The 113,809-nt window shown below is 62.7% G+C and carries 108 protein-coding genes and 5 pseudogenes (2 of these 113 running past the window's edge); 45 read left to right on the forward strand and 68 right to left on the reverse strand.

Features of this window, described 5'->3' with window-relative positions:
* On the forward strand, positions 1-56 hold the 3' end of the coding sequence (locus tag AAC691_RS08015; protein ID WP_342629637.1) for an efflux transporter outer membrane subunit. Its footprint begins 1,351 nt before the window's first position; only the last 56 of its 1,407 coding nucleotides appear in the window; its start codon lies off the left edge, out of view; it ends in the stop codon at positions 54-56.
* Positions 57-75: 19 nt separating this feature from the next.
* Positions 76-357 carry a LysR family transcriptional regulator gene (locus tag AAC691_RS08020; RefSeq protein ID WP_342629638.1) on the forward strand — a complete coding sequence of 94 codons (282 nt, stop codon included), beginning with the start codon at positions 76-78 and terminating at the stop codon, positions 355-357.
* 98 nt (positions 358-455) lie between these two features.
* Here the strand turns inward: AAC691_RS08020 and AAC691_RS08025 are convergent, their stop codons facing one another.
* A complete protein-coding gene (locus AAC691_RS08025) occupies positions 456-686 on the reverse strand; it encodes a hypothetical protein (protein WP_342629639.1) in 231 nt (76 codons plus the stop codon).
* A gap of 496 nt (positions 687-1,182) precedes the next feature.
* Between AAC691_RS08025 and AAC691_RS08035 the strand changes: the two genes are divergently transcribed.
* The 5 genes from AAC691_RS08035 to AAC691_RS08055 all read left to right on the forward strand — a co-directional run bounded on the left by AAC691_RS08035 (position 1,183) and on the right by AAC691_RS08055 (position 6,170).
* A protein-coding gene (locus tag AAC691_RS08035; RefSeq protein WP_342629640.1) for an IS5 family transposase occupies positions 1,183-2,020 on the forward strand; the annotation gives its coding sequence in 2 pieces (ribosomal slippage) (positions 1,183-1,571 and positions 1,570-2,020; 840 coding nt in all).
* 101 nt (positions 2,021-2,121) lie between these two features.
* Complete coding sequence (locus AAC691_RS08040) at positions 2,122-3,069, forward strand: IS1595 family transposase (RefSeq protein ID WP_342627419.1); 948 nt, start codon at positions 2,122-2,124, stop codon at positions 3,067-3,069.
* Between the two features lie 354 nt (positions 3,070-3,423).
* Entirely contained in the window at positions 3,424-4,083 is a 660-nt protein-coding gene (locus tag AAC691_RS08045; protein WP_176638390.1) for a hydrolase, read from the forward strand.
* Positions 4,084-4,218: 135 nt separating this feature from the next.
* Positions 4,219-5,742, forward strand: a complete 1,524-nt coding sequence (locus tag AAC691_RS08050) for an MFS transporter (protein ID WP_342629641.1) — start codon at positions 4,219-4,221, stop codon at positions 5,740-5,742.
* Positions 5,739-6,170 (forward strand): hypothetical protein, encoded by a 432-nt coding sequence (locus tag AAC691_RS08055; RefSeq protein WP_342629642.1) that lies wholly within the window; start codon positions 5,739-5,741, stop codon positions 6,168-6,170. The genes AAC691_RS08050 and AAC691_RS08055 overlap by 4 nt, the downstream gene beginning before the upstream one ends.
* Positions 6,171-6,241: 71 nt before the next feature.
* Here the strand turns inward: AAC691_RS08055 and AAC691_RS08060 are convergent, their stop codons facing one another.
* From AAC691_RS08060 to AAC691_RS08115, 12 genes are all read right to left on the reverse strand, one after another.
* Positions 6,242-8,503, reverse strand: coding sequence for a molybdopterin cofactor-binding domain-containing protein (locus AAC691_RS08060; protein ID WP_342629643.1), 2,262 nt, complete (start codon positions 8,501-8,503; stop codon positions 6,242-6,244).
* Positions 8,500-8,994 (reverse strand): (2Fe-2S)-binding protein, encoded by a 495-nt coding sequence (locus AAC691_RS08065; RefSeq protein ID WP_323992112.1) that lies wholly within the window; start codon positions 8,992-8,994, stop codon positions 8,500-8,502. Before AAC691_RS08065 ends, AAC691_RS08060 begins: the two co-directional genes overlap by 4 nt.
* Positions 8,991-10,280 carry a c-type cytochrome gene (locus AAC691_RS08070; RefSeq protein WP_342629644.1) on the reverse strand — a complete coding sequence of 430 codons (1,290 nt, stop codon included), beginning with the start codon at positions 10,278-10,280 and terminating at the stop codon, positions 8,991-8,993. Before AAC691_RS08070 ends, AAC691_RS08065 begins: the two co-directional genes overlap by 4 nt.
* A gap of 73 nt (positions 10,281-10,353) precedes the next feature.
* Positions 10,354-11,475 (reverse strand): alkene reductase, encoded by a 1,122-nt coding sequence (locus AAC691_RS08075; protein WP_323992116.1) that lies wholly within the window; start codon positions 11,473-11,475, stop codon positions 10,354-10,356.
* 148 nt (positions 11,476-11,623) lie between these two features.
* Positions 11,624-11,830, reverse strand: a complete 207-nt coding sequence (locus AAC691_RS08080; RefSeq protein ID WP_342629645.1) for an alpha/beta hydrolase — start codon at positions 11,828-11,830, stop codon at positions 11,624-11,626.
* Between the two features lie 48 nt (positions 11,831-11,878).
* Positions 11,879-12,310: a DoxX family protein gene (locus AAC691_RS08085; RefSeq protein ID WP_342629646.1), complete on the reverse strand. Its 432-nt coding sequence runs from the start codon at positions 12,308-12,310 to the stop codon at positions 11,879-11,881.
* A 419-nt stretch (positions 12,311-12,729) separates the two neighbouring features.
* Entirely contained in the window at positions 12,730-14,235 is a 1,506-nt protein-coding gene (locus AAC691_RS08090; protein WP_342629647.1) for an alginate export family protein, read from the reverse strand.
* A gap of 1 nt (position 14,236) precedes the next feature.
* Positions 14,237-15,127, reverse strand: coding sequence for a glyoxalase (locus tag AAC691_RS08095; RefSeq protein ID WP_176638398.1), 891 nt, complete (start codon positions 15,125-15,127; stop codon positions 14,237-14,239).
* Entirely contained in the window at positions 15,124-15,567 is a 444-nt protein-coding gene (locus AAC691_RS08100; RefSeq protein ID WP_342629648.1) for a DoxX family protein, read from the reverse strand. Before AAC691_RS08100 ends, AAC691_RS08095 begins: the two co-directional genes overlap by 4 nt.
* Before the next feature lie 2 nt (positions 15,568-15,569).
* On the reverse strand, positions 15,570-17,438 hold the full coding sequence (locus tag AAC691_RS08105; RefSeq protein ID WP_342629649.1) for an amidohydrolase: 1,869 nt from the start codon (positions 17,436-17,438) through the stop codon (positions 15,570-15,572).
* Positions 17,439-17,469: 31 nt separating this feature from the next.
* Complete coding sequence (locus AAC691_RS08110) at positions 17,470-17,754, reverse strand: DUF1427 family protein (RefSeq protein WP_342629650.1); 285 nt, start codon at positions 17,752-17,754, stop codon at positions 17,470-17,472.
* Positions 17,755-17,792: 38 nt separating this feature from the next.
* Positions 17,793-18,446 (reverse strand): hydrolase, encoded by a 654-nt coding sequence (locus AAC691_RS08115; protein WP_342629651.1) that lies wholly within the window; start codon positions 18,444-18,446, stop codon positions 17,793-17,795.
* A 454-nt stretch (positions 18,447-18,900) separates the two neighbouring features.
* Between AAC691_RS08115 and AAC691_RS08120 the strand changes: the two genes are divergently transcribed.
* Positions 18,901-20,586 (forward strand): ATP-binding protein, encoded by a 1,686-nt coding sequence (locus tag AAC691_RS08120; protein WP_342629652.1) that lies wholly within the window; start codon positions 18,901-18,903, stop codon positions 20,584-20,586.
* Between the two features lie 92 nt (positions 20,587-20,678).
* Here AAC691_RS08120 and AAC691_RS08125 read toward each other — a convergent pair whose 3' ends face one another.
* The 3 genes from AAC691_RS08125 to AAC691_RS08135 form a co-directional block, all read right to left on the reverse strand.
* Entirely contained in the window at positions 20,679-21,026 is a 348-nt protein-coding gene (locus AAC691_RS08125) for a response regulator (protein ID WP_342629653.1), read from the reverse strand.
* A 113-nt stretch (positions 21,027-21,139) separates the two neighbouring features.
* On the reverse strand, positions 21,140-21,799 hold the full coding sequence (locus tag AAC691_RS08130) for a response regulator (RefSeq protein WP_342629654.1): 660 nt from the start codon (positions 21,797-21,799) through the stop codon (positions 21,140-21,142).
* A gap of 120 nt (positions 21,800-21,919) precedes the next feature.
* Positions 21,920-22,858 (reverse strand): AraC family transcriptional regulator, encoded by a 939-nt coding sequence (locus AAC691_RS08135; protein ID WP_323992135.1) that lies wholly within the window; start codon positions 22,856-22,858, stop codon positions 21,920-21,922.
* 287 nt (positions 22,859-23,145) lie between these two features.
* Between AAC691_RS08135 and AAC691_RS08140 the strand changes: the two genes are divergently transcribed.
* The 3 genes from AAC691_RS08140 (at position 23,146) to AAC691_RS08150 (ending at position 26,833) form a co-directional block, all read left to right on the forward strand.
* Positions 23,146-24,741: a Na+/H+ antiporter gene (locus tag AAC691_RS08140; protein ID WP_342629655.1), complete on the forward strand. Its 1,596-nt coding sequence runs from the start codon at positions 23,146-23,148 to the stop codon at positions 24,739-24,741.
* Positions 24,742-25,090: 349 nt separating this feature from the next.
* Complete coding sequence (locus AAC691_RS08145) at positions 25,091-25,921, forward strand: MBL fold metallo-hydrolase (RefSeq protein WP_342629656.1); 831 nt, start codon at positions 25,091-25,093, stop codon at positions 25,919-25,921.
* Between the two features lie 249 nt (positions 25,922-26,170).
* Positions 26,171-26,833 (forward strand): flavin reductase family protein, encoded by a 663-nt coding sequence (locus AAC691_RS08150; protein WP_176638407.1) that lies wholly within the window; start codon positions 26,171-26,173, stop codon positions 26,831-26,833.
* A gap of 47 nt (positions 26,834-26,880) precedes the next feature.
* On the opposite strand, the gene AAC691_RS08155 is transcribed toward AAC691_RS08150, so the two are convergent.
* Positions 26,881-27,768 carry a LysR family transcriptional regulator gene (locus AAC691_RS08155; protein WP_323992140.1) on the reverse strand — a complete coding sequence of 296 codons (888 nt, stop codon included), beginning with the start codon at positions 27,766-27,768 and terminating at the stop codon, positions 26,881-26,883.
* Positions 27,769-28,002: 234 nt separating this feature from the next.
* On the opposite strand from AAC691_RS08155, the gene AAC691_RS08160 reads away from it, so the two are divergent.
* Entirely contained in the window at positions 28,003-29,127 is a 1,125-nt protein-coding gene (locus tag AAC691_RS08160; protein WP_342629657.1) for an MFS transporter, read from the forward strand.
* 2 nt (positions 29,128-29,129) lie between these two features.
* Positions 29,130-30,227, forward strand: coding sequence for an FAD-dependent monooxygenase (locus AAC691_RS08165; protein ID WP_342629658.1), 1,098 nt, complete (start codon positions 29,130-29,132; stop codon positions 30,225-30,227).
* Positions 30,228-30,307: 80 nt separating this feature from the next.
* On the opposite strand, the gene AAC691_RS08170 is transcribed toward AAC691_RS08165, so the two are convergent.
* Complete coding sequence (locus AAC691_RS08170; protein ID WP_342629659.1) at positions 30,308-31,006, reverse strand: pirin family protein; 699 nt, start codon at positions 31,004-31,006, stop codon at positions 30,308-30,310.
* Positions 31,007-31,684: 678 nt separating this feature from the next.
* On the opposite strand from AAC691_RS08170, the gene AAC691_RS08175 reads away from it, so the two are divergent.
* From AAC691_RS08175 to AAC691_RS08185, 3 genes are read left to right on the forward strand one after another with little or no spacing between them, the layout of a single operon-like run.
* Positions 31,685-33,259, forward strand: coding sequence for a DHA2 family efflux MFS transporter permease subunit (locus AAC691_RS08175; protein ID WP_342629660.1), 1,575 nt, complete (start codon positions 31,685-31,687; stop codon positions 33,257-33,259).
* A 42-nt stretch (positions 33,260-33,301) separates the two neighbouring features.
* Positions 33,302-34,399: an HlyD family secretion protein gene (locus tag AAC691_RS08180; protein WP_176638411.1), complete on the forward strand. Its 1,098-nt coding sequence runs from the start codon at positions 33,302-33,304 to the stop codon at positions 34,397-34,399.
* Between the two features lie 9 nt (positions 34,400-34,408).
* A complete protein-coding gene (locus tag AAC691_RS08185) occupies positions 34,409-35,860 on the forward strand; it encodes an efflux transporter outer membrane subunit (RefSeq protein WP_342629661.1) in 1,452 nt (483 codons plus the stop codon).
* A gap of 37 nt (positions 35,861-35,897) precedes the next feature.
* Here AAC691_RS08185 and AAC691_RS08190 read toward each other — a convergent pair whose 3' ends face one another.
* Entirely contained in the window at positions 35,898-36,836 is a 939-nt protein-coding gene (locus AAC691_RS08190; RefSeq protein ID WP_176638413.1) for an AraC family transcriptional regulator, read from the reverse strand.
* Between the two features lie 905 nt (positions 36,837-37,741).
* Here AAC691_RS08190 and AAC691_RS08195 point away from each other — a divergent pair.
* A complete protein-coding gene (locus AAC691_RS08195; RefSeq protein ID WP_342629662.1) occupies positions 37,742-38,038 on the forward strand; it encodes a hypothetical protein in 297 nt (98 codons plus the stop codon).
* 157 nt (positions 38,039-38,195) lie between these two features.
* Positions 38,196-39,381, forward strand: a protein-coding gene (locus AAC691_RS08200; protein ID WP_342629177.1) for an IS3 family transposase whose coding sequence is annotated in 2 segments (ribosomal slippage) — positions 38,196-38,458 and positions 38,457-39,381 — 1,188 coding nt in all. Because the reading frame shifts where the segments join, the coding sequence is not laid out codon by codon here.
* A 261-nt stretch (positions 39,382-39,642) separates the two neighbouring features.
* Here AAC691_RS08200 and AAC691_RS08205 read toward each other — a convergent pair.
* Together AAC691_RS08205 and AAC691_RS08210 are read right to left on the reverse strand one after the other, a co-directional pair.
* A protein-coding gene (locus AAC691_RS08205; RefSeq protein ID WP_342629663.1) for an IS3 family transposase occupies positions 39,643-40,748 on the reverse strand; the annotation gives its coding sequence in 2 pieces (ribosomal slippage) (positions 39,643-40,496 and positions 40,496-40,748; 1,107 coding nt in all).
* 347 nt (positions 40,749-41,095) lie between these two features.
* Complete coding sequence (locus AAC691_RS08210) at positions 41,096-41,908, reverse strand: class I SAM-dependent methyltransferase (RefSeq protein ID WP_342629664.1); 813 nt, start codon at positions 41,906-41,908, stop codon at positions 41,096-41,098.
* 34 nt (positions 41,909-41,942) lie between these two features.
* Between AAC691_RS08210 and AAC691_RS08215 the strand changes: the two genes are divergently transcribed.
* The gene (locus AAC691_RS08215) at positions 41,943-42,923 is read left to right on the forward strand and encodes a LysR substrate-binding domain-containing protein (RefSeq protein ID WP_342629665.1); all 981 of its coding nucleotides are present in this window, start codon (positions 41,943-41,945) and stop codon (positions 42,921-42,923) included.
* Positions 42,924-42,925: 2 nt separating this feature from the next.
* On the opposite strand, the gene AAC691_RS08220 is transcribed toward AAC691_RS08215, so the two are convergent.
* The 4 genes from AAC691_RS08220 to AAC691_RS08235 form a co-directional block, all read right to left on the reverse strand.
* On the reverse strand, positions 42,926-43,762 hold the full coding sequence (locus tag AAC691_RS08220) for an SMR family transporter (RefSeq protein WP_342629666.1): 837 nt from the start codon (positions 43,760-43,762) through the stop codon (positions 42,926-42,928).
* Positions 43,763-43,984: 222 nt separating this feature from the next.
* Positions 43,985-44,419 (reverse strand): CopG family transcriptional regulator, encoded by a 435-nt coding sequence (locus tag AAC691_RS08225; RefSeq protein WP_342629667.1) that lies wholly within the window; start codon positions 44,417-44,419, stop codon positions 43,985-43,987.
* Between the two features lie 164 nt (positions 44,420-44,583).
* Positions 44,584-46,695 carry a relaxase/mobilization nuclease domain-containing protein gene (locus AAC691_RS08230; protein ID WP_408906070.1) on the reverse strand — a complete coding sequence of 704 codons (2,112 nt, stop codon included), beginning with the start codon at positions 46,693-46,695 and terminating at the stop codon, positions 44,584-44,586.
* Positions 46,696-47,423: 728 nt separating this feature from the next.
* Entirely contained in the window at positions 47,424-47,900 is a 477-nt protein-coding gene (locus AAC691_RS08235; RefSeq protein WP_342629669.1) for a DUF2840 domain-containing protein, read from the reverse strand.
* 278 nt (positions 47,901-48,178) lie between these two features.
* On the opposite strand from AAC691_RS08235, the gene AAC691_RS08240 reads away from it, so the two are divergent.
* Complete coding sequence (locus AAC691_RS08240; protein WP_342629670.1) at positions 48,179-49,930, forward strand: DUF2786 domain-containing protein; 1,752 nt, start codon at positions 48,179-48,181, stop codon at positions 49,928-49,930.
* Between the two features lie 59 nt (positions 49,931-49,989).
* Here AAC691_RS08240 and AAC691_RS08245 read toward each other — a convergent pair whose 3' ends face one another.
* The 3 genes from AAC691_RS08245 to AAC691_RS08255 form a co-directional block, all read right to left on the reverse strand.
* Positions 49,990-50,277, reverse strand: a complete 288-nt coding sequence (locus AAC691_RS08245; protein WP_342629671.1) for an ATP-binding protein — start codon at positions 50,275-50,277, stop codon at positions 49,990-49,992.
* A 165-nt stretch (positions 50,278-50,442) separates the two neighbouring features.
* Positions 50,443-52,791 (reverse strand): TonB-dependent receptor domain-containing protein, encoded by a 2,349-nt coding sequence (locus AAC691_RS08250; RefSeq protein ID WP_342629672.1) that lies wholly within the window; start codon positions 52,789-52,791, stop codon positions 50,443-50,445.
* Between the two features lie 210 nt (positions 52,792-53,001).
* Complete coding sequence (locus AAC691_RS08255) at positions 53,002-53,949, reverse strand: oxaloacetate decarboxylase (protein ID WP_408906071.1); 948 nt, start codon at positions 53,947-53,949, stop codon at positions 53,002-53,004.
* Positions 53,950-54,066: 117 nt separating this feature from the next.
* On the opposite strand from AAC691_RS08255, the gene AAC691_RS08260 reads away from it, so the two are divergent.
* From AAC691_RS08260 to AAC691_RS08270, 3 genes are read left to right on the forward strand one after another with little or no spacing between them, the layout of a single operon-like run.
* On the forward strand, positions 54,067-56,724 hold the full coding sequence (locus tag AAC691_RS08260) for an aconitate hydratase AcnA (RefSeq protein ID WP_342629673.1): 2,658 nt from the start codon (positions 54,067-54,069) through the stop codon (positions 56,722-56,724).
* On the forward strand, positions 56,714-58,087 hold the full coding sequence (locus AAC691_RS08265) for an amidohydrolase family protein (RefSeq protein WP_342629674.1): 1,374 nt from the start codon (positions 56,714-56,716) through the stop codon (positions 58,085-58,087). The genes AAC691_RS08260 and AAC691_RS08265 overlap by 11 nt, the downstream gene beginning before the upstream one ends.
* 22 nt (positions 58,088-58,109) lie before the next feature.
* Positions 58,110-58,847: a GntR family transcriptional regulator gene (locus AAC691_RS08270; RefSeq protein ID WP_342629675.1), complete on the forward strand. Its 738-nt coding sequence runs from the start codon at positions 58,110-58,112 to the stop codon at positions 58,845-58,847.
* Here the strand turns inward: AAC691_RS08270 and AAC691_RS08275 are convergent.
* The 4 genes from AAC691_RS08275 to AAC691_RS08290 all read right to left on the reverse strand — a co-directional run bounded on the left by AAC691_RS08275 (position 58,747) and on the right by AAC691_RS08290 (position 62,999).
* A complete protein-coding gene (locus AAC691_RS08275) occupies positions 58,747-60,132 on the reverse strand; it encodes an APC family permease (protein WP_342629676.1) in 1,386 nt (461 codons plus the stop codon). The genes AAC691_RS08270 and AAC691_RS08275 overlap by 101 nt on opposite strands.
* Positions 60,129-60,971, reverse strand: coding sequence for a GntR family transcriptional regulator (locus AAC691_RS08280; RefSeq protein WP_342629677.1), 843 nt, complete (start codon positions 60,969-60,971; stop codon positions 60,129-60,131). Before AAC691_RS08280 ends, AAC691_RS08275 begins: the two co-directional genes overlap by 4 nt.
* Positions 60,972-61,084: 113 nt before the next feature.
* A complete protein-coding gene (locus AAC691_RS08285) occupies positions 61,085-61,840 on the reverse strand; it encodes a hypothetical protein (protein WP_342629678.1) in 756 nt (251 codons plus the stop codon).
* Positions 61,830-62,999 carry an NAD(P)/FAD-dependent oxidoreductase gene (locus AAC691_RS08290; protein ID WP_342629679.1) on the reverse strand — a complete coding sequence of 390 codons (1,170 nt, stop codon included), beginning with the start codon at positions 62,997-62,999 and terminating at the stop codon, positions 61,830-61,832. The genes AAC691_RS08285 and AAC691_RS08290 overlap by 11 nt, the downstream gene beginning before the upstream one ends.
* Positions 63,000-63,143: 144 nt before the next feature.
* On the opposite strand from AAC691_RS08290, the gene AAC691_RS08295 reads away from it, so the two are divergent.
* The 4 genes and pseudogenes from AAC691_RS08295 to AAC691_RS08310 all read left to right on the forward strand — a co-directional run.
* Positions 63,144-64,694: an aldehyde dehydrogenase gene (locus AAC691_RS08295; RefSeq protein ID WP_342629680.1), complete on the forward strand. Its 1,551-nt coding sequence runs from the start codon at positions 63,144-63,146 to the stop codon at positions 64,692-64,694.
* A 36-nt stretch (positions 64,695-64,730) separates the two neighbouring features.
* The gene (locus AAC691_RS08300; RefSeq protein ID WP_114728086.1) at positions 64,731-65,453 is read left to right on the forward strand and encodes an isochorismatase family protein; all 723 of its coding nucleotides are present in this window, start codon (positions 64,731-64,733) and stop codon (positions 65,451-65,453) included.
* Positions 65,453-66,742: an aminotransferase class III-fold pyridoxal phosphate-dependent enzyme gene (locus tag AAC691_RS08305; protein WP_342629681.1), complete on the forward strand. Its 1,290-nt coding sequence runs from the start codon at positions 65,453-65,455 to the stop codon at positions 66,740-66,742. Before AAC691_RS08300 ends, AAC691_RS08305 begins: the two co-directional genes overlap by 1 nt.
* 38 nt (positions 66,743-66,780) lie before the next feature.
* Positions 66,781-67,237: pseudogene (locus AAC691_RS08310) on the forward strand (IS5 family transposase); the annotation flags it as partial.
* On the opposite strand, the gene AAC691_RS08315 reads toward AAC691_RS08310, so the two are convergent.
* The 4 genes from AAC691_RS08315 to AAC691_RS08330 all read right to left on the reverse strand — a co-directional run bounded on the left by AAC691_RS08315 (position 67,168) and on the right by AAC691_RS08330 (position 69,331).
* Positions 67,168-67,548 (reverse strand): DUF3363 domain-containing protein, encoded by a 381-nt coding sequence (locus AAC691_RS08315; protein ID WP_342629682.1) that lies wholly within the window; start codon positions 67,546-67,548, stop codon positions 67,168-67,170. The pseudogene AAC691_RS08310 and the gene AAC691_RS08315 sit on opposite strands and share 70 nt — an antisense overlap.
* Positions 67,521-67,892, reverse strand: coding sequence for a DUF2840 domain-containing protein (locus AAC691_RS22290; RefSeq protein WP_408906072.1), 372 nt, complete (start codon positions 67,890-67,892; stop codon positions 67,521-67,523). Before AAC691_RS22290 ends, AAC691_RS08315 begins: the two co-directional genes overlap by 28 nt.
* A gap of 297 nt (positions 67,893-68,189) precedes the next feature.
* On the reverse strand, positions 68,190-68,522 hold the full coding sequence (locus AAC691_RS08325; protein WP_342629683.1) for a helix-turn-helix domain-containing protein: 333 nt from the start codon (positions 68,520-68,522) through the stop codon (positions 68,190-68,192).
* 57 nt (positions 68,523-68,579) lie between these two features.
* A protein-coding gene (locus AAC691_RS08330) for an IS5 family transposase (protein ID WP_176641871.1) occupies positions 68,580-69,331 on the reverse strand; the annotation gives its coding sequence in 2 pieces (ribosomal slippage) (positions 68,580-69,001 and positions 69,001-69,331; 753 coding nt in all).
* A 192-nt stretch (positions 69,332-69,523) separates the two neighbouring features.
* Between AAC691_RS08330 and AAC691_RS08335 the strand changes: the two genes are divergently transcribed.
* The 6 genes and pseudogenes from AAC691_RS08335 to AAC691_RS08360 form a co-directional block, all read left to right on the forward strand.
* Entirely contained in the window at positions 69,524-69,970 is a 447-nt protein-coding gene (locus AAC691_RS08335; RefSeq protein ID WP_342629684.1) for a nuclear transport factor 2 family protein, read from the forward strand.
* A complete protein-coding gene (locus AAC691_RS08340) occupies positions 69,967-70,575 on the forward strand; it encodes an NAD(P)H-dependent oxidoreductase (protein WP_342629685.1) in 609 nt (202 codons plus the stop codon). Before AAC691_RS08335 ends, AAC691_RS08340 begins: the two co-directional genes overlap by 4 nt.
* Positions 70,576-70,776: 201 nt before the next feature.
* The gene (locus AAC691_RS08345) at positions 70,777-71,022 is read left to right on the forward strand and encodes a hypothetical protein (protein WP_342629686.1); all 246 of its coding nucleotides are present in this window, start codon (positions 70,777-70,779) and stop codon (positions 71,020-71,022) included.
* 72 nt (positions 71,023-71,094) lie between these two features.
* On the forward strand, positions 71,095-71,349 hold the full coding sequence (locus tag AAC691_RS08350; RefSeq protein WP_342629687.1) for a type II toxin-antitoxin system prevent-host-death family antitoxin: 255 nt from the start codon (positions 71,095-71,097) through the stop codon (positions 71,347-71,349).
* A gap of 9 nt (positions 71,350-71,358) precedes the next feature.
* A complete protein-coding gene (locus tag AAC691_RS08355; RefSeq protein ID WP_342629688.1) occupies positions 71,359-71,784 on the forward strand; it encodes a hypothetical protein in 426 nt (141 codons plus the stop codon).
* A gap of 35 nt (positions 71,785-71,819) precedes the next feature.
* A pseudogene (locus AAC691_RS08360) lies at positions 71,820-72,377 on the forward strand (recombinase family protein); the annotation flags it as partial.
* A gap of 21 nt (positions 72,378-72,398) precedes the next feature.
* On the opposite strand, the gene AAC691_RS08365 reads toward AAC691_RS08360, so the two are convergent.
* From AAC691_RS08365 to tnpA, 4 genes are read right to left on the reverse strand one after another with little or no spacing between them, the layout of a single operon-like run.
* A complete protein-coding gene (locus tag AAC691_RS08365; RefSeq protein WP_342627626.1) occupies positions 72,399-73,097 on the reverse strand; it encodes a UPF0149 family protein in 699 nt (232 codons plus the stop codon).
* A gap of 6 nt (positions 73,098-73,103) precedes the next feature.
* Entirely contained in the window at positions 73,104-74,699 is a 1,596-nt protein-coding gene (gene tnpC, locus AAC691_RS08370; protein WP_342627163.1) for an IS66 family transposase, read from the reverse strand.
* Positions 74,700-74,748: 49 nt separating this feature from the next.
* Positions 74,749-75,096 carry an IS66 family insertion sequence element accessory protein TnpB gene (tnpB, locus tag AAC691_RS08375; RefSeq protein WP_070402454.1) on the reverse strand — a complete coding sequence of 116 codons (348 nt, stop codon included), beginning with the start codon at positions 75,094-75,096 and terminating at the stop codon, positions 74,749-74,751.
* Entirely contained in the window at positions 75,093-75,581 is a 489-nt protein-coding gene (gene tnpA, locus AAC691_RS08380) for an IS66-like element accessory protein TnpA (protein WP_342629523.1), read from the reverse strand. Before tnpA ends, tnpB begins: the two co-directional genes overlap by 4 nt.
* 85 nt (positions 75,582-75,666) lie before the next feature.
* Here tnpA and AAC691_RS08385 point away from each other — a divergent pair.
* Positions 75,667-76,851, forward strand: a pseudogene (locus tag AAC691_RS08385) (recombinase family protein); the annotation flags it as partial.
* Positions 76,852-77,666: 815 nt separating this feature from the next.
* Positions 77,667-78,740 (forward strand): nucleoside hydrolase, encoded by a 1,074-nt coding sequence (locus AAC691_RS08390; RefSeq protein WP_342629689.1) that lies wholly within the window; start codon positions 77,667-77,669, stop codon positions 78,738-78,740.
* 84 nt (positions 78,741-78,824) lie between these two features.
* Here the strand turns inward: AAC691_RS08390 and AAC691_RS08395 are convergent, their stop codons facing one another.
* The 3 genes and pseudogenes from AAC691_RS08395 to AAC691_RS08405 all read right to left on the reverse strand — a co-directional run bounded on the left by AAC691_RS08395 (position 78,825) and on the right by AAC691_RS08405 (position 80,718).
* Positions 78,825-79,001: a hypothetical protein gene (locus AAC691_RS08395; RefSeq protein WP_408906073.1), complete on the reverse strand. Its 177-nt coding sequence runs from the start codon at positions 78,999-79,001 to the stop codon at positions 78,825-78,827.
* Positions 78,998-79,548: pseudogene (locus tag AAC691_RS08400) on the reverse strand (transposase); the annotation flags it as partial. The gene AAC691_RS08395 and the pseudogene AAC691_RS08400, both read right to left, overlap by 4 nt.
* 231 nt (positions 79,549-79,779) lie before the next feature.
* Positions 79,780-80,718 (reverse strand): AraC family transcriptional regulator, encoded by a 939-nt coding sequence (locus tag AAC691_RS08405; RefSeq protein WP_342629690.1) that lies wholly within the window; start codon positions 80,716-80,718, stop codon positions 79,780-79,782.
* 85 nt (positions 80,719-80,803) lie between these two features.
* Between AAC691_RS08405 and AAC691_RS08410 the strand changes: the two genes are divergently transcribed.
* The 5 genes and pseudogenes from AAC691_RS08410 (at position 80,804) to AAC691_RS08430 (ending at position 85,160) form a co-directional block, all read left to right on the forward strand.
* Positions 80,804-81,889 carry a Gfo/Idh/MocA family oxidoreductase gene (locus tag AAC691_RS08410; protein WP_342629691.1) on the forward strand — a complete coding sequence of 362 codons (1,086 nt, stop codon included), beginning with the start codon at positions 80,804-80,806 and terminating at the stop codon, positions 81,887-81,889.
* Positions 81,890-82,062: 173 nt separating this feature from the next.
* On the forward strand, positions 82,063-83,007 hold the full coding sequence (locus AAC691_RS08415) for a zinc-dependent alcohol dehydrogenase family protein (protein ID WP_342629692.1): 945 nt from the start codon (positions 82,063-82,065) through the stop codon (positions 83,005-83,007).
* Positions 83,008-83,086: 79 nt separating this feature from the next.
* Positions 83,087-83,837, forward strand: a pseudogene (locus tag AAC691_RS08420) (IS5 family transposase).
* A 64-nt stretch (positions 83,838-83,901) separates the two neighbouring features.
* Positions 83,902-84,192, forward strand: coding sequence for a LysR family transcriptional regulator (locus tag AAC691_RS08425; protein ID WP_342629693.1), 291 nt, complete (start codon positions 83,902-83,904; stop codon positions 84,190-84,192).
* Positions 84,189-85,160: a LysR family transcriptional regulator gene (locus AAC691_RS08430; RefSeq protein ID WP_342629694.1), complete on the forward strand. Its 972-nt coding sequence runs from the start codon at positions 84,189-84,191 to the stop codon at positions 85,158-85,160. The genes AAC691_RS08425 and AAC691_RS08430 overlap by 4 nt, the downstream gene beginning before the upstream one ends.
* Positions 85,161-85,176: 16 nt before the next feature.
* Here AAC691_RS08430 and AAC691_RS08435 read toward each other — a convergent pair whose 3' ends face one another.
* The 13 genes from AAC691_RS08435 to AAC691_RS08495 all read right to left on the reverse strand — a co-directional run bounded on the left by AAC691_RS08435 (position 85,177) and on the right by AAC691_RS08495 (position 97,513).
* The gene (locus AAC691_RS08435) at positions 85,177-85,407 is read right to left on the reverse strand and encodes a DUF2274 domain-containing protein (RefSeq protein ID WP_342629695.1); all 231 of its coding nucleotides are present in this window, start codon (positions 85,405-85,407) and stop codon (positions 85,177-85,179) included.
* 2 nt (positions 85,408-85,409) lie between these two features.
* Positions 85,410-86,609, reverse strand: coding sequence for a TrbI/VirB10 family protein (locus tag AAC691_RS08440; RefSeq protein WP_342629696.1), 1,200 nt, complete (start codon positions 86,607-86,609; stop codon positions 85,410-85,412).
* Positions 86,606-87,613, reverse strand: coding sequence for a P-type conjugative transfer protein TrbG (trbG, locus tag AAC691_RS08445; RefSeq protein ID WP_342629697.1), 1,008 nt, complete (start codon positions 87,611-87,613; stop codon positions 86,606-86,608). Before trbG ends, AAC691_RS08440 begins: the two co-directional genes overlap by 4 nt.
* Positions 87,610-88,293 (reverse strand): conjugal transfer protein TrbF, encoded by a 684-nt coding sequence (gene trbF / locus AAC691_RS08450; protein WP_342629698.1) that lies wholly within the window; start codon positions 88,291-88,293, stop codon positions 87,610-87,612. Before trbF ends, trbG begins: the two co-directional genes overlap by 4 nt.
* A 5-nt stretch (positions 88,294-88,298) precedes the next feature.
* Positions 88,299-89,729 carry a P-type conjugative transfer protein TrbL gene (trbL, locus tag AAC691_RS08455; RefSeq protein WP_342629699.1) on the reverse strand — a complete coding sequence of 477 codons (1,431 nt, stop codon included), beginning with the start codon at positions 89,727-89,729 and terminating at the stop codon, positions 88,299-88,301.
* Between the two features lie 20 nt (positions 89,730-89,749).
* A complete protein-coding gene (gene trbJ / locus AAC691_RS08460; RefSeq protein WP_342629700.1) occupies positions 89,750-90,481 on the reverse strand; it encodes a P-type conjugative transfer protein TrbJ in 732 nt (243 codons plus the stop codon).
* The gene (trbE, locus tag AAC691_RS08465) at positions 90,478-92,910 is read right to left on the reverse strand and encodes a conjugal transfer protein TrbE (RefSeq protein ID WP_342629701.1); all 2,433 of its coding nucleotides are present in this window, start codon (positions 92,908-92,910) and stop codon (positions 90,478-90,480) included. The genes trbJ and trbE overlap by 4 nt, the downstream gene beginning before the upstream one ends.
* Positions 92,911-92,923: 13 nt before the next feature.
* Positions 92,924-93,202: a VirB3 family type IV secretion system protein gene (locus AAC691_RS08470; RefSeq protein WP_342629702.1), complete on the reverse strand. Its 279-nt coding sequence runs from the start codon at positions 93,200-93,202 to the stop codon at positions 92,924-92,926.
* Positions 93,202-93,534: a TrbC/VirB2 family protein gene (locus tag AAC691_RS08475; RefSeq protein WP_342629703.1), complete on the reverse strand. Its 333-nt coding sequence runs from the start codon at positions 93,532-93,534 to the stop codon at positions 93,202-93,204. The genes AAC691_RS08470 and AAC691_RS08475 overlap by 1 nt, the downstream gene beginning before the upstream one ends.
* Complete coding sequence (trbB, locus tag AAC691_RS08480; protein WP_342629704.1) at positions 93,531-94,508, reverse strand: P-type conjugative transfer ATPase TrbB; 978 nt, start codon at positions 94,506-94,508, stop codon at positions 93,531-93,533. Before trbB ends, AAC691_RS08475 begins: the two co-directional genes overlap by 4 nt.
* A gap of 127 nt (positions 94,509-94,635) precedes the next feature.
* Positions 94,636-95,082: a CopG family transcriptional regulator gene (locus tag AAC691_RS08485; RefSeq protein ID WP_342629705.1), complete on the reverse strand. Its 447-nt coding sequence runs from the start codon at positions 95,080-95,082 to the stop codon at positions 94,636-94,638.
* A 9-nt stretch (positions 95,083-95,091) separates the two neighbouring features.
* On the reverse strand, positions 95,092-97,101 hold the full coding sequence (locus AAC691_RS08490) for a conjugal transfer protein TraG (protein ID WP_342629706.1): 2,010 nt from the start codon (positions 97,099-97,101) through the stop codon (positions 95,092-95,094).
* Positions 97,102-97,219: 118 nt separating this feature from the next.
* Complete coding sequence (locus tag AAC691_RS08495) at positions 97,220-97,513, reverse strand: DNA -binding domain-containing protein (RefSeq protein ID WP_342630169.1); 294 nt, start codon at positions 97,511-97,513, stop codon at positions 97,220-97,222.
* A 130-nt stretch (positions 97,514-97,643) separates the two neighbouring features.
* On the opposite strand from AAC691_RS08495, the gene AAC691_RS08500 reads away from it, so the two are divergent.
* The 3 genes from AAC691_RS08500 to AAC691_RS08510 all read left to right on the forward strand — a co-directional run bounded on the left by AAC691_RS08500 (position 97,644) and on the right by AAC691_RS08510 (position 99,644).
* A complete protein-coding gene (locus AAC691_RS08500; protein ID WP_204737092.1) occupies positions 97,644-97,862 on the forward strand; it encodes a helix-turn-helix domain-containing protein in 219 nt (72 codons plus the stop codon).
* A gap of 88 nt (positions 97,863-97,950) precedes the next feature.
* A complete protein-coding gene (locus AAC691_RS08505) occupies positions 97,951-99,159 on the forward strand; it encodes an XRE family transcriptional regulator (protein WP_342629707.1) in 1,209 nt (402 codons plus the stop codon).
* Positions 99,156-99,644: a DUF4411 family protein gene (locus tag AAC691_RS08510; RefSeq protein ID WP_323993256.1), complete on the forward strand. Its 489-nt coding sequence runs from the start codon at positions 99,156-99,158 to the stop codon at positions 99,642-99,644. Before AAC691_RS08505 ends, AAC691_RS08510 begins: the two co-directional genes overlap by 4 nt.
* A gap of 37 nt (positions 99,645-99,681) precedes the next feature.
* Here AAC691_RS08510 and AAC691_RS08515 read toward each other — a convergent pair whose 3' ends face one another.
* From AAC691_RS08515 to AAC691_RS08570, 12 genes are all read right to left on the reverse strand, one after another.
* Entirely contained in the window at positions 99,682-101,481 is a 1,800-nt protein-coding gene (locus tag AAC691_RS08515) for a DUF3363 domain-containing protein (RefSeq protein WP_342629708.1), read from the reverse strand.
* A gap of 462 nt (positions 101,482-101,943) precedes the next feature.
* Positions 101,944-102,648 carry a lytic transglycosylase domain-containing protein gene (locus tag AAC691_RS08520; protein WP_342629709.1) on the reverse strand — a complete coding sequence of 235 codons (705 nt, stop codon included), beginning with the start codon at positions 102,646-102,648 and terminating at the stop codon, positions 101,944-101,946.
* The gene (locus AAC691_RS08525) at positions 102,645-103,241 is read right to left on the reverse strand and encodes a hypothetical protein (RefSeq protein WP_342629710.1); all 597 of its coding nucleotides are present in this window, start codon (positions 103,239-103,241) and stop codon (positions 102,645-102,647) included. The genes AAC691_RS08520 and AAC691_RS08525 overlap by 4 nt, the downstream gene beginning before the upstream one ends.
* Positions 103,238-103,579 carry a DUF736 domain-containing protein gene (locus AAC691_RS08530; protein WP_342629711.1) on the reverse strand — a complete coding sequence of 114 codons (342 nt, stop codon included), beginning with the start codon at positions 103,577-103,579 and terminating at the stop codon, positions 103,238-103,240. The genes AAC691_RS08525 and AAC691_RS08530 overlap by 4 nt, the downstream gene beginning before the upstream one ends.
* Position 103,580: 1 nt before the next feature.
* Entirely contained in the window at positions 103,581-104,138 is a 558-nt protein-coding gene (locus AAC691_RS08535; RefSeq protein ID WP_342629712.1) for a S26 family signal peptidase, read from the reverse strand.
* Positions 104,135-104,623: a DUF2840 domain-containing protein gene (locus AAC691_RS08540; protein WP_342629713.1), complete on the reverse strand. Its 489-nt coding sequence runs from the start codon at positions 104,621-104,623 to the stop codon at positions 104,135-104,137. Before AAC691_RS08540 ends, AAC691_RS08535 begins: the two co-directional genes overlap by 4 nt.
* A complete protein-coding gene (locus tag AAC691_RS08545; protein WP_342629714.1) occupies positions 104,620-105,693 on the reverse strand; it encodes a replication initiator protein A in 1,074 nt (357 codons plus the stop codon). The genes AAC691_RS08540 and AAC691_RS08545 overlap by 4 nt, the downstream gene beginning before the upstream one ends.
* Positions 105,693-105,947 (reverse strand): AlpA family transcriptional regulator, encoded by a 255-nt coding sequence (locus AAC691_RS08550; RefSeq protein ID WP_182997995.1) that lies wholly within the window; start codon positions 105,945-105,947, stop codon positions 105,693-105,695. Before AAC691_RS08550 ends, AAC691_RS08545 begins: the two co-directional genes overlap by 1 nt.
* 273 nt (positions 105,948-106,220) lie before the next feature.
* On the reverse strand, positions 106,221-106,727 hold the full coding sequence (locus AAC691_RS08555) for a DUF2285 domain-containing protein (protein ID WP_342629715.1): 507 nt from the start codon (positions 106,725-106,727) through the stop codon (positions 106,221-106,223).
* A 70-nt stretch (positions 106,728-106,797) separates the two neighbouring features.
* Positions 106,798-106,998: a transcriptional regulator domain-containing protein gene (locus AAC691_RS08560; RefSeq protein WP_182997997.1), complete on the reverse strand. Its 201-nt coding sequence runs from the start codon at positions 106,996-106,998 to the stop codon at positions 106,798-106,800.
* 196 nt (positions 106,999-107,194) lie between these two features.
* On the reverse strand, positions 107,195-107,413 hold the full coding sequence (locus tag AAC691_RS08565; protein WP_342629716.1) for a DUF736 family protein: 219 nt from the start codon (positions 107,411-107,413) through the stop codon (positions 107,195-107,197).
* Positions 107,414-108,152: 739 nt separating this feature from the next.
* Positions 108,153-108,833: a DNA methyltransferase gene (locus AAC691_RS08570; protein WP_342629717.1), complete on the reverse strand. Its 681-nt coding sequence runs from the start codon at positions 108,831-108,833 to the stop codon at positions 108,153-108,155.
* Positions 108,834-109,146: 313 nt separating this feature from the next.
* Between AAC691_RS08570 and AAC691_RS08575 the strand changes: the two genes are divergently transcribed.
* A complete protein-coding gene (locus AAC691_RS08575; RefSeq protein ID WP_342629718.1) occupies positions 109,147-112,443 on the forward strand; it encodes an AAA domain-containing protein in 3,297 nt (1,098 codons plus the stop codon).
* A 108-nt stretch (positions 112,444-112,551) separates the two neighbouring features.
* A protein-coding gene (locus AAC691_RS08580; RefSeq protein WP_342629719.1) for a sensor histidine kinase crosses the window boundary here: on the forward strand, positions 112,552-113,809 show its 5' portion. The gene runs 1,103 nt beyond the window's last position; 1,258 of the gene's 2,361 nt are visible here — the first part of the coding sequence; the start codon lies at positions 112,552-112,554; its stop codon lies off the right edge, out of view.

Raw genomic sequence — 113,809 nt, forward strand, 5'->3', positions numbered from 1 at the left:
CGGCACGCGCAGCCGTAAGTTCATTCAGAGCGTTGGGCGGAGGCTGGCCCACCTGACGGAGTTGATCCGGCAGACGTGGCAGAAGATAGACTCTTTGCTCTTTTGCATGATGATCGTCCTGCTTGCACACGCGCTCGCGTCATGCGAAGCGCAGATCTTGAATATTTCAAGCTTGCCGTGGAGGCCGGCAGTCTGGCAAGGGCAGCCATGATTCGTGGCATGAGACTTTCTACCTTCGCCCGTGCCATCGACAGGCTCGAAGATGAGTTGGCGTCACCTCGCGGAGCGAAACCACACCGGCATTCGTTTGACGGCAGCCGGGAACGTGACAATTTAGAGAGTTTCTTTTTTTCTTGATGGTCTCAATGAGGTCAAAACCTTGGGCAGGACACTTGGGGCGGACCGCCGGGGAGTTGTTCGGATCGACAGCCTGCCACCTCCAGCCGACGGGAGGTTCAAGCTTGCATTATCCGTTTAGAAAAGAAAATATTCTCTTCCCAGACATTGTTCGTGTCCGCGATTAAGACGAAGTCCATCAACCCCCGTTCGGCAACCTGCGCGATATGCGTCAGGTTTTCGGTGCTGACGCTGGCCTGGGGATGTGCTTCGCGGGATGGCACCAGGCGCCGATATGGCGCCCCGACGGTTTGAAGAACAACCCCTTCTTCATTTTTTCGTGCATTCATGGACCCGATTCACCCTTCGGAAAACAGGACGATATTTGAAAACGGACAGCAGATAGTGTGATACGCCATGTTTTACACAACCCTGTTTCGCAAAGGCGTCCCGTTTTCCATATGGGTTATATTGTCGAGCAGGATGCTACGACGTTGCGCGCATAGAACTGGCTATCACCCGCATGAAATTCGACCGCCCGTGGTCCTCATGAGGGGACCACTTCAGGGCTATGGAGGCCCGGCCAGCGATCCCGCCAAAGCGCCGGGACGCCGCCGTTTCCTGCCCGCAAATGAGCTTATCGCAACCGCCATCTGGTGGAAAATCTTGGGGTTCGCCTGAAGGAATGGTGTGCCGTCACAACCCGATATGAAAAGACCGCCGCCTCATTTAGCCGCAGATTGGATCAAGGTCTAACGGGCCCTAAGTGTCCGTCCAAGATCATCTTGAATTATTGGAATCATTTGTGATTCCATGTCGGCAGCCCCGATTTGGAGAGGCCGCCCGATGTGGACGATTGAAAATCGCGTCCGGTATGACCGCAGTAAACTCCGCTATCCCAGCGACCTGACTGACGAGGAATGGTCGCTGATCGAGACGATGATCCCCCACGCCAAGCGGGGCGGCAACAAGCGGACCGTGAACGTGCGCGAGGTCATGAACGGTCTGATGTATATTCTGAGCACCGGGTGCCAGTGGCGCGCGATCCCGAAAGATCTGCCGCCACGCAGCACGGTGAACTATTATTTCTGCCGTTGGCAATATGAGGGTACGCTCGAGCGGTTGCACCATGCCCTTTACGTGCTCTGCCGCGAACAGGTGCATCGCGACGCCAGCCCCACAGCAGCCATTATTGACAGCCAGAGCGTCAAAAGTGCCGAAAAAGGGGGGGCGGATCGACCCGTCCGGCTTCGACAGTGGCAAGAAGATCAAGGGCAAGAAGCGGCATATCCTCGTCGATACACAGGGACTTCTGATGGCCGCCATCGTGCATGCGGCTGATATCCAGGACCGCGACGGCGGCGTCATGCTGATGGCAACATTGTTCGGACTGTATCCATTCCTTCTGAAACTCTACGCCGACGCTGGCTATCAGGGGCCGAAGTTCCAGCAAGGACTGGCCCAGGCCTGTCGCACTGTGAACGTCGAGATCGTGCGACGATGCGATGTCCGAAAGTTCGTGGTGCTGCCCAAGCGCTGGATTGTGGAACGCACCATCGCCTGGTTGAACCGCTGCCGACGCCTGAGCAAGGATTGGGAGAGCCTCAACCAGAACACACTCGCTTTCCTTCAATGGGCATCAGTCCGGATGATGCTCAGAAGACTCTGTAATCATAAAGCATGATCTTGGACGGACTCTAAATATTTTCCTGATTACGCACTATTTTCAGCCAGGGATTTATGGTACAAAGCGAGAACATTTGTTGTTTTCGAGAGGCTTGATCGATGGCTCGCAACAAGGTCCAGTTTCAGAAAGGGCTAAGCGAAGCCCAATTTGACGAACTTTACGGAAGCGAAGAGAAGTGCCGAGCGGTGATCTTTGGCTGGCGTTGGCCATCTGGTTTTGAATGCCCGGCCTGCGGCGGGCGTGAGCACAGCGTCATTCAGAGCCGTGGGCAGTATCAATGCAGCGCCTGTCGGAAGCAGACGTCGCTGATCGCCGGAACGATCTTCGCGGCAACCAAGGTGCCGTTACGGACCTGGTTTCGTGCCCTGTACCATCTGACCCAGAGCAAAGGCGGCATCTCCAGCATCGAACTGGGGCGCAGGCTCGGCGTGACGCAGACCACGGCCTGGAAGATCAAGCATAAACTCGCGCAGGTAATGATGGAGCGCGAGGCCGGCAAGCGACTGAAGGGACGGATCGAACTGGACGACGCCTATCTCGGCGGAGAACGCGGCGGCGGCAAGCGCGGGCGAGGATCAGCGGGCAAGACGCCGATCGTGGCCGCTGTTGAAACCACACCGCAAGGCAAGCCAATCCGCCTGAAACTCCGCCGGGTGGCCGGGTTCAGTAGGGCCGAGATCGCAAAGATGGCAAAAAACAGCTTCGACCCCGCCAGCAGCGTGGTCAGTGACGGTCTACGCTGTTTCGCCGCCGTCACCGAAGCAGGGTGCGTCCATCATCCCATCCTGACCGGTTCGGGACCAAAGGCAGGCCGCAACCCTGCTTTCAAATGGGTCAATACCGCTCTCGCCAACATCAAGAATGCCATGACCGGTACTTACCGTGCTATCCGTGACAAGCATGCGCCGCGCTATCTCGCCGAGTTCGTTTATCGCTTCAATCGCCGCTTCGACCTCGCCTCCATGATCCCTCGCCTCGGATACGCCGCCGTCAGAACCCCGCCCATGCCCTATCGCCTGCTCAAATTGGCTGAAATTAGTGCGTAATCAGGAATATTTTTCATCTCATCCATATCGGTGGTTTTGAAAGCATGCTCCACGACCCGAACACCAGCACTCATGTCGCGAGCGTTTCCGGCAGTCATGACGCGTGCCGCCTGGAAAGCCCTTGGCGGTGTAATTCATTTGGCGTGCCCTCAGGGACAGCCTCGTGACGAAGACAGCACAATCGGTCAAAGCACCATCACATTAAACAATCCATGTGGCAGAGACTCTTTTACATTTTTGTTTTTAGAAGCTGTCGCTTCATCAACGGCGCAGTGGCGACGGGTGGGTTTTTCTCTGCTTATGCCATTGCGTATGGCGCTATGTCAGAATGACAATAATTATAGAAGGGACAGCATGAACACCATCGCGACACATGATGGGCCGGCGATTGGCGGCACTCCTCTTCTTGACGCCAGCGATTGCGCGCTGGTTCTGGTCGACGAGCAGGCAGGCCTTGCCTTTGCCACCGGATCGGCCGATCGCCAAGTCCTGCGCAGCAACGCAATCGCGCTTGCCCGTACCGCGACAACCTTCGGTGTGCCGGTGGTCGTCAGCACCTCCGCATCGAAGGTTTATAGCGGCCCGCTGATGCCGCCGCTCCGCGCCGTCCTGCCCGACGTAACACCGATCGAACGACGCAGCATGAATCTGTGGGAGGACGGAGCAGCGAAGGCCGCGGTGATCGCAACAGGTCGCAAGATACTGGTGGTTGCCGGACTATTGACGGAGGCCTGCGTCAGCTTCCCCGTGCTATCAGCCCTTGCCGAAGGCTACAAAGTCCATGTCGTTGCCGATGTCTGCGGTGGCCTCACCGCGGCGAGCCATGACGCTGCCCTTCGGCGAATGGAGCAGGCCGGGGCGGTGATGACGTCTTGGCTTCAACTGCTGCTGGAGTTCCAGCGTGACTGGACACGCCATGAAACCTATGAAGCCGCGCGATCAATCGTTGTCGATCATGGCGGGGGCTATGGCATCGGTCTGGACTATGCCCGTGACATGATCAAGCCCGCATAATTCGATGGTAGGCGATCTCCGCGACATCGAGCACCGTTTTCCTGTCCGTTGGGATCGCGGCAGCCTGTTGCTCGCTTCCCTGCCCTCCACCTGCCATGCCTTTCTTGACGAACTCACCGCCGACGGGTGGAGCGCATGACCTCGCGCGCGCAGTCCGCTGATGCCAGCCCCCTCACGAAAGGTGCGCTTCCTTCCTCGCCCACAGAAAACAAGCGCTTCGTCACGGTCTTCCTGAGCGTGGCACCCGCGATGTTCCTTGGTTCGCTCGACCAGACGATCGTTGCGACTGCATTGCCGGCGATCGCCACATCGCTGCATGGCTTCACGCAGATCGCCTGGATTGTCACCGCCTATCTGCTGGCAGCGACGGTCGCGGCACCGATCTATGGGCGGATCGGCGACGCAGTGGGGCGCAAGCCTGCGCTGCTGGGGGCGTTGGCACTGTTCGTGGCGGGTTCGCTCGGCTGTGGGTTGGCGCCTGACCTCACCACGCTGGAGGTCGCCCGCGCCATACAGGGGCTGGGCGGCGGCGGTCTAATGACCCTGTCGCAGTCGCTGATTGGCGAGGCCGTGAATCCGAAGGATCGCGGCCGCTTTCAGGGCTGGTTCGGCGCGGTATTCGCGCTCGCCAGCACGTTAGGGCCCATCGCTGGAGGCCTCTTGTCCGAACATGTCGGGTGGCGCTGGATTTTCTGGATCAACATACCTCTCGGCCTCGGGGCGGCAGTCGCCGCCTGGCCGTTAGCGGCTGAGAAGGGTCAAGGGCCTTTCACGCTCGACGTGCCCGGTACGTCGGTGTTCGTCGGCGCGACGCTCGCCTTGCTGCTGGTACTGACGCAAGGACCAGGCTGGGGCTGGACTTCGACGACAGTGCTCGCTCTGGGCGGTGCTGGAATCCTCGGCTTCGCTCTGCTGCTACCGATCGAGCGTCGGGTTGCCGCGCCATTGATTTCGCCGGCGCTATTGCAGAACGCGATCGTCTGGCGGGTGACTTTATGCACCACACTGTTTGCCGCGGTGCTCTTCGCGGCGGTGATCCAGGTACCGCTATTGCTGGAACTGGTGCTGGGCCTGAGCCCAAGCATATCCGGTCTCTTGCTGATCCCGCTGACGCTTGCGCAGGTGGTCATCTCGACCTGGACGGGCCTGCGCATCTCGAACACCGGCCTGCCCCGCGGGCCACTGGTCTGCGGGCTGGGACTCGCCGCCGCTGGATTCGCGCTGCTTGCCGCGGCTATCGACGAGGGCGCCTGGATGATCGCCGGTGCCTCGACCCTGTTCGGGCTTGGTCTTGGAACCACGATGCCAGCGGCCCAGACGATGGTGCAATGGGCCGGCGGCAAGGCGCATCTGGGCACCGCGACCGCGACATTGTCCTTCGCGCGTTCGATCGGAGGGGTGATGGGCACGGCGGCGACTTCGGCGATCCTGCTCCTGGCGATGGAGTGGCAGGCACCGGGGGCCGTGGCGCAGGTCCAGGCAGCGCTCGATGTGCCCACCAGCGGCATCGCGGCTGCGGCATTTCCATTAAATGCGATCCGTGAAGCCTTTCGCTGGGTGTTCGGGGCGATGGCGATGATCGCGCTCGCCGCCGCGTTGCTCGCCATCAGCATCCGGGCGATCAACCTCGGCGACCCCGAGCCCGCGGAAGAAGCATGAAGGAAACGGTCATGGCACATCTGCCACCCCCTCCCGTCGTGACACAGGAGGTCCGTATCGTCGATGCGCAAGGGCATACGCGCATCCTGCTGTCGGCCAAGGACGACACACCGACCATCTTACTGATCGGCAGCGATGGTGCGCCACGCGCGATGGTCGCGCTGGATGCAGCCGGCCGACCGGCGGTGACGCTCAGCAACCCTGACCCCACGTGGCCGAGCGCTGCACTGGCAATCGACGACAAAGGCGCGCATGTGAAGTTCGACCGACCGGGCGGCGCGTCGAGTTACCTGTTTCTCAATAATGCCGGCGGGTCGGGCATGGTATTGATCGACGCGGCCGGCAAACGCCGCATCGGCATGACCGTGACGCCGGACGGCAAAACGAAGGTCGAGCGCCTCGGCGACGATGAAAAGCCACTACCCTGAGCGCACGGCCTGCGCTCTCGTTCCAGCCGCCAATCCGCTTCGTCGTCGGGCAAGACGGCTTCAGGCAGCGATCAAATGACTCCGATCGCCGCCTTGACGCGCGCAGGGCTGAGCGGCATCTCGCGCAGGCGAACTCCGACGGCGTCGGCGAGCGCATTTGCCAAAGCGGCCGACGTGGGACCTTGTGCGCATTCCGCGGTCCCGAGAAAGGGCATGCCGACGCTGTCGATCACATGAACCTCGACCGAATGCGGCGCGTCGGCGAAGCGCAGGATGGGGTACATGCTCCAATCAAAGCTCGTCCGCCGGTTGGCATCGAACGTTACGGACTCATGGGTTGTCCAACTCAGTGACTGGATAATGCCGCCTTCGACCTGGTTGCGGATGCCGTCCGTATTGACCGGTTGACCGCTATCCACGGCAGCAACGGCACGCAATACCGCGATGCGGCCAGTCTCGCGCTCGACTTCGATGTCGAGCATGACGGCACAATACGCACCCAGATTCTTGTAGCGGGCAAATCCCATGCCGCGGCCTCGCCGGCCATCGCCCCGGACTCCGTTCACCCAGCCGAACCGCTCGGCCGCCGTCTGCATGACCGCACGCGCGCGCTCGTCCTTCATGTGCGCCAACCGCAGAACCAGGGGATCGACGCCACTGGCTTTCGCCAATTCGTCAAACATGGATTCGATCGAGAAAACATTGAGATGCGCGCCAAGCGAGCGGAGTGCCGAGACGCGGATCGGCATATCCTTCAGGAAATGATAGAGGACATGCATGTTGGGCAGCGTGTAGAGCGGGTTCGCATTGCGATCTCCGTCGCCCTCGGGCATCGGTATAGGTTTGCCCTCCGGCGCGGGGAACGGCGGCACCACCTCGCCGCCGACCAGCACGCCGCCGGCGCCGACCGGCCGGTTGTTATGGGGATTGCTCCAGACATCATAGTTCCAGGCGACAATACGGTTTTGAGCATCGAGCGACGCCTCGACCTCGGTCACCATGGCTGGCCCCAGCGGCTCCCAACCGAACTCCTGCTCGCGCATCCATTGCAACCGAATTGGCCGCCCAGGCACGGCCTTTGCGATCATGGCGGCTTCCGCAGCAACGTCATCGGCGCCATTCTGGCCGTAACACCCGGCCCCTTCGACATGGATCGCATGCACGTTCGCAGGCGGCAGATCAAGAAGCTCGGCCGCGACGCGACGAACGTCGTATGTGCCCTGGCTGTGCGTCCATATGGTCATCCTGCCGTCCCGGAACATCGCGACCGCACAAGACGGACCGATGGATCCGTGGCTAAGCCACGGTCGCGTATAGCGTGCCCTGACGGTGCGAGCGGAAGGCTCGGTCACATCGTGGGTGTCGAGAACGACAATCTCTTCGGGCGGCAAGCTCCTGAGCGTCGTGACGACGTCGCCCTGAGGGATCGGCGGCGCCATCCGGACGAAGCCCGTCTCCTGAAGCCGTCGCAGCGCCGTGATCGCGGTCCATTCGCGGTCGGCGACCACGGCGACGAACGACCCGACCTGCACGATTTTGACCACGCCGGCGAGGCCCTCGACGGCCGCGACATTCAGTGGATCGAGGCGCGTGCCGACACTCGGGCCGCGCACGACACGTGCATGCAACATTCCCGGCACGCGCATATCCTGCACATACGCGGCCCCGCCCGTCAGTTTTGCCGGGATGTCGACACGCGCCAGTGCCGTGCCCATCGTACGAAACAGCTTCGGATCGCGCAGGGGCACATTGGGAAGCGCTTCGACATGCAGCGAGAGCGAGGCTGCAAGCTCGCCATAGCGCGCCGTGCGGCCGGTTGCACTATGCAGTCGACCGTCACCGCTTGTGCCGATGGTGTCCGGCGCCACGTCCCAGGCACGCGCGGCCTCCTGAATCAACAGCATGCGGACATTCGCGGCGGCATTGCGAAGCGCGCTGCCGCTATCCTGCATCGAGTGACTCCCGGCCGTCAGGCCTTCATCGGGCGTTCTCTCCGTGTCGACGGTCACCAGTTCGATCTGCCCAGGCGCCACATCCAGTTCCTCGGCGGCGACCTGCAGCAATGCGGTCCGGATGCCTTGTCCCAGTTCGGCTTTGCCGGTGAAGGCGGTGATATGTCCGTCCGCATCGATGCGGATCCATGCGTCCAGCCATGGCGTGGATTTCAGGCTTCCCGGCAGGTTCGGCGCGACGATGCGGGGGCCGGCACCCCCTTCCCCCCCACCAGCGAGTTGCGCGAACGCACGCGGCGTTATCGCGAAGGAGACGACAAGTGCGCCACCACCGAGGAAAGAGCGGCGCGACAGGGGCGGAGCAGCATTCAAAATGCTCATTCCAATGGCCCCCGACGCGTGGCCGTGGCAGCTTCCGCGCTGTCCGCCGCGCGTCTGACCGCGCGCAGGATGCGCATATGGGTGCCGCAGCGGCATAAATTGGTCTGCATATGCGCGCGGATCTGCGCATCGGTCGGCGAAGGCGTGCGATCGAGCAATGCCTGGGCGCGCATGATCATTCCGGCGATGCAATACCCGCACTGTGCGGCCTGTTCAGCCTCGAAGGCCCGCTGCACTGGACCGGGATTGTCGATCGATCCCAACCCTTCGACCGTCCGGACCCGCCTTCCGTCCAACGCGGCAATGGGCATCAGGCATGAAAATACGGCCCTGCCGTCGACCTGCACAGTGCAGGCGCCGCACTGTCCCAGGCCGCATCCATATTTCGCGCCATTCAGCTGCAGATCGTCGCGAAGCACATACAACAACGGCGTAGATGGATCGACATCGAGAGCGTGGTCGACGCCATTGATATTCACTGTCAGGATCATTGCTCCGCCCCCGCTCCGCGCGCCGCCATGACGGCCGCTTCAAGTTGGGTCCATGGTGTGCGCGTGCTATATCTGGCGCGCAGATAAGCCGCGATTTCCACGATCTGACCGTCGTTCAGATCGCTCGAGAAGGCCGGCATATAGGGGCCGCGCGTGTCCGAGAGAGGGTGTATCCCCTGAAGAATCGCCTGCAGCATATTGCGTGGATCGTCTTCCTGGATTGCGCTGACCAACGACAGGGACGGGCGGCCTTGCGATACCATGGGGGCTCCCTCCCCGTGACAACCGCCGCATGCGCCGGCAAACAACGCGGCGCCGGACGGATGCGCGTCTTCTGCCTTCCTTTTCATATCCACGGGCCCAGCCCCCCCGTCATCGTCGTGGCCATGCCGCATCAATGACGCGACATAGACAGCAATGGCTCTGACATCGGCATCGGGAGCGGAGGAGAGATCGTAACTGACCGGTCCCATCGGACCTGCGGCGGCGCTGTGTCCGGCATCGATGCCAGTACGGAGATATGTGTAGAGGGATTGAACGGTCCAGCGATGCGGAGATCGGTTTGAAGGATCGAGCGCCGGGGCGTTCCACCCTTCCGCGACGCCGCCTGCGAAGGCGCGGTGCCGTTCCTCTCCGCCGGCCAGGTTGCGGGGCGTATGGCATCCCCCGCAATGGCCGAGCCCTTCAACGAGATAGGCGCCTCGATTCCATTCGGCACTTTCGCCCCGTTTGGCGACGAATGGACCCCGATGCAGAAAAAGCAGATTCCATCCCGCAAGAAGCGGACGAAAACCGAGCGGAAAAACCAGCTCGTTGTGAGGAGCCGGTGCCCGTATCGCCCTTCGCGTCATCAGGAATGCATAGAGCGCCATGAGGTCGTCATCAGTCACATGCGTGAAATGTTCATAAGGCAGCGCCGGATAAAGGTGGCTGCCGTCGCGCGATATGCCCTCGCGCATTGCCCGCCGAAACGCCGCGAACGACCATGAGCCGATGCCGGTTGCCTGGTCCGGTGTTATGTTCGTCGCGTAAAGCGTCCCGAACGGCGTGGCCAGCGGTCTGCCGCCCACATAGGGCACACCGCGTTCGGCCGTGTGGCACACGACGCAGTCTCCGATCATCGCGAGCGTGGCGCCGCGCTCTATCAGAGGCACGGGAAAAGCGCGCGGATCGGGTGGGACCGCCGTCGCGATCGGCGGCTTATAGACCAGCCCGATTGCCACGTCCGACATGACCACCCCAATGCCCAACGCCACGATCAAGCCGGCTTTCAAGGTTACGGGCATGCTCTGTTCGCCGCTTTCTTTGCCATGGAGTGCGCCGGTAAGCCGGATTGACCGTCATGGACCATATCGGTGGTCACACTGCCGCCTTGGCGCCGTCGTCATGCGGAAGAAACGGGTAATCGGTATAGCCGACCGCCGAACCGCCGTACAATCCGACATGACGGAGGTCATTATAAGGGCCACCCTGACGCATCCGCTCCGGCAAATCGGGGTTCGCGATGAAAAGACGGCCGAACGCGACGGCATCCGTACTTCCCTCTGCAACCAACGCCGCCGCGTGTTCCGGGGAGAGTCCCGCATTGACGATGAGGGGCCCTGTGTAGCGGGGCTTGAAAAGAGCCAGGAGCCGCGCGAGATCGGGAGCGCCGGTCCATGCATTCGTGTCGGCAAGATGCACATACGCAAGGCCGGCGCCATTCAGCCACGTTGCCAGGGACGCATAGGTCTCGTCGGGGTCCGGGTCGGCGACATTATTGTAATCTGCATAGGGTGACAGCCGAATGCCGACGCGTGTCAGGGGAACGACCTGCCCGACGGCTGCCAGGATTTCACGCAGAAACCTCGCTCGGCCAGTTGCGTCACCACCATATGCGTCGGTTCGCCGATTGGTGCCGGGAGACAGGAACTGATGGGGCAAATACCCATTCCCCGCGTGAATTTCGACACCATCGAAGCCGGCGTCGCGCGCATTCGCCGCAGCGATGCGATACTCGTCGATAGCGTGCGTGATGTCGGCATGCGTCATCGCGCGAGAATGCGTCGCGTTGATCCGAACATACGCACCGTTTTGCAGAAGCCCCCAAACCTGCAACTCGCCGAGATCATGGTTGACCCCCGATGGGGAAAGCGGCTCCCGCCCAGCCAGAATTCCACGAGCCCCCGCCCTGCCGGCATGCCAAAGCTGGGCAACCATGCAGCCGCCCCCGGCTTTGGCGCTCGATACAATCGCCTGCCAGGCGGCACTCTGTTCTGGCGTCCATAATCCCGGCGCGCGCTCGAATGCCGCCGAGAGTGGCCCGACGTTGATGGCCTCGGTAATTATGAGACCCGCTCCCGCACGTTGCCGGTAATATTCGGCGGCGGAAGCGTTCGGAATACCATCGTCCGCCGCCCGGGCTCGGGTCATGGGTGCCATGACAATGCGGTTGCTGAGATGAAGATCCCCAAGGCGAACGGGGGAGAAAAGCTCTGACATGACGGTTCCTTATGCTTGCAAAAAGGTCAGAAGGTCGGCGTTAAGCTGATCCTTGTACGTCAACACGAACACGTGCGGTGCGTCGAATACCCTCGAACACGGCCTTCTCGGGACCGACCGGATGGTCCGACGTCTTCATAAAATGGCGTCACAGCCCCAAGCAGGAGCAGGCTCGATCGATCAAAACCACGCCGGTCGAACGCGATGCCCCAAAGCCCCGTTCGGCCAGGAACAGCATCTGGGCGTCCCACATATCCGCGCTCAGCGGCCACCCGTGGCTGAAGAGGACGGGCTGACCCGTGCCCCAGTTCTTGTAATAAAGCCCGGTCCCGCCGCAGGTCGTGAGGGTCGCCATGATGTCGGTTCCTGTTCTGGATCCGTGTTGTGGTTGCGCGTATCGTGCTCAGGCGATAGCAAGACCCGAGTCACGATGCGGCAGTCGCAGCACAAAGCGGCCGGGTCCAGCGGCGACGAGAGCGAGCAGCCCCCCGGCAATGCTGATATTCTTGTAGAAATGGATCGTCATATCGTAGCGAAGCGCGCCGTCCATGGTCCAGAAATGATGTCCGATAAAGGCCGTCATGACCGCATAGATGGCGAGGATGCCGGCGAGCGGTGTCACCAGAAAGCCGGTGACGAGAGCCGCGCCGATGCCCAGTTCCATCACGATCGCGACAATTGCGGCGACCGCCGGAAGCGGGGCGTGCGTCTGGGCCATGTAGACAACCGTGCCGGAATAATCGACCAGCTTGCCCCAGCCCATGACAAGGAACAGCATGGCCAGCGCAAGGCGGGCGATCAGCAGGAGCGTGTCGCGCGAAAATAGCTTGATCATATTATAGCATCCTTCTGCTTTCATTGTAGCCTTCCGTGCTTCTTCCCGATCTGGCCATCACCTTCGCGAAATGGCCGACCTTCCGGTCCACGATCTCTGGCGGTACGCCCCACATTGCGGCGGCTCCAGCAGTCGGTGGTCCCGCATCGGCAACGGAGCTCGGAGACCGGCGCTTTCGCTGTTCTGGTTGTCCGGCTACGGAGCACCGGCAGTCGTCGTCAATGCGGATAGCGCAGGCTTTGCAGGTATCGATATTCCTCTGGGCTGCGATGAGTGCCCCGTGCTGGCAGGGGTGATTCGGAACATTTCGTATAAGTAAGATGTTTACGCGACCGGCCGCGCGGTTTCTGCCTATACCGTGGTATATGGATGATCCCGTGGCGAAGAATCCGCGCTTCAATCGAGCACGATCGCCGGACCTACCACCCGAAACGCAATTCAGTACCGAGATAGCGGCTGTCATGGCCACCGGCCTGTCGGATCGTATCACCAGCCGCGTAGTCGACGGCCTCGATCGCACCGGCAAGATTGGCTGTAAACGTATAGTCCAACCGAACCTGCCCGTATAAACCACTCCACAGATGCCCTCGCCCACGCGTGTTTGGAACGGGGATATTCGGCACCGTGTAGATCGCATCGGCTGTCGTCATGCGCCATTGCAGGCCGACGGCGGCCATGACCGCCAGCCGTGGTGCTGGACGTACCAACACGATAGGTTTGACGTGGAAAATATTCACATAGGTGTTGTAGCTGCCAAGGTTGAAGTAATATTCATTCGGAAACAGCGGATTGAATGTCCCAACCGTACGGTCCCCGGCCTTCGTATCTCCGGACGCACCATCGATCTGCATGCCGAACCATGGTTTCCAGTGAAGCGTGTCGATCGTATACCCGGTCCGGCTTCCGAAGGCCCATGCACGTACCCTCTTGCCGCCCATCGTTCCAAACTGCCCCATTGCCTCCAGGTCCCAATCGAACGCGTGCCAATGGCCGGCGCTGCGGACATCGAAGACATGCCGGTTTTCGCGTCCCGACGCATCCAGGTCGTGGACGCCATCCTGCTGAAGCAACGCGTAATAGGCAGAAATGGAATTCGTACCGCCCACATGACGTTCGACGCGCAAAGTGCTGAATCGTTGATGCGGGGTGGAATAATCGTCGAAATACCGGACGTCCCTGTATTGCGTGGGTTGGCTGACAAAGCCGAGAATACGCCAGGGCTTTAGCTCCCAGTCAGCCCAGACGGCGTCATAGGCCTGCCGCACGTTCGGTCCATCCCGGACGGAAACGAATCGCTGGAGATCGAACGCGAACTCCTGCCGTCCCACCCGGGCCTTGAAGGTACCGCCTGCAACCTTGCCAGTATATTCGAGAAACAGAAGGCGCAGATCGATCTGGTTCTGATCGACGGGAGTCAGCATTGTCTTGCCGACGGCCCGTGCGTCCTCGAACTGGACAAAGCCGCGCCAGTGCCTGTCCAGGTGCAAGTCGGCGTGAATCTGCACGCGATCCAGTAAATATGTGTCGGACTTCGCGGGCCCCGTGCCGAACGCGGGCGCGTCGTTGGTCTCGAGCCGCTCTCGGACCGTCAGGCCCAGGGACAGATAGGGGAACGGATCGGATCGGGAGAACGGAATGTATTTCAAGCCGTCGAGCGGCGCGGTACGCAATGCGGGATCGGCCAGCGCCGACCAGTCCTCGGTCCATCGTGTCAGGCCGAGGGGGGACGGACGCGTCGGGACGGGCGTGGTGGCCACGGCGGGCGGGGCGGCGTCCGAAGATGCGGCGTCGCGTGTGATAATACCCGTCGTCTGCATTTCCGGATCGTCCGCCCACGCGGCAACGGACCATGGCAACGCCGTCAGTGCCAACACGCAAAGGCGAGGCAAAGCGTGCCTTTGGAAACAGTGAAAATGGATCGTCACGTCAGGGCTGAGTGGCATGAATTTCGGCGATGTAGCCGCCCGGGAACAATACGAGTGCTGAACTGCGATCGGCCGATGTAAAAGGCTGTACGAGGATTTCCGCGCCGTTCGCTCGCGCCTTGTCGAGCGTACCACCAAGGTCGGCGACTTCGTAGCCAGTGGTCTCCCGACCGTAAGGATAGGGCAGATGTCCGTCCGTTACTAGGACGAGGATGCGCCCGAATTTTGACTGCAGGCGAATGCGCCGAAAGGTGCCACCGGGACGTCCGATTTCGACACCGGGCGCCGCGCGATCGTCCGATGTAACGGTCCCGTGGGAGAACCGGGTGAAGCTCCGCACGAAAGCGTCTGCACGATCGGGGGATATATAGACGCGATTTTCGGGAGTCGTCTTCAGTTCCGGATAATGAGGCGCAGCCGTGTGCCAGTAGAGTTGCATGGTGACATCGCCCGGCCAGCGTACGAGCGCGTCCCGACCGATCGGATCGGGGAATGTCTCCACATAGACCTCGGCACCATCCGCACGCGCCGCCTTCACTGCTTCATCGAGGTCCGTGACGAAATAGCCATCCCTCTCGGAGCCGAATGGAAAAGGCACCGGCGTACGGAAGCCGAATACCGAAAGCGTGCCGACCGGCGTCAGCAGCAGCTGCGAACTTGTCGTGCTGGGCGTCGGCGTGACCGTGACCACGACCTGCTTGGTGCTGGACCCGCCGAATGTCCCCAGGAAGCTGCTGACGAACCGATCGACATCCGACGCCGCGACATACACATGGGTGGTGTCGTATTGCGGACCGACGGCCAGGTCGGGCTGGGACACGCGGGCCTGCGCCACGCTGGCCAGGGCGAAACCGGTCGCCAGGGTAACGCCCAGGAAGAGACGACGCATCATTGAATTTTCCATGGCAAGAATGGACGGGAGAAGCCGGAGCTTGATCGGAGCGCAATCAGGAGAAAGCCTCCGATCAAGCCCCAATGTTCGAAGAAGGCATTGGCGGAGAGCGTACGGACTGCCTCGTCCGGCAGACGCCAGAACGCGTTCGCCAGCATATTCGCGACGACGGTGAACCCTGCGAGCAGGAGCGCGCCGCACCATCGCCAACAGCCGGACAGGATCAACGCAGAGCCGAGAAGCTCGACGATGATGGTGGCGATCGTGGCCAGGAGCGGAAAGGGCACACCAAGGTGCCGCGTCTCGACGACGGCACCCGGGAAATCAAGAATCTTGTCGACACCCCCCAGGATATATGCCGAACAGAGCGCTAGGTATCCGAACCATGCCAAGGCGAGGCACAGTTTCCGGTGTTCGTCATGTGATGAAGCTGACATCATCTCTAGAACGCCCAGCAAGAGCAGCCGAGCGCGCCCCAGAAGGACTTATCGTTACCCACCGGACCCTGGCTGTTCCAGGCGCGGGCGTGGTCGTGGGCGTGAATCCCGCAGGCGCTGTCGCAGCACCGCGTCAGACTAGCGACTGACCCGGCATCCGCGTCCGTAGCCTGGAAGCGGGACTGATACCCTCCGAACGTGCGTACGGGCGACCAGTCGGGCATGGCCGGCGGCAGCGGCGGGGCCAGGGACGAAAACACGTCGCTGCCATGAACAACCCTGCCGCCGACCATCGTCATCACCGAGGAAAGATCCTGGATCTCATCGCCCGGCACGTCGAAATAGTCCCGGTCAAGAACGACGAGATCCGCGAGTTGTCCAGGCGCGATCCGGCCTTTCTTGCCCTCCTCGTTGGAGAACCACGTCGTGTTCTCGGTCCACAGGCGCAGGGCGGTCTCGCGATCGAGCGTCTTGTGAGTCGGAGTGAGTTGCAGGCCGCCGAGGGTCTTGCCCGTTACCAGCCAATAGAGTGAGACCCAGGGGTTGTACGACGCTACACGGGTCGCGTCGGTGCCGCCGGAGGTCTTGACGCCCATTTCGAGCATCCTGGCGACCGGGGGCGTCGCTTCCGCTGCCTTGTTTCCGTAGCGTTCGACGAAATACTCGCCCTGAAACGCCATGCGATGCTGAATCGCGACCCCGCCGCCGAGGGCAGCGATTCTCTCCAGCGACCGCTCGCTCACCGTTTCTGCGTGGTCGAAGAACCAATGTAGGCCGGAGAAGGGAATTTCAGCGTTGACCTTTTCGAAAACGTCCAGCGCCCGGACGATCGTCTCATCATATGTCGCATGCATGCGCCAGGGCCAGCGGTTCTGGGCGAGAATGCGGACCACGCCTTCCAGGTCGTCTTCCATCTCCGCCGGCATATCCGGCCTGGCCACGCGGAAATCCTCGAAATCGGCGGCGGAAAAGACGAGCATTTCGCCGGCGCCGTTGAGACGAAAATAATCTGTACCCTGCTGATATGTCGCCGAACTGGTCCAGCGCAGGAAATCCTCCTTTTCCTCTTTCGGCTTCTGGGTAAACAGATTGTAGGCAATACGCACCGTAAGCTGGTCGTCGGCCGCGAGCTTCTCGATGACCTCGTAATCATCCGGGTAATTCTGGAAGCCGCCGCCCGCGTCGATCGCGCCGGTTACGCCAAGCCGGTTGAGGTCCCGCATCAGGTGCCGGGTGGAATTGAGCTGGTAATCGAAGGGAAGCTTCGGCCCCTTGGCCAATGTCGCATACAGGATGCCGGCATTGGGTTTGGCCAGCAGCAGGCCGGTCGGCGTCCCCGACGAGTCACGCTGGATCTCCCCTCCGGGGGGATCTTGGGTATCGCGCGTGTAGCCGACAACCCGCAGGGCGGCCGCGTTCAGCAGGGCACGGTCATAGAGGTGCAGAATGAAGACCGGGGTGTCCGGCGCGACCGCGTTGATCTCATCGAGCGTTGGAAGACGCTTTTCCACGAATTGATGTTCAGTGAAGCCTCCGACGACACGCACCCATTGCGGTGGCGGCGTGATGGCGACCTGGCGCTTAAGCATGCTCATGGCGTCGGCCAGAGATCTTACCCCGTCCCAGCGCAATTCCATATTGAAATTGAGACCGGCCCGGATGATGTGCAGATGATTGTCGATCAAACCGGGGATCAGGCGGCGGCCACCAAGATCGAGCATTCGGGTACTCGGGCCGGCGCTCGGCATGATATCGCGCTCGGCACCGACGGCGCTGAATCGACCCTCGGTAATGGCGATCGCCTCCGGGGCAGGATTGCCCCTGTCGAGGGTGGTAATCTTGCCGTTATACAAGATCAAGTCGGGTGCGGTCATGACGGTCTCTGCCTAATGTAAGCCGCGAGGCTCAGATGGTCGTCCGGTCGCGATCTGCCTCCGGGCGAGGCTTGGCACCGAACTGCAGGGAGCCTGGCTGCATCGATACGGTATCGGGGGCCGATACGCGCGATGCGGCCGCGACGTTCTGGCCCAGCCAGAAATGCTTCGTGACCGGCACGATCTGTTCCCCAATGAGGATGCCCAGAAGCCCGACCAGCGCCACGATCGGTGGCGCTGGCGAGCGGACATTCACGAGGCCGTAGAGAAGCCCCACGATCGTGCCGGCAAGCAAGGATACGAGATAGGGTTTCACGCGGGATCTCCCGACCTGGAACCAATAACGCGACGCGCTCAGCCTTCGTGCGCGCCGAACATCGTCTTGGCGTAAGTCACGCCAAGGCCATAGGCGCCGCCGTACTTCTTGGCCACACCAGTCGTCGCCTCGTATGTGTCCGTCCGGGCCCAGTCGCGTTGCAGTTCGAGCAGATATTGCAGCGAGGTCATGGGACGGCCGCCGGCCTGCACAATGCGTTCGATCGCACGTTCATGCGCCTCTGTCGAAACGTCACCACACGCGTCGGCGATTACATACACCTCGAACCCCTGGTCAATCGCCGAGAGGGCGGGACCGACGATGCACACGGATGTCCAGAGACCGGCCAGGACGATGCGCGTCTTTCCAATGCGGTTGACGTCGGCGATGACTGCGGCGTCCTCCCACGTATTCATCGATGTACGGTCGAACAGCGCCTGGCCGGGAAAGGCCGAAGTAATTTCTTCAAATATCGGTCCCGAAAAGGATTTGGCCGCCACCGTGGTCAGGATGGTCGACACATGGAACTCGGCCGCCGCCGCGGACACCAGCGCGGCATTATTACGCAGCGTGATGGCATCGATCGATTTGGTCGCGAACGACATCTGAGACTGGAAATCGATCATGATCAGGAGATGATCGACGGGGGTTAAAAGCAGTTTTCCGGGGGTAGGCGTCGCCTGGATAGACATGGATTCATCCTTCTGAAGAGATATGAGCGAGAAGCAAGAAGGCTTGGCAACATTGATCCAATCAAAGACGACTTTGCGAACAGCAAGAACTCGCTGCTTCTTCCGTTGTTTTTGATTCAGTGCCTAGCCCTGCTTCATCATTGATATCACACACAGCAATAAAACAACCGAATGGACGACATTCCGAATAATCGTGATTTTCTCGTGTTATTTCGAGAACATGCCCTATTCGTTCGAGGATACTGCATCCCCACCGGATCAATGACAATATTATGCTCTTGGTCTAAAAAACTATACCAAAGGATATATTGCATACGCCGACCTGTGGTACCGGCGTAACGGCGAATGGCCGGATATGGCACTTTTCGACAAAAATCCAGAATATCCGACAAGACGCTGCCTGTAGCGGTGTGGTGTTCAACATAATATGAACAGATCAATTGGGCACTCATGGATGTCCATTCGCGACGCCGTCATTCTGGGAGGATTCAGCCTCTCGATAATCGGAAATGTGTTCGCCGTAACCGTGCGGATCCTGAGGGGGCGACGAAAGCAGCGGGAAGACGCGATACGGCCGACATATGAGACATCGGCATTTGACCACGCGCCAGTCGCATTGGTGGTTCGCGAGCGGCACGGTACGGTCAGAGCCTGGAACCGGGCGGCGGAAAGACTTTACGGATGGCCTCGCGACAAGATCATCGGAATGAATGCCTGTTCCACATTGGAGACGACATTCAGTATGGACCTGGCCGATGTCGTGGCCACGCTCGAGTCGGACGGTCGTTGGGCCGGGCATGTGGAACAAAAGGACATGTCCGGACATAGCATTACGGCGCTGGTGCAATGGGAATCGGTGCGCGGGTCCGGTGGTCGCCCGGATCTGGTCGTCGAAGCCAATATCGATCTGACGGGCGATACGGCGGCCATCTTCGGACGCTTGAGCGAGGAACGCTATCGCACGATCTTCGATACGCTGGCGGTCGGTATCTGGGAACACGATTTCCGGGCGGTGAAGCATGAGCTCAATCGGCTCCATGCCGAAGGCATCGTCGACATTCGGAAATACATTAAAGAAAATAAAGACTTCGTGGCGCGCATGCGCCGGACGGTGACGATATCGAATCCCAACGACGCGGCCCTGAAACTGTTCAATATCGCAAGTCGAACGGATTTCTTCAAAAACCTCAGTGATTTTCTTATAGAAGACGACAGTACATTCGAACATTGCATCTTGGCGATTGATGGAGACGAGACAAAATTCGTCTGTGAATCGGATTTCCGATTAGCCACCGGCGAGAACGTAACGGCAATTGTCGCGTTGAGCTTCCCGTCCGGAGCCGGATACGACCGGGTGACAGGATGTATTCTCGACATCAGGGAACAGCGGAAAATGGAGGCAATGATCGCGGCGACGCGCGCCGAACTGGAACAGGCCCTGCGTGTCGCTAGCCTGGGCGAGCTTTCCGCGACGATCGCCCATGAGGTCAACCAGCCGCTTGCCGCGGTGGTCAATTTCGCGCAGGCAGCTCAATGCTGGATCTGTGCGCCGGTACCGAATCTGTTAGAGGCCGGGGCGGCGCTGACGGACGTCATCGAAGCTGCTCAAAATGCGGCTGCCGTTGTTCGGCGTGTGCATACGTTGTTGGGTAAAGCGAAACCCGAACATGCCCCAATCCCAGTAGATCAAGTGATCAGCACGGCTGTCCTGCTCGCGCAGGGCGATGCCGAAGCACACGGGATTACCATCGTTCAGGAATTGCAGGTGCCGGGAAGCCTCGTTCTGGGGGACCGAATTCTTCTGCAACAGGTCATTGTCAATCTGTTGGGTAACGCAATACAGGCGATCGATGCCTTCGACCCGGCATTCAGGCGGATTACACTTACAATGTCGGCAAATCACGAGCGAGTCGTGCTGACAATGAGCGACACCGGTGGGGGTTTTTCGCCCGACGGTTTCGAAAAAGCATTTCAGACGTTCTATACGACCCGGGCTCAGGGCATGGGATTGGGCCTGTCAATTTGTCGATCAATTATAGAAGCACATAACGGTACAATCGAAATAGCCAACGACGATAAATCCGACGGTGCGGTGATTACAATCGCTCTCCCCAGAGCGTTCGCCACCGGGATCATCTGAAGGAGGAATAGGCGAACGGCGACCTGCATGCTTTCATTGCCATCAACGCGGTGACGCAACCGCGATGCAGGCGCTTTCTTCACGAAAAGCGATCAGGTGCCTTTTTTGATGGATAGCGTCGAAAGAATATCCAGCAAGATGCGGGGACTTAGTGGCTTCTCGACAAAGCATGCCGCACCGGCTGCCGCGGCCTGTTTCATGAGGTTGGGCCGGGGAAACGCGGTAATGAGAATGATCGGAGGGCAGTTCGGCCTGCTTCTTAGCATGCGGACCAGTTGCAGCCCGTTGACGTCGGGCATTTGTACGTCGGAGATGATACAGCTAAGCGACTCGAAGTCAGTGCTGAGACACTCGCGAGCAGACGCGAATGCGCAGGTGGAGAAACCCAGGGACGTGACAAGACTGCCCAGGGCAACGCGGGCGCGCTCGTCGTCGTCCACGATCGCAATCATTGGGGCATGTGCCAATCCACATCCTTACGAGCTGCTATGAGAGCTCGCCGTAACCGGGTTCCGGGTCCTTGAGCATGCGCCCTCTTTCGATTTTCCGATACTCATACGCGCGTATGGTCTGGTCCCGCGCTGGTCTCGATCGTCTGGATGATCCGAATCAGCTCCGCGAAGCTCCTGGCTTTCATCTTACGCATCAGGTTGGCGCGATAGAGTTTCACCGTGATTTCACTCAAACCGAGGTCACTTGCAATCTGCTTGTTCAGACGCCCTGCCCCGACACCTTTGAGTACCTCGCGCTCTCTCGGCGACAGGGCTTCCAGCCGAGCGTGGAGGTCCCTGAGCCGCGTTACGGACTCCCGTCGGCGGCGGTCGGCCGCCAAGGCTTCCGTAACGGCGTCCAACAGCTCCTGATTTCGGAATGGTTTCTCCAGAAAGTCGACCGCACCGCCCTTCATGGCGCGAACGGACATCGGGATATCTCCATGGGCCGTGATGAAGACCACGGGGACACACTCGCCGCGTTGCTCAAGAGCCGCCTTCAGGTCGAAGCCGTTGAGATTCGGAAGTCGGATATCGCATATCAGACAGCGCTCGGCCGCGGGCAGGCTCTGGTCGAGCAGATCGGATGCAGAACCATATTCTATCGACTGAAGACCGGCCGAACGCAGGAGACTCCGGAGCGATTTACGCACCCTGGTATCATCTTCGACAATGATGACAACCGGGGTTTCGGACATTGTGGATGGTGCGGGCACGTGCATCGGAAAGCTCTCCTGGACACAGCCGAGCATTATCGGCATTTGAAACGGATTTATGACTCAGCCGCGGACCATTCAGCAACAACTCCGAGCGGTCGCCTGGGCATCCATGCCCAGGAGGCGTCAGGCCCGATGCCGCCATCGCCAGGCGCCTGGCGAGATACCCTTCTTCCGTGAGAAGACACGTGTCAGATGACTTTGATCGGCAAACCCGGTGGCGACCGCGATGTGGCTGATCGGCTCTTCGCTTGACAATAAAAGGGCTTCGGCACGCGATATTCTTTGATCGAGGAGCCACTGATGCGCGCTAGTACCGGTACTGACCTTGAACGCGCGCGCAAAATGTGCACGCGTGAGCCCACAATGGCTAGCCACCTCGGAAAGGCTGATATTGTCCGCAATATTCTCTGTCATGTAAGCTTCTGCCTTCGCCAGTTGCTGTGTAGAGAGACCTCCTTTGTTCCACCGTAGTGTCGGGGCATGGTCCCCGTAATGCTCCACGAGATGGTTGCAGAGCGCCAGGGTCACATGATCGAGAAACAGGGTATTGACTTCCTGCGGCCGAGCAAGTGCCAGAAGCAGTATGCGTGACAGATGCACGATAGCAGGATCGATGATTCCAGGCGTAAAGGTGATGGTGCTGACCCGCTTCGTGCCGGCTTCATCGGCGATCTCATCGAGGGATTGCCGGGGAATGTAGAATGTCAGGGCCTCATGCGGTGCGGTGACAAGCGCTGAAAACGCATCGATCAAGTTGACGATCCTGATCGAATCCTTCCTGTAGCCCTGTCGATACAGGGGCCGATTCCCGCTCCAGAGTTCATGGTATTCAAGATCCGTCAGGTACATCGCCAGAACGAAGGTATCCTCGACTGGTATTTGCGCGCTCATCCCAAGCTGTTCCACACCAATACTCAGACGGCTGATTGCGATCTGAGTGGTTTTCAGCGACCGCGTGATGAGTTTCTGTTGGGCGGGCAGCCCAAAGGAGCGCGCTATGGCGTCGCCATATTGCCTCTTGTTCCTTTCGACGCCAGCGTACATTTTTTCCTCGATCGTCATTGCAGAGTCCATCCGGACCAGGGAAGTCATGTCATGCTGTCAACGGATGCGATGTGAAGCGACAAGAGCCGAAGAATCTCGTCCAATGGAACGAAATCATGGTTTTTCTGCATAAATCAGGCCACTTACATTCTATACGTTAGTATATATGTTGGCTGATCGGTTTTTGCGATAAAATAAAGTGAAATGCTGGGTTTCCGGCTCGTTGGGCGACGCGCATCCGGCCGGTAGCACTGAAGCCTCTTACTCATTCCAGCACGTGGATTCAGGGAGTCCGACACACTCATATGCCGGCCGTCTTCCAATATGAAAGCCTCCTGGGTCTGGTCGCGGCAGCGGTGCTGCTCGAATTCGTCGCCTGGCGGCTACGATTGCCACCCGCCGCCGCTTTGATCTCGGGCGGGATTGCCCTGGCGCTGATCCCTGGCACGCCGGATCTGAGCATCGATCCCGGTCTTGTGCTGATCGTCTTCTTGCCACCGTTGCTGATGAGCGGCGCCTATTTCACAGTCTGGCGCGAATTCCGCGCCAATCTGTCCAGCATTCTCATGCTGGCGGTTGGTGCCGTGGGTTTTACCACGCTACTGGTCGGTCTGGCCACCAAATGGATGGTGCCCGGACTGCCATGGGCGGTCTGTTTCACGCTGGGGGCGATCGTCTCGCCGCCGGACGCGGTGGCGGCAGATGCCGTGCTGGAACGCGTCAGCCTGCCAAGCCGGATCACAGCCCTGCTGCGCGGAGAGAGCCTCTTGAATGACGCGGCGGGCCTGGTTCTGTTCCGCTTTGCACTTACAGCCGCATTGACCGGAGCATTCAGCCTGGCGGACGCGATCAGCACGTTCTGCGTGCTGTCGATCGGCGGGGTCGTGGTCGGCTACATAATCGGCCAGGGAGGATTGTTCCTGATTCGCCGGTTACGCGACAGCGAACTGGCCATTGTCGCCACGTTCCTCCTGGCCGCGATCGCCTATATCGGCGGCGAGAGCCTGCATGTCTCCGGGGTGATCTCGACAGTCACGGCCGGGCTTCTGGTCGGCTGGCACCAGCACACCGACTTCAGCGCCGCGACCCGAGTGAGGGCCCAAGCCTTCTGGAAAATCACCGTATTCCTGATGGAAGCGGTTCTGTTCATCATGATCGGCCTGTCGCTGAAAGGCGTGCTGGCGCGGATCCACACGGTCGATGACGGGCTTCATACCCTGCTTCTTCCGGCCGCAATCGTCGTCGCAACCGTCATTATAGCGCGCTTTGCTTGGCTGCTGGGCTCTCATGTCCTGCTGCGTACGATACAAATGTTTGGTTTTTTTCGCGCACGCCGCTCCTCGGTCGCTACGGCGGCGCTTATGAGCTGGGCAGGAATGCGTGGGGTCGTAACTTTGGTGGCCGCATTGTCGCTACCGGATTCGCTGCCAGGCCGTGATATGATTCTTGTATCGGCGTTTGCCGTGATTCTTGTCACCGTACTGGTGCAGGGCAGCACTCTCGGACGGGCGATACGCTGCCTGCGACTGAACGGAGCGGAAGACCTGCTGGTCCGGCAGGAGAGCGAGGACATGGCCTGGATACGCATGAGCGACGCGCAGCAGGCCGCGGTCATCGCGATGTCGCAGCAACCTGACGGCACGCAATCACATCCTCGTCTCGTCGAGCAATATACCCATCGGACGCAAATGGCGATCGCGCTCGCCAAGGATCGGAAGCTGCATCGCCACAAGGAAATCGCGCATTTTCAAGTCATCCTGGCCGCGATCGAGGCCGGCCGTATGGCGCTGATCACCTTGCACCGGTCGGGTGACATCCACGACAAGACGCTGAGAAAAATGGAAGAGGAACTCGACATGCAGCAAATCGCCGCCGAGATCCGCATTTCCGAAACCGGATGATTCGCATGGACACGACGATAATGGGAGATATCCTGTCGTCCGTGTATGCGATCGGCCGTGTGGCACGGTGCATGAGACGGGCAGCCGGGGCAGCTTCGCCCAGCGGCTAAGTCTTTCTGGCCATATTATATCTAAAATCGTTATGACGGCATATATGTTAGTATAACTGCATCACGATCCGATATTCGTCTAGATGATGGTCCCGCCAACAGATGCAGGCGCGCCACCGCGCCCTGCTCTCAACTCGATATGCCAGGATCACATGAGTATCGATAACACCACCTCCGATAAGCCTGCTTCCTCCCCCCGCCTGCAGGTTCCTGGGCTATTCAAATGGATGGTGGGAGACATGGAGGTCACAGCCGTCAGCGACGGACATGCGACGTTTCCGTTGTCCATCGTCCCGGATGCCGATCCGCAGGAGGCCGAACGCCTGGCCCAGGCGGCGTTTCTGCCACCCGGCGACCTGCCTATGGCGATCAACACCTATGTGATTCGGCAGGGCACGAGGACGGTGCTCGTCGATACCGGAGCGGGCGGAGGCCTTGGTCCGCAGGCTGGCAAGCAGCGTGATAATCTTCGCGCGGCCGGCATCGATCCGGCGTCCGTCGACGTGCTGTTTCTGACGCATCTGCATCCGGACCATATTCTCGGGATGACGACGCAGGACGGCACGGCGGCCTTCCCGAACGCCGAACTGGTCCTGCATCAGCGGGAACTGGCTTATTGGTCGGACGACGCCAACATGGCGCAGGGGACAGAGTTCGAGCGCTTCCTGTTTCAGTCGGCCCGACAGGCGGTCGCGGCTTATGCGGGGCGCACGACTCTGCTGGAGCGGGACGAACAGGCCGTGAGTCCGGGCGTGATCGCGCAGGAACTCCCCGGCCATACACCCGGTCACACGGGGCTGCTGGTCGCGTCCGGCGATGGCCAGCTTCTGATCTGGGGGGACATCATCCACCTGCCGCATCTCCAGTTCGTGCATCCGGAATGGGGCGTTGGTTTCGATGTGGACCCCGCCCAGACCATGGCGACGCGCAGGCGAATGCTCGACAGGGTCGCGACGGACCGGATGATGGTCGCGGGCATGCATCTGGGCTTCCCCGGATTCGGCTATGTCGGTCGCGCGCGGGATGGCGCCTATGCGTTCGTGCCCTCCCCATGGCGTCATGCCTTCTGACGTATCCCCGTCGACAGGCTGCACTCCGCCGCGTACAAACCGTGTTCGACACCATGCCATGTCCGGCACCGGGGCGGGAGGATGCGCGAAGACGCGTCGTGACGCACCATCCAACCAGCAAGAGATCCCGTCCATGAAGCTCGCCCGCCATGACGTCCCCGGAGCCGAAAGACTGGCCATCGTAGACGATGGCGGTCGGCAGCGCATTCTTGTCTGGGACGAATGACGCAGCAGGAAGGAGACCGTCGCATGGCGGAAGACGCGTTTTATTCCTATGAACCCGCTGCCGGGCATGGCTTGGCGCATGACCCGTTCAACGCCATCGTCGGCCCCCGGCCGATCGGCTGGATTTCATCGGTGGACGGCGGCGGCCGCCTCAACCTGGCGCCCTACAGCTTCTTCAACGCGTTCAATTATCATCCGCCCATCATCGGGTTTTCCAGCATCGGCTGGAAGGACACCGTGGCCAATATCGCCGAGACCCGCGAATTTGTCTGGAACCTGACGACACGCGACCTGGTGCGCCAGATGAACGTCACCTCGGCTGCCGTCGCGAAGGGACAGAGCGAGTTCGACCTGGCGCGGCTCGCGCGGCTACCGGGCCGAACGGTCCGAGTGGACAGGATCGCCCAGAGCCCCGTTCATTTCGAATGCCGGCTGACGCAGATCGTCCAGCTCCAGGGGGCGGACGGGCAGGCGGTGGAAAGCTGGCTTGTCCTGGGGGAAGTCGTCGCGGTGCATATCCGCCGCGACCTGCTGCATGACGGGATATACGATACCGCAGGTGCCGTGCCGGTGCTGCGCGCGGGACGGCAAGGGGATTACCTGGCCGTCGAACGCGACGCCATGTTCGAATTGCTTCGCCCGCGCGCGGACGACGATGTGGAGGCCCTGCTTCGCGAAAGCCGGTGAGGCGCAGGCCGGCGCGGCCTAGCGATCGGTGCGGACTGCAGCGGCCGCTATGCCAGCCTTTGGACCTCCTGCAATCGGGCCGCAAGAGCCCCGACAAAGGCGCGGACCTTGGGCGGGACCAGGCGTCGGGTCGGATAAACCGCCCAGATCGATAATGGCTCGGGCGCCCCATCGGCGAGTTCGATCGGGACCAGAAGACCCTGGCGCATCTCATCCTGCACGTACCATGTCGAAAGATTGGCGATGCCGAGGCCGCCGAGGCACGCCTGCTGCAAGGCCTCCACCGAACTGGCGGTGAAGCGGCCCGCCGCCTTTACCCGCCTGCTCCCCGAACGTGAGAAATCCCAGTGCGATGTGCCTGTAATAAGCAGGCATTGATGGTGCGCGAGGTCGGCGACCGTCCGCGGCATTCCCTGTTCCGCGAGATAGCAGGGGGCGGCAAAGAGGCCGCGCGGGCTCTCGCCGACACGTTGGGCGATCAGGCCGTTCTCCTGGAGCACCGCGATCCGCACCGCGACGTCGATTCCCTGCGCGACGATATCGACGATGCTGTCGCTGAGCAGAAGATCGACCCGCAGATCCGGATGCGCGCGCATCAGGTCCACGATGAGCGGCCCCAGGATCTTGCGCCCGAAGGGAAAAGAGGCGGTGACCCGCAGCACGCCCGAAATACCGTCCCCGACGGGCCTGATGCTCGCGCGGGCGATAGCGGCGTCTTCCAGCAGTATCTGGGCATGGGGCAGGAACGCTTCGCCTTCCGGCGTCAGAGCGATCGAGCGCGTGGTGCGATGCATGAGACGGACGCCAAGGTCGTCCTCCAGCGCGGCAAGCCGGCGCGTGGCAACCATCGGCGAGAGGCCAAGCCGACGGGCAGCGGCGGCGAGGCTGCCCATGCGTACGGCCTCGACGAGCACGGCAAGCCTTTCCAACTCCATTATATCTCCAATCGTTATGCCGATATATATCTTCGTATAACTACATCACACATGGATATTCATCTAGATGTCGGGCTCTGGAACTGATGCCCGTGGCGCTCTCGACCTGTCCCTTGCACCACGGCCTGACTCATCGGGAGATCCGTCATGTCGACATATGCGCCAACCGCCTCGCATCCACCTGCGACCGCGACACCCGGCACCAGAACACTCAGTCTGGGGACGACGCTTGCGATGTCGGTAGCAGCGGGCGTCGCCGTCGCGAACATCTATTACAACCAGCCGATGCTCGGCGTGATCGAACACGCGTTTCCCGGCGACATGGCGGGTCTGATCCCGACGGCCACGCAGTTCGGCTATGCGGTCGGCCTGTTCCTGCTTGTGCCGCTGGGCGACCTGATAGAGCGCAGGCGGTTGATTATCGTCCAGTTCGCCATCGTCGCGATGGCCCTGGCGGTGGCGGGGCTGGCGCCGAGTGCCGGGCTGCTGGTTCTGGCGTCGCTGCTGCTGGGCTTTTCGGCCACCGTCGCCCAGCAGATCGTGCCGTTCGCGGCGCATCTTTCGGCGCCCGAACGGCGCGGGGCCACCGTCGGCACCGTCATGTCGGGGGTGCTGGGCGGAATCCTGCTCAGCCGGACGCTGGCCGGCTTCGTCGCGACCCATTATGGCTGGCGCGCCATGTTCTGGCTGGGCGTGCCAATGGCGCTCGCGGCCGGGGCCCTGATGGCAGCCGGCCTGCCCCGCAGCCATCCTCCGCAGCCGGGCCTCCGCTATGGCGCCCTGATGCGGTCGCTCGTCCATATCTGGCGCGAATTCGGCGCGTTGCGACTGGCGGCCGTCACCCAGGCGCTGCTGTTCGCCGCCTTCACGATCTTCTGGACGATCCTGGCCTACCGGTTGCAGGAACCGCGCTTCGGCCTGGGGGCGGACGTCGCCGGCCTCTTCGGTATTGTGGGCGCGGTCGGCATCTTCGCCGCACCCGTGGCGGGACGTGTGGCGGATCGCTACGGCCCGCACCGGGTCATCGCGCTGGGCGCCGTGCTGACCTTGGCGTCATGGGTGGTGTTCGGGCTATGGACCTCGATCGCCGGCTTGGTAGCGGGCGTCATCCTGCTCGATTTCGCTGTGCAGAGCGCGCTGGTCTCGAACCAGCATGTGATCTACGCCCTGCGGCCGGAGGCCCGCGCGCGGCTCAATACCATCTTCATGGGGGCCATGTTCCTGGGCGGGGCCGCAGGCTCGGCCGTGGCGACCACGGCATGGACCATGGCGGGATGGACCGCGGTCTCCCTGCTGGGCGGCGGGCTGGCGGCGATCGCCGTGATCCTCCAGCTTGCTGGCCTGAGACGCGAGGACTGATCATGCGCGTAGCGATCGTCGGAGGCTCCCTTGGGGGCCTTTTCGCAGCCGTGCTGCTGCGCCAGGCCGGGCACGCGGTGAGGATCTACGAGCGTTCCCACTCTGGGCTGGAAGGGCGCGGCGCCGGTCTCGTGGTCCAGGAGCAGCTTTCCTCCCTCCTGCGCCGCATCGGCCTCTCGCACGCCATGCAGGTCGGCGTCATGGCGAACGAGCGCATCTTTCTCGACCGCGCGGGCATGATCGTCGCGCGCCGGACGATGCCGCAGATGCAGATCTCCTGGGACTATCTTTACCGCGGCGTGCGCGCCCGTCTTGAAGACGGCGACTATGCGGTCGGGCGACCGGTCGTCGCGGTCGGGCAGGCGGCGGATATGGCGTGGCTGGAGTTCAGCGACGGCAGCCGGGTCTCCGCCGATCTGGTGATCGGTGCCGACGGGATCGGGTCAATCGTCCGGCCCGCCGTAATCGAGGCGGATACCCCGCGCTATGCGGGCTATGTCGCCTGGCGCGGATTGATCCCGGAGACCACCCTGCCCCAAGCGGCGGCGGCAACATTGCTCGACCGCTTCGCCTTCTACACCATCCCTCGGTCACAGGCGCTGGGCTATCTCGTGCCCGGCCCCGACGGAGAGACCGATCCTGGTCACCGGCGCTATAACTGGGTCTGGTATCGGCGGGCCGAGGACCTCGCGTCGGTGCTGACCGACAGGGATGGCCGGATCCATCCCTATTCGTTGTCGCGGGGGCGTATCAGCGACGCTGCCCGCGCGGCGCTCGTCGCGGCCGGGCGGCAGCAACTCCCGCCGCAGTTTCTGGGGGCCATGCTGGCGGAACCGGCGCCCTTCATTCAGGCGATCTTCGATTTCGAGACCCCGAGAATGGTGCGAGACCGCCTGCTGCTGCTGGGGGATGCCGCGTTCGTCGTCCGGCCCCATACCGCGATGGGGGTGGCAAAGGCCGCCGGAGACGCCCTTGCGTTGGTCGACGCCCTGGCCGGCGCACCGTTGGATCAGGCCTTGATCAGATATGAACGCGAGCGCCTCGAAGCCGGCCGTGCGATCGCCGCATACGGCCGAAGACTGGGCGCATCGATGGGCTGACGGACAATCGACAGACCACCGCCCAATGCCCCCGTGTTTTTTAGCACGGGGGCTCGCGGGCGATGGTCCAGTCGCACGGATCAGGCGGCATCCACCAGGACGATCTCGGAATCTTCCAGCGCCTTGACCCGCAAGGTTGCCGTTTCCGAAATCGCGGCGCCGTCACGGGTGTTGACCCGCACACCGTCGATCTCCACAGCCCCGGTCGAGGGCACCAGATAGGCCTGGCGTTCGGTGCCGAGCGCATATTCCGCGATCTGCCCGGCCTTCAGCGTCGCGCCCAGGACGCGGGCATCGGCGCGGATCGGCAATGCATCGGCATCGCTCTCATACCCCGACGCCAGGGTGACGAAATGACCGGCCCGGTTCTCCTTGGGGAACGGACGGGCACCCCAGCTTGGCGCCTTGCCTTGTGCGGTGGGGATGATCCAGATCTGGAAGATCTGGGTCTCGCCGGATTCCAGGTTGTATTCGCTGTGTGTGATGCCGGTGCCAGCGGACATCACCTGCACATCGCCGGCCTCGGTGCGGCCCTTGTTGCCCAGATTATCCTGGTGGGTGATCGCCCCCTTGCGGACATAGGTGATGATTTCCATGTCGCGGTGCGGATGGGCGGGGAAGCCCGTGCCCGGCGCGATGGTGTCATCGTTCCACACTCGCAGGTCTCCCCAATGCACGCGCTCCGGATCGTGATATCCCGCGAAAGAGAAATGATGTTTCGCCTTCAGCCAGCCATGATCGGCTCCGCCCAGGCTTGCGAATGATCTGACGTCTATCATCTGATACCTCCCGGCCCGTATTGGCCTGCTACAGGGGAAGAGATACGCCGTCGTCATCCGCATTTAAATGGAAATGAAAGAAATTCATTGGTTCCAATAATTACATTAAGCCAGGCACACGCAGCGATGACCCTTACGCATTAAAATGGCGACCATACTGTCTGCGGATACGGTGTGCGTATGGGCCGCGTCTGCGTCAAACGTTCAAACAACCATCAAAATCGACAAGAATGGGTCCGAAAACGCGTGGTAGAGATGCGCTGCGGCGCCCAACACCCATGACCTTACGGGAAAAGCTCCATCTTCATGTTGCTCGATTGTCGATCTGACTGGCGGCTATGGCCGCGCGGGCCGGTCGTCATGCTTCCATGGCACGCGCGGCTTCCGATTGTATACGAATCCTATGCCGCTCCGACTATCCAGGTGCCGGTTTCGTCAGTCATCTGGGAGAAACAAGTCTCCTGGATGGAGAGGCGAGAACGGAAGGAGTTTCTGGAGATCCTCCGTTGGCGCGCGGGCATCGAGCAGCTGGTCCTCATCCTCGGGTCCCCAAGGTAATGGCGCACGGCAAGGACGGTCGTCCTTTCGTGAATCCATCACGCGCAATCGTCCGGAAGGCTGGGCCGTCGTCGGGCACCTGTCTCTGCCGTTCCAACGCCCTTCCAGGAGCCCGTCGCCATGGTCCAGTCCGCCGCCCCTAGCAGCCCTACATCCCATCAGGAACGCATGCTGCTGCTCGGGCTGGGTCTGGCGACGGGCATGGAGTTCTATGTCGCCGATAGCATGAACCTCGTTCTGGTGGACCTGACGGGAACGCTGGGCGTCTCGCTGGACCAGGCGAGCTGGATCCTGACCACCTACAGTCTGGCGCTGTTCCTGGGCGTGCCAGTATCTGGTTGGATGGCGGGTCATTTCGGCCCCAAGCGCTATCTGATCGGCAGCGTAGCACTCTTCGCCATGGCCTCTGTCGGCTGCATGATTTCGCCGGGACTGGAGACGTTGCTGATCTGCCGGGTGGTGCAGGGGTTCGCGGCCAGCGCGCTGATCACCTGGTGGCGCAGCACGATCTATATCGTCCTGCCCAGGCCGCATCGCAGCGGCAACATGATGCGGGCATCGATCCTGTTGTCCCTGTCCAGCGCTACCGGGCTGATCGTCAGCGGGTTGATCGCCGAATATTTGAATTGGCGCTTGATCTTCGTCCCCGCTCTGCTGTTTGCGCTCGGCGCGATCTGGCTGCTGGCGCGCTATTATCCGCCCTGCCCGCCCTTCACGTCCGAGCGACTCAGAACCAGCGACTGGCAGGGCATGATTCTGCTGATGGTCGCCGTTGCGTCCTTGCAGATCCTGTTAAGCCGTGGGGAAATCGACGACTGGTTCGCATCGTCGCATATCCGGACGTTGGCATTGCTGGGCGTCGGTGCGCTGGTTCTGTTCCTGCTATGGCAGTTGCACCCCAGGAACAGGAACCCGCTCCTCCTGTTGACGGTGCTGCGGGACCGGCTGGTCTTGTCTGCGGCGGCGCTGGGTATTTTCACCGGCATGATCTTGTCCGGCAGCCTGTTCGTGCTGCCCGAATTCCTGCGCGGTGCGGCCTCCCAGACCCTCAGCGCGTCACAGGCGGGCCGGCTGATGGCTGCATATGCCGTGGCGGCAGCGGTCGTGCGCTCGGTGAGCGGCCAGCTTCTCAGCCGGACCGGCCAGCGTAAGGCGCTGGCGATCGCCATGATACTGCTGTCGGTCTCCATGCTGCTTCTGAACCGGCTGATGACGGCCGATACGCCCGCCGCCTATTACATGCCTGCCCTGATTTTGTATGGCGCCTGTCAGGCGATCTTCCTGCCCAGCGTCGGCAGCGGCACGATGTCGCGTGTCAGCGACGAGAAATTTCTCGATGGTGTTACGCTCTATATGACATTCCGGCAGTTCGGTGCGTCGCTGGGCGTGGCGCTGCTGACGATCCTGCTGGAGCGGCGAGAGACGCTGCATTCCTCACGCCTGTATGAAGCCCTGCGCGCCGGCCAGGGAACGACGGAGCAGTGGATGCGCGTGGGCGCGCAGACGCTGGCCGGCCGTGACGGCTTTACCCCGCACCGGGCGCAGGAGGGCGCGCTGGATCTGCTGGCGCATGCCGGCTGGCAGCAGGTGGAAACGCTCAGCTACGCCGACGCCTTCACGTTCATGGCGGTCATCGCCGTCATCACGCTGTTCGTCATTCCGCTGATGCCGCCGACGCCGGTGGTCAAAAAATAGCGTGGCCGCGCCCATGCGCTTTACATCTCCTTGAGGAAATCGATGAACGCCCAGGTTGCCGCTCCCGCGACGCAAGCTCCCAGCCCCCAGCCCGCCACACGCCCGAAAATGCTCGTCCTCGCGGCTGTGATCGGTGTTCTGGTGCTTGCCGGCGCGATCTACGTCTTCGTGCCAAGCTATTTCGAGGAAGAAACGGACGACGCCTATGTCGAGGCGCATATCCAGTCGGTCATTCCCAAGGTGCCCGCCTATGCGGCGCATCTCTATATCGATGACAACAGCCGGGTACATGCGGGCGACCTGTTGCTGCAACTCGATCCCCGCGATTATGAGACGCAGGTCGCCGTATCGCAGGCCGATGTCGCGGCCGCCGAGGGACGTCTGAAAGAAGCGCGTGACGAGGGCGAGGTGGCCACGACCGCCGTCCACCAGCGCCAGGCCGACCTGGAAGTCGCGCAGGCCCACGAATCCCTCGCCGACATCACGCTGAAGCGCCTGCGCAGCGTGACCGACGTGCGCGCCGTCTCTACCCAGCGCGTCGATGACGCCACCGCGCAACGACAGGCGACGCAGGCCGAGGTGCTGGCGGATCAGGTCGCGATCCAGGCCGCGCAGGCGCAGCTTGTGCTGGCGCGGAGCCACATCGTGACGGCGCAGGCGACTGTGCTGCAGGCGAAGACCCACCTCGCACAGGCGCAGTTGAACCTGTCCTATACGAGGATTTATGCCGACCGCGATGCAACTGTGGCCAACAAGCTCGTCGAGCCCGGCAATTTCGTGCAACCTGGGCAGCTTCTGTTCGTCCTGGTCCCGGACGCGCCCTATGTGGTGGCAAATTATCGCGAAACCCAGGTCACACGCATGCGTCCTGGCCAGAAAGTCCTGGTGCGGGTCGATGCGTTTCCCAAACGGTATCTCCACGGCCATGTCGATAGCCTACAGCCGGGTACCGGCTCACGCTTCGCACTGTTGCCGCCGCAGAATGCCACTGGCAATTTCATCAAGGTAGTACAGCGCGTTCCGGTGAAGATCGTCTTCGATGAACAACCCGAAATCCTGCGCCGGATTTCTCCCGGCATGTCGGTGGAGACCGAAGTGTTTTTCGGGCAGCACCCACATTGGCTCGGCCTGTTCGAATAAGAGGGCACGATGAACGCGCTGTCGTCTGGCTCAATCTCTCGCGCCCTTCTGTCCGCCTGCCTGCTGGTCGTTACCGGTGCCTGCACGGTGGGCCCCGATTATCACCCCCCACGGTCGTCATTGCCCACCCGCTTCGCCGAAAGCACGGAGAGCCGCGCCCGCCCGCTGCCCGACGATGGTGCTGCCTGGTGGACCAGCTTCCACGATCCGGTGCTGAATCGTCTGATCGACGCGGCCCTGCAGTCCGCGCCCACGATCGCGCAAGCCAATGCCCGCGTGCGCGAGGCCCGTGCCATGGTGGGTATTTCCGGCACCGCGCTACTGCCAAATGCGAGTGCGGATGCCGCGTTCAAACGCAATCTGGGCAGCCAGAACCTGCCGGTCGGCGTGCCGCCGGGCGGCCTGGGGCGCGGCGTTCACAGCAATCTGTTCCAGGCCGGGTTCGATGCGTCGTGGGAAATCGACGTGTTCGGCGGCATACGGCGCGGCATCGAATCCAGCGACGCGGGCTATGAAGCCGCGATCGAGGATCGGCGCGACGCGATCCTGACCCTGGCCGCCGAAATCGCCCGCACCTACATGGACCTGCGCGGAATGCAGGAACAGCTGGATGTCGCGCGGCGTAACCTGGTGATCCAGCAGGACGCGCTGGCGATCACCACGGTCCAGCTCAAGGCGGGATTGGCGCCGGTACTCGATCCCCTGCGCGCGAACGCGGAGGTCGAAGGCACGCAGGCCGATATTCCAGTCTTGCAGGCGGACATTCGCGGCGCGATCTACCGGATCGGCGCGTTGGTGGGCCGCACGCCGGAAGACCTTCTGACCCAGCTTGAACAGCCACGGCCGTTACCGGCGCTGGACCCGGATCCGCCGCTTGGCCTGCCGTCGGACCTGTTGCTGCGGCGCCCGGATGTAAGTGCTGCGGAACGGCGAATTCAGCAGGAAAATGCGAAGATCGGCGTGGCGACGGCGGATTATTATCCGCATTTCTCGCTGACCGGCGTCACCGGAATCGAAAGCCTGGACGCGTCGAAATTCCTGACCGGCGCAAGCCTGTATTATCAGGTCGGTCCCTCCATGAACTGGCTGATCTTCGACGCGGGTCGCACCAGGTTCCGGATCCAGGCCGAGCAGGCTAGGACGGATCGGGCCCAGGCGACTTACCAGCAGGATGTGCTGAACGCGCTGCGTGACGTCGAGGCGGCGATGGTGACCTACGCCAAGGCCCAGATCCGCTATCGCCATCTTAAGCAGGAGCGGGAGCAGGAAGCGCGGGCACTCTCGGTCGCACGCCGCCTCTATGCCAGCGGAAACGAGAATTTCCTGACCGTACTGGATGCGCAAAGGACGCTCTATCTCGTCGAGGATCAACTCGCCAAGAGCGATCGCGACTGTGCGACGGACCTGGTCGCCCTATTCAAGGCCCTTGGCGGCGGGTGGCAGGGTACGGACCGTGGCTGAAAACCGCGCGATACGGTGACGCCCGTCCAGGCACGGCTCATGTTCTTTTCTGTCGGCGCCATGAAGCGGGACTGATGCCGACATGTTTGGAAAAGACGCGCGTCAGATGGCTTTGATCGGCAAAGCCGCAATCCAGGGCGATATGACTGATCGGCATCGTGCTCCGATGCAGCATGTCCTGTGCCTGCTTGACACGTGCGGCCAGCAGCCAACGGTGAGGCGGCAGCCCGGTACTCTCTCTGAACGCGCGCGTGAAATGGCTGACCGACAGGCCGCAACTGGCGGCGAGTTCCTGAAGCGTCGGCGGGTCCTTGATGTCCTGTCGCAGCCATTCCTGAATGCGTCGCGCCTGGCGTGGAGGCAGGGCGCCGTTATCGGGCTGGCATGGGCGTTGTAGACGACCGTACGAATGACCGATGTGCAGACAGATCGCCGCGAAGATATGTTCGAGAAAATACGCGTTCGCTTCCTCGGGGCGGGCCAGCGCAGCATCCAGGATCTGTGCCATATGGTACATGATCGGATCCACGCAGTTGACGTCCGACAGACTGTCGATTTGGTCGATCCGCGGGACGCAGAGTTCATCCGCCAGGGCGGACAGGGCCGCGATCGGAACAAAGATCATCGTGGAATTCAGGCTGTGGCCGCGCAGATCGGCATAGCAGCACGCCCGAAAATCCAAAATGCCCAGCGACCCTGCGTCAGTTGGCGGCCGCCGGCCATGTCTTTCATCGATGAAGAAGTCGAATGGCTTTCTGGGCGCGCCACTGACATTGATCACAAACATCTCCTGAATCACGTTGGGCGTGGTCCAGCCAATGTCCGCTCGCTCCGAAACGTAGCGCGCTGCCAGGGGTTGCGGCGCACCGTCCCGCATGATCGCAAGATGCTGATACGTATCAACCTTGTCTTCGACACACAGCCAAGGCTTGTCAAAATCGATCGACTTCAATGCACTTCGGTTGCAGATCAACATCGATCATTCTCCGCTCGAACGTCCATCACCACGCGCTGTGTGATACCGGAACAATTCTTATTCGCAGTTGAAGCACACAATGCACCCTGGGAATATGAAAGATTGCAGATCCTGAACTCCTAGCAATGGATAAGGAGATCACGCACCCGAGCATCAAACGAGGCTTTTGTTTTGCACCATCATGCACCCGTTAAATAAAAAACTTTATAAATATAGATATTCCATATTTTAATTGTCGCTTTTGTGCAGAATGTCGTATAGTTTCATTTGTTGCAGAGCCGGGCCAATACCCCGCATATCAAAGGTCACAATCCTGGCCACTGCATGTTACCGTAGCTATGCAAGGCAGTCTCATCGCTGTTGTGGCTCCGGAATTGGAAACCTACCAAGGTACCATTATAAGCATCATCCCGATACGAGGCAACATAGCCATAATATGCAGTTCACCTCGATGGCTTATCCAGGCGACAAATTTACGTCAGACGTGGTGCCTACAAAACTGCTGCATGCCAAGAATGACAGCAAGACATTGGGCGGGAATTCATCGGATGTGTAGCATTGATGGCGCAGAGTTGCGAGTCCCGTATGATTTTCGTCAAGGGGACATGGCCGATGCGCCAGTCCTCCTGCCATTGCCCGATGCAAATGGTCATATCCACACCATGATGCAATTCTGCCGGCGTATCTGTCCAGGCGCCCCCATCCTGGCTCCTCGATTGGACCGACTACACGCAGGGGGGGAGCCGAGACCGGATGCGACCACCGACGTCTGGGCGGATCACATCGCAGCGCTGATCGTCCGCGCCGTATCGGACCACGGCCTTGCCCTGGTTCCTATCGTCTCCGTCGGACATCGCGATAGTGCCGATCTTGGCATGTGTCTTACATTGCGGCACGGAGCCTTGTTGGCGGCAAGCATCATGCTTTCGCCTTCGACCCACCCAGCACCAGCCGGACACCACGTGTGCGACGGACTTCATGTCCTGCTGGCGCTGCCCGCCACAGAGCAGGAACACGGAAAGGTAGGGTGGCAGATTCGCAATGCCATGCTGAAAGCTGGAGCGGACGTCATTTGCGAGACCATTCCGCGACGTCGTATCCTCGGACCGTTTGAGACCGCCGTCGCCAGAGTCTTCATTGCCGCACTCTTTGGCGACAATCGCTCAAAACATGATCCTAATCGTCAATCCATGTCCTTATAGACGTCCTGCGAGGACGGTGACGCCGCGTTCACGGCCGCATGGCTATCTACCGCACTCGCTCCTCTTGCAGTTCCCCAACCGCCGAGATGACAGAGGTGGCCCCGGAAAATCGGACAGGATGATAGGCTATCCCGGACCTGGATAGGGACAGGGACTGATGGGCAAGGTTACGAGGAAACGGTATTCGGGCGAGTTCAAGTCGCGGGTGGCTCTTGAGGCGATCCGTGGCGAGCAGACGCTGGGGGAACTGGCGTCGAAGCACGGTGTGCATCAGACGATGATCGCCCAGTGGAAGCGCCAGGCGATCGAGGGCATGGCCGCGACCTTTTCGGGCAAGGCCGTTGCGGAGCCTGCGACGAGTGCAGCCGAGGTCGAAAAGCTTCATGCGAAGATCGGCCAGCTTTTGGTGGAACGGGATTTTTGCGGGATGCCTCTGTTCGCTTGGGCGTGACCAGAGGCGGGAAATGATCGACCCGCAGCTTCCTCGCCTGTCGGTCGTCCGGCAATGTGCCCTTCTGAGGCTCAATCGATCGGGCGTGTATTATCAGTCTGCGCCAGAAAGCGCGTTCAACCTGATGCTGATGCGGCTGATCGACGAGCAGTTCATGGAAACGCCGTATTATGGCACCCGGCAGATGGCGCGGCACGTTCGTCGTTTGGGCCATGAGGTGGGTCGCAAGCGGATCGGACGGCTGATGGCCCGGATGGGGCTGGTTGCGATCTACCAGAAACCGCGCACGACGGTGCCCCACCCGGAGCATCGCACGTATCCCTATCTCCTACGGGACCTGACGATCGACCGACCCAATCAGGTCTGGTGTTCGGATATCACCTACATTCCGATGCGCCGGGGTTTTCTGTATCTGACGGCGATCATGGACTGGACGACGCGCAAGGTTCTGGCCTGGCGCCTGTCCAATACCATGGATGCGGACTTCTGCGTTGAGGCCCTGAAGGAGGCGTTGGCCCGCTACGGAAAGCCGGAGATTTTCAACACGGATCAGGGCAGCCAATTCACCACGCCGCGCTTCACTGAAGTGCTGCAGGAGCGGCAGATCCGCATCAGCATGGACGGGCGCGGCCGCTGGATGGACAACGTCTTCATCGAACGGCTCTGGCGGTCATTGAAATATGAATGCGTGTATCTCCACGCTTTCGAGACCGGCTCGGAACTCCGGGCCGGCCTGGCGAAATGGATTGGTCATTATAATGCCCAGCGCCCACACTCGGCGCTCACTGGATGCACGCCCGATGAGGCGTATCATGGATCCGCTCCGACACCGTTGCCGGGGTTAACCCCGGCAACGGTGTCGGTCAGCAACAGCGAGAAATTGGCAGCATAGCAACAACGGGCAATAGCTTATTTTACCTCACAATCTGTCCGAACGAATGGGGCCACCTCTGACATCTGTGGCGGCAGCCTGGAGAACCGACTGCGTTTCCCGCTGTCAGGGTAAGCGAGCAACCACCCACACGAGACGCAGCCGAAACCGCGCACCGCTGGTTGACCCTGCCCCGAACGTGCCCTCAGTTTTGAGTTAGGGTCTGTGGGTTGTTAAAGTGCTCCCCGATCTTAGGCCAGGGCGAGCTGGAAATTCTCGGGGTTAGGGCTCGACCGGCAAGCACGCCGGCAAGCTATTGAGCAGCGATATCGGCGGTTTATTGCCGATGGCACTGTGTGGGCGGACCTCGTTGTAGTCCTGACGCCAAGCCTCCATTTTTGCCCGGGCGTCGTCAAGGCTCATGAACCAGTGCGTGTTCAGGCACTCAGCCCGGAATTTCCCGTTGAAGGACTCGATAAAGCTGTTGTCGGTCGGTTTGCCGGGGCGGGAGAAGTCGAGCACGACCCCCTTCTGATACGCCCAGAGATCCAGATCCCGGCTGACGAACTCCGTGCCCTGGTCGACCCGGATGCTTTTTGGGTAACCCATCTGCGCACAGATCCGCTCCAGCGTCTGGACGACATCCTCGCCACGATAGCTGAACCGTGGATCGGTCGCCGGCGAGAAGCGGGAGAAAGTGTCGATCGCCGTCAGGATCCTGATCTTGCGGCCCGTCGCTAGCTGGTCGTGCACGAAATCCATGGCCCAGGTGTCGTTATTATGGGCGGCCGGACGGCGATCCTCGCGCACCTTCGCCTTGACCCGGCGCCTGGGCACCTTGTTGCGTAACTGCAAGCCCAACTCCTTGTAAAGCCGATAGATCCGCTTCGGATTGACCGCCCAGCCATCGCGTTTCAACAGGACATGAACGCGCCGATAGCCATAGCGAACGCGCGTTTCACAGATCTCGCGGATCTTCTGTGTCAGTTCGGCCTGCGTGCCACGCTTCGACTTGTAGACATAGAGCGAGCGGTCGATCCGCAGCACCGCGCAGGCGCGTCGTGTCGAGACTTTCCAGTCGCCCTGCAGCATGTCCACGAGTTCGCGTTTGCGCGCAGGCCTTAAAGCTTTTTTGACAGCACGTCCTGCAGCATCGCCTTATCAAGCGACAGGTCCGCCACGATCCGCTTCAGCTTGGCGTTTTCCTCTTCAAGCACCCGCAGCCGCTTCATCTCGGACGGCATCAGACCCGCATATTTCTTCCGCCAATTGTAGAACGTCGCATCCGAAATACCCGCCTTGCGGCAGACCTCGGCGACCGACGCTCCCCCTTCGGCCTGCTTCAGAACAAACGCGATCTGCGCCTCGGTGAACTTCGATGCCTTCATGGAACTCTCCTCATCCCGAGCACGGGATCATAAGTGGAAAATTCCAACTCGAACTGGTCCAATTTTCGGGGAGCACGTCACTGAATACCTTTTCGCGTGTTTCCTATGTGTTTCCTGCGTGGGGATTTTGGGCAACAAAAAAGCCACCCTTATGGGTGGCTTTTCCTGTGTCTTTTCAGACGGTTAGTTTATGGTTGCGGGGGCACGGTCTGGCCGATACCAACATTCGTTGGAGATTGCGATCTGATACCTACTCCAGTTTAATTATCGACGAACGGATCGCTTGCCTGAATGTCAGCCATAATATTCTTTCCAAATATTTCGACCATTTGTTCTGACCGACCCGCCTAAAACCCCTTTCCCACCATACGACCGACAGGGGCAAGGTGAGAGCCTGCGATCAATCGCAGGGACCCATCGAATGCCGATTGATGCCGCAAGGCGCCATATCGTGCATCCCAAACACCGTCCTCTAGATCACACGTCAGGCGTGCAACGAACGCCGCTTCGGCATCCGGTGCGACGAAACTCCACGCCGAATTGGCCCGGCGCGCACCAGGATCGAGCAGCATCTCCGGCCGGCCATAATACGCTTCGCTAAATCCATCCGTGCAATCGAACGGGATCGGCACGGAGATGATCTGTGTATTCGGCCCTAGCCCGGCCGCGAGCATGTCTATATTCGGGTAACGTCGGGCTTCGACCGCGATCATGTCCGGTGCATACGCCGCCAGCCAGGACCGATGCAGCACGGCCGGGTCGCAGGTCAGGATCATCGCCGGTCCACACGTGACACGCCGCATTTCCGCGAGCCCGGCGCGCAGATCCCGCCATTGATGCACGGTGAAGGTCGCTATGCTGGCGTCGAACGTGCCATCGGCAAAGGGCAGCGCCTCGGCCACAGCGTCGATTGCGACTGGCAGGTCGGCCGGCCGCTGTGCGCGCATGGCGGCGGACGGTTCCACCGCCGTCACGGATCGATCCCGCGGCTCGTAAGAGCCGGCGCCCGCACCGATATTCAGGACGGTCCGCGCATCGCCCAATGCCCGTTCGATATAGGCCGCGATACGCGGGTCCGGCTGGCGATAGGCCGTATAGTGCGTCCCGATGACACCGTAATTCGCATCCCCCGCGCTGCCGTCTTCATGCCGACCCGACATCCTTTTCCCTCCCACACTATCTGATGCACAGGATGTGACTTACATTTGTGAGCAAGGATCGATTAGATGGAAAGTGTTCACAGGATCTGTCAACTTTTCTCACAGGACGATGCGCAAACTTCCTCCTCTCTCCGCCCTTCGGGTCTTCGAGGTCGCCGCCCGCACACGCAGCTATGTCGAAGCCGGCGCGGAACTCGGCCTGACGCACGGCGCGGTCAGCCGACAGGTCGCGGCGCTGGAAACGTGGCTCGGTCAGCGCCTGTTCGTGCGGGTCGGTCGGCGGATGGTGGCCACGCAGGCGGCCCGGGCGTTCGCTACCGAGATCAGCCGGTCGTTCGACCGTGTCATGACGGCCGCCGAGGCGTGCGGTCGTCCATCGGGCCGCCGGGTGTTGCGCGTCAGTGCGCCAACGACCTTCGCCATGCGTCGGTTGATCCCCCGCCTCGATCACTTCCACGCTGCATGGCCCGATATCGAGATCAGCGTCACGACCGTCACCACATTGCATGAAGAACTCCGAGCCGGCTTCGATGTCGCCATCCGGCGCGGCTCCGGTGCTTTGGGCGAGGAAGCGTGGCCGCAGCATCATGCCGTTCCGATCCTGGCCGAATATGACACGCTGATCGCAAGTCCTGCGTTCCTCGCGGAGCACGCCATCCGCGTGCCCCACGATATTCTGGACAAACCGCTGATTGCCACGGAAACGCGCCCACGCGACTGGGCGGACTGGCTGAGCGCCGCCGGTCTGCCACATCCGGTCGGCCGGCGGCGCGTGTTTGATCATTTCTTCATCTCGCTTCAGTCCGTCACGGACGGCCTTGGCCTGGGTATGGGCGCGTTTCCGCTGATCGCGCGTGAGGTGGCATTGGGGCGGCTGGCGACGCCATTTCCCGATATCAGGGTGCCGAGACGCGGCTATGTGGCGCTCGTACCTTTCGATGCTGACAAATCCCCCGCCCTAACGGGTTTCGTCGACTGGCTTGTCGCGGAGGGGGGCGCGCCATACGGTACGTGATGTCAGGCCAAACGGAGAACCACGGCGCCCGCGACAATGCATCCCGTTGCAATCACGCGGCGAGGACTAACGCGCTCGCCAAGGAACAGGATGGCGATCAGCGTCCCGAAAGCGATCGAGCATTCCCGTGCGGCCGACACGACGGCAATCGGCACGCGCGTTATGGCCCACAGCGCGATACCGTAGGACAGTGCGCTGCCCGCGCCGCCGAACACACCGCGCCAGAAACTTTGAGCCAGGCGCTTCGCGAAAAGACGGCCTCGGTTTGCAACATTCCAGCCTAGTAGCGCCACACCAGTCAGCAGGAAGACCCAGAGCGCATAGCCGGCGGGCGCATGGGACAGGCGGACGCCCGCCCCGTCGGTAGCAGAATAAAAGGCGATCGCCAGGGCGTTGGCCAAGGCGTAAGCTAGCCCCCTGCCACTCCAACCGTGATGGCGCGCAAGGACAAGGCTCCCAACGCCGAAACTGATGATGGCCATCCCCACCCATGCGAAGGGCGGTACCGGATCGTGCAGCCAGACGATCGCTACCAGAGCGGTCAAGAGGGGCGCTGCTCCCCGCATCAAGGGATAGACCTGCGTCATGTCCGCTTCGTGATAGGCACGCGCGGTCAGCATGTAGGAGACGATATGAATGACCATCGACACCACGAGGAACGGCCAGCTTGCCACCTGGGGCTGGACCAGGAACGGCAACACACAGGCCGCCACCAACGCCGCACCGCCTGAGACGGCGATCGTGGTAATGATGCGGTCGCCCGCACCACGGATCAGGGCGTTCCATGTCGCGTGCAGTGCCGCACCGCACATCAGCAGAAAGAACACGTAAGACGGCATCGAAGTTGATCTATCCTTTCGATGCATGGTCTTAGGGCACCGCGCGGCACTCACCCTCAACCCTACGAAAAAAGACGCGCATTGCCGCCTGAGCTGCGCTAGGCAAATATCATGCCATAAGGAGGGTGAGACTCCACCACATCATTTTCTTACCGCGCACCCCCTGCAAAGTGCCATTCAGATGCCAGCAGACGTCGCTTACCCCCTAACCCGCCGCCCCATTTATGTCCCCGTATCCGCGTCCCTCCGCCCTACGACATCTCTTACCCGCTCATTGAGAAACCGGTGTCCCTTCGCCAGCCGCCGGACCAGCACCTTGTTGAATTGGGCATACATATCTGCCGCCCGGTCCCTGGCGGCTTCGTTCTCGTTCGCCGGGATGGGAAGCTGGCGCATCATCCAGGCATGGGTATAGAGCGCGAACGCCTCGCCCAGCACGGCAACGGCCTCGTCCACATCGTCGATCCGCCGCCCGAGCCGGTCCAGACGCTTCGACAGTGCCGCATCCCGGCGTCCATCGTCCTCGCCGGACACGAGCGACAGCACCGCCGCCTCGATCACCGCCGATTTCGACACCTTCCGGCGCTCGGCCAGCGCCTCGACCTGCTTCAGCAGGCCCGGCTCGAAATACACGTTCATCCGCTGCCGTCTGGTCATCGCCGTGCTCCTCGTTTTTGGAGGTCCGATGACAGAGTGCGCTGAAATTTTCGCGGCGCAAGTCCCTGATTGGTCAGCATAGTACAGGGGCGTAGCCTGGCGTAGAATTGGCGGTTCCTGTCGGTTTTTGTCTGCATTCCGCAACGACTCGTGATGGTTTCCCGCTACAAGCCAAGTCCCCTGCCCCGACCCAGTTCCCAGGAGATGCCGCCATGCTCGTCCATGGAGATCGCCATCTCCTTCTGGCGCTGTCTGCCGATCTCCGGTCGCCAGGGCACCAGCGAGAATTCATGGCCGCTCTCCAGCACCGCGAAGCGCCCGCTGGCCAGATCGATCGGACCTTTCATCGTGCCCTGGATGGTCTCGAAGCGATCGAGGGGGCGCCACAGCTTCTCCCGCTTTTCGGCCATGGCCTGCCCGACCCGTTCCACCTCCCGCCCTTCCAGCGTCACCAGCAGGTTCTTCCGATAGCGCACCATGCCCTCCGGGGTCAGGCTGGCGTCCCCACGGTCGATCAGGGCCTTTTGCCGTCTGGCCAGGGCATCACCGACCTCGCCCCCGAACCCGGCCTCCACCCGATCGCCGTCGCGACCGGCCCCGGCCACCAGACGCCGGTCGAGCCAGGTCGCGCCATCGGAGCCGATCTGCGCCTCCAGATCGAAGGCGGACAGCAGCCGCACCGTCGCCTTCGGGGCACGCGCGGCATCATAGGCGAGAACCTTCTGCTGGAAATCTTCCGGAATGCGCCAGCGGTCGGCCTCCAGCCGCTCCACGATCCCCGCCCGGCGTAACGCCTCCAGACGGCGGACATAGCCTTTGATCAGGTCTTCCGGCGTGCCTTTGAGGCTCCAGCGGTCGAGCTGCATCTGCTCCAGATGGGCGGAAGGGCGATAGATCCCGTTCTCGGTATGCGCGAGGATCGCCCGATCGGACGGGCGCGGCTTGTCGGGGACCGGAGCGGCGGCGATCTCCACGATCGCGCCAGCGGGGATGTCCTCCATCTGGGCCGGATCGAAGCCGCGCAGGTGATGCACCCGCCCGTCGAGGCCATCGACCACCAGCGACAGGTTTTCCCCGAGTTCATCGGTCAGGTGCCGGTCCACCAACCTCCCCGCCACCGGCCGCTCCGGGGCCTCGCTATGGAAGCGGAAATGCCCAGGATCGCGTGTCGGCGCTGTTCCGTTGTCGCGCGCCTTCAGGGCACGGTGCATCTGCTTCGTGATGTCGTCGCGCTCGCCCAAATTCCCCAGACGCTCTTCCAGCCGCTCCTCGAGCGTCCACCGCCCCGGCGCTGTCTGGTTCGCCAGCCCCATGCGTTCCAGCTTCGCGAGGCGCGACAGGCGCAGCCGCCGATCAACCAGATCGGAGGCTGGCGTCTCGATACCGGGGCGCATGTCGAGGCTTCCATCCCGCGCCTGCGCCAGCAGGGCACGGTCGATGCGGGTGAAGCGGTCACGGTCGATCTCGCTCTCCAGCTTCTGCCGCTGCTCGATCTCGGACACGGGGCCGAGTTCCAGCGTCACGAACTCGGAGGCGCGTTCGCGGAGGCCGTGGGTGATGTAGCTGCCATCGATGACAAGGTCTTTGCCCTGGTCGTCGCGGCCATTGACCACGACATGGACATGGGGATGGGCGGTGTTGAAATGGTTCACCGCCACCCAGTCCAGCCGTGTGCCGAGATCGGCTTCCATCTGCGTCATCAGGTCGCGCGTGAAGTCCGTGAGGTCATCCATCCGTTCGGCGTCTTCCGGTGAGACGATGAACCTGAACTGATGCCGGTCGTCCGCGCCGCGTTCGAGGAAGGCTTTCGCATCGGTGTGGTCGGTTTCCGGGCCATACAGGACGCCACGCTCGCCGTCGCGGGACGTGCCATCGCGCTGGATGTAGCGCAGGTGGGCGGCGGCCCCGCCTCCCTTTCCGGCCTGACGCGCGACACGCGCCTTCACGGTCACACGCCGGGCACCAGACACCTGATGCCGCCAACCCACGATCCCGCGTGCCCTGACGAAGGACGCACCCCGCCCGCGACCGACGCCACGGTAGGACGCGGAACGCGACGCGCTCCTCGCGCAAGAGGACGCGCCAGAGCCGGAAGATGAGCGGCGGCCATTGCCGCCGCTCGACCCGCTGCCTCCCCTCTTAGCGGGGGACGGGGATTGCCTGCGGACCTGCGTACGAACCGCAGCCAGGAAGTCGGCGCGACCGCGCGCGGCCCCGCCCTTCGAGCGGATGCGTCCAACTCTGGGACGGAACGCGGTGTCGTCATCCTGCGCCATGGCCAGACCTCGCGAAAATCGAGCTTTTCCGGGGACAGTGCCGTCAGAAAGGGCGGGAAACCCTCACTCCTGAAAAATGAAGTCTCAGACGATAGAAATCCATAGCTCCACTTAAACTTTCCCTAACCCCATGTGCAGACAGAGAAAACCGCAGGTCAGGACCGGCAGGAGTGCCGGTCCCTTTAATCTTGCCCTCACGTTTTTTCCTCTTTCCGGCCTATAAACAGGATGTTTCCGTATTTCCTGCCCGTTCTGGAACTAGTGCTAGCCATTAGCAAAAACTACCACAGACTGCCTCCCGACACCACGCAAACGGGATGACGCAACGCTGCTTCGCACCCGGCGTTCGACATGCCCAAGAGCCGTCGGCCCCATGCACCGGACACGATCAAAATCGACATTCGCACACGACATCGGACCGTCAAACTGGCGACGTTCTCGGCGACGATGACCAATCGGTCAGCCTGCGTTCGTCGTGCGTCTGGGCTGCCTGTTTCTCGCATGCGGAGGCTGTTCAGACTGCGGGAAAGTTCGTGTCACTCAACGCCGGAATCGTTCGTCGGAACGTGTCCCGAACACGTCCGAGAGCGATCCAGGATACACGCAGCGGCGCGAAGCGCCGCGTTGTCCCGGCACAAAACGGACGCAATAGGAGGGTGGGAAGGCGGGCCGGAAAGAGAAGGAAAAGGCACGGGCAAACGTCGGTAGGTTAGACGCGGACGGCGCCCTCACTGCAACGCGCGACGACGCAGCCATGCCCGATGCCGCGCTTTGGTGTAGGCAACGGGCTGTTGCCGCGCCTCCATGCGGTGATGCACGTGCCGCCAGTAATCAGGACTGACCTCGGTCGGGTCGATGTCCAACGCCTCCACCGCGTCGATCGCTTCCAGCACACGCTGGACGCGCGACCATGAACTCTGGAGCAGCAACACCTCGCCACCCGGCTGCACGCAGGGGACGGTCTGGTAGTCTTCGCTGGAGCCGACCGTGCGCACGATGTCGATGTGTGATTCAACCGTCCCGTAATCGTTGGCGGCCCAGCGGACGAAGGCGAATACGCTGCCGGAGCCAAAGCTGAGCAGGCGTCGCTGACGGTCGAGGATCGTGTCCGTGACCGGGCGGCCGAAGCGCAGCCAGCGTTCCAACCGCTTCTCGATCCAGGTCAGTTCGATCGTCGTGATCAGGCCGGACGGATCGTCGGTCATTACGTCTGTTTCCTCTTCACGACTGCTCTCCGCCAGCACGGCCGTTGCCGGTAGGATGACGGCATCAGACTTCACTTTCACGCGCCAGCCTGCTGGCGCGTTCCGCTCGCGGCGCGGAGTGCTGCATCGTCTCGCTGTGAACGGAAACAGCAATAATGGTCGTCGCAATGGCGTCATAACAGACAGGAAGCCTACTCGATCCGACGAAAGCTTTCCCGCGCCCTCGGCTATCGCGTAGAGTGCGTTTCGGCGAAAAGCAATGACGGATCACGATAACGATGCCACAGCGGAAAGACGATGCGTCAACGGACCTGGCCGGGCGTCAGGGCGACATCGACGAAGTGCTGGCCTCAGCAACGCGCTGCCTCGCGCCTGGAAAGATCGACGCGCTGATCCGGCACTGGCTTCGCGACGAGCTACCGGCTGACGACCTGTCGGCGGACGTCATGTTGACACGTATGGCACTCGGGCTCGCCATCGGCACGACACTGGCCGTCTTCACGCCCTCTCCCAGTGGCCAGACGGCGTTTGATCGTCTGGCCCGTCAACGCCGTGTCGCTCCCCCGCTTGTGCCAGTGCTGGACTGCTTGCGACGGACCCGGTTTCGTGTGGTCGTCGCCGAGTCCCTGCGGGGTGACGGTCTCGCCGACGTCCGGGACGTGGCGTCAGGCGATCGCCTGCGCGTCGCGGATGATGGCTTCCGGTCGGAGGTAATGGGTGTCCGGCTTGCGGTCTGGGTCGTTCCGGGCGATGACGACCGGCATGTGTTCGTCGGTCCCGTCGTGCCGCTGGACGACCCTGCCTTTGCCGTCGTCGAAGCCTTCCTGCGGACCGGACATCGCGGACTTGTCAATCCGCTGCGCTGTGCCGACGCTGTGTATCAGCATGTTGTGCATCACGGTCCGATGCGCCTCCCCGCATGGGACGACAACGATCTCGATCCATTCGATGACGATGATCCGCTCGCGCTGCTGGCGCGCAAATGGGCGCGGACGCCGGCCCCCCGTTCATCCGACGATATCCAGTTGGTGCGGGCGCAGAGCGACATCGAGACCGTTGTCTGTGTGCTGATCGCCATCGGCAGCGCCCGTGCGACGCGACAGGACGCGCTGGCGGCCGCTTGGACGGAAATCGGGCAGGTGCAGAGCGAGACGATCGACCGTCGCGCCGCGATTTCGCCGTCGGCGGCCGGACTGGACGACCTCGAGCATCTGATCGGGCGGCTGATCGCGACGAAAGAGGTTCCCTCCTCCGTCAGGGAGATCCTTCGCGAGATCCGGCAAGCGGTCGCAGGGAGACGAAAAAAGACCGCATCCGATCGCCGGGACGATCTTGACGACGTGATCGCCCGCATCCAGGCGCTTCGCGTCCGAACCGTGGAACGGGGCTGCACCGAACAGGAGGTTCTGGCCGCCGCCGAGAAGGCGGCGGAGTTGCTGGATCGCCACGGTCTCAGCCTGAGCGATCTGGATATCCGCAATCAGACATGCGAGGCGATCATCGTCGAGACATCCCGCAAACGGGCGGGGGCACTGGACGATTGTGTGCCGACCATCGCCGCTATCTTCGATACGCGTGTCTGGGGGGAGACCGGTGAACAGGGCCTGTTACGTCATGTCTTCTTCGGCCTTCCCGCCGATGTGCAGGCCGCCCGCTATCTCTATGAACTCGTGGAACGGACCTTCGAGACAGAGGGCGCGGGATTCAGGACAAGCACCGCCTATCTGGACACGGCCGCCAAGCTGCGCCGGACGGCCACGAACTCCTTTCAACATGGTCTGGCGCACGGGATCATCGACAAGCTCAGAACGCTTCGGGAGACGCGTGAAAGCGTATTGCGGGCGTCCTCCGGCCGCGATCTGGTGACGGTCAAGGCCGACGTCGTGGACGAGGAAATGGCCGCGCTCGGCCTTCGCCTTTATACCCGGACGCGCTCGGGTCGCCGCCGCATGCTGCGCGACGTTTATGACCAAGGGCGCCAGACCGGGCTGGATTTCGACTACCGGCCCGGCATCGGACAACAGGGCTAGATCAGCGGTAGGTCTGTTCGCTGCCCGGGCCCTTTGCATATCGTCGGCGTTGCCGTGGCTCAGGTGTTGGTGATCTCACCGGTGTCAGGATCGATGATCCCGGCGGCCTGGTTTTGCTCCACCCCGGCGGCGCAGCGGCGGCGGGCGGATTGCCTGAGCCGGTAGCTGTCGCCATTCATGGTCAAGATGCTGACGTGATGCGTGAGCCGGTCAAGCAGCGCACCGGTCAGGCGTTCGGATCCCAGAAGCTGGGTCCAGTCCTCGAACGGCAAGTTGGAGGTCATGACCGTCGAGCCGGAGCAACAGTCCTGCAGGCTCTCGACGACAGCCCGATGGTGACGCTCCATACCCTCGCGCACATGACCCGTTGCCCAAATAGCTGCTGGAGGAGCGGGCTCGTCAGCACCAACACCACCGCCGCCGACGGCAACGCGTCGCTGATGACGCTGGACGCCTCCTGACGCCAGCCACGCCCCCCGCCCGCCCCGGGGATCTGAGGCGGGGATGCGCGGTCAGAACTCCGCACGCACGGTTCCAAAAAACTGGCGCGGAGCGCCGATCAGCATTGACTGGTAATCGCCGCTGATAGGATTGCCCTGCTCACCCACAGTCGCGATGTAGCTCTTGTTCAGCAGGTTGTAGACATTGAATTCCAACGTGACGTGCTGAAGGATGCCATAGCCGCCGAACCGGTAGCGCGCACCGAGATTCATGATGAAATTCGACGGTACCCACGTATCGTTCATGTAGCTGAGGTAACGGCGCGACATATAGGTCGCGTCCAGATTGGCGCTGACATGACCGTAGCGATAGACGAGCGACGATTTCCACATGAAGGACGGATAGTTCGGAACCTGCTTGCCCTTGATCCGTTCGAGCCCGTTCGAATCCGTGAAGTTATTGTCGAAAGTCGAGCGATTCCAGCTGACGCTGTTGTACCACGACAACCCTTGCAGAAACCGATGATTGACGAACGGATGCAGTGTCAGGCTGGCCTCGGCACCGTCGGTGGTAACGCCGCCCACATTGTTGAGCGCGCCAACCAACTGGATGATCGGCCCAGAACTGACAACCTGCTGCCGGTTCTGGAAATTGACGCGGTAGCCGGTCAACAAGGCCGACAGATACCGGTCGTCATGACGATAGCCGACTTCATAAACATTGGATTCTTCCGGCTTCAGCTTCATCGATTGCTGGAAAACCGTTTGATCACCGACCGACCAGGCAGATGCCGAAGCCCCCCCGCTCAGCCCGAACTGACTGAACGAACGCATGTTGCGGGCGAAATCGAAGAACAGTTCGTCATTATGGGTAAAGCGCCAGTTCGCGCTCACCTGGGGCAGGAACGGACTGTATGCCGTCTTGGTCCCCGAAGGCAGCGTGTCGTATCCGGTATAGGACGGATCGTTGGCGGTGATCCCGTCATGGGTGGTGACGAGCATCGACTTGAATCCCGCATTCACATGCAGGTTCGACGTAACATCGTACGTATCCTGGAAATAAGTCTGGAACGTATTGGTGTTAAACACATACCCATAGGCATGATCGAAGGAATCACGGGGGTTGAGCCATGTGGTCGGGTCGGGCGGCAGTCCCTGTCCCAGCAGCGGCTCCTGGTACAGACGCAGATCGTTTCTGAACTGGTTGTTCTCGTACCAGATGCCCGCACTCAGGTGATTATGGGCGATATGGTATTTTGCCGACGTCAGGAAACCGAAGCGCTGCACGTCCAGAGAATACCCCTGAAGCTGAAGCGGCGCACCGTTCGGTGACGAACCATAGGGCGACGTAAACGTACTCAGCCCCGGATCGTAATCGCCATAGACCGAGGCCTGGACGCTCAACCGACTGGTGATATCCGACTTGAAGGTCAGGTAGCCAAAATAATCCCGTCGCATTCCCGATGATTCGTAATAGCTGACGTCCAGCGGGTCATTGGTCAGGTTTTCGCCATGGGTAAATGTGCCCTTCGCCGCGAGGTAGGCCGCCTTGTAATTCGGATAGTAATTATCCACCCGCGTTCCCAGCGTATGGATATAGTTCAGCGACAGGTCCTGGTTATCCACTTCCTGGCGATTGGCCCAGTCGAAATAAGCTGTCAGCGAACTGCGAGTGCCGATCGGCTGGACGAGCTTGAAATTGACCTGCTGATATTTGTTCGCCCCATAACCTTTCCATTTGTCGATCGTGGAATCGGCGAACGAGGCGGAAAATTTTGTGCCGGTCGCGTTGAGAACACCGCTGTCCACACGGGCGAAGGTTCGAAACGCCGCATTGCTGCCGAATGTCTGCTCGACGAGCCCGCCCGCCTTGTCCGCCGGATCGAGTGTATGAAAGCTGATCGCAGCACCCAGATCGCTGGTCGACGCCACGTCGACGGCACCGGCCCCCTGCGAGATCGAGGCGTCATGCAGGTTTTCGGTCAGGACGGCCCGCGTCGAACTCAACCCATTATAGGTGTTATAGCCTTGTTCGCCGAGCGGTATGCCGTCGAGCGTGAAACCCAGCTGGTTTTCACTGAACCCGCGGGAATAGATCCGGGCCGACCATTCATAGGCCCCCATCGGGTCGGCTGAGGTAAAGACGACGCCCGGCAAGTGGCCAAGGACCTTCAACGGACTGGTGCCCGGCACATAATTGGCGATCATCGTGCGCGTCGCCGCCTGAAGCTGACGGGTGGAGCCGCGCCCGTTGGCGACGACGTTGAGCGTCTCGGGCACCATCGCAGCCGCCGCAGCACGACCCGCCGGGGCCGAAGAGGCTGTCGCACCAGAGGCTGCCGACGGCCGCACGGCTTTCTGCGCGGAGGCCGGCTGGGCCGCAGGGGGGGAAAGCTGTGTCTGGGCCTGGGCAGACGCCATCAAGGCCATTCCCGATGCCGAAAGCATGAGAAGCCGGGCTAGACGTGAGGCCTGCAAATGGAATGAGGACATGGGGCACCAACCTTCAACGGACAATGCTATCTTATGTATATTGTCATACCTATAATACTTTAACGTCCAACACCCTTGCGTCAACGTACCAATCCGATTCCGGAATATAAATTTTGGTCCTGGATCGAAAAAAAGAAATTACGCTTCGTTTCCGGCTCCATATCGTTCCTCAAGGGCATCCGTCGTCAGCAGGGAGCGCTCCAGCGCCTGCATCGCGGGGAACCCCATCAGCGACCAGATATCGTCTATCCCGACCAGCAGATCCGGCCGCTCGACCGTCTCTCCCGTGTCGACGGACTGCTTCATGGCGGCCAGTGCCGAGCGCATGCCCATGATCGCGGCCGCAGGCAACATACGCGGCAGGCTGATCCGGCGTACCCCCAGTTCCTTCAGGCGTCGCGGCGAAATCAGCGGCGTCGTGGGCCGCGCACGAATGCCGAAACCCATATTGATCGACACCGGCACCCCGGCCGTCTCGACGATGCGCGCGATCACGTCCTCCGATCCCACGGCATCGGGAAAGATCATGTCCGCTCCGGCCGCGACATAAGCCCGCACACGTTCGAGCGTGGCATCCAGCCCCTCGACGGCCAGAGCATCGGTGCGGGCGATGACGACAAAATCGTCATCGCGCCGGGCCATGCAGGCAGCCTCGATCTTCTTGACCATCTCCGCCTTGCCGACCAACGCCTTGCCGGGCATGTGGCCGCACCGCTTGGGGCTGGCCTGATCCTCGATATTCATCCCCGCCAGGCCGGCATCCTCGAACATACGTGTCGTGTACCAGGCATTCATCGGATTGCCGTAGCCGTTATCGGCATCAGCCGTCACCGGGATTGACACCGCCCGCGCAATGGCGCGGCATTGCGCCACATTTTCTGCCAGCCCCATCAGGCCCACATCCTCGATGCCCAGCACGGCGTTCGCAATCGCGGCCCCACTGGTCGCGGCGCAGCAAAACCCCGCCGCCTCGGTCAACCGCACGCTGTAGCCATCATAGACTCCGGGCGCGACGAGAAACGTACCGGAAGAGATCAGCTCCCGCAGGCGCGCGGCGGCGGAGGGAAGAGCCGTGGAACGGGTCATCGGAGTCCTTCTTGTCGAATGTTCGGACTCGAAATAAGTCACCCCCCAACAAACTGTCAACACTTATGCCGGACAGAACGCTTGATCTTGAGCCGTATCTTAAAATAGTGTCGACACATGCAGCGATCATATTGGACAGACACCTCGCCCCGCCAGATCGATCTGGCAGTGGTCACCGCCCGAATGGGCACCAGCCTCGGCACGCTTCCATTCTGTGTGCGAATCCTGCTGGAAAATGTCGCGCGCCAGGCCCTGCAGGCCAATGGCGACCATCTGTCGGATCCGACCCTGGCCGATCTCGCTGCGGTCATCCGCCGCACCCCCGCCGATCGCGGCCATGGGGTGGCGCTCGCCGTCTCCCGCGTGATCCTGCCCGATTCCAGTGGCGTTCCCGTCCTGCAGAATCTCGCCGGCATGCGCGACGTCGTCGCGGCCCGCAGCGGAGATGCCCGGGCAGTATCGCCCTGCGTCCCGCTCGATCTGATCGTCGATCATTCCCTGCAGGTCGATGTCTCCGGCACCCCCGATGCCCTGATCCGGAACCTCGCCTGCGAATACGAGCGCAATACCGAACGATACGCCTTTCTCAAATGGGCCCAGCAGGCCATGCCGGGGCTGACGCTGCATCCGCCGGGCAGCGGCATCATCCATCAGATCAATCTGGAACGCCTGGCCCGCGTCATGGTCGAAACCCCGGTGCCAGACGGCATGATCGTCCATCCCGAATTCGTCCTGGGCGGCGATTCCCATACCCCGATGGTCAACGCACTGGGCGTTCTGGGCTGGGGCGTCGGCGGACTGGATATCGAGGCCGCCCTGCTCGGCCAGCCCTATGTCGTGCCGGTGCCCGAAATCGTGGGCGCGTTGCTCGACGGCATCCCGCCCCCCGGCGTGATGACGACCGACCTCGCATTCCTAGTGACTGAGACGCTGCGCCGAGCCAACGTCACCGGTGCCTTCGTCGAGTTCTTCGGCCCCGCCATACGCCACCTGCGGCTGGAAGAACGCGCCACCCTCGCCAACATGGCACCCGAATACGGCGCAACCTGCGGCTTCTTCGCCGTCGACGAGGAAACCTGCCGCTACATGGCTGCAACACGCGGCGCAGCAGCGGATCTGGAAACATGGACCCGGCGCGGCGGCCTCTTCCGACCTCTGGCGCTCCCCTCTCCCGATCCCATCTATGATCGGGTCATCCGGATCGACCTGTCGACACTGGGCCTGTCCGTCGCAGGTCCACGCCGCCCGGAACAGCGCCTGCCCCTCGCGGAGGCCGCACGCTCCTTCCGCACGCTGCAGAACGAGGAAGACGGCACCCTTCGCCAGGTGGACGGCATCGCCGACGGCGCAGTCGCCATCGCGGCCATCGCCTCCTGCACCAATACCGCCAATCCCTCTGTCATGCTGGCGGCCGGTCTGGTCGCCGCCAAAGCCGTCGCACGCGGCATGCGCGTGCCCCCGTGGGTCAAGACATCCATGACCCCCGGTTCGCCGTCGGTGAAAACATTGCTGGAACGCACCGGCCTGCTCGCTTCGTTGGAGGCACTGGGCTTCGCGATTGCCGGCTACGGCTGCACCACCTGCGGTGGCAAATCGGGGCCATTGCTGCCGGTGATGGAACAGGCGATCGAACGGCATGGCGTGCGGGCCGTCGCCGTGCTGTCGGGCAACCGGAACTTCGAGGGCCGCATCCACCGCCTGCTGCCGGCAAACTACCTGGCCTCGCCTCCCCTGGTGGTCCTCTTCGCCCTGGCGGGACGCGTGGATCTCGATCTGCAATCGGACCCTGTCGGCCACGATTCCACCGGCGCGGCCGTCCATCTGCGCGACCTCTGGCCCACGTCAGAAGAATTGTCCGCGGCCCTCGGCGACAATGCGGGCCGAGGCGGCCCAGGTGAAGCGCCCGAGGAAAGCCGACACCTCTGGCGCACTCTCGCGGCACCCGGTGGCGATACCTATCCCTGGCAGCCAGACTCCGCCTATCTCTGCCGCCCCCGCCTCGGCGCCCAGAATGGCGCAGACTGGTCGCTGGACGATATCGACGGCGCAAGAGTGCTGGCGGCATTCGGCGATTCCCTGACAACCGATCACATCTCGCCCAGTGGCGAAATTCCGCCAGACAGTCCGGCCGGACTCTACCTCTCCGGCCTGGGCATCGCACGTCCGGCGTTCAACACCTACGTCGCCCGCCGCGGCAACCCGGAGGTGATGACACGCGCGACCTTCGCCAATATTCGTATCCGCAATGCGCTGGCCGGCGACGGCAGGGGGTGGGAAACACCCGGCCCCGACGGCACGCGCCAGACCATCCATGACGCTGCCATGGCATGGCGCGCCCGCGACGTGCCCCTGATCGTGCTGGGCGGCCATCGCTACGGCACCGGCAGCAGCCGCGACTGGGCGGCCCGCGGCACGGCCATGCTGGGCGTACGAATCGTGATCGCCCGCGATTTCGAGCGGATTCACCGCGCCAATCTGGTCGGGATGGGCGTCCTTCCCCTGCTGTTCGCGGACGGCGAAAGCTGGCCGGAACTCGGGCTGACCGGCCTCGAGACCTTCTCCTTTCACGGGTTGCGGGCCGGCATCGCCGATGGCGCCCCAATCACCGTCGAAGCCGCAGGAGACACCGGCATCCGCCGTTTCGTCACCCATGCGGCATTGCTGACGAACAGCGAACGCGCCCTCCTGCGGCAGGGCGGCATACACGAGGCCCTGCTGGCGGCGGTTGCCCCGGACCTGCGGCCGCAACACGGAGCAGATGACAATGAAGGCTGACCTCTTGCTCAAGGACGGGCAGATCGTCTGGCCCGGCCTCGGAACGGGCCGGGGCTCCGTCGCCGTCCGCGACGGAAAGATCGCCGCCATCCTCGCCCCGGGCGAAGACATTCCCGCCCATCGTGTGATTCCCTGTCACGGTACCTGGATCATGCCGGGGCTGATCGACCCGCACACCCATTTCGGTTTTGGAGCGGGCGACGACGATTTCCGCACGGAATCCCGCTCGGCGGCGCTGGGTGGCGTCACGTCCTATCTCAGTTTCCACCGCTCCGCCGACCTCGCGGATTCCACCCCCCGCTGGATCGCCGCCGGCGAACGGCTTTCCTGTCTCGATTTCGGCTGCCATTTCGGCCTGACCAGCCTGCGCCACGTCGCCCAGTTGCCCGAGGTCATGGAGCGTTTCGGCGTCAATTCAGCGAAACTCTACCTGATGTACAAAGGCGCTTCCGGTGCCGCGAAGGGCTTCACCGAAATCGACGACGGGCTACTGTTCGCGGCAATGCGCCAACTGGCATCCCTGTCCGGCTCGGTGCTGGGTGTGCATTGCGAGAATGTCGAAGTCATTCCCGGCCTGCGTACTCCGCTGCGCGAAGCCGGCCGCGACGATCTGGCGGCCTGGGACGAACAGAGCCCCGATTTCCTCGAAGCCGAGAACGTGTTCCGCGTCGGCTATTTCAGCGAAAAGACACGCTGCCGGGTCAACATCGTACACCTGTCGGCCGGCGAGGGGCTCGATATCGTCCAGATGCTGCGCGCTCGCAGCCATCCCGCCCCGATAGAGGTCGAGACCTGCGCCCACTACCTGTCCCTGTCGACCGACAGCACCGCCGGCCTGCTGGGCAAGGTCAATCCCCCGCTGCGCGGCCGGCGCGATGTCGACGCCTTGTGGAACGGCATTGCAAAAGGGCAGATTCTCACCGTCGGTTCCGATCACGTCCCACGCAAGCGCGCGACCAAGGGCCCCGACATATGGCAGGCATCGGCGGGGTTTCCCGGCATCGCGACCCTGCTGCCGGTGCTGATCACCGAAGGATGGCACCAGCGCGGCATCCCGCCCGAACGCCTGGCGGCCGTCACATCGGCAAACGTCGCGGCTCTGTATCGCATTCCCGGCAAAGGCTCCATGCGGGTCGGCGACGACGCCGACCTGGTGGTCGTCGATCCCGATTGCGAAAGGGTGGTGCAGGCGGCGACGCTGGAATCGCACTCCGACTATTCGCCGTACGAGGGGATGACATTGCGTGGCTGGCCGTCCCTGACAGTTGCCGGAGGCCGCGTCATGATGGAAAACGGCACCCTGACGGACGAAGCGGAGACACGTCGCGGCCGCTATCTCCACCGTACGTCCGGCGCGGGGTGACAACAGGATCAAGGAGAATGTCATGGACGGTCAGGAGGAAGACGACAGCGCCCGCTCGCTGGGCGAAGCGCTGTTTCGTGACATCCTGGCCCTGATCCATTCGGGCGGGATCGCCCCCGGCGCCACGCTGGGCGAAGCGACCCTGGCCCGTCAGTTCGGCGTCAGCCGCGGCCCGGTGCGCGAGGCGATACGCCGCCTGCAGGGCATCGGCCTGGTCACCCGCGAGCCTTTCGCCCGCGCACGCGTGGCATTGCTGGACAGGGCAGCGGTAGACGACCTGTTCGACATGCGCGTCGCACTGGAAGGCCGCGCCTGCGCCCTGGCCGCCACCCGCATGGACGAGTCCGCGATCACCTGCCTGCTGGCCGCGCTCGAGCAGGCGCGTCGCCGCGACCTGGGCGATCCCGACATCCCCCCCGACGATTTCGACTTTCACCTCCAGTTGATCGAGCATGCGAGCAGCCCGCGCATCTCGGCGGTCTTGGGCGGCGATCTCTATCCGCTGCTCCGGCTCTATCGCCGCTGGTCCGGCGCCCGGCCGGAACGCAAGAGCGTCGCATACCAGGAACATTGGCAGATCCTGCGCGCAATCCGCTCGCGCGACGCTGACCTGGCCCGCTCGCTGATGGAACAGCATATCGAAAAGGCGCGCGCCAACCTCATGACCGCGCTGGACGCATCGCCCACCATCCGACCAGCGCCAGCAGTGCAATCACCAGCGGCACCAGCCGCTCCGATCCTTCCAGCAGACCAAGCGTAACCCCGATCACCGCCAGGGTCGCGAGCGTGCCGGTCGCCGCGCAGAACCGCATCTCGCTACCTCCCCCGGGTAGCCGCCCCATCACGAATCCGCCGATGCAGGTCGCACACCAGGCGATCAGCAGGTTCAGGCTGGCAAATGTGCCGATCCAGATGAACCACCCCATATAGGATTCCTGTCCCGGTACCGGCCCCGTCGCAATGCGGATCGCGGCCACCAGCGCCGCCGTTCCGCCCAGCAAGACCAGATTGGGCAGCACCGGCACCCCGCGCCCGTTGCTGGTGCGGGCAAAGGCGGCGGGCAGCACCCCGTCACGCGCCAGACACAGCAACCCGCGCGCGATGGCGATGCTGCCGGCCGTAATCATCGCCAGTACGTCGGCAAGGGTCATCGTCATCAGAATGCCCTCGATCGCCGGCCCGCCGTAGCGTGGGTCCGCCGCCAGGGCCAGCAGCGGCATCTCCTGTCCGCCCAGGCGCCCCGCGTCGGCACCGAACCCGGCCAGGGCCGCAAAGGCCGTCAGCAGGTAGAAGGCCGCATTGACCCAGATCGTCAGGATCATGGCGCACGGAATGGCCCGCGTCGGGTTGCGGCATTCCTCGGCCAGACTCGCCGCCCCCTCGAAACCGCCATACATGAAAAAGGCGAAGCTCAGCCCCATCATGACACCGGCCAGCCCGTGCCCCTGCGCCGCCGGCAGCAGACCCGCCTGCGCCACCGCCGGAAGATGCGGCGACTGCACCAGAACCCAGGCGGAGAACAGCCCGACGGCACCGATCGACACGACGCTGATGGCAAGCTGCAGATGCACCGCCATCGTGATGCCGCGGGAAACCGACAGCGCCACCAGTGCCAGTCCACCCAGCGCCCCCAGCCACCATGGCAGCACATGGCCGGTCAGATGGTCGGCCATCGTGGCCGCCAGCCCGCCGAAAGTCAGCGTACCGTTGACGAAGGCCGCAATCGCACAGGCATAGAACAGCAGCCCGAACACGGTGCCCGCCCGACGCCCGAGAGAAAGCTTGAGGTAATCGTACAACGATCCCGGCGTGCGGACCTGCCGCGCGAAACCCGCAAAGACACGGGCAACGGCCATCAGCAGAAACGCGGCGATCAGAATGCACAGCGGCACCGCCCCGCCCGCGCCGAAGCCCGAAGCCCCCACCGTCACCAGCGGCACGAAGACGATCGCCGAATAGATCGGCCCGACGCCCGAGGCGGCCTGGGCCACCACGTCGGCCAGGCCGAGTTCGCCGCGCAGACGGCCGGAAGGCGCGGCGGTCATTCCGTTCCCGCTGCGGGCGGGGCCAGATCGCGCACGCTCAGATGCAGGGCATGCTCGCCATGCCGCAGGCTTTCCGCCGAATAGGAAAGGAAATATTCGTACCGGTCCGGGCGGTACATCACCATCAGCCGCTCCACGACGCGCCCGGCGGCATCCCGCGCGATTCGCAGCATGGACAGCAGCGGCGTGCCGATATCCACTCCCAGCGCCTCGGCCGCCGTCGCATCGGCCGCACAGGCGTTGAGGTGCTCGTCGAAATCGTGCAGTTCCACGCCCGCGGCTTCCAGCGCGGCGGAAACCGGCAGCGTCCCCAATTGCCGGCGCGGCAGGAAACGGGCGAACTCCGCAGGCAGCAGACAGACGGAATGCGATATCGCGGAGCGCGTGTCCGAGCGCACGCGTTCGATCCGCAGCAACGGCGCATCGACCGGCACGCCCAGCTGTTCAGCCATGACCGGCGACGCATCGACGGTTTCATAACCGACGATCCGCACCTGGGTCTTGAAGGCCAGCGAGACCTGATTACGCCGTACCGCAGTCGACTGCATGGCCGCCCGGATCGGGGCCGCGAGCGGAAAGGTCCCGCGCCCACGCAGGCGACGGATCAGCCCCTCGCTTTCCAGCCGCTTCATCGCCGTGCGCAGCGTAATGCGCGACACGCCGAAGACCTCGGACAGCTCCGCCTCCGTCGGCATGGGCTCATCCGGCTGGAAACTGCCCTCCATGAGCTTGCGATACAGCACGACGTAGACACGATGATGCAGGGGAATCAGCGATTGTTGCGACAGGGGCTCGATATCGCGCAGGGCGGTCTGGACAGTCGGTTTCTTGGCAGCCATGAAAATTCTGGGAACTCGCGTCGGTTTGCCCCGCAATGAAGCACGGAACGACACGCGTGATCCATCCATCCTCCACGCCCACCGCCCCTCCGGGGGCACGATTGCGGCCGCGGTCACGCCACCTCCGGCAGAACGGCCTCCAGCACCGGCGCGGACACGCGCACGCCGGCCGCCCGGCGCAGCCACCACGCGCAGGCGATGTTCGACGACAGGATCGGCACGAACCCCGCCTGCCGCGCCGCCAGAATCGCCGGCAACGTCAGCAGGCCGGTCCCGCTGATGGCCACCGCCTGCGCATCGCCCGAAATGCCATCCAGCCCCCGCTGAACGTCCGCCGTACCCATCTCGTAGGCACGGAATGTGTCCGACAGGCTCACCACCTGCACCACGTCATGGCCGGCCGCCTCCCAATAGGCCACGGCCTGCGCCGTCAACGCCTTCTGGTAAGGCGAGACCAGGGCCAGCCGCCGCACGCCCAGCGCCTCCAGCAGGCAACCGATGGCGTGACTGGCCGTCGCCACCTTCATCGCCTCCGTCCCCAGACGCTCCGACAATGCCCGGTCCCCGTCCGGCAGCAGGCGATAGCTCGGCCCGGTCAGCCCCACCACCGCCGCGTTCAGCGACAGCCCCGCCATCTGTCCCAGCATCGGGCCGTACAGGTCGATATAGCGCGCGTTACGCTCGTCCAGCGTAGTATCCGGCATCACCGGAAAGCGCGCCGCGTACAGCTTGCCGGCAGGCAGCAGAAGGCGCGCCAGTTCGGGCTCGACCGTCGGATTGGCCGGGGGCACGAGAACGCCCAGCCGCGGCATCCCCTCCAGATCGGTCAGCCCCGCGCACTGCGCGGCAGCCAGTGTCTCAGATCGCATCGATATCCTCCCGGTCGATCATGTCGAGCATCGAGGTCTCGACGAGGAATGCCCGCGCCTCCCACGGGTCGGCCGCGATCGCGCGCACGCACTCGGCCCAGTGCGACAGGTCACCCACGCTGCGGTCGGTCCGTTCCGCCAGCAGCGTGCTGCCTACCCTGTGCCGCCGTTCGGCTGCCGCCAAAACCGGCGCCACGTCGCCGCTCTCCAGTGCACGCAGGACCGCATTGGCAATCACGCACCCGTCATGCATGCCGCAATTCATGTTCATCCCGCCGCGCGTATTCGTCACATGGGCCGCATCCCCGATCAGGACGGCACGATCCACCGCATAGCGCGAGGCAATGCGCCGCGATGCGCGATAGAGGTCCCAGCCATCGACCGGCGGCGCCGCGATGGCCGCCGGCAGCACATCGCGCAGCACGGCTTCGACCCAGGCCCGATCACGCCGCGTCTCATCCAGCGCCGCATCGGACGGACGCAGGATGACGCGCCAGCAATCATGCATTTCAAGCAGGCTGATCGAACGATTGCCGTCGAACAGATAGGTCACGCCGTCCAGACCAGGAATGAAATCGGCCATCGGCGCACGAGTGATTACACGCAGCACTTCGCCGGGATAGACCTTGCCATCGAAACCGATGCCCATCTGCTCGCGCAGGGCGCTGCCCGCCCCGTTGGCCACCAGCACGAAATCCGCCTCCAGCGCCTGCTCGCGGCCATCATGCCAGAACCGCACGCAAGCGGCGCCATCCGCGCTCTCGCCCGACAGCACGTCGGCACCGAACAGCAGGCGCACATGGGGCAGCCTCTCCAGCGCATCCAGCGCCGCCCGCGCGATTTCGGCCTGTTCGACATGCACGCGATACGGATGTTCGGTCAGGTCAGCAAGCATCTCGAACGGAAAGCGCGCGAACGGCCCCGCGACCGTGCGATACTGGGCGGCCCGCACCACGCGCGTCCGCCCGCGCACCGGTTCGAGCAACCCCAGCCGGTCAAGGATATCAAGAGTCGGCGGATGGAATGTCGACGCCTTGGACGCGACATTGATCGTCTCCCGCTTTTCGAGAACGCAGACCGAAACGCCTGCGCGGGCCAGACGCAGCGCCGTGACGAGACCCACCGGTCCCGCGCCGCAGATGATGACCTTACCGTTCATCGAGCGGTGTTTCCTGTCATGGCGTCTCTTTTCATGCTCCATGGGTGCCGCAACCGAAACGATGTCGCTTGCGGTTCATGACTTAATGTCATACACATAATACATATGAAGTCAAACACCCTGAACGGAGCAGGAAAAACCAGCATGAGCGCGCTGCTTGTCGATGTCACTCCGACCGATTCCCGCCTGGCGCCCACCCCTCGCGCCGAGGATGGGTGCTTCGTCTATCGCCAGTATATCGACGGCGCGTTCGTCGATTCCGACGGCGAGGGCTGGATCGATTCCGACAACCCGGTCACGGGCACCGTCTGGGCACGCGTGCCCGACGGCACCGCATCGGATGTCGACCGCGCGGTCCGCGCGGCCACGGCCGCCTTCGCCACCGGCCCCTGGGCCACCACGCGGCCGACCGCGCGCGGCGCCCTGCTGCGCCGGCTGGGCGACCTGATCGAACAGAACGCCGACTGGCTGGCCAGGGTCGAACTCCAGGACAACGGCAAGCTGATTGCCGAACTCTCCATGCAGATGCGCTACATGGCGCAATATTACTATTATTACGGCGGACTGGCAGACAAGGTCGGCGGTTCCGTGATTCCATCGGACAAGCCCGGCATCTTCAATTTCACGACATACGCACCCTGCGGCGTGGTCGCCTGCATCATGCCGTGGAACTCGCCCCTGCCGCTGACCAGCCTCAAGCTGGCGCCGGCCCTGGCGGCGGGCGCGACGGTGGTTCTCAAGCCGTCCGAATTCACGTCGGCCTCGCTGCTGGAATTCGTCAAGCTTGTTGAACTGGCAGGCTTCCCGCCCGGCGTGGTCAATGTGGTCACCGGCCGCGGTGCCGTGACGGGCGACGCCCTGGTCTGCCATCCCGGCATCCAGCGCATCGCCGTCACCGGCGGCCCGGAGGCCGGTCGCATCATCGCCGAGAAGGCGGCACGGCACATGAAGCGCGTCACGCTCGAACTGGGCGGCAAATCTCCCAATATCGTCTTCGCCGACGCGGATATGGACCAGGCGGTCAAGGGGGCGGTTGCTGGCATTTTCGCCGCCTCCGGCCAGACCTGCGTGGCAGGCTCGCGCCTGCTGCTGCAGGACAGCATCCACGATGCGTTTCTGGCACGCCTGGTCGATTTCATCCGCGATGTCCGTTTCGGCTCCCCCGCCGACCCGGCGACCCAGATCGCGCCCATCTCCACCCGGCCGCAGTTCGAGAAAGTCCGTTCCTATGTCGACATCGCGCAGCAGGACGGCGCGCGCCTGGTCGCCGGCGGCAAACCCCGCGCGGTTCCCGGCTTCCCCAACGGACTGTTCTTCGAACCCACGATCTTTGCAGACGTAACTAATGACATGCGCATCGCGCGCGAGGAAGTCTTCGGCCCCGTCCTCAGCGTGCTGCGCTTCCGCGACGAGGAAGATGCCATCAGAATCGCGAACGATACCGAATTCGGCCTGGCGGCAGGTGTATGGACCGAATCCCTACGACGCGGAATTCTGATGTCCGAACGGCTGCGGGCGGGAACGGTGTGGGTGAACAATTACCGCTCCACCAGCACCACCTCGCCGTTCGGCGGCTTCGGCATGAGCGGCGTCGGACGCGAGGGCGGTATCGCAGGCATGATGGAATATCTCGAAACCAAGAGCGTGTGGATCTCCACCACCGCCGAAATCCCCAATCCTTTCGTGCGGCGCTGACGCGGCACGCATCGCAACGATCACGGAGTACCCGCCATGGATGAGAGACCACGCCTATGGGACCGGTTCCTAACGGAACGGGACCGCCAGGTCTATGCCGCCTCGGGCTATGGAAAACGCGGGGGCTTCGGCTCCCGCCCGGCCCTGTTCATCATCGACGTGCAGTATAATTTCTGCGGCGACGGGCCGGAGGACATCCTGGACGGACTCAGGACCTATCGCACCCATTGCGGGCCGGAAGCCTGGGCGGCGGTGGCGCACATCGAACGCCTCCTGCTGCTGGCGCGCGAGAAGAACCTGCCGATCTTCTATACCGAAAGCGCGCGCCGTGCCGACCTGCGCGATTCCGGGGTACAGGTCGGCAAGAACCATCGCGGGCACGAAAAGACGGTCATCGAGGGCACCCATGCCACGCGCGTCGTCGCTCCCCTGGCTCCCCGCCCCCAGGATTATCTGATCGGCAAGCGCAAGCCGTCCTGCTTCTTCGGCACGCTGTTCATGAGCCAGCTCAATTTCCTCGACGTCGATACGCTGATCCTGACCGGCTGCACGACGTCGGGATGCCTGCGCGCCACGGCTGTCGATGCCTATTCCTACAATTTCAAGACCATCATCCCCGAAGAAACCGCCTTCGATAGGTTCGAGGCCAGCCACGCGATCAACCTGTTCGACCTCAACTGCAAATATGCCGACGTCATCCCCACCGACGACGTCGCCGCTTACCTCAGCGCCTGCCCCGTGCGGGCGGAGACCCCCTGATGCCCGTCCCCGACTACACCCGTTCGCGCGCCTATCGCGCGGCCGCGTGCACGCACCTGCCTTTCGGCGTCTCTTCCACTCCACGCGGACGGCAGAGCCCGGTGCCGGTAGTGATCGAGGAGGCACAGGGCGTTCACCTGACCGATCTGGACGGCAACCGCTATATCGACTTCACCCTCGGCTACGGCCCGCTCCTGCTGGGTCATACACCCGATTGCGTGCAAGCAGCGGTCACGCGGGAGATGGCCCGCGGCCTGCGTACGGCAACGGTCCACCGGGGCGAGGCCGCGCTGGCGGACCTGCTGGCCGAGTGCGTGCCCACGGCCGAACAAACGGCCTTCGTCACGACCGGCACCGAGGCCGTGCAGCTTGCACTGCGCATCGCCCGCGCCGCGACCGGGCGGCTCAAGATCGCGAAGTTCCGCGCCAATTACCATGGCTGGATCGACAACCTGCATGTCGCCGGCACGCCGGGCAATGACGGCGCCTGTACGAGCGGCCAGGACCCGGCCGCCTCGGCCGATGTGGTGCTGTTCGACTGGGGCGATGCCGCGCAGGTAGGCGCGCTCGACAGCAGCTTCGCCGCCGTGATCCTGGAGCCCGCGGCGATCAATCCCGGCTGCTTCGCACCGCCGCCGGGCTTTCTCGAAGCCGTCCGGGTTATCACGCGCAAGCACGGGATCGTACTGATCTTCGACGAGGTGATCACCGGTTTCCGTCTCGGTCTCGGCGGCGCCCAGCAACGCTACGGCGTGCTGCCTGACCTGACGGTACTGGGAAAGGTGCTAGGCGGTGGCCTGCCGATCGGCGCGGTAGCGGGGCGCCGCGACATCATGCACGACGTCGCGACCGGGCGGCTGCTGCATCGTGGCACCTTCAACGGCAATCCGCTGTCCCTGGCGGCGGGCTTCGCGGCCATATCCCACCTGCGCACGTACGCTTCAACGCTCTACCCGAGGCTGGATGTCATGGCCGCCGGACTGTCTGCCCATGTCAACGCGCAGGCCATGCGGGCAGGAGTCGCGGCGTGCGCCCAGGTTGTCGGCTCGGCCGTGCAACTCTTTGTCGGAACAAAGGGGCTGACCTGCATCGACGACCTGACGCAGGTGGACCGGGCAGAGACTGCCCGCCTGACGGACGCCCTGCTCCAACGCGGCATCTACGCCCTACCGCGCGGCCTGATGTATCTGGGCGCGCCGCATGACGACACCGACATGGCCGCGACCTACCACGCCCTGTCGGAAGCCCTCGAAACCTTACGGACCCCACCCATACAGCAAGGGTCGTAACGTTTTTTCAGTCAGTCGCCGTACAGCACGATTGTTCGGCGCATCAGCACAGCGCCGGCACCGTCAAGAAGGGGCACGAATCAGGCCATCGGACGGTCCCGGGATGGTCTGACCACAAAGATCCACGCCATCTGCGGTGCTCTGGGTAACCCGGTGGAACTCGATATCACACCGGGTCAGGATGCCGATATCATTCAGGCAGAACCGCTTCTGGCGAACATCGACCCGGATGCTTTTCTGGCCGATAAGGCATATGATGCAAACAGGCTGATTGACCATTTGACAGAGCGCGGGATTACCCCGGTCATCCCGCCCAAAAGCGACAGGACAACACAACGGGAAACGGACTTCGCTCTTTATAGGGAACGAAACCTTGCCGAACAGTTCTTAAAAAACCTGAAACAGTTCCGCGTCATCGCAATCCGTTACGACAAGCCCAGCCCGTCATCGATCATGGCTATACGCCCCGAAGCCAGAGCAAAACGCTGGCGATAGGTACCCGTTACATATTCACCCTGGGCTGAGGGCTGATGCGGCAGCCCGCTCTGTGTCTCCAGACGCCCGGCCAGGTCAGCGACCTCACGCTCCCGCAGGGTGGCCACCATGCCACGCGGATAGCGCACCTGCTCCCATCCCGCGGCGACTCCCTCTTCGACCAGATGCTCAGACCGCCGGGCCAGCGCGTCCCGCACCTCGGCGCCGTATCCCCCTTCCCCCAGGGTCGGCTCCGCCGTCTCGTCCAGCCGCCATCGTCCACCCCCGGATGCGGACAGCACTCTCACTGCAACGCGCGACGACGCAGCCATGCCCGATGCCTTGCCCTGTTGTGGGCGTCGGGCTGTTGCCGTGCCTCCAGCCGATGGTGAAGGTGACGCCAGCAATCGGGACTGGCCTCTCTCGGATCGATGCCCTGCGCCTCGACCGCGTCGATCGCTTCCAGTACACGCTGGACGCGCGGCCATGAACTCTGGTGCAGCAACACCTCGCCACCGGGCCGCACTGTCCGGCCGTCGCGCCCCTGATAGCCGACCAGATATGGCGGGTCCGTGAGGATGAAATCCACGCTCCCGCGCGGCATGGCCCGCATGAGGGAAACGCTGTCGCCGTGGCGGATCATATTACGGAAAGCCCCATTCGCGTTGTCGATCATGTCCCTGTCTCCTGCTGGTAAAATCGCAGGGGAAGCAGCCCTGCGTGCTTCCCGGAGGCGGGCGACCGCGCGGAAAGGATGGGGACAAATGACGGCGGGAGTGGCCGGGTTGCGCGCCAGCGGGGCGAAGCCCTGCGCCGTCGCGCGGCCCTGCCGCTCTGTAGGCGGCGTTTGGGGGAAGGAAAACCAAGGGTTTGCCTTCCCCTCTTACCCGCCGGTCCAATATTGCGAATGACTACGAAAGCGAAAGATCAGCTTTCAATTTGACGATTTTTGATCCGCCTTATCCTTGAACGGCTATTTCGTATCGTAACTTGACTGTGAGCTTCTAACTGTTTCCCAGTTTTCTTTGGCCCAATCGACCAATCCTTGCGTGGGGCGCAGCAGGCTCCTTCCGAGCGTCGTCATCTCGTATTCAACGCGCGGCGGCACCTCGGGAAACACTTCCCGGATCACCATCCCGTCACGTTCGAGATTTTTCAGGGTCGAAGAGAGCATTCGTTGCGAAATGCCTGGAACCGCACGTTCGAGTTCGGAGAAACGGGCACGACCGCCAAGAAGGTCAAGTGAGAGTACGACGAAGATCGTCCACTTGTCACCAATCTTCGTCAACAGTTCCCGCACCGCCATAGGATCTGAACTCCGGCAGATCGCCGCAGGGTCCAACTGTCTAGGGTCTGTGGGGATTTAGCGTGAGTTGATGACACCTGCGGCGAGATATATCATCGCCTCGAAGCTCCGGTCGGTTTTGCAGGCTCGCATGGCGATGCGCTTGAACTCCTTGAGTTTGCAGAAGAAGTTCTCGATCAGGTGACGCCATTTGTATATCTCTTCGTCAATGGCGCGCGGGTTCTTGCGCTGTGACCGTTGTGAGATGACGACTTTCGCGCCTCGCTGGTCGAGTTCTTCGATGATCCAGTTGGCATCAAAGGCCTTGTCGCCCAGCAGGGCTTCGAAGTTGATGCCATCGATCAAAGGGGCGACGCCGATCGTGTCGTAGCGGTTCCCCGGTAGCAGTTTGAAGCGAACAAGGTTGCCCAAGGCATCGGTCAGGGCCAGGATCTTGGTCGTTATCCCGCCTTTGGAACGACCAATGGCCTGGCTCTGAGTCCCCCTTTTGCGCCTTGGCCGTGCCGGTGGACCTTGACGATAGTGGCATCAACCATGGCGTATTCCATGTCGGGGTCTCCCGACAAGGCATCAAAAATCCGCTTGAAAACATCGGCTTCGCGCCAATCACGAAACCGGCGGAATGCCGTATTCCAGTTGCCGAATGTGGCAGGAAGGTCCCGCCATGGGCTGCCTGTTCGGACAATCCAAAGAACCGCCTCAATGAATAGCCGGTTGTCGCGGCCACTGCGTCCGGGATCAGACAGCTTACCCAGGCAATGCGGTTCTATCTTCGCCCATTGGGCATCGGTCAGTACTAAGCGATCCATCCAGAGGGTGAATCACATCTCCGCTAAAATAGGAATCCCAAATCCCCACAGACCCTAGTCCGGCTTGGTTTTTCCATAACTGACCTCAATGTAAGTGACTGATCTCAAAGTGCCTTCTTCCTGGCAATGGGCTTCCGATTTATATGTAGCTCTCATTCGGTAAGCAACATCGCGAACTACGGAGTGAACCAGATGCCAAATCCGAGATACGCTGCCTACAAGCCCGCTGCTCCTTACTTCGATCTGGTTCGAAGAGCACTCGGTAACCTTGTTGACGGCGAACATTTCTTCGACGCCGTGACCGATGAGACCATCTACGAGGTTCTCTACGACGTACCCGGATGGCCGCGCGTCATCAAAGGGCGGCTCGATCTGATGGCTGCGTTCCGGGGCTATGTCGGCGCGATCAGGCTTCAGTCCGCTGACAAACTGGTCGTCCACCGGACAGACGAAGGAGCCGTCGTCGTCATCGAATACGAGGTCCATGGGACAATTCTCGCAACCGGGGTGGAATACGACAATCGATTCTGCTCGATCGTCAGGATCGAAAACCGCAAAATCCTACACTGGCGGGACTATATGGATTCTCTCGCGGCCTGGAATGCCCTGACGGCGCTTGCTCAAGGGGCCACGCCATGAACCGGATTCTCATGATTGAGGTCAGCCCGAGGGGGCAGGATTCGGCGAGCCGAGCGGTCGCCGGCACACTCGCCACACGGCTTGCCAGTCTCTGCCCGTCAGCGCAGTTCGTACGCCGGGATCTGGCGAGCGAACGCCTGCCCCATCTGGACGATGTCACGCTCCGGGCTATTTCGACGAAAGACCCGGCCGAAGCAATACGGTTGAAGGAAGCTGCCTACCAGTCAGACCGACTGACTGATGAGCTTCTGGCTTCCGATCTTCTCGTCATCGCGACGCCAATGTGGAATTTCGGTATTCCGTCGGCCCTTAAAGCCTGGATTGATCTGGTCGTTCGACCGGGCCGGACGTTTCACTATACCGATGGCGGCGTCGTTGGTCTGGCAAAGAACAAGAAGGCGATTCTGGTTCTCGCTTCGGGTGGCGTCTTCACGGAAGGCCCATGGCGACCATGGGATTTTGTCGAACCCTATCTGCGTCAAATCCTCGGCTTTAGCGGCATTGAGGATGTGCGGTGTGTCCGGGTCGAGGGCATGAATATTCCCGACCTGGCGGCCGGGGCTGTGGAGAAAGCGAACAAAATTGTGGAGTCTTTGATTCTGTAGCCACCACTCCCCCGCTCCAATCACCCACTTGTGATATCTTCCGTCTGGGCTGAAATACCGCCAAATGTACGCCTGACTACGCCCCAGTACGCAGCGACCGACACACACCGACAACCCATTGGAATGGCTCTATTTTTCCGGTTGCACGGCGTTTCTTAGCACGTGATGCTGCTGTCCTCTCCAGACGGAAAGGGCAGGACGATGACGGACGAAAACCGCATATCGAACGCCGGACCGAATTCTCCGGTCAACGATAACGAACCCGGCAGCAATATCCAATCCATTCCTCCCAATCCGGCCATGAAGGCGCGAACGGACGCACTGATCCTCGTCCTGGCGCGCCTGCTGGGACGGCAAATCGCCCGCGAGGAATTCGAGCGTCGGCTGGAGCAGATCGCCAACGACAACGATCCGGCCGATACAGCAGCGTCGGAGCACGAGGAATGAGATTATCCTTGAGAAAGAGATATTATACGTATAATATGGGCATCACCATTTCCTCAGCAGGATGCCCCGCCCATGCCCACTGTCGGCGCCCTCGAATTCCAGCGCAAATTCGGCGAATTCCAGCATCAGGCCCAGCGTGAGCCGGTTGAGATCACCCGTCACGGACGCCGTGAATATGTGCTGATGTCCGCCGATCATTATGACTGGCTCCGCGCGGCGGCCCAGCGAAGCCACCGGACGGAGGATGTGTCCGACGTGGTGCTGGCCGCTGTGGAGCGCGCGGAAATGGACCTGGACCATGCCCATCTCGACGAGTTGCTGAAGTAAAGGCCGTCCGTGTCGTTTCCCGAACCCAAACCGGGCCTCGTGGTCCGTTACGATTATCTGTGGACGCATGAAGCCGCGCGAGGACAGGATCAGGGCAAAGACCGCCCCGCCTGCCTCGTTGCTGCCAGCGACAGCGTGCTGCGGCCCCGCTATGTCGTGCTTCTGCCGATCACCCATACGCCGCCTTCCGGCGATACGGTCGGGATCGAGATACCGGCGAAGGTCAAGGCGGCGATCGGACTGGATGATGTGCCAAGCTGGGTGATCGTCTCGGAGCACAACGTCGATGAATGGCCGAGCGGCGGCGTATCGCCGGTCCCCGGCAAGGCGGGTGTTTTCGCCTACGGCTTCATTCCGCCCGGCCTGTTTACCAAAATCAAGGCGGAGTTTGTCGCCCTCGTCCGACAGAAGAAAAGTGCTGCCGTGCGTCGCTGACTGTGGAGAACTGGCAGGGATAAGGAAGTAAGGTCATGACCCGTGTCGCGCTCTATGCCCGCTATTCCTCGGACAGCCAGCGGGCGGCCTCGATCGAGGACCAGTTCCGGCTCTGTGAAGAGCGCGCCGCGCGCGAGGGCTGGCAGGTCGTGGAGTATTACCGCGACGCGGGCATCTCCGGGGCCAGTATGATCCTGCGTCCCGGTATTCAGACCCTGCTCCGCGATGCCCAGGCTGGGCAGTTCGACATCGTGCTCGCTGAGGCCCTCGATCGCGTGTCCCGCGACCAGGCCGACGTCGCCACCCTGTTCAAGCGTCTCCAGTTTGCGGGCGTCACCATTGTCACCCTGGCCGAGGGCGAGATCAGCGAGCTTCACGTCGGCCTGAAAGGAACGATGAACGCCCTGTTCCTCAAGGACCTGGCGATGAAGACCCATCGCGGCCTGCGGGGCCGGGTCGAGGCGGGCAAATCCGGCGGCGGCCTGTGCTACGGCTATCGTGTCGTGCATCAGATGGACGCGCGGGGGGAGTTGATCCGGGGTGATCGTGAGATCGACTGTAAGCGTGAGCTGATCCCCACGCTTGCATTCCATCATTCTATGGGCTGGATTGGCTCAGTTCATGCCGCAGCATTTCTTGTATTTTTTGCCGGAGCCACAGGGGCAGGGCTCGTTTCTGCCGACCTTTGTCGACAGGGCTGGTGCGTTCGAGAAGTGGTCCATGGAATTTGACAGGCGCTCGGCATGGAGTGTCTGCACCCAGTCGGGGATGAGATCCGGCGCGGTCTCCGTCAGCAGGGCGCCGAGTTCATCGCTGCTGTCGGCTGGGGCATCGGTCATGGCGACGAGCTTGCGTAGACCGACAAGGGCCCGGAGCACCGCCTCGTCGGGATCGAGCAAAAAGCTGTCCCACGCTTCAGGCCGCAGCGTCATGGCGCGCTCGAACCCCTCGATCCACAGTTCCCAGAGTATTTCGTCATGCCTTGTGTCGATATCGAACAGAGGCGCATAACGCCCGCGATCGAGATCCCTTAGCACGGCGTTGTAATGGCGCAGGATCAACCGAGCATCGTTCTCGTGTTCGAGAACAGGATCCCCCTCCTCGTCGGGATCGAGCGCCACGGGCAGCCATTCGGAGGGCAGGATCATCTCAGGACAGACGATGACGCCGGCGAGGAACCCGTCCAGTTCGCTCAACAGCATGGCTGTCTCGAGCCGTGCGAGGACGCGTTCGAGTTGACGCAGATAGGGAGGGAGTCTTGTCTGTGGCGGCATGCTGCGTAGTAGCGCAGCATTCCCGGCAGCCAGGATCAAGCCTTTTCAGGCGGGTTTCTGCTTTGCCTGTGGCGACCAGTTCCAGGGTAAAAGTTCGTCGATCCGGTTGATCGGATGCCCACGCGCGAGGCGGTCGATTACATCAGCCATCCAGCGTTCCGGATTCAGCCCGTTGAGGGCTGCCGTGGTCAGGAGAGTATAGAAGATCGCGGCTCGCTCTCCACCCCGGTCCGATCCCAGAAACAGAAAATTCTTCCGTGTCACCGCAATATTTCTGAGACAACGTTCGGAGAAATTATTGTCGATGGAGAGGCGGCCGTCGAGCGTATAGGCGCACAGGCGATCCCAGCGCGTCAGAGCGTAACGGAACGCCTTGCCCAGAGCATATTTGCCGGAGACCCGTGCTTTCTGGGCCGTTGCCCAGGTATGGAAATCCTTCAGGATGGGAACTGCCCGGGCCTGCCGGACGGCCAGGCGCTGTTCCGGCGGCAGTCCTCCGATCTCACGTTCGATGTCATAGAGCAGACCGATCCGGGCCACAGCCTCTTCGGCCAAGGGGGCCGGCTGTGTGGCGTAGACATCGAAAAAGTAGCGGCGCGCATGGGCCATGCAGGCCACCGGCCGGATCGGTGACGGCTTGCCGCCCTTGTTGCCAAACAGTTTTTCGTATCCCACATAGGCGTCCGAGTGCAGCCAGCCGGCATAATGCTCAAGATGGGTTCGAGGCCGCTCACCTTTGCGGTCGGCGCTGTAACAATACAACATCGCCGGCGGCTCGTTGCTTCCCCAGGTGGCGGGATCGTGGCCATAGCACCAGATCCGCGCTTCTTTCGTCTTTCCGCGCCCCGGCGCCAGCACCTTGATGGGGGTGTCGTCCGTCCACAGGACATCGCGGTTCATGACGTAGGCCTGGATGCGATCCCGCAGCGGTTCCAGCCACCACGCGCCGTGTCCGATCCAGTCGGCGAGCGTGCTGCGATCGATCTCCACGCCGTCGCGTGCGAGGATCGCCGACTGACGATGCAACGGCAGGCCGTCCCAGTATTTCGCGACAATCACGCTTGCAATCAGGCTGGCGGAGGCGCGCCCTTTCTCGATCGGTAAATCCGGCACAGGCGCCTGGAAAATCTTTTCGCACGAGCGGCAGGCCACGCGGGGGCGGACATAGCGCAAAACCTTCAGCGGCGCCGTGATCTTCTCCAGCACTTCCGTCACGTCCTCGCCGATGCGCACCAGGCGCTCGGGGTCGCATCGTCTACAGTCGCACACGACCGCCGGCGCCAGTTCGATCACTTCGCGCGGCAGGTGCTCGGGCAGCGGGCGGCGGATGGCCTTGCGGCGTGGCGTGGATGTCTCGCCCTTTTCGCGTTCCCGGGCCGCCCGTTCGGCACTGGCCTCGGCCAGCGTCTCCTCGAATTCGTCGAGCACCAGTTCGAGCTGGTCCATCTCCTTCTGGTGACGCTCGGATTTCTGCCCGTATTTCTGCCGCCGCATCAGGGCCAGCTGCTCCCGTGTGCGCTCGATCTGTAACTGCAGGGCCGTGCATTTGTCCTCCGCGCGGGCCAGAGCCTCACGGGTCGCCGCAAGTTCGGCACGTAACGCAGCCAATTCCTCAGCAGGATCTGTCGTGGGGTCGGACATGACCCGATCGTAAGGGAGGCAAGGGATCAGCATAAGAAAAACCGCATCATCACCCCACCACTTGCGGCCTTGCCGTCCAGGCCGTGGCGCGCCAGTCGATGGCTTCAACGAGCATCGCCATCTGACCCGTCGTCAGGGACACCGAGCCATCTTTGGCCTGGGGCCACACGAACTTCCCGGATTCAAGGCGTTTCATCGCAAGGCACATGCCCTGCCGATCCCAAAACAAAACTTTTATCGTGTCGCCTTTGCGCCCACGGAAAATGTAGATCGATCCATCGTGAGGATCCCGGCCCAATGTAGTCTGCACCTGCAACGCCAGGGAGTTGATCCCGCGTCTCATGTCTGTCACCCCGCAGGCCAGCCAGATCCTGACCTCTCCCGATGGCCAGATCATGGCCGTCCCAGGCCAAGAACCAGCCGACACACCGCGTCGGGATCAAACGTCGTGCCCGTCCGGATGCTGATGCCGTTCGGCAGAACAATCTCGACAGCCGCCACAGGCGACGACGCGCCCGGCTGCCGTGCCGTCATCGCCAAGCCCCCGACATGAACCGGCATAAATCCCTCGGCGGCAGGAAACATCATCAACTGCTTGCGCCATATATAAAGCTGGGCTTGCGCGATCCCATACTGTTCCGCGACAGCCCTGCGGCTTGCTCCCGGCGCAAAGGCCTCTTCGAGGATGCGAACCTTTTCCTGATCGCTCCAGCGACGACGACGGATGACGCGGCGCCGGATTTCAATTTCCTCGCGCGGTCCAGCCCCGTAAGAACTGGTCATATGACCGTCATTACGACCCGTCATATGACTATCAATAATACCAGTGGTAGTTGAAATATCTGGCTCGAAACCGTCGTTGCCAAAATCATCGTGTGTCATGACCGTCGCCCACCCTGCGGAAATCGACAGCATCATCCGCCCAGCAACCGAACAAATGCTATGTGGGGATCAGCTCACGCTTACGATCGACTCCATTCAGGCCGAAATCGTCCGCCGCATCTTCCGTGAGTTCGCGTCGGGCCGGAGCGCGCTTGCCATCGCCAGCCGCCTGAACGACGAAGGAATCCCCAGCCCGACGGGCGGGAAGTGGAACAACACCACCCTACGGGGCAACGCCCTGCGCGGCACCGGCATTGTGAACAACGAACTTTACATCGGACGCCTCGTCTGGAATCGCCTGCGCTATCTGAAAGACCCGCAAACCGGCAAGCGCGTCTCGCGGCTGAATCCGCAATCAGAGTGGATCATCACCGACGTTCCTGAACTGCGGATCATGGATGACGATCTCTGGCAGGCCGTCCGTGCCCGGCAGGCGCTGATCGCGGAGAAGAGCGTGAACATCAGTGCCGGCATCCGCGCTTCGAACAATCGACTCAATGGCCAGCGCCGGCCAAAATCGCTCCTGTCGGGTCTGGTGTTCTGTGGCGTGTGCGGCGGCCCCTGCTCGATCCGAGGTGGCGACCGCTTCGCCTGCTCCTCCCATATGGACAACCGCTCCTGCACCAACAGGACCACGATCCGCCGTCCGGAACTGGAAGACCGGGTACTGGCGGGTCTCAAGGACCGGCTGATGACGCCCGAAGCGGCAGCTGAAGCCATGCGCGCCTATGTCGAGGAAACCAACCGCGCCAATCATGAGCGCCGCGCCAGCACGGCGGGATGGCAGACGGAACTGACCAGGCTGCGCAAGGGGCTGAAACAGATGCTCCAGGTGATCGAGGATGGCGGCTATACGCGCGGCATGGTCGAGCGTATGCGCGAGATGGAAGCCCGCGAGGATGAACTGGTCGCCCTGCTTGCCGCCCAGCCGCAGGACGTGCCCGATATCCATCCCAACGTCGCCGGAATCTTCAAACACAAGGTCGAGCGGCTGGCGGAAACCCTGAACCATCCCGAGGACCGGCAGGAAGCCTCCGAGGCCATCCGCGCGCTGATCGAGAAGATCGAGCTCCATCCCGGCAAGGGCCGGGGCGAAATGCACGCCACGCTCCATGGTGAACTTGGAAAATTGCTGGATTTCGCCGCCTCACGCGGTCAGGGAGCCAAAAACACGAACACTCCCGGAGCCAAGGCTTCGGGAGTGTCGGTATCGGGTATTGCGGGGGCACACAAGCACCGATTCCCACATTCACTGCAGGCGGCGATATAATTTAGCAGTATCAGCTTTTTAACACCTCACCTCAACTCATCTGGATTTTGGCGGTTTTGATCGTTGAATCGAATGTGAAGAAACGTCGAATTCCTGTGCGCCCGGGGTCAGACGAGACTCTCCTGCGAAGGAAGCAGGAGATGACCAATGGAGGAAGATGGCGGCAATACCGTCGAGTGCAGCGGGATAGCCGCGTGGCTGGCGCCGTTCCGGACAGCTTTCACGGCACCGACATGGCGCCGGGTTCTTGTCCTGGCGTCCGGTGCGATCATGTCGCCGGGACGACGGACAGTCTGTTCCGCACTGCGTGCGATGGGTCTGGACGACGCGGCGGATTTCTCCTCCTTTCATCATATCCTGAACTGCAATCGCTAGAGCGCTCTGGCCCTGGCCAGGACGCTGTTTGTCTGGCTGGTCGCGGTGCTGGTGCCTGACGGTCCGGTCATCATCAATGATCGACGATACGCTGGTACGGCGGACAAGGCGGAGGATCAGCGCGCGTGGCATTTATCGTGATCCGGCGCGCTCGTCGCACGGACATTTTGTGAAAGCCAGCGGCCTGCGCTGGCAAAGCCTTCATGCTTCTTGCGCCGACCTCATGGGCCGGGCGGGTGTGGGGATTGCCGTTCCTGACGGTACTGTGTCCCTCGGAACGCTACGCGAGCCTTCCTAACCAAGTCTGAAGAGTTTCCTCCAATAGGCATTTGAGCAGCTTGTCTGGGAGATGACGGATGCCCGACAACAATTCTTGACAGGTTGGTCAGGATTGTGGTCGTTCTGGAGCCGATCCGAATGGTATCGGGACGGAGATCAGGATGCCCCTTCAGCGTAGACATGTCCTCGCGGCCCTCGCGACCCCGCTCCTGTTCGGGGCGGCGGGGCGATCACGGGCAGCCGACGAACCGGGGGTCTCGCCCATCCCGTTGCCGCGCCTTCTCGACAACCACCGGGTGATCGTCGACACCGACCCCGGCAATGACGACGCGGTTGCGTTGCTGATGATGCTGGGCGCGCCGGGCATCATGGTCGAGGCCGTTACGGTGACACCCGGAAACATCGGCTACGAACAGGAATTGCGCAACGCCCTCTATGTCGTCGACCTGGCGGGCAAGGGCGGGCAGGTCCCCGTCCATGCGGGCGTTCCCCGGCCGATCCTGGGCCGGCCCTACCCGAAGGCATCCTTTATCCACGGACGCGACGGGCTGGGCGCGGTCGAGGTGCCGGAGGTACGCCAGAAGATCGATCCGGAACATGCGATCGACGCCATGCGCCGCATCGTGCATGCGCATCCTGGGGAAGTTGTCATTCTCGCGCTTGGCGGCCTGACCAATGTCGCGACCGCGCTGCTGCGCGACCCGTCCCTGGCTCAGGCGGTCAAGGGCATCGTGTTCGTCGGGGGCTCGGGCCGATCGGGCGTTCCCAGCTTCAATGCGATGGTCGATCCCGAGGCCGCGTCCATCGTCCTGAATTCCGGCGCACCGCTGGTCATGTTCGGTCCGCCGCTTTTCGACGGCACGACGCGCGATCCGTCGCTGCTGACGGCCGCAGATTACGACCGGATCGCCGCAATGAATACCCCGCGCAGCCGCTTCTTCACTGCGTCCAACCGCCTGCGCCTGACGTTCGAAATGCAGGCCCGCAGCGCGGCCGGGTCCGTCAATGCCGACCCCTTCGCCGCCGCGATCGTGATCGAACCGGACATAGCGACGGCCTACAAGGCGGTCGCGATGAAAATCGCGCTGGACGACCCACTGACACGCGGCGTCATGCTCTATGGCGACAACCGCTATAACGGCCAGCCGACCCCGCCGCCCAACGTCAATCTGTGCGTGGGCGGGTCGAACGCGCACTTCAAGGCGCTGCTGTTCCGGACGCTGGCGCAGGCATGATCCGGCGCGCCGTCGGACCTCCCGCCAGCGCCCGCCAGGGCGGGCGATAGCGCGCATAGACATGCACGTTGAGGATGATCAGCGTCACCACGACGATACCCCCCCCACCGTCAGCATCAGCGCCGACGCCAGGCCGGTGCCCAGCAGAATGGCGATCTCGGTCTGCAACAGGGCATTGCCGGCGGCGATCAGGTTGCCGCACTGATAGGCCAACCCCGGAAAGATGGCACCGACCATCGAGTGACCAGAGGTCCTGCTCATGGCAGAGTTCCCAGGAGCTTTGGCAATCTGATCAGATTTGCCGCTGCGGCGGTCAGGGTAACGACCCAGCCGACACGTCCAAGCCCGCGATGGCGGGTTCTGCGCAGACCTGCGGTCGCCTTGATCCAGCCGAACGACTCCTCGATCCGCTTGCGGATGCACTGACTGACGGCGTAGCCGCGTCGTAGGCCTTGTCAGTCCCAAGGGTGACGCGCCGCCCCCGTGTGACCGCTGCGATCATGATCTCGGCGGCCTCACGTTCGGCCCGACCGGTGGCATGCGTGGTGCGAACGTCCACGATCAAGCCATTCCGGTTCTCGATCAGCAGATGGCTCATATAGCGGAGCCGTGACGCTTGGCCATTCGACGTGCGATAGAGCCGAGCGTCCGGATCGGTGGTGGAGGTGTGTGTCTCGTTGGTACGCTTGTCGTCCCGGAAATCGCGCTCGGCGTTGCGACCTGGACCGTCCGGATCATCGTCGCCGCCGTCCTTGCGCCGGAAGCTCTTCATCAAGGCCCAGGCATCGATCAACGTGCCATGGAGATTTTAGATGTGATACGCGGAGAAAAATTAGTGCCAGATCCCAATATCTCAAATATATTAGGCGCCTTTACGAAATTTTTTGCTCAATCGTACCGTGGTCAATGTCCATACTACCAAAATTAATCGAACAAGTTTTTCGTCGTGGGAAAAATCTGCCGTCACACATGGCGATATCCCTATGAATTTTTGTAAATAAGTAGGGATAGGGGCTCCACGCCGTTCGCCGAAGCGAAGTCAGCCCTCATCCCCTCCGTTCCGTCGGTGGCGGCGACGGTAGATCGCCGGCGTCTCGCCGAAGTGCCGCTTGAACACCTTTGCGAAGGCACTTTCGGTCTCGTAGCCTACTCGTGCGGCTATCTCGCACACGTTGACTGTCTCGACAGATAGCATCTCAGCCGCTCGATGCATGCGCCAGCGTGTGAGATAAGTCAGCGGACCGAGCCCAAGCACCACCGTGAATCGCTGGGCGAACGCCGAGCGCGACATGGCAGCAGTCCTAGCGAGCATTTCCACCGTCCAGGGCTCGTCCGGTCGTTCGTGCATCCGGCGGAACGCGGCGGCGAGTTTTGGGTCAGTGATCGCCGTGAGCCAGTTGGCGGACTTACACAACGAGTCGCGAACGTGAAAGCGGAGGGCGTGGATGAAGAGAATGTCCGCAAGACGGCTTGCGATCATTTCGTGTCCTGGGGCGCCTGCGCGCATTTCGGACGCCATGATGTTGAGTGTCGATTCGAGGAGGCGTGCCGCTTCGGCACAATCACTCCGAACATGCAGCAAGTCAGGCAGGTTCGCAAAGAGCGGATCAAGGACCGTAGTCTCGAACAAAAACCCCCCAGCCAGAATTTCCGAGCCCACGCCGCCGCCGCCAATGGGGATGATGCCGCCGCAGTGTCCGCCCAACTCGGCAAATAGCTCCTCGACGCTAACAGTCCGGGAGCACGCGCGATCCTTGAGCGAATGGGCGACGCCCTTCCTGACGAGAACGACTTCCCCGGCGCCGATCTCCAGGCTCTTGTCATGGCTGCTCAGCACAGCGCTTCCGCGCAGCACTGAGTAGAAGGAGAGCCTGTCCAAGCTGGACACGCGCAGCCCCCAAGGAGCGCTGAGGTCGAGAAGCCCATAGATCTGATTGCGCGAGCGGACGCCGCGCAGGAGATCCGTCAATACGTCCATATCATTGTCCGTTTTTGGATGATTGCGATATTATTATGGACGTTCTAGCGGTATTCGTCCAGGCGCATGGTGTAATGTGCGGACCATGACCCACACTCCCAAAAACCCCATCGGGATCGGCATCATCGGCGCAAGCCCCGGATACACTTGGGCAAGCATCGCTCATCTCCCAGCCATAACAGCCTTACCCCAATTCCGGCTCGTCGCCGTGAGCACGACCCGCATGGAGAGCGCCCAAGAGACCGCGAAGGCGTTCGGCGCACCGCATGCCTTCGATCGACCCGAACCGCTCATCGAGCATCCCGATGTCGATCTGGTTGTCGTATCGGTGCGTGCGCCGCTTCATGCCCCGCTGGTCGGTGCCGCCCTTGCGGCAAAGAAGGACGTGTTTTGCGAATGGCCGGTCGGCGGCACCCTCACCGATACGATCGAACTAGCGGAAATCGCGCGCAAGAACGGTGTACGCACCGTCGCCGGATTGCAGCGCCGCGTCGCGCCGGGCGTCCGCCATCTGCGCGAGTTGATCGAGAGTGGGTACATCGGGAAGCTCAGGTCGGTGAACTTTACGGGTTCGGCAAACCGCCTCGGCGCCCGCCGACCGGAGGCCCTGGCCTATACGGCGGCGGTGGAAAGCGGCATCAATGCGCTCCATCTGCACACCGCCCACTATCTGGACGTTGCCCTTTCCATCGTCGGTGAGCCGGCGAGTTTCACCGCGCTCGTTTCACGTCAGTTCGACGAGACCGTCATTGAGGAGACCGGGCGAGCGACACCCGTGACGGCACCCGATCAGGTCGCCTTGGCGGGCACGCTCCGTTCGGGCGCGATACTCTCGGCGCGGATGGAAGCCGGCAAGAGGAACGGGGCCAGCCTCTCCTGGACGTTCACTGGCACCGAAGGCGACTTGGCACTCTCGAACGATCTCGTGCTTTCAGGAGCACGCGGTGACGATCAGCCGCTCGTACCGATCGAGATACCCGACGATCCGGCGTGGCCCTCACAGGGCGACCTCTCCGACTATGCCTTTCAGACCGCGCAGCTCTATGCCGGCTACGCGGCGAATAGCCCGCTCCTGCCGACCTTCGACGACGCAGCGCGCTTGCGTCAGCTACTTGAAGCCTTTGTCGAGTCCTCGACGACGGGTCGCCGTATAGATTGGAAGCCGAGCTAAAAGCCGCAATCGCGCCACTGCTGCCGTACATTCCGTCGGTACAGGCGAGGATAATGCTGTGGTGCCGCAATTGTTGCGGATTTCTCGATAACATTGAATTCATCGGAGGTTACACGATGCCCGATCATACTACTCGGGTCATACGCTTCCACGAGTCGGGAAGCCCTGATGTCTTGAAGGTCGAGCATCTCCCGATTCCAATTCCCGGCGAGGGCGAGATCAGGCTTCGCGTGGAGGCGGCTGCCGTAAATCGCTCGGACATACTGTATCGGCAGGGCAAGTCGCCTACCCAACCGACGTTTCCATCGAAGATCGGCTACGAAGCTGCCGGTATCGTCGAAGCGGTCGGCCCAGGCGTCGATCGACACCTGATCGGCCAACGAGGTAGCACGATCCCCAATTTCCCGCCTGATCGATATGGCGTCAGCGGTGAACTGGCTACCGTTCCGGCGGTTTCGTTTGCAGCTTATCCAGAAGGACTGACGGCTGTGGAAGCTGCATCCATCTGGATGCAGTACCTGACAGCCTATGGCGCCATCGTCAGTTGCGCGAAGGTAGCTCGGGACGACTTCGTTCTGATTACCGCCGCAAGCAGCAGCGTCGGCCTTGCTGCGATAGACATCGTGAACGCCGAGGGGGCGACGAGCATCGCCGTTACGCGCAGCGCAGCCAAGAGGGAGACGCTTCTTGCATTGGGGGCGCACCACGTCATCGTTTCGGAAGAAGAGGACGTGGTTGACCGGGTCATGGCGATCACAGGCGGGAAAGGCGCGGGAATTGTCATGGACATGGTGCTCGGCACCGGCATCGAAACTCTCATGCAAGCCACGGCCCGCAAGGGTCTGTATCTCGCATGTGGAGTATTGGCGGAGGAAGCGACTCCTTATCCCATATTCGAAGCCCTGAAAAAGGCTCTCTCGCTGCGTGCATATTCGGTCTCAGAACTCTATCTGGACCCACCCGCCCTTGACGAAGCCAAACGCTACATCTTCGATCATTTAGAGGACAGCACATTCAAGCCCAAGATCGGCAAGATATTCAAATTGGATCAGATTGCCGAAGCGCACCGCTACATGGAATCGAACGACCATGTCGGCAAGATCGTCATGACCATTTAAGCGGGCTGCTTATGCTCTGGTCTAGGGTCTGTGGGGATTTGGGATTCCTATTTTAGCGGAGATGTGATTCACCCTCTGGATGGATCGCTTAGTACTGACCGATGCCCAATGGGCGAAGATAGAACCGCATTGCCTGGGTAAGCTGTCTGATCCCGGACGCAGTGGCCGCGACAACCGGCTATTCATTGAGGCGGTTCTTTGGATTGTCCGAACAGGCAGCCCATGGCGGGACCTTCCTGCCACATTCGGCAACTGGAATACGGCATTCCGCCGGTTTCGTGATTGGCGCGAAGCCGATGTTTTCAAGCGGATTTTTGATGCCTTGTCGGGAGACCCCGACATGGAATACGCCATGGTTGATGCCACTATCGTCAAGGTCCACCGGCACGGCCAAGGCGCAAAGGGGGGACTCAGAGCCAGGCCATTGGTCGTTCCAAAGGCGGGATAACGACCAAGATCCTGGCCCTGACCGATGCCTTGGGCAACCTTGTTCGCTTCAAACTGCTACCGGGGAACCGCTACGACACGATCGGCGTCGCCCTTTGATCGATGGCATCAACTTCGAAGCCCTGCTGGGCGACAAGGCCTTTGATGCCAACTGGATCATCGAAGAACTCGACCAGCGAGGCGCGAAAGTCGTCATCTCACAACGGTCACAGCGCAAGAACCCGCGCGCCATTGACGAAGAGATATACAAATGGCGTCACCTGATCGAGAACTTCTTCTGCAAACTCAAGGAGTTCAAGCGCATCGCCATGCGAGCCTGCAAAACCGACCGGAGCTTCGAGGCGATGATATATCTCGCCGCAGGTGTCATCAACTCACGCTAAATCCCCACAGACCCTAGTGATTATGGTTATAAAATTGCGCATTTCCAGAACTGTATGGCAACATATGCGCTATGTTCTGGTAGCTATGGAAAAAAGTAGTTTTCGGCAAACTGCGTCGGAACTCGATGTGTGGGAGTCTACGGTGAGCCGAGGCACCCGCGACCTTGAAGACGAGATTGGCGTTGCTCTGTTTATCCGTCACTCGGGCGGTGTCATGCTCACCAATGCAGGCAGTGAGTTCCTCAACCACGCACGCACGGTTCTCACTCGAATCGACTATGCGCTGAGGGGGGCCCTATACACCCCCAATCATGGCGATGATCTACTCTCTCATCATCGACAAAATAACGCATGATCGATCAATCAACACTTTATAAATATCTCGCAAGTGGCCGCCTGTCACTCATTTCTCTGACACAGGCACTGGTTGTTTCCGAACAGCTTAGTTTTCACAAAGCAGGCGATACGCTCGGCATCGCCCAATCGGCCATCAGCAGCCGTATTGCCGCGCTTGAGGAAACGATTGGTTTTCCCCTTTTTGAACGGCAGAAGGGTGTCCGGATGACGCCGCGCGGGCGAGTTTTCCTCGAATTCGTCACGGAAGCCGTCAACCTGATCGGTAAATCTCTCGACGTCGCCGACACTGCCATCGAAGTCCGTAGAGCCGCCGTACGCATAGGCCTTCAATCTTCATTCGCCACCGATCCTGCGGACGAGATCTTGAGGCGAGTTGACAGCGCGCTGCCGGAGATACGGCTTATATGTAAAGAAATCGATAACAGCGATTTCACCAGGTGTGTTCGCCGGCGCAAACTGGATATTGTTTTCGTTCCCTGCGGCGCGATCACAGAACGTTTCGCTCACGACTTGCTCGACGCCATGCCCCTCTGGGAGGAGCAGGTGATCGTGGCCCTGCGCGCGGACGATCCGCTTGCTGCTGCATCGCACCTTTCATGGCGGGACTTGGTTGATCGCAAATTTCTGGTACGAAGCCACGGCATCGGTCCGCATCTCATGGAACGTGCGTTACCGCTGGTAAGACAGAGCGGAGAGCCTAGGAAGATCGAGCATCTGCATGTCGGACGAGATACGCTACTGACCGAGGTGGTGCGCAGACGCGCGATCGCACTGACCACAGAAGCGACGCGCGGCCTCACGTTGCGCGGCCTGACGTTCCGGCCGATCGGCGAAACGCCTCTCATGATTACCTTTTGCGCGCTCTGGTCACGACAAAACATCAACCCCTCTCTGAGGAGCCTGCTGAAAATCATTCGTGAGCTGTCGGAAGCATACCGGAACAGCAAACCTGATGGCACGATTTGATCGATCCGTGACCTGCTCAGCAATCGGGCTTCCGCTGACGCTCTCGCTGGAAAACGCGGTCTTCCTGCATGAAATGTTGAATCATGCGGACGGCCAGATGGGCCTCGTCCACTTGCGCACCACCCGATCCTGACGACGCAATGATATCGGCATAAGCCTTCAGATCCCGGAAGACGTGAGCTGGCAGCTCCAACGTCAACTTTACCGGCTTCTCGTCCATTACCCTGGTAATCTTCAAGGTCGCCATCGTCACCTCTCCCTCTCATGCCAGGGCCTGAGTATCAGGTCCCGATTCAGAACCACGACGAACGGCAGGCCCGGCCGGTCGGTCAGGGTCGGCTGGACATTGAGGCTGCGGTCGATCAGCCGATTGCCGACCATCGAAAACCCGTTCGACGCCCCACTACGGATCGCCTGCATCAGATTGTTCTCGCCGAAGGACGTCCCGGCCTCGGACCCCACGCTGAGCATGGTGGTCACCAGCGCCGCCTTGAACAGTTCGCCCCAGTGCCGATCGACCTGATCGGAGAGCCCGGCCTGGCCGATCGCGTCGGCGCCCGGCAGGTTCTCCAGCACGACGGACTCCCCGTCCGGAAGGATCAGCCGGGTCCAGATCACCAGCGTGCGGTCCTGCCCGAAGGCGATCGCACTGCTGTACTGGCCGACCAGCGTGCTGCCCTGGGGAATCAGAAGATAGCGTCCGGTCGGGCTGTCATAGACGTTCTGCGTCACATGGCCGGCAAGTTGCCCCGGCAGGCCGGAATTCACCGCAGTATTGAGCGCACCGGCGATGGCTGTGCCCGCCTGGAGTATATAGGGCGAAGCCGGCGCCACGATCCGTTCCAAACTGACCGTGCGGTGATCGACCGCCTGCGCCAAAAAGCCGCGGTTTCCCGCCTGCGGGTCGATGTCGCTCGGCCGCGATGGACTTCCCGCTCCGGCCACTGTCCCTACCATCGGAGCGGCAGTGCCGCCACCCCGATCCCCCTGCCCGACCTGGACGAACAGCTTGCTGCCGATCGCGGCATCGATCTCCTGCTGGGCGCGGCGCGCGTCATCATTGCCGATGGCATTGACCGGGATCGACTTGCCCTGCTGCTGCGCGTTGAGAATCGGCTTACCAAGATCGCCGGGCAGCGCCGGTCCCAGCTTGGGCACGCCGCTATATTCCTTCGGCAGAGCCTCCAGCCCCGCCGCGGCAGGGCGCGAACTGGTATCCTGATTCGCAAAGGCAGATGGCGCATGATGGCTGGCCTGCAGGGCATACCCCAGCGCGAAGGCCACCGCGATGGCCCCTGCTCCACCCAGCGACCAGACGACCCGGCGCGAAAGCCGCACCACGCGCGGCCGATCGCCACGCAGGCGCAAATCGGGCGGCGCCACAGGCGTCTGCGAGGAGGCCGCTTCTCCGGCATCGCGTCGATCATCGCGATCATGATCGTCCGTCATGACCGCCGCCCGTCGGTGCGGACGATGCGCACACGCTGCTCGCTGTGCTTATCGCCCAGCCGCAGTTCGGCGGCGGCAAACAGCCGGTCGACGATCATCCAGTTCTGCCGAACGCGGTAATTGACCAGCGCCGGATTGCCGTCCGGGCCCAGCACGAACAGCGGCGGCAGTTCGCCCTGTCCGATCCCGGACGGAAAGGCGATATAGACCTTGTTCCCGTCATCGAAGGCGCGGAGCGGCTGCCAGGGCGGCACGCCGCCTTTGACGTCCTGGATCACGTAACGGAAATTGAGGGCATTGAGGTCCAGCCCGGTATCGACGGGCGCCTCATCCTCGGAGGCCGCGTCCTGGCGGTGGAGGGCGATCAGATCGTCCTCGGGATAGTCCCAGGACACCGAGGCCATGTAGGTGGCGGGGGTGGAGCGCAGCTCGGCGAGATAGGTCCGCCGGTCGGTATTGACGATCAGGTTGGTGACCAGATCTGGCCTGGTCGGCTTGACCAGAATATGAACGCGCCTGGTCGCCCCTGCCCCGCTCTCGGTATCGCCGATGATCCAGCGTACCGTGTCGCCGGCGGCCTCCGGGCCGCTGCCGACCAGCTTCTCGCCCGGCTGGAGCATGATGTCGGTGATCTCGCCGGGCGCGGCATAGACCTGATAGAGTGCGCCGGCGCTGTAGGGATAAACCTGCACCGCGTTGATGAAGCCAGCCCGCGTCGGCTGGATCCGCGCCGCCAGATTGGCCTGGGTCACCCGCGCGGCCGGATCGACCGCATCGGATGACGTGGTCTGCCGGAACGAGCGGTGCGACGGCAGCGGCTTCAATTGGCCGGGCAGCGGCAGCGGCTGCGGCACCGCGACCACCTGCACCGGCTTCGGCGGATCCGGTAGGCGCATCGCTCGCACGGCGTCGTCATAGCGTATGGCCGGCGGGTGGTACTGCCCCGCGCAGGCGGACACGGCGAGCAGCATCAGCGGCAGGGCACGCATGACCATGCGGATCATTGTCCAAGCTCCTTCGACCAGTTGATGGCGGAGACGTAGATGCCGAGCGGGTTGCGGCGTAGCCGATCGGCGTCATGCGGCGGCGCGATCAACACCGAGAGGATCGCCGTCCAGCGTTCAGTGCCCGTGTAGGCGCCATCGCGGTAATGCCGCTCGGTCCAGGCGACACGGAAACTCGCCGGTGACGCCCGAATGACCGAGGACACATCCACCTCGACCTGCTCGCGCCCGATCCGGGAAAATGGATCATTGAGCCGGGCCTCGTCATTCAACGCCGCCGCGCCGGAAGCAGTGGTGAAATCATAGGCGCGCAGCCAGTCCTGCCGGACCACCACCGGGTCGGAGGACAGGCCGCGCACGTCCTCGATGAAGCGTGCCAGAGACCAGGCAATCTGCGGATCGGTGGGCGTGTAGCCGGCCATGGCCGGGGCCACGATTTGCGCCTCGCCCAATTTGTCCACCTGCACCACCCAGGGCACGATGGTGCCGCGCGCCGACTGCCAGACCAGCGCCGCGCCGAGCCCGGCCGAGAGCAGCAACGAGCCAAAGGCCATGACGCGCCAGTTACGCGCTTGGACGCGGGCGGAGCCAATACGCTCGTCCCAGAGCTGCGCCGCCTTCTGGTAGGGCGTGACGGGCTCGGGCGTGATGCCATAATTGGTGGTCGCGCGACGGAACATCGCCATCATTCTTTCTCCGAAAGGTCGATGCTGGAATTTCCGCCGCCGCCATCGGCGGAGCGGATGACATTGGCGGCTTCCGCCGCATGGGCCGCGGCATTGCGACGCTTCATTTTCCGCGCCCAGCGGGGCGGCTTGCCGTTGGGGGCGTCGCCGCCATCAGGGCCGCCTCCCGAGGGGCCACCACGAGGGTTACCGCTACCGGCAGGCCCGGCACCGGGATCACCTCCGCCGGACGGGCCTGAAGACCCACCGTTATCCGACGGACCGTCGCCTTCTCCCCCGCCGCCCATCCCACCGGCGGCCCAGCGTCCGCCGGACGCGTAGCTTTCCTTCAATGACGAGGCCGCCGCGCCGACCTTGCTCTTCGCCGCGTTCACGGCAGCGCCACCAACAGCCCGGCCCATTCCGCCGATGCCGGCCGCCACACTTCCGGCGCCGCCCACTCCCGCCGCTCCGGCGCTGTAGGCCGTGGTCGCAGCCCCTGCGATCGCAGCCCCTCCCCGTGCGGCGGCTGCCGTGGCACCGAGTGCGGCAGCCCCGCCCGACGCCAGGGCGGCGGGTGCGGCCACGGCAGCGGCGCCCATCGCCCCGACCGCCATAGCAGTCCCGGCCGCCGCTCCCGCGCCAAGCTGGGGCGCGCCGGAAATCAGCCCGTTGGCGACGCTGCCGCCGTAGATGGCGAGCCCGATCATCGCGAGGGCGGCGAGCACCACCGAGAGCGCCTGGCCGATGGTCGGCAGGCTGTCGCCGTAAGAGGTGGTGAACTGCGAGAACAGCGTGGAAGCAATGGCGCTGATCACGGCGAAAACCATGATCTTGACGCCGGAGGACACCACATTGCCCAGCACCTTCTCGGCGAGGAAGGCCGTGCGGTTGAACAGCGCGAAGGGAATCAGGATGAACCCTGCGAGCGTGGTGAGCTTGAACTCAATGATCGCCACGAAAAGCTGCACGGCCAGCACGAAGAACGCCGCCATGACGATGAACCAGGAGATCAGGAACACCGCGATCTGGGCGAAGCCGGTGAAAAAATGGATCGGGTCGAGGAACTGGTGCATCGCATCCAGCAGCGGCTGGGCCGCGTCAAACCCGGTCGCCGCCAGCCTGCCGGGATGCACGAAATCACCGAGCGCCAGCTTGCCGCCGCCGACCTTCAGGCCAAGGGTGGCAAAACTGTCGAAGACCCTCTTCGAGAGAGCGTCGAAATTGTCGATGATGAATACGAAGAAACCGATATAGAGCGTCTTTTTCACCAGACGCTGGATGATGTCCTCGTCCGCCGCCCAGGCCCAGAACAGCCCGGCGAGCGCGATGTCGAGGACGGAGAGTGATCCGGCGAGCGAGACCACATTGCCCTTCACCAGACCGAAACCGGTATCGATCGTGGTGGTGAAAATATTCAGGAAATTGTCGATGACGCCTGCATTCGTCATGCCCGTTCCCGCCATGACCGTCAGTTCCCGTCATTGAACACAGAGACGGCGCCGGGCACGTAGGCGTCGTGCTGCGCGAAATGTTCGTATTGCGCCTGGCCTTCTGCTTCGGCTGCCGCCTCGCGCGCCTGCTGAAGATCAGCGGCCCGTCCGTTAGCGGACAGGACCGCGATGACATCGGAAAGCTGGCGCGATTGCAGGGCCAGAAACTGATTGCCTGCTTGCGCGGCCTGAAGCGCGCCGCTCGAACTCTGGCTGGCCGAAACCAATTGCGTCATGGCGCTGCTGTCACTTGGAATGTTGCCCACCACCTGGGCCTGGGTCTTCAGCGCGTCCTCAAACCCGCCGACCGCGTTCCTCCAACGGGTCTGCGCCTGACTGAACAGGGCGCTATCCGACATCCCCGACGAAATCGAGGTGTAGGCCTGTTGGTATTGCTGCTCGACCGAGTGGACGCTGTAGGCAATGTTCTGCGCCTGCGTGAGCAGGGCCATGGTCTGGGAAATCGTTGATTGCAGCGTCGACAATGTTGAGAGCGGCAAGGAAGCGAGATTCTTCGCCTGATTGACCAGCATCTGTGCCTGGTTGGCCAGCGACGCGATCTGGTTGTCGATCTGCTGCAACGCGCGAGCGGCCTGGAGCACGTTCTGGCCAAAATTGGCACCGTCGAAGACCGCCCATTGCGCACGGGCCGGAATGGCGGAAAGAGATAAAACGCTGACGATGCCGTAAAGGAGCACGAGACGCTTCATGGCATACCTCCGTCGTGTAGAAGGTCTGCCACCCAGGTGACACCGCGCGCCGCGAACCAGGCCGGGAGAAATCCGCTCCGCCCATGCTCGGCCAGCACCTGGTCGATCAGCTGATGATCGTCCTTGCCCGAGGCGGCGCACAGCGCCAGTGCAACCGGTCCGAGCCCCAGTTCGAACAGCCGGTTGCCGCGCTGAGTCTGGCAGTAATAGTCCCGCTTCGCCGCGGCACGGGCGATGATCCCGATCTGGCGGTCGTTCAGCCCGAAATCGCGGTAAAGCGCCATGATCTGCGGCTCGATCGCCCGTTCGTTGGGCAGGAAGATCCGCGTCGGGCAGCTTTCCACCACCGCCGGCGCGATCCGGCTATTGGCGATGTCGGACAGGGACTGGGTGGCAAAAACGACTGAGGCGTTCTTCTTACGCAGCGTCTTCAGCCATTCCCGCAACTGGCCGGCGAAATCGCCATCGTCCAGCACCAGCCAGCCCTCATCGATCACCAGCAGGGTCGGCCGCCCGTCGAGACGCCCTCCGATGCGGTGGAACAGATAGGACAGCACCGGCGACGCCGCATCGGAGCCGATCAGCCCCTCGGTCTCGAACACGACGATTTCCGCATCGCCCAGCCGCTCGGCATCAGCGTCCAGCAGCCGGCCATAGGGGCCGCCGAGGCAATAGGGCGCCAGCGCCTGCTTCAGCGCGTTGGATTGCAGCAGCGCGACCAGCCCCGACAGGGTGCGCTCATGGGAGGGCGATGACGCGAGCGAGTTCAACGCCGACCAAAGATGGGCTTTGACGTCGGGCGTCAGCGCGACGCCCTCGCCCACGAGAATCTGGCCGAGCCATTCCGTGGCCCATTTGCGCTCGTCCGGGTCATCAATTCGTGCCAGCGGTTGGAGGGAGACGGCAGAATGTCCATCGCCCTCGTCTGTCAGACCGCCGCCAAGATCGTGCCAGTCCCCGCCCATGGCCAGCGTCGCCGCCCGCAGCGAGCCACCGAAATCGAAGGCAAAGACCTGCGATCCCGCATAACGGCGGAACTGGAGCACCATCAGCGCCAGCAGCACCGATTTGCCCGCTCCTGTCGGTCCTGCGATCAGCGTGTGGCCGACATCGCCGACATGCAGGGAAAACCGGAACGGCGTGGCACCCGCTGTCTTGCCGTAGAACAGCGGCGGCGCACGGAAATGCCCGTCTTGCTCCGGCCCGGCCCAGACAGCCGACAGCGGGATCATATGCGCGAGGTTCAGCGTCGAGACCGGCGGCTGCCGCACATTGGCGTAGACATGGCCGGGCAACGATCCCAGCCATGCCTCCACAGAGTTGAGGCTTTCCGCCATACAGGCAAAGTCGCGGCCCTGAATGATCTTTTCCACCAGACGGAGTTTTTCAGCGGCAATGCTGGCACTGCCATCCCACACCGTGATGGTCGCGGTGATGTACGCCTGCCCGACATCGTCAGCACCGAGGGACTGCAAGGCCAGATCGGCATCAACCGCCTTGTTGGCGGCATCATTGTCCACGAGAACGGAGGCCTCGTTGGTCATGACCTCGCGCACGATGGCCGCAATCGATTTCCGCTTGGCGAACCACTGGCGACGGATCTTCGTCAGAACCTTTGTCGCGTCCGTCTTGTCGAGCAGGATGGCGCGGGTGGACCAGCGATAGGGCATGGCCAGCCGGTTCAGGTCGTCGAGGATTCCGGGGAAGGTCCGCGACGGGAAACCGGTGATCGTCAGGGTTTTCAGATACGCATCACCGAGTTTCGGTTCCAGACCGCCCGACAGCGGCTGGTCCACCAGCAGGGCATCCAGATGCATCGGGATTTCCGGCACCCGCACACGCTGGCTGCGCGTCGAAATGGTCGAATGCAGGTAGGTCAGTGTCTCGCCATCATCGAGCCAGGTCGCTTTCGGCATGAAACCGTCCAACAGGGCCAGAAGCCGGTCGCTGCGATCGATGAAAACATTCAGAATGCCGTGCGGGTCCGGCCCATCACGCTTCCGACCCTCATAGAGAAACCGTTCGGCGCGACCTGATGATTCCGCAGGAGGCAGCCAGACGAGCGTCAGGAAATACCGGCTCTCGAAATGCGCACCCTCGTCCTCGAACTGCTCCCGGCGTTCCAGATCGACCATGTGCGAAGCGGCGTCGGGGAAATCACTCTCGGGATATACTGTCGCCGGGATGCGCTGCGCCTCGACAAACACCGCCCAGCCGGAACCAAGACGACGGAGCGCATTGTTTAGCCGCCCCGTCACACCGACCAGCTCCGCCGGTGTGGCGCTGTCCAGATCGGGACCACGAATTTTTGCCGTGCGCTGAAAGGAACCGTCCTTGTTCAGGACGACGCCTTTTTCAACAAGCGCGGCCCAGGGCAGAAAATCCGACAGGAGGGCAGCGCGGTTGCGATACTCGCCAAGGGACATCATCGCCCTGCCCTCCCTATGCCCGGAGCCAGGCGGGGTAGCGGAGATGCCGCCGTCCCACCTCGACGAACAGCGGATCGCGTTTGGCGCCCCACACCGCCAGACTGTGCCCGACGATCCAGAACGCGGCCCCGATCAGCCACAGCCGCAGGCCCAGCGTGATCGCGGCGGCCAGCGTGCCATTGGCAATCGCCACCGTGCGCGGCGCGCCACCGAGCAGGATCGGCTCGGTCAGCGAACGATGCACCGGGACATGGAAGCCCGGCACCGCGTCGTCCTCATAGCCGGCGGCCATCAGATCAGCGCCCCGCCGGCGAAGGAGAAGAACGACAGGAAGAAGCTCGACGCCGCGAAGGCTATCGACAGGCCGAAGACGATCTGGATCAGGCGGCGGAAGCCGCCCGAACTTTCGCCGAACGCCAGGGTCAGGCCGGTGACGGTGATGATGATCACCGAGACGATCTTGGCGACCGGTCCCTGTACCGAGTCCAGGATCTGGGTCAGCGGCTGCTCCCACGGCATGCCGGAGCCCGACGCCCAGGCACTGGAACCGAACACCGCCGTCAGCAGGGCAGCAGACGCGATCGTGGCGGCGTGCTGCCGCACGCGGGGGATGGACTGAATCATTGGGATTCTCCATTGGTCTGGACTGGATGGAGGCGATAGTCGCCGGTCGCAGGATCGAGCCCGCTAACCGTGGCGAGTTCGGACAGGCGGCGCTGTGGTCCCCGGCCGGACAGCACGGCGATGACGTCGATGGTCTCGGCGATCAGGGCGCGCGGCACGGTGACGACGATCTCCTGGATCAGCTGCTCCAGGCGGCGCAGGGCGCCCAAGGCAGTGCCGGCATGCAGGGTGCCGATGCCACCGGGGTGGCCGGTGCCCCAGGCTTTCAGGAGATCCAGCGCCTCGGGGCCGCGCACCTCGCCGATCGGAATCCGATCGGGCCGCAGACGCAGCGCCGAGCGGACAAGATCGGAGAGGGACACCACGCCGTCGCGGGTACGCAGCGCCACTAGGTTGGGCGCGGCGCATTGCAATTCGCGCGTGTCCTCGATCAGCACGATCCGATCATCGGTTTTCGCGACCTCAGCGAGCAGGGCGTTGACCAGGGTGGTCTTGCCGGTCGAGGTGCCACCGGCGACCAGAACGTTCCGTCGCTCCGCAACCGCCCGGCGCAGGAACTTCGCCTGGCCATCCGTCATGATCCCGGTGGCGACGTAATCGTCGAGGGTGAACACCGCGACCGCCGGCTTGCGGATGGCGAAGCTGGGAGCAGCTACCACCGGGGGCAGCAGCCCCTCGAACCGCTCGCCGGTCGGCAGCTCCGCCGACACGCGCGGTGCGGCGTCATGCACCTCGGTGCCGACATGGTGCGCGACCAGGCGGACAATGCGCTCGGCATCGGCCGGTGTGACACGGCCTCCGGTGTCCGCCAGTCCCTCGGACAGACGGTCGATCCACAGCCGCCCGTCCGGGTTCAGCATCACCTCGATCACGGATGGATCGGCGAGGTGTGTTGCGATAGCCAGCCCCATCGCCGTGCGCAGCATGGACATGCCGCGTGTCCTGACACTGTTTTCGATTGCTGCGACCGGCATGCGCGTCCCCGTCCGTTCAGGCCGTCCAGCGGTTCCGGACGACGACGGGGATGATTAGAAAGGGGCGGATTTATTGGGCCGCAACAACGAATTCGGTCGATGCGGCGTTCGGGTAGGAAACGGACAGCTATTCGGTCGGGTCGTTCTCCGCTGCCCCCTGCCGCGCGGCGATGTCACGCGAGCGCTCGCGCAGGAATCGGTCGCCGGTCGCCAGGCGCCGCTCTAGCGCCGTCAGGAACCCTTCGAACCGCTCCAGCCCCATCGCCCGCGCCGAGGCCCGCGCGCTCTCCGGCAGCGGCGGGGTGCTGGTCAGCCAGAAGCGGATGAACAGGGTCAGGGTCTCCGCCAGGATGGAAAGGTCTTCCTCCAGGCCGGCGATCTGGCGCGACATGCGGTCCAGCCGCCGCGACGTCGCGGCCTCCTGCCGTTCGACGGCGTCATCCGTCAGGAAGGACAGCACCGCGGTCTCGACCAGCGCCGATTTCGAGAGATCCCGCCGTGCGGCGCGCGCTTCCAGCTGCTTAAGGATGGCCGGGTCGAAATAGATGTTCAGGCGTCGGCTGCGCTTCTGCATGATGGCCCCCTACAAGCCCAGCCCGTCGGCCGGATCCATGCCGGCCTGGCGCGCGACACCCCGCTGCGTCCGGAGCCATTCCGCCGCCCGGCGCGCCTCTTCGTCCTGGTCCTCCTCAGGGAGATCGAATTCCCAGGCGGGGTCGGGCCGCTCCGGTGCGATATCCTCGTGCTCCGGCAGGTCCGGCTCGCGCCGGATCCCGCCGTCGGTGTCGGCGCCCTCGGTCGTTCCCTGTGTGGAAGCGGGTTCCTCGTTTGACGCGCTCGCCGGATCAGGCGCCACGCTGACCCCTGCCCAGGCATCGGCGACACAAATGGTTTCCCCTTCCCCGCGGATGGCGGGCTCGGGCGGCGACAGGACACGCTCCCGGAAGCGCGGATCGTCGTAATAGCGAGCCTTGAGCGCGCGGATCGGCGGGCAGCCGGCGAGCATGACCAGTTCCTCATGGTCGGGAAGCTGCTGCACCTCGCCCGGCGTCAACAGGGGCCGTGCCGTCTCCTGGCGGGAGACCATGAGATGTCCCAGCCAGGGCGAGAGACGGTGGCCGGCGTAATTGGTGGCATCCCGCTGCTCGGTCGCCGTGCCGAGCGCGTCGGACACCCGTTTCGCGGTGCGCTCGTCATTGGTCGCGAAGCTGACCCGGACATGGCAGTTGTCGAGGATCGCATTGTTGGGGCCATAGGCTTTCTCGATCTGGTTCAGCGACTGGGCGATCAGGAAGGCCCGGATGCGGTAGCCGGCCATGAAGGCCAGCGCGCTCTCGAAGAAATCCAGCCGTCCCAGGGCGGGGAACTCGTCGAGCATCAGCAGCAGGCGCCGGCGCTTCCCCGCCGCGTCGAGATCCTCGGTCAACCTGCGGCCGATCTGGTTCAGCACCAGCCGGATCAGCGGCTTGGTCCGGCTGATGTCCGAGGGCGGCACGACGAGGTAGAGCGAGGCGGGCCGGTCGCCCTGAACCGGATCCGCGATCCGCCAGTCGCAGCGGCTTGTGACGTGAGCGACCACGGGGTCGCGATAGAGGCCGAGGAACGACATAGCGGTGGACAGCACGCCGGAGCGCTCATTGTCCGACTTGTTCAGCAATTCCCGTGCCACCGAGGCCACGACGGGATGCGGCCCCTTTGTCCCGAGATGGTTCGTGCGCATCATCGTCGCCAGGGTGGCTTCGATCGAGCGCTGCGGGTCGGACAGGACATTGGCCACTCCGGCCAGCGTCTTGTCCGCCTCGGCATAGAGGACATGCAGGATCGCGCCGACCAGCAGGGAATGGGAAGTCTTCTCCCAATGGTTGCGCCGCTCCAGCGCCCCCTCGGGATCGACCAGGATGTCGGCGATGTTCTGGACATCGCGCACCTCATATTCCCCCGGTCGGACCTCCAGCAGCGGGTTGTAGGCGGCGGACGCCCGATTGGTGGGGTCAAACAGCAGCGCGCGGCCGAAGGTCGCGCGGAAACCCGCGGTCAGCTCCCAGTTCTCCCCCTTGATGTCATGGACGATCGCCGAGCCGGGCCAGGTCAGCAGGGTCGGGATCACCAGCCCGACGCCCTTGCCGCTGCGCGTCGGCGCGAAGCACAGCACATGGTCGGGACCGTCATGGCGCAGGTAGGCGCGGCGATACCGTCCCAGCACCAGCCCGTCGGGACCGAGCAACCCGGCCCCGGCGACCTCCTGCCCGCTGGCCCAGCGGGCGGAACCGTAGGTTTCCACCCGCCGCCGTTCCCGCGCCCGCCAGATCGGCAGCGCGAACGCGACGATCACCGCCAGGATGACGCCGGCGACGCCGATCCGCGCGCCCCGCACGAACACCGAGGGCGCGTAAGCATCAAATTCGTACCACCACCAGAAGAACAGCGGCGGGGCATAGACCGGCCAGCGATGGTCCAGCAGGAACCAGGGCCGCCCCAGCGCGGGCTGGAAGCCCAGCCGCCAGGAGGTCCATTCCGTCGCCGCCCACCAGAACAGGATGACGATCGTCAGGACCAGGATCACCTGGCCCCAGAGCACGCGCGTGGCGGACATGGCTTCCTCCCTGACAGGACACCAGTCCGTCAGCGAAGGAACGGCGGGGATTTCCGCAAGCGGATTCCGCGCCTGTGCGGCAACCGGCGGCGAAAGGCTAAGGAATAGGACGGTGCGCTCAATGCGCCGTTCGACCACCCGATATGGTCAGCAGTTGGCGATAGCCGGTATCGCGCATCCAGCGTGCCCGCGCCATGTGCGAGTCCCAGCAGCGGCGCGCGCCGGGCTCGTCCGCCGTCGCGTCGCGGCCGAGCACGATCCGCGCGACCTCGCGCCAGTCCGCGCCGTCCGCCTCCGCGTCGAGTAGGCGCAGGTAGGTCACGTGATGGAGATGGTCGTAGGCGGTCAGCGCCGGGCCGCAGGGGGCCTCGGCGGCGATCGCGGGATCAGGCCTATCCTGGGTCGGCGTGATATCCTGCACGAGGGGCACCCCATGGTCGACTGGTCGCTCTACGCATCGTGCGGTCAAAGTTCCCGCGGCGCAAGACGAATAGGAACGATCGTTCCTAGAATGATCGTTCCCCTACCCGCACCCATGGGGCATGGACCTCAAGGACGTCATGGCGGCCAATCTGCGGCGCATCCGCCATGACCGCGATCTGACGCAGGAAGAGCTTGCCGAGATGACCGGTCTCAGCGCCCGCTATATCGGCTCGATCGAGCGCGCGCGTGTTTCGGCCAGTGTCACCATCCTCGGCAGGATCGCTATGGCTCTCAATGTAGAGCCTGGTGAGTTGCTGGACGTTCGTGCAAGACGGTGAGAAGCGGCTCGCGTTTCGGTGCTTGGCACGAGAGTCACACCACATTACGATTGCGCGTTACAGAGCGGCACAACGACTTCGGGAGCCAATGGCACAGGCAGTGCATATCAATCCAGGGATGATGACCTGGGCGCGGGAGACCGCAGGGCTATCCCTTGAGGAGGCAGCCGAGAAGCTTGCCCTGAAGAATAGCGCAAAGCAGACAGCCGCTGACAAACTGCGCTCGATCGAACATGGCGAACGTCCTCTGACCGACTCGCTGCTCCAGAAAGCCGTTACAGCCTACCGTCGTCCGCTCGTGTCGTTTTATCTGCCTGCCCCGCCACAACGCGGTGAACGTGGAGAGGATTTCCGCACCGTCTCCGGAACCAGAGGATCAGCTCGTGAGAATGCGCTGCTCGATACTCTGGTAAGAGATGTCAAAGCCCGGCAACAGATGCTGCGAGAGGTGCTGGAAGACGAAGACGAAGGTCTACCTCTTCCCATCGTCGGTTCGGCTACCATGAAGCAGGGCACGCAAGCCGTCGTCTCTGCCATCCGGGCCGCGCTGGCTATCACCCCAGGGGAACAAAAGGCTGCCAGGGACTCCGTCGCGCTGTTCACGCTGCTTCGTGCAGCGGCCGAAAAGATCGGTATTTACATCCTGCTTCTGGGCGACCTGGGTTCGCATCATTCGGATATCGGCGAAGACGTATTCCGTGGCTTCGCCCTGGCCGATGACGTCGCGCCTTTTGTCGTCATCAATGACAACGATGCAGCTCCTGCACGCGCCTTTACCCTGATGCATGAACTGGCGCATATCTGGATTGGTGCAAGCGGCATCAGCGGTCCCCTTGGATGGACATCCGAGAATTCGATCGAGCGATTTTGCAATAAGGTTGCAGGAGAGTTCCTGCTACCGAATGAAGCTGACGCGCAACTCCCTGATCTAGATGAAGCCGATGCTGAAACGGTCATTGCGGCAACCGCGCGTATTGCCGAGACCTGGAACGTAAGTCAGGCCGTGGTAACCTATCGCCTTGTCAGCATGCGCAAGATTTCCAGCGAAGTTGCGGCGGCGGTGTTCCTGATTTTTGCCGCACGATGGCGTGACCAGAAGAAGCGTCCGTCGACACCTGATGGCGGCGGCCCGAGCTACTACATGATTCGACGACATCGCCTGGGAAACAGCCTTCTGAATGTGGTGCGTCGCGCGCTACAGGGCGAAATTCTGACTCATACCAGAGCCGCCAAAATTCTTGGCGTGAGACCTACGTCCGTGGATCTTCTTCTGCAAGAACGAAGCCACGCCGCATGAATCTCTATCTCCTTGATGCAAATGTCCTGATCCGCGCGCACGAAGACTACTATCCGGTCGACAGAATTCCCCAATTCTGGGAATGGTTGCTCGTAATGGCAGAGCGAAACAGGATTAAGACGCCTCGAGAAATCTATGATGAAGTCGCCCCTTCTAACGGTCTATTAGCTGAATGGCTAAGGCAACAGACCGTCAAGGATGCTCTCGTCCTTAAAGAGACCTCGGATCTTGCAACTGTGCAGCGTGTAGTGGCACAGGGCTATGCTCCCGACCTGAACGATGTGGAACTGGAACAAATTGGGCGCGACCCGTTTTTGGTTGCCGCCGCTATCATGAAACCCAACCGCGTTGTCGTCACGAAGGAAAATTCCAAACCGAGCGTAACTCGGTCGAAAAGAAAAATTCCTGACATCTGCACCACATTCGGTGTGCGTTGCATTAACGATTTCGTACTTTACCGAGAACTGAAATTCTCGATCAAGTAGATCGATTGCGGTCAGCAGTTACATCTGGAAATCCGGGTCATAACCCAATCCCTCTCGCACGCTCCAACTGCCAGTCCATCGTCCCGGCCCGCATGACGCCGGAAATCTCCTGCCCGATGCGGCGGTCGATCACCGGCCTCCAGGGCACCAGCACGAATTCCTGCGCGTTCTCGACCAGAGCGTAGGTTCCACTCGCCAGCCGGACCTTTTCCTTCAGCGTGCCGCGCATTTTCTCCCCCTCCGCCATGGCGCGGTACGACGTCCCGCGTGATGCCCCCATCTCCTGGCCGACACGGTCCAGTTCCCGCCGTTCCAGCGTCGCCAGCAACCCCTTGCGGTAACGGATCTTCCCCTCTTTGTCCCGCCAGGCGTCCCCCCGTTCGACCAGCAGCTCCTGCCGCCGCTGTCGCGCCGCGATCACCTCGTGCCCGAAGCCGGCATCGACCACGTCCGATGTCCCGCGGGATACCAGCCCGCGATCCAGCCAGGTCGCGCCATCGGCGGTGACCTGGGCGTCGAGATCGAGGTTGGAGAGAACCCGGACGGAAAGCCGGCGCGCGCGGGCCGTATCGTAGGCGGCCGCACGGTCGAGATAGTCGCCTGGGATTTGCCACACCCCGTCCTCGATCCGCTCCGCAATGCCGGCGCGGCGCAGGGCCTCCAGGCGGCGCACATGGGAGGCGACATAGGCGTCCGCATCGCCACCCGGAATACGCGGCATAGCCTGCGCACGGGCGAGATGGACGTCAGCACGATAGACGCCACCCTGCCCCGCGACCGCCACGATCTCCCGGTCCGCCGGCCGGGGGCCGACGACCTCCGGGCCGACCGCGACGATGCTGCCGGTGCGCATGCCCTCCAGCGCGGCCGGATCGATCCCGGTCACATGGTGGGTGCGCCCATCCACGCCGTCGATGACCAGGCCGATCGCCTCGCCCAGCTCGTCGGCCAGATGGCGGTCGATCAGGCGCCCCTCCACCATCACGCGCGAGGCCGCGTCATGGAAAGCGAACAGGCCGGGATCGGAGGCGCGGCCCTGCTCGCGCATCGCCCGGTTCATGGCGCGGATGATGTCGCCGCGCTCGCCGAGTTCCCTCAGCGTTTTCTCTGTCTCCGGCGCAAGCTGCCAGACGCCCGGCTCGGCCTGGTTGGCGAGGCCCATCCGCTCCAGCTTGGTGAGCCGCCGCAGGCGCAGAACATGATCGCCGCCCTGGTCGCCGCGCATGTCGATCGGGCCATCTTCCGCCAACACGAGCAACTGCCGGTCGATCCGGGTGAAGCGGTCCTGCTCGACCATGGCCTCCAGCTTGCGGCGCTGTTCCAAGACCGTCTCGGGGCCGAGTTCCAGCGTCACCAGTTCGCTCGCCCGCTCGCGCACGCCCTGGGCAATGTAATCGCCGTTGATGACCAGATCGTCACCCTGTTCGTCGCGGCCGCTGATGACGATATGGACATGCGGGTGGCCGGTGTTGAAATGGTTCACCGCCACCCAATCCAGCTTCGTGCCGAGGTCGGCCTCCATCCGGGTCATCAGATCCCGCGTAAAGTCGGTCAGGTCCTGCATCTGGTCGGCATCCTCGGGCGAAACGATGAAGCGGAACTGGTGCCGGTCATCGTGCCCGCGTTCGAGGAAGGCGTCGCCATCGACGCGATCGACCTCCGGGCCATAGAGTTCTCCCCGTGCGCCCTCGCGTGAGGTGCCGTCGCGCTGGATGTACTTCAAATGGGCACGCGCTCTGCCGTCGCGGCCGGGCGTGCGGATCATGCGCGACTTGACGATGACGCGGCGGCTGCCGGGATTCTGATGGGTCCAGCCCGCGATGTGACGCGCCCTCACGAAGGCCGCGCCGCGTCCCTTCCGGACGCCGGATTTACCACCACGGCGCGTGTCAGCGCCCCCGGCACCGCCGGGTTTATGCGAGCCGGAAATGGCCAGATTTCGAAACGGCCGCGAGCTGCCCGACCGCCGCACGGTTGCACGCATCCGCGACAGGAAACTCCGGGTCTTCCCGCCCCTCTTGCCACGGATGCGACCCGGCCGGACCTGGAAACTTGTGTCATCGTCAGAAGACATGGCCGATATCGCAATTCACCGCCGTTTCCCGCACAGTGCCGTGCAGAAGGGCAGAATACAGCCAGTTTCCGGAAAACAGACGTACTCCACGCGAAAAATCGGCAGTGCCGTAACGCGGGACCCCAACCCCATGTGCAGACAGACAAAACCGCAGGTTCGGGCCGGACGGAGTGCCGCGCCCTTTAATCTTGCCGTTGCCCCACTCCCTTCTGCCCTGTCCTGTTCTCATGGTTTCGTGACTCTTGTCCGCGCATCGTCATCCTGCTCCGGTGCGCTGCGAGAGACGAAGAAATCGGGACGCCGGAAACCATCACGGGCCGAGAAAAATTCGGCCGGAAAGGGATGAGGAGATACGGCCCTTTGCGACACGGAAACTGCAACCGGCATGAACGATTCCGAAGTCGCTTTTGCTCCGACAAAAAGCGATCCCGCCCTCCAATCCGCGAAGATTTTCAAGACCAATTCCGAAGGAAAAGACGCCGGGTTTTCGATCAGGGTCCGAACGTGCGCGACATAGGAAACCGTCTCGCCGGGCAACGGACGACCAGTCGCCAGATGTTCGTCATAGCGGGCGGGACCGGCATTGTAGGCGGCGAGGAAACCCGCATCGCCATAGCGGTCGTGCAGCCATCGCAGATAGGCTGTCCCGGCCACGATATTATCATGCGGATCGAAGGGATCGGCACCCAGGTTGAGATCGTGCCGGAGTACCCACCAGGTGTCGGGCATAAGCTGCATCAGCCCCATGGCGCCGACACCCGAAATCGCGCCACGGTCGCCCCCGCTCTCGGCGGTGATGACAGCACGAACCCACGCGGGCGGGATCGCATTCTGCTCTGCCGCCTGACGCACGAAACCATCGAGATCCTGTGCATGAGAAGCAGCCGGGAAGAGCATGAGCACGATGCCGATAAGAGAACGGCGCTTCATGGCGACCGCCCCTGTCCGTCCTTCTGCTTCTGGCGGGGTGAGCGTGGCGCAGACGATGACGTACTGTCTCCGGGCAACAGAAATTTCCGCTGCCATACGCGCCATGCATCCGTGACAGCGCCAGTGCCGGGAAACAGATCGTCCAGTTCATCTTCGGGACGCGCGCCGAGCATTTCGAACAGCCAATGACAGACGGCTTGCGGCTTCGCGCCTGTCAGCCCGCGGCGCAGCGTGATGCTTTCCTGGATCCAATCGCGCATCACGAGGCGGTGGCTGACGACGGGCTTGCGCGCGGGTTTGACGATCACCGGCTCCCACGCATAGGCCACCGGCACGTTGCGCTTGAAGGCGGCGAACCTCTTCACCCAAGCCATCCAGCGCGCACCGGTTGTCACGACCAGCGGCGCAAGCACGGCGAAGGACTCCGGCGTCGCACCGGCATGGAGAACCCAGCCGTCATAGTCGCGCTCCAGGCGCTCGATCAGCGTGACATGATCGACCTCGCCGGCATAATCGGGCTGGTGGCGATAGAGATGCGCACAGCCGATATAGGGCGGGTCGGCATAGCCGATCCGAAGCGGCCGGGCGGTCATTCCCGGCCTCCCGGACGTTTTGCGGGACGGTTCCAGACCAGTTGCCATTCGTTCTTGCCGCGCCCGGCCTGGAACAGCGTAGCGCGGATCGGCTGCGTGAAAACGGGATCGTCCAGGGCGACGGAGATATACTCGCCCGCCCGTTCGCCGATCCGTTTCCAGGCCGCCCCGACCTCCGGTCCGCTGTCGCTGTCCCCGAGATGGATGCGATAATCCGGCGCGTGTTCGGCGCCGCTGGTCTCCGCCGGCACGAAGGTCAGTTCCGCGTCGAGGGAGAGCGTGCGCAGTCGGCCGGCAAAGCCGCCGGCAACGCGCGTGAAGAAGCCGATCTGGGTCATCTCAACGTCCTTTCGCAGAAGGGATGAAGGAAGGTTCGGCGGCATGTTCCGGCCTGGATGGCAGCCAGAGCGGCGTCGCCTGTCCGATGGCTGCCGAGACGGGAAGCAGGCCGAAATACCGCCCGTCGAGGCTGCGCGGCTCGGCCGGGTTCATGACGAAGACCTGGCCGGGATCGAGACGCCGGCAGCCCTGCCAGACGGGCAGCGCACGGCCGCGATGATCGACAGGTTTCGCGTCACCGGCGGGCGTTCCGTCGATTATGACCTGCGGGCCGAACCGGCAGACGATCTGCCCCGCAATCGCTGCCACGGGCTTGAGCAACGGAACGCCGAGCGGCAGGTAGCCGCGCCGCGCCAGCAGCATCGCCGGGACGTCCGGCAGCCGCAGGGCGACGATGTCTCCGACCCGCGGCGCGGGATCGGGACGCAGCCGATACAGGCCGACCGGAACGCTCGCCGTGGCGTTCCAGACCAGGCGCGGGACGGGGTGGACCGCCAGCGAGGCGCCGACGCCAAGCACGGCGAAATAGGTGGTGAAAAACCAGCCGCGCCGGGTCATGACGCTTCCCTCCGGCGCAGCCAGGCCGAATGGCGTTCCGGCGTGTACGGGCGTGGCTCCTGACGAGCCGTCAGACGGTGGTGGAGATGCCGCCAGTAATCGGGACAGGCGGCGGCCGGGTCGATGCCCAGCGCCTCGACGCCGTCGATGGCCTCCAGCACCCGGCGCACCTTCGGCCAGCCGCTCTGGCGCAGCAGGCTCTCGCCGCCGGGACGCACGAAGGGCACGGTCTGGCAGGCTTCCTGCGCCCCGACCGCGCACACGATGTCGATGCAGGACACCACGGTCCCGAAATCGTTCGCGGCCCAGCGGATGAAGGCGAACACACTGTCCGGCGTGAAGCTCATCAGCCTACGTCGGCGGTCGAGGATGCGATCCTCGACCGGGTGGCCGAAGCGGACCCAATGCTCGATGCGCTTTTCGATCCAGGTCAGTTCGACGGTGGTGAGCGCATGGTCCGTCGGCCGGAAAGAACGGGCGGTCATGGGACACCGGCCCCGCGATCCGCGACCGCGTCCTGAGCCTTTTTTCGCTTACCCCCGCGACCGGAAATGCGGTGCGCGAAAAACCGCGATTCCCTACATCTATTAAGACTCTTTAAGTTATGTACTAAGTTTCGACCGTCGGATTCCGTTATGTGACAAGGCGTTGCATGGGGGTTTTCAGAACGATCAAACGGTATGCCGTCGCGTAATCCAACGGTACAATCCACATTTATTGCAACGGGATGTCGCACAGGCTTGTCCACAGGTCCGGTGGATTGTGCCGTTGCTTCAATCCGCAGATATTCCACGCCGCGAGAAACGAACACCGCGAAACGGTAGCGCGGGAAGGCCGTATTTCCGGCGATTTTTCTGAGCGCCGACGCGAAATCGCCCCGTTGCATCAGGCTCCCGGATTTTGAATACAGGAACTCCGTCTCGAACAGCCACTGCCCCCTCTGCCGACCGACATGCTTGCGGGCGATCCGGTACAGCCAGCGTTCGACGCCGCCGCGCAGGCGGAAATAGGCCGGATCGACGGTGAGCACGCGCGTCGGCTCGGCGATGGTATCAAGAAACCATTCCGGCAGCGTCAGCGCGACGCCATCGTCGCTGGAGACGCGCACGTCGCTGACCCAGGTGAACGGCTTCTCCTGCCAATTCGGGCCATTGCGGATTGTCGTCGTCACTGTGGTCGCCGCCAGGCGAGCCAGCGCTCCGTGGAAGCGCCGGTACTGGTGCGCGCCATCGGCCCAGCCGAGATCGGCGAACAGCCGCCAGGGCGTGAAGCGCACATGGCGCGATACCCAGAGGCCGTGGTTGAGGGCGTCGACGATCTGGCCCGCCAGCCAGATCAGCACGTCGGCGTCCCAGATGGTCGCCATGCCGGTCGCTCCATCCGGGATTACATGCACCTCGGTGTAGCCCGCGCGGTAATGGATGGGCGCGTACCGGGGAATCTTCCCGAGGGCGAAGAACGGCCGCTCCATGAGGTCGCGCAGATCGCGCGGGCGGGCGGGACCGCTGATCACGAAGCGGCGGTCGGGCTCGCGCCAGCGCTCATCGCCGCCCATCACAGGCTCTCCCGCTCTTCAGGGGTGAGCGGCCGGGCTGGGAAGACCCGGCTGGACGTCTTGTCCGAGGGCGAGCGGCGCGCACCCTCGGCGGTCCAGGCCATCATGTCCTCGACGGCATAGAGCACCCGGCCCCCGACCTTCCGGTAGAGCGGGCCGGTGCCGTAGGTGCGATGCTTTTCCAGGGTGCGAACCGCAATGCCGAGGAACCGGGCCGCCTCGCGGACGCGCATCAGACGTGGCGTTTCCGTCATGACAAAATCTCCCTCGCTTGACGCGCCGGATCGGGACATCGGCGCGCATGGAGAGAGGCTGCTGGACAATCGGCGGGCCGGGGATGGACGTTTTTGTCGATGACAAAAACGTCCATGGAACAAAACGGACATCCGTCCGTTTCGTCATCCGAAGACCGCCGTTTGCCGCATCGGCATGAAAATCCCTTCCGGCAGCGGGGCTTTTCTGCTCCGCTGCCGGAAGGCAATGCGCGGGGACGCGACGCGATGGCAGGCGATGGGAAAATGCCGTGTTCAGACGCGGCGGGACAGCGGATAGCCGATGAGATCGCGATAGCCGCCCGCGATCATGCGGTTCGCCAGGCTGTCGAGGCGGCGGAACTGAGCCCGCGCCGACAGGTCGGACCAGTCCGCGGACCGGGCAACCGGCTGGCCGAGCAGCGATTCGGCGATGACGCGTTCGCCGACGCCAGCGGCGCGGGCGTCGGCCACGCGCAGCGCGAGGATATGGCGGTCGAGGGACTGCCGGGACATTCTGTGCCACGGGCCGGGGTCGGAGAGGCCCGCGAGCACGCGCCAGAAGCGGATGGTCTCGTGCGCGCGCAACGGGATGAAACGGTCATAGGCGTGGTCGAAGGCATAATGGTGCTGTCCGGGCCAGCGCCGTTCCATCCAGAGCTGCCAGGTGACGCCGCCGCAGACGCAGGAGACGTAGATCCCGTCGGGCGTTTCGATGCAACGCACCGTCGACAAAGCGTGGATGTCGAGACGGCGCGGCGTCAGCGTCTGACCTAGCGGCAATGGCCTGACGACCAGGATGGTGGGCAGGATCAGCCGCGACCACAGCGCGGTCAGGGCGCCGAAGGGCTGGTCAGGAGCGGCGGCGAAATCGCGGCCCCCAGCGGCGGGCGAATGCCGCCTGCCGGGGGTCGTCGGGGGCCAGTTCGGACCATGCCCGTTGCTCGTCGCGGTAGCACCGATTGCGCCGCAGATACTCCCAGCCGAGTTCGGCCGGCGTTGCGTCGCGCAGATGCTGGTACTGCGCCTGGACCTGCCAGTCTGCTCCGGGCATGGTGCCCTCCCCCGTTTGTCTTTGTATGAGAATGGGCGGCACCGCCTGCCCGGACGGTCAGTATCCGAGGCGGTCGATCCCGAGGGGAAGCCCCGTTTTGAAGATCACCCGATCTTCCCCGCGGATCGATCCGCGCCCGGTTACGCGCCAGAGGCGCCAAAGCCCCTCCCGGTTGCCGGGAGGGGCGTCGGGGCCCTCAGTCCCTGTTGCGGCTGCGCGGGCGGCTCCAGACCAGGTTGACGGCGCCGTTCTCATCCTCAAAGAGGCTGGCGAAGATCGGACCGGGAAGGGTCGGATCGTCCAGCTTCACGCCGAGATACTCGCACCGATCCGTGGTGTGCTTGATCCAGGCGGCCCCGGCCTCAAGTTTTCCGATCCGGCAGGGGAAGAAAGTTGCGGGACGCTGTTGCGCCATAGCCGGGCGAGGCGAAGCTGGTCTTCGGGCAGATCGGCCATATCGAGAGGGCATGGTGTGCGGCGCCGTCAGGATCGGGGAATGCAGAACGACATATCGGGTGCTGGGGGACGGAGAGGTCGCGCGGGCAGACCTGCCTGGCGACGTGGAAGAAGATGTCCGTTGCGCGAAAGAGCGGTGGGCTTGGCACCATATCCCTCCCCCTGCTCGGGGGCTGCGATCTGGCTGCGGCTGCTGGATCAGAAACCACCGACGCCGTGCGTGACGGCGCGGAAGCTGGCTACTGTCCCTATCCGCTGACCGGATCGGGCGCGGTTTCGGCCGTCGAGGATGACGGCGTATCTCGTTCCGTTTGAAACCGTCCTGACGGAGAGGTCATGCCGGGGGCTGATTGCCCCGATGCCTCTCTCGCCAACCGGGAGGGCTTCGGCACCGTCATCACGTCGGCGACGCGGCGCAGAACCGGACCCTGCCCGATCCGCTGACACAGAGCGCGCCATGCCCTCTCATGCCCGAGGCGGCGACGCCCGCCGCCTTCCACTCGCGCCGCGAAGCGGCGCGTTGTCTCACCGCATCAGGGATCGGCGGAAAGACCCATGCCCGCCCTCCCGAACCAACGAAGAAAGGCGAGCCGGCATGCCGGCGAGCACGATTTCCGGCGCCAGATGCGGCGCCGCGCCCGCGTCCCCACGGGCGGCGGATGATGAAACCATGGGGGAGACACGGAAAGGGGGGCAGCTTATGCCGCCACCCTCTTTGCGCCGTGCCAGGCTAGCCGCCGGGTCGCGGTGGCAGCGTGGTCCGGGTCCAGTTCCATGCCCAGCCAATCGCGGCCAAGATGTTGTGCCGCCACCAGGGATGAACCGGAGCCAGCGAACGGGTCCAGAACCAGTCCGCCCTTCGGGCAGAAGGTTTCCACCAGGGGGAGCAGTGCCTCCACTGGCTTCTGTGTCGGGTGCAATTTGTTCCCGGAATACGGCGTGTCGATCACGTCCGGGATCGCCTTGGCGGGCGGCGCAACATTACCCTTTGCGAGCAAGTAAGCTGCCTCGTGTTCATGTCGGAGGAATCGGGATGATGACGCATAGTTCTTGCGAAAGACGATATGACCGACCATTCGGAATCCCGCCGCCTTCCAGGCTTCGGCGAACAGATCAACACGATTCCATGCGTAGAACGAGACCATGAAGCCGCCCCATTTCAGGACGCGGTGCATCTGGTTGACCGCGGGCCGGAGCCATCGCGAATTGTCATCGTTGCGCACTCTGCGCCCGTCCCTGCCCTGATAATTCACCAGATAGGGCGGATCGGTCAGAATGAAATCCACCGAATTGCGCGGCATCGCCCGCATAAGCTGCGCGCTGTCACCGCCAAGGATGGTGTTGCGGAAATCGGTCGCCGTGTTCGTGCTGCCGGTCATAGTCCCTTCTCCTTGTTCCGCGAGGAACAGCCCCCGCTGTTCCTCTGCCTCGCGGCGAGCAGCGGGGTAGCAACGGCAAGGGCGGCCGGGCCGGAGGGGGATCGCCCGGTCTGCACGGAGCGCAGCGCAGGAAGGCCGGGGATACCGGCCCAGACGGCGCCAAAGGCGCGCATCCTTGTCAGCGCGAGGGCGGAGCCATTAGCTCTTTCACTCTCTCGATCGATTTCGGATGCAACCCAGACTACCTAACCGGACATCGCTGGGCAGTCATATGTGACTTGTTTCATAGCGTTACGGGGGCAAAGATGTGGTCATGTCCGTCACACCAGACACCGTCCGCCGTGTCCTGCGCTCCTGGATCGCGCTGGAAGTCCTGACCCCGCAGGCTACGCGGGAGTCCGGCTGGAACGATTTGGCCGCGGATCGCGAAGGTCGCATCCGGAACCGGCGAACCGACGCGACGGACGGACCGGACCTCTGGCAGCCACCCCATCCGGTCGATCCCACGCCCTGGCCCATTCTGCCCGATCCTCCTGAACCGCCGATTGCCTCCCTCGAGAGCGATTCGAAGAGGCCATCGGAACCACAGATCCCGCAAAAAGAGCGTCCAAAACGGCGTTGGTACAACGTCATTCTCGGCGCCATGCCTACGCGCAAATCCTTCGAGCGCCTGAACGCCGCCATTGGCGAAAACGACCCCGACGAGGAGGACAAGACCGACCGATCCACGATGAAGGGCAACGTGATTGCCGCTAGCCTCGTGCTCGACGAATGGGGCATCATGGTGCCTGATACCCTTGCCATCGCCAGCTTTGCCTGGGGTGTTGGTCATATCCTTGGTGGCGGCGGCCCTACCGGACTGGCAGAATGGGACCGTGAGGCAGAGGATCTGCGATCGCGTTTTGCCGACTTGCTCACTCCACGAGGAGGCGGTGGGAAGCTGCGCTCCCTGACTTGGGCGGATCTGCATGGCGTCGCTGCGAAGCTCGCCGAAGCGCTGTCGGTGCCGGCGGATCTCTGGATCCCGGTGCCGTGCGCGATCGAGAGCGAGAAAGTCAACGCGCCGAATGGCGACCTGCTGTCCAGCTTCTACCTGCCAGACCTCGGCCGCGCCCTGCGCGACGCAGCCTCTCTCCCTTCTGCCCTCGCCGCCTATCTCGGCCTCACGCCGCCCGCCGCGCCCTGGGACGCACTGACCGATCGGACGCGACTGGCGGAACTCCTTTCACCCGATCTTTTCCCCCTCGGACGCTGGCCCGGCCCCGGCCTGCATCCGCTCACCCTCCTGCAACAGGCGGCGGTCAACGCCGTCACCCGCGATCTCGCGACGGAAGGTCTCGCCGCCATCAACGGACCACCCGGCACGGGAAAGACCACGCTACTACGCGATCTGGTCGCACAGGTAATGGTCGCGCGCGCCGAGAAGCTGGCCGATATCGAGACGCCCTCGGACGGGGTCGGGGATCTTGACCTGATGGATTTCGCCGTCGTCGTCGCCAGCAGCAACAACGCCGCCGTCGAGAATATCAGCCTCGAGCTGCCTGTCCGCGAGAAAGCGCTCGACGACTCTGTCTGGCGGGATGAAGGGCTCGACCATTTCGGGCATACCGCCACCCATCTGCTCGGCCTGAAGCAGGACGCAGAACCTGCGAAGCGGGCCTGGGGCCTGATCGCGGCCCGGCTGGGCAACATGAAGAACCGGCAAACGTTCTTCGACCGCTTTTGGCGAGATGAGGATTGGGGCCTGGATGACTGGCTCAATCGTGCAGGATGGCCCAATACGCAGAATCGCAAAGGTCGCAAGCCCGGCAAGCTGAGTATAATCGACCCACCGCTGCGATATCCGGAGGCCATGGCGCGGTGGCGAGAAGCCAAGGATACTTTCCACCAAGCCCTCGCTCGTAGCCGAAGGCTACGGGATGAACTGGTCGCGCTGTCGCGCACGGGCGACGCCTTGCGCAAGGCCGAGACGGAACTGCCGCAGGCCAGCGAAACGCGAGAGCAGTGCCGGCTGGATCACGAGGGTGCATTGCGGGCGGCGGCAGTGGCAAGAAGCCAGGTAGGCGAAGCCGAACGGCTCGAAGGACTCGAAACCACGAAGCTCAGCGCCCTGACCTCCGTCCGGCCATCTTTCCTGTCCAAAATGCTCCGGACCCAGGCATGGCAAGCGCATGAAAGCGGGATCCGCGAACAGATTGCCCGGCTCGATGAAGCGCAACGAGCGACACGTGATGCCAGGATGCGGCGCGAAGCCGCGATCGCCGAAGATGAACGGCGGGGCAAGTGTTACGCCGACGCTGAAGCGCGTCTGGAAACGCTTCTGGCCGAAGCAGCAAGGTTCGGGCAGCAACTGGAAGATGGCCGACGGGAGCTTGGCGACAGCTTCCCCGGTCCGGGATTCTGGGCACAACCGGACGATCTGTTCCAGAAGGGCAGCCCGTGGAACGGCGGACGGTTCCGCCGGGCGCGTGACGAGTTGTTCGTTGCTGCCATCCGTCTCCACCGTGCCTTCGTGGCCGCTGGCCCCCGGCCACTCAAGACCGCCCTGAACACGGTCGTCAGTGGCTCGGCAAACGCAAGCGCGCAGGATTGGGGTTATTTCTTCTTGCTGGTGCCGGTCGTCTCCACAACCTTCGCGTCGATCGGCCGGATGTTCCATACCTTCCGGGATGCGTCGATCGGCTGGCTACTGATCGACGAGGCGGGACAGGCAACGCCTCAGCAGGCAGTCGGCGCCATCTGGCGCGCCCGACGCGCCGTGGTGATCGGCGACCCCCTCCAGATCGAACCGGTGGTGACCACGCCGGAACATACGACGGCCCTGATCTTCCGAGGCAACGGCCTGACCACGGAACCCTGGGCGGCACCGGAGGTGTCGGCGCAGGTCCTGGCCGACCGCGCGAGCGTCATCCAGGGTCGCTTCCCGATTGGGAATCCGGTTTCAGAGGGTCCAACAACCCGGGATACCGGAATGCCCCTCCTCGTGCATCGACGCTGCGAGAAGCCGATGTTCGATCTGGCTAACCGGATCGCCTATGCTAGCCGCATGGTCCATGCCACGGGCGCAGGTCGATCGGCCATCCGCGATCGGCTGGGTCCAAGCGCATGGATTAACATGGACGCCCCTTCGAACGGGAAATGGGTCGAAGCGGAAGGACGCCTCATCGCTGAGACGATTGTCGAACTTTGCCGTCTTCAGCCCCAAGGTCCGGACCTTTATGTCATCTCCCCGTTCCGTATACCGGCCACATGCCTGAAGCAGCTATTGGGCCGGACCTCGGGCTTCCTGCCCGAATTGAACCGAACGGATCGAGAGAAATGGATCGAACGCCATATCGGCACCGTCCATACGTTTCAGGGCAAGGAGGCCGAAGCCGTCATCCTTATGCTGGGAGCCGGGCGCGGCGCGCGTCCTGGATCACGGACATGGGCCGGCGGCACGCCGAACCTGCTCAATGTCGCCGCCACAAGGGCGAAGCGCGTGCTCTACATCATCGGCAATCACGAGGAATGGCGAGGTGCCGGATTCTTCTCACATGCAGCTCAGGCATTCCCTGTGGTGGCACCCGACGAATGGATCGAGCAGAAATCGGTGAGCGCTGCGTCGTAGACGCAGGGCTAGGCCCGGCGATGCATCACGCTTCGATATGGTATGCTTTCCTCTTGGCGGCGCAAATTCCAGCCGTTAGACATCTAAACTCAAGGGAGTTTCAATCGCTTGTTCCGAATCACCGCCCGCACAGTTCTGGAGTTGGGCTCCGAGCTCATCAGCTCGGATATCATCGCGTTCTACGAGCTCATCAAGAACGGTTTCGACGCTCGTACGAAGACGGGCGTCGATGTCCGCTTCGACGTCGTGCTTCCACGCCGTGATTACCTGCGACTTCATAACGAACTTGTCGAGTCCGACGACGTCGTGGCTGCCAAGGAGATCGTGAAGACCACATTCCTGCCCAACGCTAGCGCCTCCGCGCGTGACGGCTATGCCGCCATGATCGACGACGCCCGGGCGGTAGATGAACTCCTGCAACTCATGGCCAAAGCGCAGTCACGCTTCAATTCGATAACCGTGTCCGACACTGGGTCGGGGATGTCTCGGGAGGCTTTGGAACAGAACTTCCTGGTCATCGGAACAGCCTCGCGCAAAAAGGCGGTGGACGCCGCTCTCGCACGTGGTGACGAGGAGACGCCGTACCTTGGAGAGAAGGGCATCGGTCGCCTTTCGGCGATGCGGCTGGGAGAACGTCTTCGGGTCGAGACCGCACAGGTAAACGACGGCAATATGAACCTGCTTGAGATCGACTGGCGTGCCTTCGAAGATGTCGAGGCCATGCTCGACCAGATCCCCGTCGAACCACGCATAGGTGGGCCGAAGCCGCTTCCGACGTGGTCGGGCACTTCGATCATCATCAGCGACCTCACCGAGAACTGGACGGAGAAGCGCGTCCGCGACATGGCGGAATATGAATTTGCGCGTCTGACCGATCCATTCGCGGACGCGGCAACGAGGCCCCGTGTGGCAATTCACTGGAACGGCCAACGCATAGCGATCCCGCTCATGTCAGCGGCGCTGCTTGAGGCGGCGCACGCGAGGGTTGCGGGCGAATACGAGGTCATCGATGGAAGCCCGGCCCTGACCTGCACGCTCGAGGCGCTCAATCTCGGCTTCGACCATCCGGTAGAAAAGGCGGTCATCAAACTCACCGCTGAAGACCTACAGTCTGCCATCATCGGCCTGGACGGTGATATCGACGACATGGCCCTCGCGACCGTTGGACCGTTTTCCTTCGAGGCGCACTGGTACAACCGCCGTCGTCTCGGCGGGATCGAGACGATCGGCGAACAGAAGGCGGTGCGCGAGTTGCAGACGAAGTGGTCCGGCATTCTGCTATTTCGGGACCGCTTCCGCGTGTTCCCATATGGCGAGGACGAGGATGACTGGCTCGAACTCGATCGGCGAGCGCTCCGGCGGTCGG

The sequence above is a fragment of the Nguyenibacter vanlangensis genome, assembly GCF_038719015.1.
Lineage (GTDB): Bacteria > Pseudomonadota > Alphaproteobacteria > Acetobacterales > Acetobacteraceae > Gluconacetobacter > Gluconacetobacter vanlangensis.

Excerpts from the sequence above, each read along its gene's own strand:
- AAC691_RS08160 (WP_342629657.1), top strand. The coding sequence starts at position 28,003 with ATGTCGGTAGCAGCGGGCGTCGCCGTCGCGAACATCTATTACAACCAG.
- AAC691_RS08245 (WP_342629671.1), bottom strand. The coding sequence starts at position 50,277 with ATGGAGCGTCACCATCGGGCTGTCGTCGAGAGCCTGCAGGACTGTTGC.
- AAC691_RS08175 (WP_342629660.1), top strand. The coding sequence starts at position 31,685 with ATGGTCCAGTCCGCCGCCCCTAGCAGCCCTACATCCCATCAGGAACGC.
- AAC691_RS08390 (WP_342629689.1), top strand. The coding sequence starts at position 77,667 with ATGCCCCTTCAGCGTAGACATGTCCTCGCGGCCCTCGCGACCCCGCTC.
- AAC691_RS08210 (WP_342629664.1), bottom strand. The coding sequence starts at position 41,908 with ATGTCGGGTCGGCATGAAGACGGCAGCGCGGGGGATGCGAATTACGGT.
- AAC691_RS08120 (WP_342629652.1), top strand. The coding sequence starts at position 18,901 with ATGTCCATTCGCGACGCCGTCATTCTGGGAGGATTCAGCCTCTCGATA.
- AAC691_RS08530 (WP_342629711.1), bottom strand. The coding sequence starts at position 103,579 with ATGACCCAGATCGGCTTCTTCACGCGCGTTGCCGGCGGCTTTGCCGGC.
- AAC691_RS08060 (WP_342629643.1), bottom strand. The coding sequence starts at position 8,503 with ATGAGCATTTTGAATGCTGCTCCGCCCCTGTCGCGCCGCTCTTTCCTC.
- AAC691_RS08230 (WP_408906070.1), bottom strand. The coding sequence starts at position 46,695 with ATGGCGCAGGATGACGACACCGCGTTCCGTCCCAGAGTTGGACGCATC.
- AAC691_RS08290 (WP_342629679.1), bottom strand. The coding sequence starts at position 62,999 with ATGAACGGTAAGGTCATCATCTGCGGCGCGGGACCGGTGGGTCTCGTC.
- AAC691_RS08055 (WP_342629642.1), top strand. The coding sequence starts at position 5,739 with ATGAAGGAAACGGTCATGGCACATCTGCCACCCCCTCCCGTCGTGACA.
- AAC691_RS08260 (WP_342629673.1), top strand. The coding sequence starts at position 54,067 with ATGCAGCGATCATATTGGACAGACACCTCGCCCCGCCAGATCGATCTG.
- AAC691_RS08295 (WP_342629680.1), top strand. The coding sequence starts at position 63,144 with ATGAGCGCGCTGCTTGTCGATGTCACTCCGACCGATTCCCGCCTGGCG.
- AAC691_RS08505 (WP_342629707.1), top strand. The coding sequence starts at position 97,951 with ATGGCACAGGCAGTGCATATCAATCCAGGGATGATGACCTGGGCGCGG.
- AAC691_RS08140 (WP_342629655.1), top strand. The coding sequence starts at position 23,146 with ATGCCGGCCGTCTTCCAATATGAAAGCCTCCTGGGTCTGGTCGCGGCA.
- AAC691_RS08315 (WP_342629682.1), bottom strand. The coding sequence starts at position 67,548 with ATGGCTGCGTCGTCGCGCGTTGCAGTGAGAGTGCTGTCCGCATCCGGG.
- AAC691_RS08535 (WP_342629712.1), bottom strand. The coding sequence starts at position 104,138 with ATGACCCGGCGCGGCTGGTTTTTCACCACCTATTTCGCCGTGCTTGGC.
- AAC691_RS08040 (WP_342627419.1), top strand. The coding sequence starts at position 2,122 with ATGGCTCGCAACAAGGTCCAGTTTCAGAAAGGGCTAAGCGAAGCCCAA.
- AAC691_RS08135 (WP_323992135.1), bottom strand. The coding sequence starts at position 22,858 with ATGACGATCGAGGAAAAAATGTACGCTGGCGTCGAAAGGAACAAGAGG.
- AAC691_RS08080 (WP_342629645.1), bottom strand. The coding sequence starts at position 11,830 with ATGGCGACCCTCACGACCTGCGGCGGGACCGGGCTTTATTACAAGAAC.
- AAC691_RS08435 (WP_342629695.1), bottom strand. The coding sequence starts at position 85,407 with ATGGCGACCTTGAAGATTACCAGGGTAATGGACGAGAAGCCGGTAAAG.
- AAC691_RS08075 (WP_323992116.1), bottom strand. The coding sequence starts at position 11,475 with ATGTCAGAGCTTTTCTCCCCCGTTCGCCTTGGGGATCTTCATCTCAGC.
- AAC691_RS08190 (WP_176638413.1), bottom strand. The coding sequence starts at position 36,836 with ATGTTGATCTGCAACCGAAGTGCATTGAAGTCGATCGATTTTGACAAG.
- trbL (WP_342629699.1), bottom strand. The coding sequence starts at position 89,729 with ATGACGAATGCAGGCGTCATCGACAATTTCCTGAATATTTTCACCACC.
- AAC691_RS08500 (WP_204737092.1), top strand. The coding sequence starts at position 97,644 with ATGGACCTCAAGGACGTCATGGCGGCCAATCTGCGGCGCATCCGCCAT.
- AAC691_RS08085 (WP_342629646.1), bottom strand. The coding sequence starts at position 12,310 with ATGATCAAGCTATTTTCGCGCGACACGCTCCTGCTGATCGCCCGCCTT.
- AAC691_RS22290 (WP_408906072.1), bottom strand. The coding sequence starts at position 67,892 with ATGATCGACAACGCGAATGGGGCTTTCCGTAATATGATCCGCCACGGC.
- AAC691_RS08525 (WP_342629710.1), bottom strand. The coding sequence starts at position 103,241 with ATGACCGCCCGGCCGCTTCGGATCGGCTATGCCGACCCGCCCTATATC.
- trbE (WP_342629701.1), bottom strand. The coding sequence starts at position 92,910 with ATGATGTCCCTTGGCGAGTATCGCAACCGCGCTGCCCTCCTGTCGGAT.
- AAC691_RS08235 (WP_342629669.1), bottom strand. The coding sequence starts at position 47,900 with ATGACCGACGATCCGTCCGGCCTGATCACGACGATCGAACTGACCTGG.
- AAC691_RS08430 (WP_342629694.1), top strand. The coding sequence starts at position 84,189 with ATGATCGATCAATCAACACTTTATAAATATCTCGCAAGTGGCCGCCTG.
- AAC691_RS08440 (WP_342629696.1), bottom strand. The coding sequence starts at position 86,609 with ATGACGGACGATCATGATCGCGATGATCGACGCGATGCCGGAGAAGCG.
- trbB (WP_342629704.1), bottom strand. The coding sequence starts at position 94,508 with ATGCCGGTCGCAGCAATCGAAAACAGTGTCAGGACACGCGGCATGTCC.
- AAC691_RS08550 (WP_182997995.1), bottom strand. The coding sequence starts at position 105,947 with ATGACGGAAACGCCACGTCTGATGCGCGTCCGCGAGGCGGCCCGGTTC.
- AAC691_RS08545 (WP_342629714.1), bottom strand. The coding sequence starts at position 105,693 with ATGGGCGGCGATGAGCGCTGGCGCGAGCCCGACCGCCGCTTCGTGATC.
- AAC691_RS08405 (WP_342629690.1), bottom strand. The coding sequence starts at position 80,718 with ATGGACGTATTGACGGATCTCCTGCGCGGCGTCCGCTCGCGCAATCAG.
- AAC691_RS08170 (WP_342629659.1), bottom strand. The coding sequence starts at position 31,006 with ATGATAGACGTCAGATCATTCGCAAGCCTGGGCGGAGCCGATCATGGC.
- AAC691_RS08350 (WP_342629687.1), top strand. The coding sequence starts at position 71,095 with ATGCCCACTGTCGGCGCCCTCGAATTCCAGCGCAAATTCGGCGAATTC.
- AAC691_RS08410 (WP_342629691.1), top strand. The coding sequence starts at position 80,804 with ATGACCCACACTCCCAAAAACCCCATCGGGATCGGCATCATCGGCGCA.
- AAC691_RS08575 (WP_342629718.1), top strand. The coding sequence starts at position 109,147 with ATGTCCGTCACACCAGACACCGTCCGCCGTGTCCTGCGCTCCTGGATC.
- AAC691_RS08300 (WP_114728086.1), top strand. The coding sequence starts at position 64,731 with ATGGATGAGAGACCACGCCTATGGGACCGGTTCCTAACGGAACGGGAC.
- AAC691_RS08045 (WP_176638390.1), top strand. The coding sequence starts at position 3,424 with ATGAACACCATCGCGACACATGATGGGCCGGCGATTGGCGGCACTCCT.
- AAC691_RS08115 (WP_342629651.1), bottom strand. The coding sequence starts at position 18,446 with ATGTCTATCCAGGCGACGCCTACCCCCGGAAAACTGCTTTTAACCCCC.
- trbF (WP_342629698.1), bottom strand. The coding sequence starts at position 88,293 with ATGTTCCGTCGCGCGACCACCAATTATGGCATCACGCCCGAGCCCGTC.
- AAC691_RS08570 (WP_342629717.1), bottom strand. The coding sequence starts at position 108,833 with ATGACCGGCAGCACGAACACGGCGACCGATTTCCGCAACACCATCCTT.
- AAC691_RS08105 (WP_342629649.1), bottom strand. The coding sequence starts at position 17,438 with ATGACCGCACCCGACTTGATCTTGTATAACGGCAAGATTACCACCCTC.
- AAC691_RS08335 (WP_342629684.1), top strand. The coding sequence starts at position 69,524 with ATGCCAAATCCGAGATACGCTGCCTACAAGCCCGCTGCTCCTTACTTC.
- AAC691_RS08470 (WP_342629702.1), bottom strand. The coding sequence starts at position 93,202 with ATGGCCGCCGGCTATGAGGACGACGCGGTGCCGGGCTTCCATGTCCCG.
- AAC691_RS08475 (WP_342629703.1), bottom strand. The coding sequence starts at position 93,534 with ATGATTCAGTCCATCCCCCGCGTGCGGCAGCACGCCGCCACGATCGCG.
- AAC691_RS08180 (WP_176638411.1), top strand. The coding sequence starts at position 33,302 with ATGAACGCCCAGGTTGCCGCTCCCGCGACGCAAGCTCCCAGCCCCCAG.
- AAC691_RS08345 (WP_342629686.1), top strand. The coding sequence starts at position 70,777 with ATGACGGACGAAAACCGCATATCGAACGCCGGACCGAATTCTCCGGTC.
- trbJ (WP_342629700.1), bottom strand. The coding sequence starts at position 90,481 with ATGAAGCGTCTCGTGCTCCTTTACGGCATCGTCAGCGTTTTATCTCTT.
- AAC691_RS08050 (WP_342629641.1), top strand. The coding sequence starts at position 4,219 with ATGACCTCGCGCGCGCAGTCCGCTGATGCCAGCCCCCTCACGAAAGGT.
- tnpA (WP_342629523.1), bottom strand. The coding sequence starts at position 75,581 with ATGACACACGATGATTTTGGCAACGACGGTTTCGAGCCAGATATTTCA.
- AAC691_RS08485 (WP_342629705.1), bottom strand. The coding sequence starts at position 95,082 with ATGCAGAAGCGCAGCCGACGCCTGAACATCTATTTCGACCCGGCCATC.
- AAC691_RS08250 (WP_342629672.1), bottom strand. The coding sequence starts at position 52,791 with ATGGCGTCTGCCCAGGCCCAGACACAGCTTTCCCCCCCTGCGGCCCAG.
- AAC691_RS08325 (WP_342629683.1), bottom strand. The coding sequence starts at position 68,522 with ATGGCGGTGCGGGAACTGTTGACGAAGATTGGTGACAAGTGGACGATC.
- AAC691_RS08280 (WP_342629677.1), bottom strand. The coding sequence starts at position 60,971 with ATGGCTGCCAAGAAACCGACTGTCCAGACCGCCCTGCGCGATATCGAG.
- AAC691_RS08510 (WP_323993256.1), top strand. The coding sequence starts at position 99,156 with ATGAATCTCTATCTCCTTGATGCAAATGTCCTGATCCGCGCGCACGAA.
- AAC691_RS08490 (WP_342629706.1), bottom strand. The coding sequence starts at position 97,101 with ATGTCCGCCACGCGCGTGCTCTGGGGCCAGGTGATCCTGGTCCTGACG.
- AAC691_RS08340 (WP_342629685.1), top strand. The coding sequence starts at position 69,967 with ATGAACCGGATTCTCATGATTGAGGTCAGCCCGAGGGGGCAGGATTCG.
- AAC691_RS08165 (WP_342629658.1), top strand. The coding sequence starts at position 29,130 with ATGCGCGTAGCGATCGTCGGAGGCTCCCTTGGGGGCCTTTTCGCAGCC.
- tnpB (WP_070402454.1), bottom strand. The coding sequence starts at position 75,096 with ATGATCTGGCCATCGGGAGAGGTCAGGATCTGGCTGGCCTGCGGGGTG.
- AAC691_RS08025 (WP_342629639.1), bottom strand. The coding sequence starts at position 686 with ATGAATGCACGAAAAAATGAAGAAGGGGTTGTTCTTCAAACCGTCGGG.
- AAC691_RS08130 (WP_342629654.1), bottom strand. The coding sequence starts at position 21,799 with ATGCACGTGCCCGCACCATCCACAATGTCCGAAACCCCGGTTGTCATC.
- AAC691_RS08070 (WP_342629644.1), bottom strand. The coding sequence starts at position 10,280 with ATGCCCGTAACCTTGAAAGCCGGCTTGATCGTGGCGTTGGGCATTGGG.
- AAC691_RS08540 (WP_342629713.1), bottom strand. The coding sequence starts at position 104,623 with ATGACCGCCCGTTCTTTCCGGCCGACGGACCATGCGCTCACCACCGTC.
- AAC691_RS08065 (WP_323992112.1), bottom strand. The coding sequence starts at position 8,994 with ATGATCCTGACAGTGAATATCAATGGCGTCGACCACGCTCTCGATGTC.
- AAC691_RS08100 (WP_342629648.1), bottom strand. The coding sequence starts at position 15,567 with ATGATGTCAGCTTCATCACATGACGAACACCGGAAACTGTGCCTCGCC.
- AAC691_RS08155 (WP_323992140.1), bottom strand. The coding sequence starts at position 27,768 with ATGGAGTTGGAAAGGCTTGCCGTGCTCGTCGAGGCCGTACGCATGGGC.
- AAC691_RS08275 (WP_342629676.1), bottom strand. The coding sequence starts at position 60,132 with ATGACCGCCGCGCCTTCCGGCCGTCTGCGCGGCGAACTCGGCCTGGCC.
- AAC691_RS08265 (WP_342629674.1), top strand. The coding sequence starts at position 56,714 with ATGAAGGCTGACCTCTTGCTCAAGGACGGGCAGATCGTCTGGCCCGGC.
- AAC691_RS08560 (WP_182997997.1), bottom strand. The coding sequence starts at position 106,998 with ATGCCCGGAGCAGACTGGCAGGTCCAGGCGCAGTACCAGCATCTGCGC.
- AAC691_RS08225 (WP_342629667.1), bottom strand. The coding sequence starts at position 44,419 with ATGACCAGACGGCAGCGGATGAACGTGTATTTCGAGCCGGGCCTGCTG.
- AAC691_RS08285 (WP_342629678.1), bottom strand. The coding sequence starts at position 61,840 with ATGCGATCTGAGACACTGGCTGCCGCGCAGTGCGCGGGGCTGACCGAT.
- AAC691_RS08185 (WP_342629661.1), top strand. The coding sequence starts at position 34,409 with ATGAACGCGCTGTCGTCTGGCTCAATCTCTCGCGCCCTTCTGTCCGCC.
- AAC691_RS08565 (WP_342629716.1), bottom strand. The coding sequence starts at position 107,413 with ATGGCGCAACAGCGTCCCGCAACTTTCTTCCCCTGCCGGATCGGAAAA.
- AAC691_RS08255 (WP_408906071.1), bottom strand. The coding sequence starts at position 53,949 with ATGACCCGTTCCACGGCTCTTCCCTCCGCCGCCGCGCGCCTGCGGGAG.
- AAC691_RS08220 (WP_342629666.1), bottom strand. The coding sequence starts at position 43,762 with ATGCCGTCTTACGTGTTCTTTCTGCTGATGTGCGGTGCGGCACTGCAC.
- AAC691_RS08145 (WP_342629656.1), top strand. The coding sequence starts at position 25,091 with ATGGAGGTCACAGCCGTCAGCGACGGACATGCGACGTTTCCGTTGTCC.
- AAC691_RS08150 (WP_176638407.1), top strand. The coding sequence starts at position 26,171 with ATGGCGGAAGACGCGTTTTATTCCTATGAACCCGCTGCCGGGCATGGC.
- AAC691_RS08240 (WP_342629670.1), top strand. The coding sequence starts at position 48,179 with ATGCCACAGCGGAAAGACGATGCGTCAACGGACCTGGCCGGGCGTCAG.
- AAC691_RS08520 (WP_342629709.1), bottom strand. The coding sequence starts at position 102,648 with ATGAAGCGCCGTTCTCTTATCGGCATCGTGCTCATGCTCTTCCCGGCT.
- tnpC (WP_342627163.1), bottom strand. The coding sequence starts at position 74,699 with ATGTCCGACCCCACGACAGATCCTGCTGAGGAATTGGCTGCGTTACGT.
- AAC691_RS08305 (WP_342629681.1), top strand. The coding sequence starts at position 65,453 with ATGCCCGTCCCCGACTACACCCGTTCGCGCGCCTATCGCGCGGCCGCG.
- AAC691_RS08395 (WP_408906073.1), bottom strand. The coding sequence starts at position 79,001 with ATGAGCAGGACCTCTGGTCACTCGATGGTCGGTGCCATCTTTCCGGGG.
- trbG (WP_342629697.1), bottom strand. The coding sequence starts at position 87,613 with ATGATCCGCATGGTCATGCGTGCCCTGCCGCTGATGCTGCTCGCCGTG.
- AAC691_RS08425 (WP_342629693.1), top strand. The coding sequence starts at position 83,902 with ATGCGCTATGTTCTGGTAGCTATGGAAAAAAGTAGTTTTCGGCAAACT.
- AAC691_RS08270 (WP_342629675.1), top strand. The coding sequence starts at position 58,110 with ATGGACGGTCAGGAGGAAGACGACAGCGCCCGCTCGCTGGGCGAAGCG.
- AAC691_RS08095 (WP_176638398.1), bottom strand. The coding sequence starts at position 15,127 with ATGATGCGTCGTCTCTTCCTGGGCGTTACCCTGGCGACCGGTTTCGCC.